At 72.4% G+C, this 113,784-nt stretch carries 100 protein-coding genes and 1 pseudogene; 40 read left to right on the top strand and 61 right to left on the bottom strand.

From position 1 onward, the window contains the following. Positions 1-96: 96 nt before the first annotated feature. Positions 97-1,935, top strand: a complete 1,839-nt coding sequence (locus tag ABTZ54_RS19920; protein WP_351664887.1) for a DUF8508 domain-containing protein — start codon at positions 97-99, stop codon at positions 1,933-1,935. Between the two features lie 35 nt (positions 1,936-1,970). Further along, positions 1,971-2,414, top strand: coding sequence for a GNAT family N-acetyltransferase (locus tag ABTZ54_RS19915; protein WP_351664885.1), 444 nt, complete (start codon positions 1,971-1,973; stop codon positions 2,412-2,414). Positions 2,415-2,430: 16 nt separating this feature from the next. Here ABTZ54_RS19915 and ABTZ54_RS19910 read toward each other — a convergent pair whose 3' ends face one another. The 4 genes from ABTZ54_RS19910 to ABTZ54_RS19895 all read right to left on the bottom strand — a co-directional run bounded on the left by ABTZ54_RS19910 (position 2,431) and on the right by ABTZ54_RS19895 (position 4,668). Further along, complete coding sequence (locus ABTZ54_RS19910) at positions 2,431-2,655, bottom strand: hypothetical protein (protein ID WP_351664883.1); 225 nt, start codon at positions 2,653-2,655, stop codon at positions 2,431-2,433. 62 nt (positions 2,656-2,717) lie between these two features. Then, positions 2,718-3,701: a 2,3,4,5-tetrahydropyridine-2,6-dicarboxylate N-succinyltransferase gene (dapD, locus tag ABTZ54_RS19905; protein WP_351664881.1), complete on the bottom strand. Its 984-nt coding sequence runs from the start codon at positions 3,699-3,701 to the stop codon at positions 2,718-2,720. 44 nt (positions 3,702-3,745) lie between these two features. Next, positions 3,746-4,348, bottom strand: coding sequence for a TetR/AcrR family transcriptional regulator (locus ABTZ54_RS19900; protein WP_351664880.1), 603 nt, complete (start codon positions 4,346-4,348; stop codon positions 3,746-3,748). After that, on the bottom strand, positions 4,348-4,668 hold the full coding sequence (locus tag ABTZ54_RS19895; RefSeq protein ID WP_351664878.1) for a DMT family transporter: 321 nt from the start codon (positions 4,666-4,668) through the stop codon (positions 4,348-4,350). Before ABTZ54_RS19895 ends, ABTZ54_RS19900 begins: the two co-directional genes overlap by 1 nt. Before the next feature lie 40 nt (positions 4,669-4,708). Between ABTZ54_RS19895 and ABTZ54_RS19890 the strand changes: the two genes are divergently transcribed. The 3 genes from ABTZ54_RS19890 to ABTZ54_RS19880 all read left to right on the top strand — a co-directional run bounded on the left by ABTZ54_RS19890 (position 4,709) and on the right by ABTZ54_RS19880 (position 9,050). Beyond that, entirely contained in the window at positions 4,709-5,782 is a 1,074-nt protein-coding gene (locus ABTZ54_RS19890) for a DUF7847 domain-containing protein (RefSeq protein ID WP_351664876.1), read from the top strand. Between the two features lie 89 nt (positions 5,783-5,871). Further along, positions 5,872-8,799 carry a tetratricopeptide repeat protein gene (locus tag ABTZ54_RS19885; RefSeq protein WP_351664874.1) on the top strand — a complete coding sequence of 976 codons (2,928 nt, stop codon included), beginning with the start codon at positions 5,872-5,874 and terminating at the stop codon, positions 8,797-8,799. Between the two features lie 101 nt (positions 8,800-8,900). Then, positions 8,901-9,050 (top strand): hypothetical protein, encoded by a 150-nt coding sequence (locus ABTZ54_RS19880; protein WP_351664872.1) that lies wholly within the window; start codon positions 8,901-8,903, stop codon positions 9,048-9,050. A 60-nt stretch (positions 9,051-9,110) separates the two neighbouring features. Here the strand turns inward: ABTZ54_RS19880 and ABTZ54_RS19875 are convergent, their stop codons facing one another. The 9 genes from ABTZ54_RS19875 to ABTZ54_RS19835 form a co-directional block, all read right to left on the bottom strand. After that, positions 9,111-9,449 (bottom strand): metal-sulfur cluster assembly factor, encoded by a 339-nt coding sequence (locus ABTZ54_RS19875; RefSeq protein ID WP_017238620.1) that lies wholly within the window; start codon positions 9,447-9,449, stop codon positions 9,111-9,113. Next, positions 9,446-9,913, bottom strand: coding sequence for a Fe-S cluster assembly sulfur transfer protein SufU (gene sufU, locus ABTZ54_RS19870; RefSeq protein WP_132918519.1), 468 nt, complete (start codon positions 9,911-9,913; stop codon positions 9,446-9,448). The genes ABTZ54_RS19875 and sufU overlap by 4 nt, the downstream gene beginning before the upstream one ends. 10 nt (positions 9,914-9,923) lie before the next feature. Then, positions 9,924-11,192, bottom strand: a complete 1,269-nt coding sequence (locus tag ABTZ54_RS19865) for a cysteine desulfurase (protein ID WP_351664870.1) — start codon at positions 11,190-11,192, stop codon at positions 9,924-9,926. Then, positions 11,189-11,953 carry a Fe-S cluster assembly ATPase SufC gene (sufC, locus tag ABTZ54_RS19860; RefSeq protein ID WP_351664868.1) on the bottom strand — a complete coding sequence of 255 codons (765 nt, stop codon included), beginning with the start codon at positions 11,951-11,953 and terminating at the stop codon, positions 11,189-11,191. Before sufC ends, ABTZ54_RS19865 begins: the two co-directional genes overlap by 4 nt. Positions 11,954-11,960: 7 nt before the next feature. After that, a complete protein-coding gene (locus tag ABTZ54_RS19855) occupies positions 11,961-12,278 on the bottom strand; it encodes a bifunctional 3-phenylpropionate/cinnamic acid dioxygenase ferredoxin subunit (RefSeq protein ID WP_351664866.1) in 318 nt (105 codons plus the stop codon). Further along, positions 12,278-13,459: a Fe-S cluster assembly protein SufD gene (sufD, locus tag ABTZ54_RS19850; protein WP_351664864.1), complete on the bottom strand. Its 1,182-nt coding sequence runs from the start codon at positions 13,457-13,459 to the stop codon at positions 12,278-12,280. The genes ABTZ54_RS19855 and sufD overlap by 1 nt, the downstream gene beginning before the upstream one ends. Positions 13,460-13,531: 72 nt before the next feature. Next, positions 13,532-14,947, bottom strand: a complete 1,416-nt coding sequence (sufB, locus tag ABTZ54_RS19845) for a Fe-S cluster assembly protein SufB (protein WP_329419615.1) — start codon at positions 14,945-14,947, stop codon at positions 13,532-13,534. Next, the gene (locus tag ABTZ54_RS19840) at positions 14,944-15,681 is read right to left on the bottom strand and encodes a helix-turn-helix transcriptional regulator (protein ID WP_351664862.1); all 738 of its coding nucleotides are present in this window, start codon (positions 15,679-15,681) and stop codon (positions 14,944-14,946) included. The genes sufB and ABTZ54_RS19840 overlap by 4 nt, the downstream gene beginning before the upstream one ends. Before the next feature lie 103 nt (positions 15,682-15,784). Further along, positions 15,785-16,561 (bottom strand): formate/nitrite transporter family protein, encoded by a 777-nt coding sequence (locus ABTZ54_RS19835; RefSeq protein WP_351664860.1) that lies wholly within the window; start codon positions 16,559-16,561, stop codon positions 15,785-15,787. A gap of 111 nt (positions 16,562-16,672) precedes the next feature. Between ABTZ54_RS19835 and ABTZ54_RS19830 the strand changes: the two genes are divergently transcribed. The 3 genes from ABTZ54_RS19830 (at position 16,673) to ABTZ54_RS19820 (ending at position 19,436) form a co-directional block, all read left to right on the top strand. Beyond that, positions 16,673-17,608: an ABC transporter ATP-binding protein gene (locus tag ABTZ54_RS19830; protein ID WP_351664858.1), complete on the top strand. Its 936-nt coding sequence runs from the start codon at positions 16,673-16,675 to the stop codon at positions 17,606-17,608. Then, positions 17,605-18,369, top strand: a complete 765-nt coding sequence (locus ABTZ54_RS19825) for an ABC transporter permease (RefSeq protein ID WP_351664856.1) — start codon at positions 17,605-17,607, stop codon at positions 18,367-18,369. The genes ABTZ54_RS19830 and ABTZ54_RS19825 overlap by 4 nt, the downstream gene beginning before the upstream one ends. A 107-nt stretch (positions 18,370-18,476) precedes the next feature. After that, positions 18,477-19,436 (top strand): COX15/CtaA family protein, encoded by a 960-nt coding sequence (locus ABTZ54_RS19820; protein WP_351664854.1) that lies wholly within the window; start codon positions 18,477-18,479, stop codon positions 19,434-19,436. A gap of 35 nt (positions 19,437-19,471) precedes the next feature. Here ABTZ54_RS19820 and ABTZ54_RS19815 read toward each other — a convergent pair whose 3' ends face one another. From ABTZ54_RS19815 to ABTZ54_RS19805, 3 genes are all read right to left on the bottom strand, one after another. Further along, on the bottom strand, positions 19,472-20,551 hold the full coding sequence (locus ABTZ54_RS19815; RefSeq protein WP_351664852.1) for an amidohydrolase family protein: 1,080 nt from the start codon (positions 20,549-20,551) through the stop codon (positions 19,472-19,474). Between the two features lie 78 nt (positions 20,552-20,629). Next, positions 20,630-20,950 (bottom strand): hypothetical protein, encoded by a 321-nt coding sequence (locus tag ABTZ54_RS19810; RefSeq protein ID WP_351664850.1) that lies wholly within the window; start codon positions 20,948-20,950, stop codon positions 20,630-20,632. 104 nt (positions 20,951-21,054) lie between these two features. Next, positions 21,055-22,002 carry a heme o synthase gene (locus ABTZ54_RS19805; RefSeq protein WP_351664848.1) on the bottom strand — a complete coding sequence of 316 codons (948 nt, stop codon included), beginning with the start codon at positions 22,000-22,002 and terminating at the stop codon, positions 21,055-21,057. A gap of 360 nt (positions 22,003-22,362) precedes the next feature. Here ABTZ54_RS19805 and tkt point away from each other — a divergent pair, with 360 nt between their 5' ends. From tkt to pgl, 5 genes are read left to right on the top strand one after another with little or no spacing between them, the layout of a single operon-like run. Further along, positions 22,363-24,450 carry a transketolase gene (gene tkt / locus ABTZ54_RS19800; RefSeq protein ID WP_351664846.1) on the top strand — a complete coding sequence of 696 codons (2,088 nt, stop codon included), beginning with the start codon at positions 22,363-22,365 and terminating at the stop codon, positions 24,448-24,450. Between the two features lie 36 nt (positions 24,451-24,486). Then, the gene (tal, locus tag ABTZ54_RS19795) at positions 24,487-25,605 is read left to right on the top strand and encodes a transaldolase (protein ID WP_351664844.1); all 1,119 of its coding nucleotides are present in this window, start codon (positions 24,487-24,489) and stop codon (positions 25,603-25,605) included. 5 nt (positions 25,606-25,610) lie between these two features. After that, a complete protein-coding gene (gene zwf / locus ABTZ54_RS19790) occupies positions 25,611-27,143 on the top strand; it encodes a glucose-6-phosphate dehydrogenase (RefSeq protein WP_351664837.1) in 1,533 nt (510 codons plus the stop codon). After that, positions 27,140-28,192: a glucose-6-phosphate dehydrogenase assembly protein OpcA gene (gene opcA / locus ABTZ54_RS19785; RefSeq protein ID WP_351664835.1), complete on the top strand. Its 1,053-nt coding sequence runs from the start codon at positions 27,140-27,142 to the stop codon at positions 28,190-28,192. Before zwf ends, opcA begins: the two co-directional genes overlap by 4 nt. Further along, positions 28,189-28,971 (top strand): 6-phosphogluconolactonase, encoded by a 783-nt coding sequence (gene pgl / locus ABTZ54_RS19780; RefSeq protein ID WP_351664833.1) that lies wholly within the window; start codon positions 28,189-28,191, stop codon positions 28,969-28,971. Before opcA ends, pgl begins: the two co-directional genes overlap by 4 nt. A gap of 22 nt (positions 28,972-28,993) precedes the next feature. On the opposite strand, the gene ABTZ54_RS19775 is transcribed toward pgl, so the two are convergent. The 5 genes from ABTZ54_RS19775 to ABTZ54_RS19755 all read right to left on the bottom strand — a co-directional run bounded on the left by ABTZ54_RS19775 (position 28,994) and on the right by ABTZ54_RS19755 (position 34,694). Further along, positions 28,994-30,544 carry a PH domain-containing protein gene (locus ABTZ54_RS19775; RefSeq protein ID WP_351664831.1) on the bottom strand — a complete coding sequence of 517 codons (1,551 nt, stop codon included), beginning with the start codon at positions 30,542-30,544 and terminating at the stop codon, positions 28,994-28,996. Further along, positions 30,541-31,044 (bottom strand): PH domain-containing protein, encoded by a 504-nt coding sequence (locus ABTZ54_RS19770; protein ID WP_351664829.1) that lies wholly within the window; start codon positions 31,042-31,044, stop codon positions 30,541-30,543. The genes ABTZ54_RS19775 and ABTZ54_RS19770 overlap by 4 nt, the downstream gene beginning before the upstream one ends. 2 nt (positions 31,045-31,046) lie before the next feature. Continuing rightward, positions 31,047-32,711: a glucose-6-phosphate isomerase gene (gene pgi / locus ABTZ54_RS19765; RefSeq protein WP_502997280.1), complete on the bottom strand. Its 1,665-nt coding sequence runs from the start codon at positions 32,709-32,711 to the stop codon at positions 31,047-31,049. Between the two features lie 64 nt (positions 32,712-32,775). Continuing rightward, positions 32,776-33,543: a sugar isomerase domain-containing protein gene (locus tag ABTZ54_RS19760; RefSeq protein ID WP_351664827.1), complete on the bottom strand. Its 768-nt coding sequence runs from the start codon at positions 33,541-33,543 to the stop codon at positions 32,776-32,778. A gap of 212 nt (positions 33,544-33,755) precedes the next feature. Next, on the bottom strand, positions 33,756-34,694 hold the full coding sequence (locus ABTZ54_RS19755; RefSeq protein ID WP_351664825.1) for an N-acetylglucosamine kinase: 939 nt from the start codon (positions 34,692-34,694) through the stop codon (positions 33,756-33,758). A 56-nt stretch (positions 34,695-34,750) separates the two neighbouring features. Here ABTZ54_RS19755 and ABTZ54_RS19750 point away from each other — a divergent pair, with 56 nt between their 5' ends. Then, positions 34,751-35,602: a MurR/RpiR family transcriptional regulator gene (locus ABTZ54_RS19750; protein ID WP_351664823.1), complete on the top strand. Its 852-nt coding sequence runs from the start codon at positions 34,751-34,753 to the stop codon at positions 35,600-35,602. Positions 35,603-35,666: 64 nt separating this feature from the next. On the opposite strand, the gene ABTZ54_RS19745 is transcribed toward ABTZ54_RS19750, so the two are convergent. From ABTZ54_RS19745 to uvrC, 10 genes are all read right to left on the bottom strand, one after another. Beyond that, a complete protein-coding gene (locus ABTZ54_RS19745; RefSeq protein WP_003957010.1) occupies positions 35,667-36,002 on the bottom strand; it encodes an RNA polymerase-binding protein RbpA in 336 nt (111 codons plus the stop codon). Between the two features lie 77 nt (positions 36,003-36,079). After that, a complete protein-coding gene (gene secG, locus ABTZ54_RS19740) occupies positions 36,080-36,310 on the bottom strand; it encodes a preprotein translocase subunit SecG (protein ID WP_056561581.1) in 231 nt (76 codons plus the stop codon). Positions 36,311-36,407: 97 nt separating this feature from the next. After that, positions 36,408-37,187 (bottom strand): triose-phosphate isomerase, encoded by a 780-nt coding sequence (tpiA, locus tag ABTZ54_RS19735; protein ID WP_351664821.1) that lies wholly within the window; start codon positions 37,185-37,187, stop codon positions 36,408-36,410. A gap of 7 nt (positions 37,188-37,194) precedes the next feature. After that, positions 37,195-38,406, bottom strand: a complete 1,212-nt coding sequence (locus ABTZ54_RS19730) for a phosphoglycerate kinase (protein WP_351664819.1) — start codon at positions 38,404-38,406, stop codon at positions 37,195-37,197. Between the two features lie 106 nt (positions 38,407-38,512). Continuing rightward, positions 38,513-39,523 (bottom strand): type I glyceraldehyde-3-phosphate dehydrogenase, encoded by a 1,011-nt coding sequence (gap, locus tag ABTZ54_RS19725; protein ID WP_351664817.1) that lies wholly within the window; start codon positions 39,521-39,523, stop codon positions 38,513-38,515. A 248-nt stretch (positions 39,524-39,771) separates the two neighbouring features. Beyond that, positions 39,772-42,732, bottom strand: coding sequence for a M14 family metallopeptidase (locus ABTZ54_RS19720; protein ID WP_351664815.1), 2,961 nt, complete (start codon positions 42,730-42,732; stop codon positions 39,772-39,774). Positions 42,733-42,909: 177 nt separating this feature from the next. Continuing rightward, positions 42,910-43,899 (bottom strand): DNA-binding protein WhiA, encoded by a 990-nt coding sequence (gene whiA, locus ABTZ54_RS19715; protein WP_046911893.1) that lies wholly within the window; start codon positions 43,897-43,899, stop codon positions 42,910-42,912. Beyond that, positions 43,890-44,915: a gluconeogenesis factor YvcK family protein gene (locus tag ABTZ54_RS19710; protein WP_351664813.1), complete on the bottom strand. Its 1,026-nt coding sequence runs from the start codon at positions 44,913-44,915 to the stop codon at positions 43,890-43,892. The genes whiA and ABTZ54_RS19710 overlap by 10 nt, the downstream gene beginning before the upstream one ends. Continuing rightward, positions 44,912-45,886, bottom strand: a complete 975-nt coding sequence (gene rapZ / locus ABTZ54_RS19705) for an RNase adapter RapZ (protein ID WP_351664811.1) — start codon at positions 45,884-45,886, stop codon at positions 44,912-44,914. Before rapZ ends, ABTZ54_RS19710 begins: the two co-directional genes overlap by 4 nt. Continuing rightward, positions 45,883-47,874, bottom strand: coding sequence for an excinuclease ABC subunit UvrC (gene uvrC / locus ABTZ54_RS19700; protein ID WP_351664809.1), 1,992 nt, complete (start codon positions 47,872-47,874; stop codon positions 45,883-45,885). The genes rapZ and uvrC overlap by 4 nt, the downstream gene beginning before the upstream one ends. Positions 47,875-47,910: 36 nt before the next feature. Here uvrC and ABTZ54_RS19695 point away from each other — a divergent pair, with 36 nt between their 5' ends. Next, complete coding sequence (locus tag ABTZ54_RS19695; protein ID WP_351664807.1) at positions 47,911-48,687, top strand: SDR family NAD(P)-dependent oxidoreductase; 777 nt, start codon at positions 47,911-47,913, stop codon at positions 48,685-48,687. Positions 48,688-48,805: 118 nt separating this feature from the next. On the opposite strand, the gene ABTZ54_RS19690 is transcribed toward ABTZ54_RS19695, so the two are convergent. Next, positions 48,806-49,609 (bottom strand): hypothetical protein, encoded by an 804-nt coding sequence (locus tag ABTZ54_RS19690; RefSeq protein ID WP_351664805.1) that lies wholly within the window; start codon positions 49,607-49,609, stop codon positions 48,806-48,808. Between the two features lie 5 nt (positions 49,610-49,614). Continuing rightward, positions 49,615-50,223 (bottom strand): papain-like cysteine protease family protein, encoded by a 609-nt coding sequence (locus ABTZ54_RS19685; protein WP_351664803.1) that lies wholly within the window; start codon positions 50,221-50,223, stop codon positions 49,615-49,617. Positions 50,224-50,458: 235 nt separating this feature from the next. Between ABTZ54_RS19685 and ABTZ54_RS19680 the strand changes: the two genes are divergently transcribed. Further along, positions 50,459-51,388, top strand: a complete 930-nt coding sequence (locus ABTZ54_RS19680) for a hypothetical protein (RefSeq protein WP_351664801.1) — start codon at positions 50,459-50,461, stop codon at positions 51,386-51,388. A 13-nt stretch (positions 51,389-51,401) separates the two neighbouring features. Here the strand turns inward: ABTZ54_RS19680 and ABTZ54_RS19675 are convergent, their stop codons facing one another. Continuing rightward, positions 51,402-51,827, bottom strand: coding sequence for a Rieske (2Fe-2S) protein (locus tag ABTZ54_RS19675; RefSeq protein ID WP_351664799.1), 426 nt, complete (start codon positions 51,825-51,827; stop codon positions 51,402-51,404). A gap of 137 nt (positions 51,828-51,964) precedes the next feature. Here ABTZ54_RS19675 and ABTZ54_RS19670 point away from each other — a divergent pair, with 137 nt between their 5' ends. After that, positions 51,965-52,858, top strand: coding sequence for a carbohydrate kinase family protein (locus ABTZ54_RS19670; protein ID WP_351664797.1), 894 nt, complete (start codon positions 51,965-51,967; stop codon positions 52,856-52,858). Positions 52,859-52,911: 53 nt separating this feature from the next. On the opposite strand, the gene uvrA is transcribed toward ABTZ54_RS19670, so the two are convergent. After that, entirely contained in the window at positions 52,912-55,950 is a 3,039-nt protein-coding gene (gene uvrA / locus ABTZ54_RS19665) for an excinuclease ABC subunit UvrA (RefSeq protein ID WP_351664795.1), read from the bottom strand. 166 nt (positions 55,951-56,116) lie between these two features. On the opposite strand from uvrA, the gene ABTZ54_RS19660 reads away from it, so the two are divergent. The 3 genes from ABTZ54_RS19660 (at position 56,117) to ABTZ54_RS19650 (ending at position 58,894) form a co-directional block, all read left to right on the top strand. Continuing rightward, positions 56,117-56,809, top strand: a complete 693-nt coding sequence (locus ABTZ54_RS19660; protein WP_351664793.1) for a maleylpyruvate isomerase family mycothiol-dependent enzyme — start codon at positions 56,117-56,119, stop codon at positions 56,807-56,809. Positions 56,810-56,856: 47 nt separating this feature from the next. After that, complete coding sequence (locus tag ABTZ54_RS19655; protein WP_351664791.1) at positions 56,857-57,513, top strand: MBL fold metallo-hydrolase; 657 nt, start codon at positions 56,857-56,859, stop codon at positions 57,511-57,513. Between the two features lie 94 nt (positions 57,514-57,607). Continuing rightward, on the top strand, positions 57,608-58,894 hold the full coding sequence (locus tag ABTZ54_RS19650) for an MFS transporter (RefSeq protein WP_351664789.1): 1,287 nt from the start codon (positions 57,608-57,610) through the stop codon (positions 58,892-58,894). 75 nt (positions 58,895-58,969) lie between these two features. Here ABTZ54_RS19650 and ABTZ54_RS19645 read toward each other — a convergent pair whose 3' ends face one another. The 5 genes from ABTZ54_RS19645 to ABTZ54_RS19625 form a co-directional block, all read right to left on the bottom strand. Beyond that, positions 58,970-59,989: a TerC family protein gene (locus ABTZ54_RS19645; protein WP_502997279.1), complete on the bottom strand. Its 1,020-nt coding sequence runs from the start codon at positions 59,987-59,989 to the stop codon at positions 58,970-58,972. 219 nt (positions 59,990-60,208) lie between these two features. After that, a complete protein-coding gene (locus ABTZ54_RS19640) occupies positions 60,209-62,095 on the bottom strand; it encodes a TerD family protein (RefSeq protein WP_351664787.1) in 1,887 nt (628 codons plus the stop codon). A 46-nt stretch (positions 62,096-62,141) separates the two neighbouring features. Further along, entirely contained in the window at positions 62,142-62,720 is a 579-nt protein-coding gene (locus ABTZ54_RS19635) for a TerD family protein (protein WP_351664785.1), read from the bottom strand. Positions 62,721-62,837: 117 nt separating this feature from the next. Continuing rightward, positions 62,838-64,961, bottom strand: a complete 2,124-nt coding sequence (uvrB, locus tag ABTZ54_RS19630) for an excinuclease ABC subunit UvrB (protein ID WP_351664783.1) — start codon at positions 64,959-64,961, stop codon at positions 62,838-62,840. A gap of 80 nt (positions 64,962-65,041) precedes the next feature. Continuing rightward, positions 65,042-65,941, bottom strand: coding sequence for an MHYT domain-containing protein (locus ABTZ54_RS19625; protein WP_351664781.1), 900 nt, complete (start codon positions 65,939-65,941; stop codon positions 65,042-65,044). 165 nt (positions 65,942-66,106) lie between these two features. Here ABTZ54_RS19625 and ABTZ54_RS19620 point away from each other — a divergent pair, with 165 nt between their 5' ends. Beyond that, positions 66,107-66,670, top strand: a complete 564-nt coding sequence (locus tag ABTZ54_RS19620) for a methylated-DNA--[protein]-cysteine S-methyltransferase (protein WP_351665082.1) — start codon at positions 66,107-66,109, stop codon at positions 66,668-66,670. A gap of 112 nt (positions 66,671-66,782) precedes the next feature. Next, positions 66,783-68,030 (top strand): MFS transporter, encoded by a 1,248-nt coding sequence (locus tag ABTZ54_RS19615; protein ID WP_502997282.1) that lies wholly within the window; start codon positions 66,783-66,785, stop codon positions 68,028-68,030. 91 nt (positions 68,031-68,121) lie between these two features. On the opposite strand, the gene ABTZ54_RS19610 is transcribed toward ABTZ54_RS19615, so the two are convergent. The 4 genes from ABTZ54_RS19610 to ABTZ54_RS19595 form a co-directional block, all read right to left on the bottom strand. Next, entirely contained in the window at positions 68,122-69,108 is a 987-nt protein-coding gene (locus tag ABTZ54_RS19610; RefSeq protein WP_351664777.1) for a TolB-like translocation protein, read from the bottom strand. Further along, on the bottom strand, positions 69,105-70,352 hold the full coding sequence (locus ABTZ54_RS19605; RefSeq protein WP_351664775.1) for an MFS transporter: 1,248 nt from the start codon (positions 70,350-70,352) through the stop codon (positions 69,105-69,107). The genes ABTZ54_RS19610 and ABTZ54_RS19605 overlap by 4 nt, the downstream gene beginning before the upstream one ends. Beyond that, positions 70,352-71,686 carry a discoidin domain-containing protein gene (locus ABTZ54_RS19600; protein ID WP_351664773.1) on the bottom strand — a complete coding sequence of 445 codons (1,335 nt, stop codon included), beginning with the start codon at positions 71,684-71,686 and terminating at the stop codon, positions 70,352-70,354. The genes ABTZ54_RS19605 and ABTZ54_RS19600 overlap by 1 nt, the downstream gene beginning before the upstream one ends. 249 nt (positions 71,687-71,935) lie before the next feature. Next, a complete protein-coding gene (locus tag ABTZ54_RS19595; RefSeq protein WP_351664771.1) occupies positions 71,936-72,292 on the bottom strand; it encodes a cupin domain-containing protein in 357 nt (118 codons plus the stop codon). A 517-nt stretch (positions 72,293-72,809) separates the two neighbouring features. Between ABTZ54_RS19595 and ABTZ54_RS19590 the strand changes: the two genes are divergently transcribed. From ABTZ54_RS19590 to ABTZ54_RS19575, 4 genes are all read left to right on the top strand, one after another. Then, positions 72,810-73,664, top strand: a complete 855-nt coding sequence (locus ABTZ54_RS19590) for a hypothetical protein (RefSeq protein WP_351664769.1) — start codon at positions 72,810-72,812, stop codon at positions 73,662-73,664. A 16-nt stretch (positions 73,665-73,680) separates the two neighbouring features. Further along, complete coding sequence (locus ABTZ54_RS19585; protein WP_351664767.1) at positions 73,681-74,787, top strand: hypothetical protein; 1,107 nt, start codon at positions 73,681-73,683, stop codon at positions 74,785-74,787. 82 nt (positions 74,788-74,869) lie between these two features. Next, the gene (locus ABTZ54_RS19580) at positions 74,870-75,781 is read left to right on the top strand and encodes a pseudouridine-5'-phosphate glycosidase (RefSeq protein ID WP_351664765.1); all 912 of its coding nucleotides are present in this window, start codon (positions 74,870-74,872) and stop codon (positions 75,779-75,781) included. Continuing rightward, a complete protein-coding gene (locus ABTZ54_RS19575; RefSeq protein WP_351664763.1) occupies positions 75,778-76,668 on the top strand; it encodes a carbohydrate kinase family protein in 891 nt (296 codons plus the stop codon). The genes ABTZ54_RS19580 and ABTZ54_RS19575 overlap by 4 nt, the downstream gene beginning before the upstream one ends. A 7-nt stretch (positions 76,669-76,675) precedes the next feature. On the opposite strand, the gene ABTZ54_RS19570 is transcribed toward ABTZ54_RS19575, so the two are convergent. Continuing rightward, positions 76,676-77,323, bottom strand: a complete 648-nt coding sequence (locus ABTZ54_RS19570) for a nucleoside/nucleotide kinase family protein (protein ID WP_351664761.1) — start codon at positions 77,321-77,323, stop codon at positions 76,676-76,678. 58 nt (positions 77,324-77,381) lie between these two features. On the opposite strand from ABTZ54_RS19570, the gene ABTZ54_RS19565 reads away from it, so the two are divergent. Further along, on the top strand, positions 77,382-78,173 hold the full coding sequence (locus tag ABTZ54_RS19565; RefSeq protein WP_351664759.1) for an SDR family NAD(P)-dependent oxidoreductase: 792 nt from the start codon (positions 77,382-77,384) through the stop codon (positions 78,171-78,173). A gap of 26 nt (positions 78,174-78,199) precedes the next feature. Further along, positions 78,200-78,559, top strand: coding sequence for a MerR family transcriptional regulator (locus tag ABTZ54_RS19560; protein WP_351664757.1), 360 nt, complete (start codon positions 78,200-78,202; stop codon positions 78,557-78,559). 56 nt (positions 78,560-78,615) lie between these two features. Here ABTZ54_RS19560 and ABTZ54_RS19555 read toward each other — a convergent pair whose 3' ends face one another. Beyond that, the gene (locus ABTZ54_RS19555; protein ID WP_351664755.1) at positions 78,616-79,257 is read right to left on the bottom strand and encodes a winged helix-turn-helix transcriptional regulator; all 642 of its coding nucleotides are present in this window, start codon (positions 79,255-79,257) and stop codon (positions 78,616-78,618) included. 66 nt (positions 79,258-79,323) lie between these two features. Between ABTZ54_RS19555 and ABTZ54_RS19550 the strand changes: the two genes are divergently transcribed. After that, complete coding sequence (locus tag ABTZ54_RS19550; RefSeq protein ID WP_351664753.1) at positions 79,324-80,535, top strand: pyridoxal phosphate-dependent aminotransferase; 1,212 nt, start codon at positions 79,324-79,326, stop codon at positions 80,533-80,535. 433 nt (positions 80,536-80,968) lie between these two features. Here ABTZ54_RS19550 and ABTZ54_RS19545 read toward each other — a convergent pair whose 3' ends face one another. Next, entirely contained in the window at positions 80,969-81,703 is a 735-nt protein-coding gene (locus tag ABTZ54_RS19545) for a DUF7873 family protein (RefSeq protein ID WP_351664751.1), read from the bottom strand. A gap of 114 nt (positions 81,704-81,817) precedes the next feature. Here ABTZ54_RS19545 and kilB point away from each other — a divergent pair, with 114 nt between their 5' ends. After that, positions 81,818-82,276, top strand: a complete 459-nt coding sequence (kilB, locus tag ABTZ54_RS19540) for a plasmid transfer protein KilB (RefSeq protein ID WP_351664749.1) — start codon at positions 81,818-81,820, stop codon at positions 82,274-82,276. A 59-nt stretch (positions 82,277-82,335) separates the two neighbouring features. After that, complete coding sequence (locus tag ABTZ54_RS19535) at positions 82,336-82,995, top strand: DUF2293 domain-containing protein (RefSeq protein ID WP_351664747.1); 660 nt, start codon at positions 82,336-82,338, stop codon at positions 82,993-82,995. A 23-nt stretch (positions 82,996-83,018) separates the two neighbouring features. On the opposite strand, the gene ABTZ54_RS19530 is transcribed toward ABTZ54_RS19535, so the two are convergent. Then, complete coding sequence (locus ABTZ54_RS19530; protein WP_351664745.1) at positions 83,019-83,783, bottom strand: chaplin; 765 nt, start codon at positions 83,781-83,783, stop codon at positions 83,019-83,021. Between the two features lie 622 nt (positions 83,784-84,405). Between ABTZ54_RS19530 and ABTZ54_RS19525 the strand changes: the two genes are divergently transcribed. Continuing rightward, a complete protein-coding gene (locus ABTZ54_RS19525) occupies positions 84,406-85,773 on the top strand; it encodes a CDP-glycerol glycerophosphotransferase family protein (protein WP_351664743.1) in 1,368 nt (455 codons plus the stop codon). On the opposite strand, the gene ABTZ54_RS19520 is transcribed toward ABTZ54_RS19525, so the two are convergent. Genes ABTZ54_RS19520 through ABTZ54_RS19505 form a run of 4 tightly spaced genes read right to left on the bottom strand, consistent with a single transcriptional unit; the run spans position 85,770 to position 92,794 of the window. Next, positions 85,770-87,992: a tetratricopeptide repeat protein gene (locus ABTZ54_RS19520; protein ID WP_351664741.1), complete on the bottom strand. Its 2,223-nt coding sequence runs from the start codon at positions 87,990-87,992 to the stop codon at positions 85,770-85,772. The genes ABTZ54_RS19525 and ABTZ54_RS19520 overlap by 4 nt on opposite strands. Before the next feature lie 14 nt (positions 87,993-88,006). Beyond that, entirely contained in the window at positions 88,007-88,459 is a 453-nt protein-coding gene (locus ABTZ54_RS19515) for a hypothetical protein (RefSeq protein WP_351664739.1), read from the bottom strand. 49 nt (positions 88,460-88,508) lie between these two features. Further along, positions 88,509-89,780 (bottom strand): SWIM zinc finger family protein, encoded by a 1,272-nt coding sequence (locus tag ABTZ54_RS19510; RefSeq protein WP_351665080.1) that lies wholly within the window; start codon positions 89,778-89,780, stop codon positions 88,509-88,511. A gap of 56 nt (positions 89,781-89,836) precedes the next feature. Beyond that, complete coding sequence (locus tag ABTZ54_RS19505) at positions 89,837-92,794, bottom strand: SCO1167/SCO6262 family helicase (RefSeq protein ID WP_351664737.1); 2,958 nt, start codon at positions 92,792-92,794, stop codon at positions 89,837-89,839. A 190-nt stretch (positions 92,795-92,984) separates the two neighbouring features. Here ABTZ54_RS19505 and ABTZ54_RS19500 point away from each other — a divergent pair, with 190 nt between their 5' ends. Both ABTZ54_RS19500 and ABTZ54_RS19495 read left to right on the top strand, forming a co-directional pair. Beyond that, positions 92,985-93,320, top strand: coding sequence for a hypothetical protein (locus tag ABTZ54_RS19500; RefSeq protein ID WP_351664735.1), 336 nt, complete (start codon positions 92,985-92,987; stop codon positions 93,318-93,320). Positions 93,321-93,436: 116 nt separating this feature from the next. Beyond that, positions 93,437-93,706, top strand: a complete 270-nt coding sequence (locus ABTZ54_RS19495; RefSeq protein WP_351664733.1) for a DUF6343 family protein — start codon at positions 93,437-93,439, stop codon at positions 93,704-93,706. A gap of 30 nt (positions 93,707-93,736) precedes the next feature. On the opposite strand, the gene ABTZ54_RS19490 is transcribed toward ABTZ54_RS19495, so the two are convergent. The 4 genes from ABTZ54_RS19490 to rpsA all read right to left on the bottom strand — a co-directional run bounded on the left by ABTZ54_RS19490 (position 93,737) and on the right by rpsA (position 97,505). Beyond that, on the bottom strand, positions 93,737-94,108 hold the full coding sequence (locus tag ABTZ54_RS19490) for a tetratricopeptide repeat protein (RefSeq protein WP_351664731.1): 372 nt from the start codon (positions 94,106-94,108) through the stop codon (positions 93,737-93,739). Between the two features lie 168 nt (positions 94,109-94,276). Beyond that, a complete protein-coding gene (coaE, locus tag ABTZ54_RS19485) occupies positions 94,277-94,882 on the bottom strand; it encodes a dephospho-CoA kinase (RefSeq protein WP_351664729.1) in 606 nt (201 codons plus the stop codon). A 31-nt stretch (positions 94,883-94,913) separates the two neighbouring features. Next, a complete protein-coding gene (locus tag ABTZ54_RS19480) occupies positions 94,914-95,852 on the bottom strand; it encodes a PAC2 family protein (protein ID WP_351664727.1) in 939 nt (312 codons plus the stop codon). A 144-nt stretch (positions 95,853-95,996) separates the two neighbouring features. Beyond that, complete coding sequence (gene rpsA / locus ABTZ54_RS19475) at positions 95,997-97,505, bottom strand: 30S ribosomal protein S1 (protein WP_315890802.1); 1,509 nt, start codon at positions 97,503-97,505, stop codon at positions 95,997-95,999. Between the two features lie 347 nt (positions 97,506-97,852). On the opposite strand from rpsA, the gene ABTZ54_RS19470 reads away from it, so the two are divergent. Together ABTZ54_RS19470 and hrpB are read left to right on the top strand one after the other, a co-directional pair. After that, positions 97,853-98,686: a class I SAM-dependent methyltransferase gene (locus tag ABTZ54_RS19470; protein ID WP_351664724.1), complete on the top strand. Its 834-nt coding sequence runs from the start codon at positions 97,853-97,855 to the stop codon at positions 98,684-98,686. A 119-nt stretch (positions 98,687-98,805) separates the two neighbouring features. Further along, positions 98,806-101,367, top strand: coding sequence for an ATP-dependent helicase HrpB (gene hrpB, locus ABTZ54_RS19465; protein WP_351664722.1), 2,562 nt, complete (start codon positions 98,806-98,808; stop codon positions 101,365-101,367). Here the strand turns inward: hrpB and pgfA are convergent. The 3 genes from pgfA to ABTZ54_RS19450 all read right to left on the bottom strand — a co-directional run bounded on the left by pgfA (position 101,351) and on the right by ABTZ54_RS19450 (position 104,446). After that, positions 101,351-102,400: a cell envelope lipid trafficking protein PgfA gene (pgfA, locus tag ABTZ54_RS19460; protein WP_351664720.1), complete on the bottom strand. Its 1,050-nt coding sequence runs from the start codon at positions 102,398-102,400 to the stop codon at positions 101,351-101,353. The genes hrpB and pgfA overlap by 17 nt on opposite strands. A 10-nt stretch (positions 102,401-102,410) precedes the next feature. Continuing rightward, positions 102,411-102,551, bottom strand: a complete 141-nt coding sequence (locus ABTZ54_RS19455) for an SPW_0924 family protein (RefSeq protein WP_351664719.1) — start codon at positions 102,549-102,551, stop codon at positions 102,411-102,413. Positions 102,552-102,706: 155 nt separating this feature from the next. After that, a complete protein-coding gene (locus ABTZ54_RS19450) occupies positions 102,707-104,446 on the bottom strand; it encodes a lytic transglycosylase domain-containing protein (RefSeq protein WP_351664717.1) in 1,740 nt (579 codons plus the stop codon). Positions 104,447-104,639: 193 nt separating this feature from the next. Between ABTZ54_RS19450 and ABTZ54_RS19445 the strand changes: the two genes are divergently transcribed. Continuing rightward, entirely contained in the window at positions 104,640-105,626 is a 987-nt protein-coding gene (locus ABTZ54_RS19445; protein ID WP_351664715.1) for a DUF4184 family protein, read from the top strand. Between the two features lie 64 nt (positions 105,627-105,690). Here ABTZ54_RS19445 and ABTZ54_RS19440 read toward each other — a convergent pair. After that, positions 105,691-106,119, bottom strand: a pseudogene (locus ABTZ54_RS19440) (serine hydrolase); the annotation flags it as partial. Between the two features lie 523 nt (positions 106,120-106,642). After that, the gene (gene polA, locus ABTZ54_RS19435; protein ID WP_351664713.1) at positions 106,643-109,363 is read right to left on the bottom strand and encodes a DNA polymerase I; all 2,721 of its coding nucleotides are present in this window, start codon (positions 109,361-109,363) and stop codon (positions 106,643-106,645) included. A gap of 152 nt (positions 109,364-109,515) precedes the next feature. Between polA and ABTZ54_RS19430 the strand changes: the two genes are divergently transcribed. The 3 genes from ABTZ54_RS19430 (at position 109,516) to ABTZ54_RS19420 (ending at position 113,675) form a co-directional block, all read left to right on the top strand. Continuing rightward, positions 109,516-111,798, top strand: a complete 2,283-nt coding sequence (locus ABTZ54_RS19430) for an FdhF/YdeP family oxidoreductase (RefSeq protein ID WP_351664711.1) — start codon at positions 109,516-109,518, stop codon at positions 111,796-111,798. A gap of 348 nt (positions 111,799-112,146) precedes the next feature. Beyond that, complete coding sequence (locus tag ABTZ54_RS19425) at positions 112,147-113,088, top strand: hypothetical protein (RefSeq protein WP_351664709.1); 942 nt, start codon at positions 112,147-112,149, stop codon at positions 113,086-113,088. 83 nt (positions 113,089-113,171) lie between these two features. Further along, positions 113,172-113,675: a PaaI family thioesterase gene (locus ABTZ54_RS19420; protein ID WP_351664707.1), complete on the top strand. Its 504-nt coding sequence runs from the start codon at positions 113,172-113,174 to the stop codon at positions 113,673-113,675. The last annotated feature ends 109 nt before the right edge of the window (positions 113,676-113,784 follow it).

The following is a 113,784-nucleotide window of genomic DNA, read 5'->3' as shown; positions in this document are numbered from 1 at the left end:
TACACCCGTCGACCCTTGACAAGTCGAAGGGTCTGCAACGAAATTGACGCGCGTAGACCCTTTGCTCGTTTCTCCAAGCCCTCACGGAGCTTCCTGATGTCTTCCTCCATACCGAGATCGGCCGCCGTCGCCGCCGTCGTCTCCGCCGCCCTCGCCGCCGGCCTGCTGGGCGGAGCCTCCGCCTCCGCCGACGACGTGGCCGCGGGCACCGTCCGTATCCATGACATCCAGGGCACGACCCGGGTCTCGCCGCTGGTCGGCAAGCCGGTCGCGGGTGTCACCGGCATCGTCACCGGCGTGCGCGCGTACGGCTCGCGCGGCTTCTGGATGCAGGACCCGCAGGCGGACGAGAACCCGGCCACGAGCGAAGGCATCTTCGTCTTCACCAGCTCCGTGCCGACCGTCGCCGTCGGCGACTCGGTGAGCGTCAACGGCACGGTGACCGAGTACGTGCCGGGCGGTCTGAACTCCGGCAACCAGTCGCTGACCCAGATCTCCAAGCCGGCGATCACCGTCCTGTCGAAGGGCAACGCGGTCCCGGCGCCCGTCACCATCTGGGCGGGCTCCGTGCCCGAGGAGTACGCCCCCGAGGGCGACCCGGCGGCCGGCGGCTCGATCAACGGGCTCACCCTGGACCCGGAGAGCTACGCCCTGGACTACTACGAGTCCCTGGAGGGCACCAACGTCCGGATCGGCTCCTCGCGCGTGGTCGGCGCCACCGACCCGTACTCCGAGCTCTGGGTGTCGGTGAAGCCGTTCGAGAACGACAACCGCCGCGGCGGCACGGTCTACGGCTCGTACGACTCCCAGAACACCGGTCGGCTCCAGATCCAGCAGCTCGCGCCGATCGCCCAGCAGCCCTTCCCCAAGGCGAACGTCGGCGACTGGCTGGCCGGCCCGACCGAGGGCCCGCTGGACTTCAACCAATTCGGCGGCTACACCCTGGTCGCGAACACCCTGGGCAAGCACGTGGACCTCGGCCTGGAGCGCGAGGTGACCGAGCGCCAGCACAAGAACGAGCTGGCGGTCGCCACGTACAACGTGGAGAACCTGGACCCGTCGGACCCGCAGGAGAAGTTCGACGCGCTCGCGAAGGCGGTCGTCGAGAACCTGGCCTCGCCCGACGTCGTCGCCCTGGAGGAGATCCAGGACGACAACGGCGCCAAGAACGACGGCACGGTCACGGCCGGTGCGACGATCAAGAAGTTCACCGACGCGATCGTCGCGGCCGGCGGCCCGGCGTACGAGTGGCGCTCGATCGACCCGCAGAACGGCAAGGACGGCGGCGAGCCCGGCGGCAACATCCGTCAGGTCTTCCTCTTCAACCCGGCGCGGGTCTCCTTCGTGGACCGCCCGGGCGGCGACGCGACGACCGCGACCGCGGTGACGGGCACGAAGGGCGACGCCCATCTGACCCTCTCCCCCGGCCGGATCGACCCGTCGAACACCGCCTGGGAGAACAGCCGCAAGCCGCTCGCGGGCGAGTTCCTGTTCCGCGGCCGTACGGTGATCGTGGTCGCCAACCACTTCGGCTCCAAGGGCGGCGACGAGTCGATCGTCTCGCACCACCAGCCGCCGAACCGTTCCTCCGAGGCCAAGCGCCTCCTCCAGGCGCAGGCCGTCAACTCCTTCGTCAAGGACGCCCTGGCGCTGGACAAGCAGGCCGACGTGCTGGTCCTCGGCGACATCAACGACTTCGAGTTCTCCGGCACCACGCAGGCGCTGACCGACGGCGGCGCGCTGTACCCGGCGGTCAAGTCGCTGCCGCGCAGCGAGCGCTACTCGTACGTCTACCAGGGCAACAGCCAGGTCCTCGACCAGATCCTGACCAGCCCCGGCGTGCACCACTTCGAGTACGACAGCGTGCACATCAACGCCGAGTTCGCGGACCAGAACAGCGACCACGACCCGCAGGTGCTGCGCTTCCGCCCGTAGTTCCCCCCAGGCACGGGTGTGCGAGACTGCGGGCCGTGATCCTGCGCCCCGCCACCCGTGCCGACCTGCCCGCCGTCCTCGCGCTGCTCGCCGACGAGGAGCGGGTGGTGGACCCGGCCTCGGTGTCCGTGACCGCCGCGTACGAGCGGGCCTTCGCGGACATCGAGGCCGATCCGCGCAACGAGGTGCTGGTGCTCGTCGAGGGGGCCCTGGTGGTGGGCTGTCTCCAGGCCACCTACATCCCCGGCCTCGGCAAGGGCGGCGCCGAGCGGGCCCTGATCGAGGCGGTCCGGATCAGGGCCGACCGGCGCGGCGGCGGCCTCGGCCGGGAGCTGATGGAGCGCGCGACGGCCCGGGCCAGGGCCCGCGGCTGCGCGCTCGTCCAGCTCACCAGCAACAAGGACCGCGCGGCCGCCCACCGCTTCTACGCCTCGCTGGGCTTCGCCCGCAGCCACGACGGCTTCAAGCTGAGCCTGTAGCCCCGTCGGACGGTGTTCAGGCGGAGTCGGTCGACACGGTCCTGCCGAGGATCGCGGTGTGCTCCAGGACGTCCTCCAGCGGGTCGTCGATCTGACCGGTGGAGATCAGCGAGACGTGCGGCCCGTTGTGCGAGTGGCTGTGCGTCTCGTCGGCCTCGGCCGCTCCCGCCGGGAGCACGACCGCCGCGGCGGCGAACGCGCCGGTGAGCACCGACTGCGTCCTGATGGTCCTGGTCCTCATGCCGGCTCCTCGCCTCGACTGCCCCTCGGCCCCCGCGCTTTCCTAACGCGGGGGCCAGTGGGTCAGTTGTGGCTGTGGAGGATCTCGTTGAGGCCGCCCCAGACCGCGTTGTTCGGGCGGGCCTCGACGGCGCCGGAGACCGAGTTGCGGCGGAAGAGGATGTTCGAGGCGCCGGAGAGCTCGCGGGCCTTGACGATCTGGCCGTCGGGCATGGTGATCCGGGTGCCCGCGGTGACGTACAGACCGGCCTCGACGACGCACTCGTCGCCGAGCGCGATGCCGACGCCGGCCTCGGCGCCGATCAGGCAGCGCTCGCCGATGGAGATGACGACGTTGCCGCCGCCGGAGAGGGTGCCCATGGTGGAGGCGCCGCCGCCGATGTCGGAGCCGTCGCCGACGACGACACCGGCGGAGATGCGGCCCTCGACCATGGAGGTGCCGAGGGTGCCGGCGTTGAAGTTGACGAAGCCCTCGTGCATGACGGTGGTGCCGGCGGCGAGGTGGGCGCCGAGGCGGACGCGGTCGGCGTCGGCGATGCGGACACCGGCGGGCGCGACGTAGTCGGTCATGCGGGGGAACTTGTCGATCGAGGTGACCTGGAGGTGCAGGCCCTCGGCGCGGGCGTTGAGCCGCACCTTCTCGACGTCGTCGACGGCGACCGGGCCGAGCGAGGTCCAGGCGACGTTGGCGAGCAGGCCGAACATGCCGTCCAGGCTCTGGCCGTGCGGCTTGACCAGCCGGTGGCTGAGCAGGTGGAGGCGCAGGTAGGCGTCGTGGGCGTCGAGCGGCTTGTCGTCGAGCGAGGCGATGACGGTGCGGACGGCGACCACCTCGACACCGCGGCGGGCGTCCACGCCGAGGGCCTTGACGGCGCCCTCGCCGAGGGCGTTGAGGGCCGCGTCGGGGCCGAGCCGCTCGGTGCCGGCGGGGCCGGGGTCCGCGGTCAGCTCGGGGGCGGGGAACCAGGTGTCGAGAACGGTGCCGTCGCCGGCGATGGTGGCGAGGCCGGCGGCGACGGCGCCGGTGGTGCGAGGAGCAGTGGTCATGACGGAAAACCTAACCGGCGGGCCCCCGCCCGGGCCAACCGGTCTCAGGTGTCGGTCCGCTTTCCTGGCGGTTCCGACGAGTCCGCGCCGCTCGGTCTCGTCCCGACGTCCAGCACCCGGCCGAGCATCTCGCGGGCGTACTCCTCGTCGTACGTGCCGTCGGTGAGGAGGACCTGGAGGCAGATGCCGTCCATCAGGGCGATGAGGGCGCGGGCGGTGGCCGGGTCGGTGCGCGGGACCAGGCAGGCGGTCACGTCGTCGGCCCATTCGGCGGCGACGGGCCGCAGGGCGGGGCGGCGCAGGGCGGCGAGGTAGAGCTCGTACTCCAGCTCCACGCCGGTCCGTTCGCCGCCCATCCAGGTGCCGAAGAGGCGGGCGAGGACGGCGGCGAGGTCGGCGTCCGGGTCGGTGAGCCCGGGGCTCTCGCGCAGCGCGCGGCCGAAGTGGGCGTTGGCGCGGCGCAGGGCGGCGACGAGGAGTTCGTCGAGGGAGGCGAAGTGGTACGTGGTGGAGCCGAGCGGCACGTCCGCCTCGGCGGCGACGGTGCGGTGGCTGAGCCCGGCGATGCCGGCGCGCCCGACCACGCGCAGGGCGGCGTCGACGATCCGGTCGCGCCGCTCGGGGTCGTAGCGCCGGGCGCGGGCCATCAGTGGGCGCCGCCCAGCTGAAGGACGGCGACCCCGGCGATGATCAGGACGATGCCGGCGATCTTGGCGAGGTTCATGGACTCGCCGAGGAAGAGCGCGCCGATCGCGGCGACGGCGGCGGTGCCGACGCCGGACCAGATGGCGTAGGCGGTGCCGACCTGGAGGGTCTTGAGCGCCTGGGCGAGCAGGGCGAAGGCGAGGAGGTAGCCGGCGCCGGTGATCAGCGAGGGCACCAGCTTCGAGAAGCCCTCGCTGTACTTCATGGAGGTGGTGGCGACGATCTCCGCCGCTATGGCGCCCGCGAGCAGTCCGTATCCCATGCGTACGAGCGTACACAACGGCAGGCGCTACGGTGTGGCCATGACATATCCCCCGGGGCCGTACGGATACGGATACGCTCCCCCGCCACCGCCGCCGAAGCCGGGCGTCATACCCCTGGCGCCGATGACCTTCGGGCAGATCCTGACCGGCGCGTTCAGCGCGTTCGGGCGCTACTGGAAGCCGCTCCTGGGGGTGGCCGCGACCGCGTTCGGGGTGGCGACGGCGCTCGTCGTCGGCGCCGTCCTGGTCGCCTGGAACGCCGTGTCGGACAACGTCGACCGACTCTCGAACATCCCGAACGGCCAGGACCCCGACATCGCGGACATCCGGGGGCTGTTCCTCGCCTTCGGCTGTGTCTGGCTGACCGGGATGCTCTCGCTGATGCTGGCCAACACCCTGGTCTACGCGGCTGTCCCGGTCGTCGCGCAGGAGGCGGTGCTCGGCCGCCCCGTCGGCTTCGCGGCCGTCTGGGGGCGCGCCTGGTCCCGGGCGGGCGCGGTGCTGAGCGCGGTCGTCCTGTCGATGCTGGCGATGCTCGTACCGGTGCTGCTCTTCATCGTCGGCTTCGGCCTCATGATGTTCGGCATGCTCGCGGGCATCGGCGCCTCCGGGAGCGACGAGGGCGTGGGCACCACGATCGCCGGCCTGGTGTTCTTCTTCGGCGCCCTGGCGACCATCCCCTTCGGCCTGTGGCTCTGGGTGAAGTTCAGCCTGGCCCCCGCGGTCGCGGTCATCGAGGGCGCGGGCGGCATGAACGCGCTGCGCCGCTCCGCGGGCCTGGTCCGCGACTCCTGGTGGCGGATCTTCGGCTGCACGATCGCCACCGTCGCGATCGTGGCCGTGGTCAGCTGGGCGATCCAGCAGGTGTTCTCGATCCTCGCCTGGATCCCGCTGTCGACCCTGAACTTCGACGCCGACACCGCCCCCACCGAGGTCCTCCGCTCGATGTCCGCCGTGATGGGCATCGCCCTGATCGGCTCCACCGCCTGCCAGGCCGTCCTGGCCCCCCTCCAGCCCCTGGTCTCCGCCCTCCTCTACGTGGACCAGCGCCTCCGCAAGGAGAACCTGGGCCCGACCCTGGCGCAGGCCGCGGGAACCTCGTTCAGCCAATAAGGGAACCCCCCTTCCATCCCCTCCCCGGGCATCATGGGACTGCCATCCATGCGAAGTGATGAGCAGATCCGAAGGACCGGGGAGAGGACATGGCGGGCCGACAAGGCAAGCACGAGAAGTTCGGGCAGGAACTGAGGCGCCTGCTGACGAGGACGGGCGTCAAGCCCAAGCAGATCTACGCTGCCAGTATGAAGCCAGGGCGCCGGACACTGGCGACGTCCACACTCAGCAACTGGCTCAACGGTCAATCCCTTCCGTCCTCGGCAAGGTCGCTCGACACGTTTCTCACCGCGGTGGCGGAAGTCTCCGGCAAGCCGTTCCCTCCGGGTGAACGGGAGAACTGGCATAACGCGCTGGCGGCGGCGAAGGCCCATAAGGATGTCGGAGCGTCCTCAGGTAACGGCACCGATGCGCCCGAGTTCCTCGTCTCCTCCATGGAGCCCGTTCTCCTCGGAGTACACCGTGCCCGGCGGCACGAAGGTTGCGCACCCGTCCCGCCGTACGTACCGCGCGATGCCGACGCCCGGCTCGATGCCGCGCTCAGGATCGCATGCGAGCGCAGTGGCCTGGTTCTCATCCGTGGCGATTCGACGGCGGGGAAGACCCGATCGGCATACGAAGCAGCGAAGCGGCTCATGCCGGAATTCCGCCTGCTCCACCCATCCGGCACAGGGCCGTTGGACGGTCATGTCGATACTGTCGCCGCAGAATGGGCGCGTGGTCGCCAATGCGTGATCTGGCTGGACAACCTGGAACAGTACCTGGGCCCGGACGGCATCACCCTGCCCTTGCTGGGCCGGCTCGCTCCCTACCGGACCGTCGTGCTCGCCACCATGCGGCTTTCCGAGTACAAGAACCGGACCTCGCAGGTCACCCGCCCCGGCCGCTCCGACTCCGGCTATGCCCAGGTGGACCTGCGCGACCCGGTTCTCCAAGCCGCCGAGATAGTGGACCTCCCCCGTGCGTGGAGCGCAGAGGAGATCGGGCGCGCGTCGCGCGATTCCGACCCCCGTCTCGCCGAAGCTCTGCGGCACAGTGAGCGATACGGAGTGGCCGAATACCTCTCGGCCGGCCCCAAGCTCTGGGACACATGGCACAACGCCCGTTTCGTGGGCGGCAACCCGAGAGGAAACGCCCTGGTCGCCGCCGCCATCGACCTCCATCGCGCCGGCCTGACCAGCCCGATCGGCATGAACCTCATCAAGGCCCTTCACGAGCACTACCTCGAAGGGGAGGAGAGCGCCGCGCTCGAGCCGGAGAGCTACCCCGCCGCAGTCACGTGGGCCACCGCTCCTCGTCTCGGCATCACCCGCCTGCTCATCCCCGCCGGGACCGACACCTGGCGCCCTTTCGACTATCTGGTCGACACGCTGGCCAAGAATCCGGCGTCCCCCGCTGTGCCCTCCCTCGTGCATGAGGCGGCCGTAGAGCATGCGAAATCCCCGCAGGAACAGCACAGTGTCGGCGTGGCCGCATGGCGGGCCGGCCTCTCCAGTCTGGCCGCACGTGCCTTTCGCCCGGCGGCCGAAGCAGGTCATACCGACTCCATGCTGCATCTCGGTTCGATCCTCCTCGATCAGAAGGAGGAGGGCAAAGCCGAGCGGTGGTGGCTGGCGGCAGCGGAGAACGGCAGCCCCCGGGGAATGCTGAACATGGGCGTGCGGTGTTCGAAAACGGGCCGCAACAAGAAGGCGGAAAAGTGGTGGCGCGCTGCCCTGAACGCGGGGTTCCTGCCCGCGGCGGCGAAGCTGGCGGCAGTCCACGAGGATCGTGGCGACACGGAGGAAGGGGAACGGCTGTGGAATCTGGCGCTTGAGGCGGACGTGCCCGACGCTCATTTCCGCTTCGGCCTCCTCGCCTATCGACGGCAGGACTGGAATACCGCCGAGCGGCACTACCTACAGGCCGCCCGGCAGAGACACATCGAGGCCACGACCAACCTGGCGCAGGTCTACTTCGCCCAGGACCGCATCGAAGAGGCCACGAAGCTCTACGCCATCGCCGCCGAGGCCGGAGATGCGGTCGCGATGCGCAGTATGGGGATCCTCAGCGAGTGGCAGGGAAGGTTTCTGCCCGAAGAGATGAGCCAGGAGGAAGCCATGCGCCGAATGGCCGAGACCATGGAGAAGTACTTCGCGGGCCAAGCTGTCGAGGAGGAATGGCCCGCTTCGGCGAAGGCCGCTCGAGACTGGTACAAACGCGCTGGGGACAACGGCGACGTCATGTCCGTACGGCTGCTCGGAAATCTCTACCACCGGCGGGGCAGAGCCAAGAAGGCGCACAAGTGCTACCGCCAGGCGGCAAAGCTGGGCGACCCCGAGTCCGCCGCGTACTTCCAAATGCCCACGCTCGCCTACGCCTCCACGGTGAGCGACGCCTACTGGGAGCCTGAGGAAGAGGACTTCGACGAGGACGCGGCCCCCTTGAGTCCCCGGACCGTGCGCATGCTCAAGGTGGCCCTGGAGATCCAGGCCGACGAAGCCCGGATGGCACTGAAGGATCTGGGAGACCGGCACATCACCCACGATGACTGGTTCCAGCCGCTATTCGGTTCATTGCCTGCCCAGACCTGGGAGCTGGACCGGGAATGGCGTCGCCACATGGTCGAGGCATGTGACGCCCTGGTCGCGCAGATCGGCGGCACCGGGGTGCCGAAGCCCCGCTGCACGGGCGAGGAGATGGCTCTCCATCTCGCCCTCGAGAAGGCGGCGGCTCTCACCGACGACGACCACGAGCTCGTCGAGGAGTTCACCCAGGGCCTGGAGACCCGGGCCGATGACTACGACTGGCACATGTGCAAGGACATCCTCTTCGAGGATCACGATGTCCTCATGCTCTACGAGCCCTGGAACGAGGGAATCGAGCGTCAGGGGCATCCGCTGATCTCGGCCATGGGCCTGACCAATCTCGACCCGCGGGACTGGTTCATCCCCTTCAGGGGCTCGGTTGAGGACGAGGCCGGCGATGTGCCCGAAGAGGATCCGGATCCGGAGGGATTTCCGGGAGACCCCTACTGACCTGCGCAGACTGGGGCGCCTTCGAACGACTCCGAGCCGGATGCCCATCGTTCGCGTTCGATCGGGAGCGTTCCGACACCTTCTAGGGAAGGCGACACCTGATGTCCTTCACTGAGCTGCTCCTCCTGGCCCTGCTCCTGATCCTGCTCGCGGTCCTGCTCCTCATCGGCTTTCTGGCGACTCTGCGCGGCCTGAAGGGCGAGCAGCGCCTCGCCGCGTTCCAGGCGTTCGTCCGGGCGCTGCGCCGCTGAAACGAGGTGAGGCCCCCCAGCGGAAACTGGGGGGCCTCACCTCGTACGTCCAGCGGCCGGTCAGACGTTGAACCCGAGCGCGCGCAGCTGCTCGCGGCCGTCGTCCGTGATCTTGTCCGGGCCCCACGGCGGCATCCAGACCCAGTTGATCTTCAGCTCGTTGACGATGCCGTCGGTGGCGGACTTCGCCTGGTCCTCGATCACGTCGGTCAGCGGGCAGGCCGCCGACGTCAGGGTCATGTCCAGCGTCGCGACGTTCGAGTCGTCGATGTGGATGCCGTAGATGAGGCCCAGGTTGACCACGTCGATCCCCAGCTCGGGGTCGACGACGTCGTACAGCGCCTCGCGGACTTCTTCTTCGGAGGCCGGCTTCATCGTGGCCTCGGCGTTCTCGGTCATGCCGACTTCCTCTCAGCGACACCGTCACCCAGAGCCTGGGCGGTCGCGTCCTTCCACGCCATCCAGCTGAGCAGCGCGCACTTCACACGGGCCGGGTACTTGGAGACCCCGGCGAACGCGACGGCGTCCTCCAGGATCTCCTCCATCGCGTCGTCCGGCTCGATCTGGCCCTTGGACTGCATCAGCTCCAGGAAGGTGCCCTGGATCTTCTGCGCCTCGGCCAGCTCCTTGCCGACGAGCAGCTCGTTGAGGACGGACGCCGAGGCCTGGCTGATGGAGCAGCCCTGGCCCTCGTACGACACGTCCTCGATCCGCGAGCCGTCGTACTTCACCCGGAGCGTGATCTCGTCGCCACAGGTCGGGTTGACGTGGTGCACCTCGGCGTCGCCGTCCCGCAGACCGCGCCCGTGCGGGTGCTTGTAGTGGTCCAGGATGACGTCCTGGTACATCGAATCCAGCTTCACGAGGCGTCCCCTAGCCGAAGAAGTTCCGTACGTGCTCCAGACCCGCGACGAGGGCGTCGACCTCGCCGGGCGTGGAGTACAGATAGAACGACGCTCGCGTGGTCGCCGGAATTCCGTAGCGGAGGCAGACCGGCCGCGCGCAGTGGTGGCCGACGCGCACGGCGATGCCCTGCTCGTCGAGGACCTGGCCCACGTCGTGCGGGTGGATGTCGCCGAGCGTGAAGGAGATCGCCGCGCCGCGGTCCTCGGCCGTGGTGGGGCCGATGATCCGCAGGTCCGGAACCTCCTGGAGGCGACGGACGGCGTACTCGGTGATCGCGTGCTCGTGGCGCGCGATGTTCTCCATGCCGATCGCCGACAGGTAGTCCACGGCCGCGCCGAGGCCGACGGCCTGGGCGATCGGGGGCGTACCCGCCTCGAACTTGTGCGGGGCCGGCGCGTAGGTGGAGGAGTGCATCGAGACGGTCTCGATCATCTCGCCGCCACCGAGGAACGGCGGCAGGTCCTCCAGGAGCTCCTGGCGACCCCACAGCACGCCGATGCCGGTCGGGCCGCACATCTTGTGACCGGTGAAGGCCACGAAGTCGGCCTGCAGCGCCTGCACGTCGAGCACCATGTGCGGGGCGGCCTGCGAGGCGTCGATGCAGACCAGCGCGCCGACCTGCTGGGCCCGCCGGATGATCGTCTCGACCGGGTTGATCGTGCCGAGGAGGTTGGAGACCAGGGTGAAGGACACCACCTTGGTCTTCTCGGTGATGAGCTCCTCGATGTTCGACAGGTCGAGCCGGCCGTCGTCGGTGAGCCCGAACCACTTCAGCTTCGCGCCGGTGCGCTGCGCGAGCAGCTGCCACGGCACGATGTTGGAGTGGTGCTCCATCTCCGTGATGACGATCTCGGTCTCGTGGTCCACGCGGTAGGGCTCGTCGGCCCAGCCCAGCATGTTGGCCACGAGGTTGAGCGACTCGGAGGCGTTCTTGGTGAAGATCACCTCGTCGCGGCTCGGCGCGTTGATGAAGGCGGCGACCTTGTCGCGGGCGCCCTCGTACAGCGCGGTGGCCTCCTCGGCGACCGTGTAGACACCGCGGTGGACGTTGGCGTTGTGCCGCTCGTAGTACGCGTTGAGAGCGTCGAGGACCTGGCGCGGCTTCTGCGAGGTGGCCGCGGAGTCCAGGTAGACGATCTTCTTGTCGTCGTGGACCAGACGATCCAGGAGCGGGAAGTCCTTGCGGATCGCCTCGGTGTCGAGGAGGCCGGTCAGCCCCTGATGGGCGGAAGTCACGCGGATGCGCCACCCTTCACGTACTTGTCGTAGCCCTCGTTCTCCAGCTGGTCGGCGAGCTCGGCGCCACCGGACTCGACGATGCGGCCGTTCGCGAAGACGTGCACGAAGTCGGGCTTGATGTAGCGGAGGATCCGCGTGTAGTGCGTGATCAGCAGGGTGCCGACCTCACCGGTCTCGCGCACGCGGTTGACGCCCTCGGAGACGATGCGCAGCGCGTCGACGTCCAGGCCGGAGTCGGTCTCGTCGAGGATCGCGATCTTCGGCTTGAGCAGTTCGAGCTGGAGGATCTCGTGGCGCTTCTTCTCGCCGCCGGAGAAGCCCTCGTTGACGTTGCGCTCGGCGAAGGCCGGGTCCATGGAGAGCTGCTCCATCGCGGACTTGACCTCCTTCACCCAGGTACGCAGCTTGGGCGCCTCGCCGCGGACGGCGGTGGCGGAGGTGCGCAGGAAGTTGGAGACCGAGACACCGGGGACCTCGACCGGGTACTGCATGGCCAGGAAGACACCGGCGCGGGCGCGCTCGTCGACCGACATCTCCAGGACGTCCTCACCGTCGAGGGTGACGGTGCCGCCGGTGATCGTGTACTTCGGGTGGCCGGCCAGCGAGTACGCCAGGGTCGACTTGCCGGAGCCGTTCGGGCCCATGACGGCGTGGGTCTCGCCCTGCTTGATGGTCAGGTCGACACCCTTGAGGATCTCGCGCGGACCGTTCTCGGCCTCGACGGAGACGTGCAGGTCGTGGATTTCAAGCGTAGCCATGGGTGACTCAGGACTCCTGGGTGACGGAGACGAGCACATCGTCCCCTTCGATCTTTACGGGGTATACGGGGACGGGGCGCGTCGCGGGGAGGCCGGACGGCTTGCCGGTGCGGAGGTCGAACGCGGAGCCGTGCAGCCAGCACTCGATCTGGCAGTCCTCCACCTCGCCCTCGGAGAGGGAGACGTTCGCGTGCGAGCAGATGTCGTGGATCGCGTACACCTCGCCCTCGGTGCGGACGACGGAGACCGGCGTGCCGTCGAGTTCCACCCGCTTCGGGGTGTCCTCCGCCAGCTCGCTCAGCGCACAGGCGCGGACGAAGGCCATCAGACGGACGCCTCCAGCTCGGCCTCGATCTTGGCCAGCAGGCGCTCCTGGACGTCCGGCAGACCGATCTGCTGGACCAGCTCGGCGAAGAAGCCGCGGACGACGAGGCGGCGGGCCTCGGTCTCCGGGATGCCGCGCGACATCAGGTAGAAGAGCTGCTCGTCGTCGAAGCGGCCGGTGGCGGAGGCGTGGCCGGCGCCGGCGATCTCGCCGGTCTCGATCTCCAGGTTCGGCACCGAGTCGACCCGGGCACCGTCGGTGAGGACGAGGTTCCGGTTGAGCTCGTAGGTGTCGGTGCCCTCGGCCGCGGCCTCGATGAGGACGTCGCCGATCCAGACCGCGTGGGCGTCCTGGCCCTGCAGCGCGCCCTTGTAGGCCACGTTGGACTTGCAGTGCGGGACGTTGTGGGTGACCAGGAGGCGGTGCTCCTGGTGCTGGCCCGCGTCGGTGAAGTACAGGCCGAAGAGCTCGGCCTCGCCGCCGGGGGCCGTGTAGGTCACGCGGGGGTGGATGCGGACCACGTCGCCGCCGAAGGTCACGACGACCGACTTGAAGGAGGCGTCGCGGCCGATCAGCGCGTTGTGCTGGGCGACGTGGACGGCCTTCTCGTCCCAGTCCTGGACGGAGACGACGGTCAGCTTGGCGCCGTCGCCGAGCACGTAGTCGACGTTGGCGGCGAGCACCGCGTCACCGGTGTGGTCGATGACCACGACGGCCTCGGCGAAGGCGCCGAGCTCGATCACCTGGTGGCCGAAGGCGACTCCGCCCTGGCCGTGCACCGCGATGCGGATCGGCTCGGTGAGGACGGCCTCCTTGGCGACGGTGACGACCGAGGCCTTCTCGAAGGAGGTGTACGCCTGGGCGGCGACGCGGTCGACCGGCGTGCCGGCCTTGCCGAGCCGCGCGTCGTCGCGGCCCACGGTCTCCACGGTGACGCCCTCGGGGGCCTCGACGTCGACGCGGACGCCCTCGCCGGACACGACGGCGGTGCCGTCGTGCAGGCCGCGCAGGCGCTCCAGGGGAGTGAAGCGCCACTCCTCCTCGCGGCCGTGCGGGATGGGGAAGTCCGCCACGTCGAAGGACGGCGGGGCGCTCATGCGCGTGGCGACGGTGGACTCGGCGGCCACCGCGATCGAGCCCGCGGTGGTGGAGCCCGCGGGGATGTTCTGAGCCTCAGCCATGGCTGTCGTGTTGCTCTCTTCCTGCGTCAAAAAAGAAATCAGTGCTGCGTACGGCGGGTGCGGTGCGGGGCTTTAGCCGACCGCGCCTTCCATCTGCAGCTCGATCAGCCGGTTGAGCTCAAGGGCGTACTCCATCGGCAGCTCCTTCGCGATGGGCTCGACGAAGCCGCGGACGATCATGGCCATCGCCTCGAACTCGGTGAGGCCGCGGCTCATCAGGTAGAAGAGCTGGTCCTCGGAGACCTTGGAGACGGTGGCCTCGTGGCCCATGGAGACGTCGTCCTCGCGCACGTCCACGTAGGGGTACGTGTCCGAGCGGGAGATCGTGTCGACGAGCAGCGCGTCGCACAGGACGTTCGACTTGGAGCCCGGGGCGCCCTCGCCGATCTCGATGAGACCGCGGTAGGAGGTACGGCCGCCGCCTCGCGCCACCGACTTGGAGACGATGTTGGAGGAGGTGTTCGGGGCCATGTGGACCATCTTGGCGCCGGCGTCCTGGTGCTGGCCCTCGCCCGCGAAGGCGATGGACAGGGTCTCGCCCTTGGCGTGCTCGCCCATCAGGTAGACGGCCGGGTACTTCATGGTGACCTTGGAGCCGATGTTGCCGTCGACCCACTCCATGGTGGCGCCCTCGTAGGCGACGGCGCGCTTGGTCACCAGGTTGTAGACGTTGTTCGACCAGTTCTGGATGGTCGTGTAGCGGCAGCGGCCGCCCTTCTTCACGATGATCTCGACGACGGCGCTGTGCAGCGAGTCGGAGGAGTAGATCGGGGCGGTGCAGCCCTCGACGTAGTGGACGTAGGCGTCCTCGTCGACGATGATCAGCGTCCGCTCGAACTGGCCCATGTTCTCCGTGTTGATACGGAAGTAGGCCTGGAGCGGGATCTCGACGTGCACGCCCTTCGGCACGTAGATGAACGAGCCGCCGGACCACACGGCCGTGTTCAGCGAGGCGAACTTGTTGTCGCCGACCGGGATGACGGTGCCGAAGTACTCCTTGAAGAGCTCCTCGTGCTCCTTCAGCGCGGTGTCGGTGTCGACGAAGATGACGCCCTGCTCCTCCAGGTCCTCGCGGATCTGGTGGTAGACGACCTCGGACTCGTACTGCGCGGCGACACCGGCGACGAGGCGCTGCTTCTCCGCCTCCGGGATGCCCAGCTTGTCGTACGTGTTCTTGATGTCCTCGGGCAGGTCCTCCCAGGACTCGGCCTGCTTCTCGGTGGACCGCACGAAGTACTTGATGTTGTCGAAGTCGATGCCCGAGAGGTCGGAGCCCCAGGTCGGCATGGGCTTCTTGCCGAAGAGCCGCAGACCCTTGAGGCGCAGCTTCAGCATCCACTCGGGCTCGTTCTTCTTGGAGGAGATGTCGCGGACGACGTCCTCGTTGAGACCGCGCTTGGCGGTGGCGCCTGCCGCGTCCGAGTCGGCCCAGCCGTACTCGTACCGACCCAGGCCCTCGAGCTCGGGGTGGCTGATCTCGGTGGTCATGCGGGGTTCCTCCCGGCCGTGCTTGCGGATGCTGATGATGAAGTGGTCTGTGGGCCCTGGGGGCCGCCGTGCGGGATGAAGGTCGTGCAGACGCCGTCACCGTGGGCGATGGTGGCCAGGCGCTGGACGTGGGTCCCGAGGAGGCGGGAGAAGAACTCCGTCTCCGCCTCGCACAGCTGGGGGTACTGCTCGGCGACGTGGGCGACCGGGCAGTGGTGCTGGCAGAGCTGCTCGCCGACCGGCGCGTGACGCGCAGTGGCAGCGTACCCGTCGGCGGTCAGCGCCTTGGCGAGGGCCTCGGTGCGCTGTTTCGGGTCGGCGGACTCGACGGCCTCGCGGTACGACTCGGCCTGGGCCTCGATGCGGTCCCGGGCGAAGGCGGCGACGGCCGCCTCCCCTCCGGCGTTGCGCTCGATCCAGCGGAGCGCCTCGACGGCCAGGGAGTCGTACGACTGGTCGAAGGCGTCGCGGCCGCAGTCGGTGAGCGCGAAGACCTTCGCGGGGCGGCCTCGGGTGCGGGCCCCGTAGACGCGCTTCTCGCGGGCCTCGACGACGGCGTCGCCGACCAGCGAGTCGAGGTGACGGCGGACGGCGGCCTGGGTCAGGCCGAGCCGCTCCGCGAGGTCCGCGACGGTCGAGGGCCCGTGATCCAGGATCGACCGCGCGACCCGGTTGCGCGTGGAACGCTCTCGGGTCGCGAGTTCCTCCACCGGAGCCGCGCCAACGTTTTTCACAACGCCATTGTTGCGTAATTAATCGGGGAGTGACAAGCCGCGTCCGGACCGGTGACGATGTCGTGCATCACTCAGGTAAGGCTTACCTGACCTGCGGGAATGATCATTCGTAGGACGTTTCCGGCCTTCCGGTGAACCAGTACGAGCCACCCACCAGCACCGCTCCGCCGACGATGTTGCCCGGCACGGTGAAGGCCAGGTTGCGCAGCAGATCGCCGAAACCGGCCGTGCCGTCGAGGATCGCGAGCGAGAACAGCGACATGTTCGCCACGCAGTGCTCGAAGCCCACCGCCACGAAGGCCAGCACCGGCAGCCAGAGCACGGCCAGCTTCGCCGCGTCCCCCCGGGCCCGGGTGAACATCCAGATCGCCAGGCACACGAGCATGTTGCAGAGCACCGCCCGCCAGAACAGCTGCCCGCCCGCCAGCGCCTCCTTGCCGGCCACCAGCTCCGCCAGCATCGCCTTCACGGACGGCGAGGACAGCACCCCGGAGGCGTGCGCCATCGCCCCGAAGGCGAAGGCCCCGACGAAGTTCCCGCCCAGCGACAGCACCCAGCTGCCCACCAGGTCCTTCCAGCCGGTACGGCCGGACAGCGCGCCCAGCAGCATCACCATCACGTTGCTGGTGAACAGCTGCGCCCCCGCGAACATCACGATCGTCAGCGCGATGGGGAAGACCGCCCCCTCCAGCAGCCGGACGGCCGGCGAGTGCCCGGCCACGAAGGGCGACACCGAGACGAGCATCAGCACCTCGCCCACGCCGATGTACGCCCCGGCCAGCATCGCCGAGACCGCGTACCGGCCCGGACGCGCCAGCTCGTGCGCCTTGTGCTCGGCCTGTACGACCGTCTCCCGCAGGTTCTCCGCCACACTGATCACCCTGTCGACGCTAAATCCGGCCGGGGCCGTGAAGCGCGCGTAAAGGTCCCTTCTCAAGGGACCCGGGCCCCGCGCCGGAAGGACCTTCGCCCCCTCTCTAGACTTCCCGGCATGCGAAACGAGTCCGTCGAGTCCGCCGTCCGGGTCCGGGGCCTGGTCAAGCGGTACGGGACGAAGACCGCCGTCGACGGCCTCGACCTCGACGTGCGGACCGGCACCGTCACCGCCGTCCTCGGGCCCAACGGCGCCGGCAAGACCACCACCGTCGAGACCTGCGAGGGCTACCGGAGGCCGGACGCCGGCACCGTGCGCGTCCTCGGCCTCGACCCGGTCGCCGACGCCGCCGCGCTGCGCCCCCGGATCGGCGTGATGCTCCAGTCCGGCGGCGTCTACTCCGGCGCCCGCGCCGACGAGATGCTGCGCCACATGGCGAAGCTGCACGCGCACCCGCTCGACGTGGACGCCCTGATCGAGCGCCTCGGCCTCGGCTCCTGCGGCCGCACCACCTACCGGCGCCTCTCCGGCGGCCAGCAGCAGCGCCTTTCGCTCGCCATGGCCGTGGTCGGCCGCCCCGAGCTGGTCTTCCTCGACGAGCCGACCGCCGGACTCGACCCGCAGGCCCGCCGCGCCACCTGGGAGCTGGTCCGCGAGCTGCGCGCCGACGGCGTGACCGTCGTGCTCACCACCCACTTCATGAACGAGGCGGAGGAGCTGGCCGACGACGTCGCCATCATCGACGCCGGCCGGGTCGTCGCCCAGGGCAGCCCCGAGGAGCTGTGCCGCGGCGGCGCCGAGAACACCCTGCGCTTCAGCGGCCGGCGCGGCCTGGACCTCGGCTCGCTCCTGAAGGCGCTGCCGGACGGCACCGCCGCGACGGAGCCGACCCCGGGCACGTACCGGCTCACCGGCACGGTCGACCCCCAACTGCTCGCCACCGTCACCAGCTGGTGCGCGCAGCACGGCGTGATGCCGGACCGGATCTCGGTCGAGCGGCACACCCTCGAAGACGTCTTCCTGGAACTGACCGGCAAGGAGCTGCGCGGATGAGCACGGGTACGTACGCGCCGAGGCCGGGGGCCGCGCCTGTCGGCCGGATGATCGCCGCGCAGACCGCGCTGGAGACCCGGATGCTGCTGCGCAACGGCGAGCAGCTGCTCCTGACGGTGATCATCCCCTCCCTCCTGCTCGTGCTCTTCTCGACGGTCGACATCGTCGACACGGGCGCGGACAAGGCCGTCGACTTCCTCGCCCCGGGCGTCCTCGCGCTCGCCGTGATGTCCACCGCCTTCACCGGGCAGGCCATCGCGACCGGCTTCGAGCGGCGTTACGGGGTCCTCAAGCGGCTCGCCGCCTCGCCGCTGCCGCGCTGGGCCCTGATGACCGCCAAGACGCTGTCGGTGCTGGTCACCGAGGTGCTCCAGGTGGCGCTCCTGACCGGCATCGCGCTGGCGCTCGGCTGGTCGCCGCAGGGCGACCCGTTCTCCGTCGCGCTGCTGCTCGTCCTCGGCACCGCGGCCTTCTCCGGGCTCGGCCTGCTGATGGCCGGCACCCTGAAGGCGGAGGCGACGCTGGCCGCGGCCAACCTGGTCTTCCTGCTGCTCCTGGTGGGCGGCGGGGTGATGGTGCCGCTGGAGAAGTTCGGCGCCGCGGGCGACGTGCTCGCGTTCCTGCCGATCTCGGCACTCTCCGACGGGCTGCGGGACGTCCTCCAGAACGGCGCCGCGCTGCCCTGGGGCGACGCGCTGATCCTCGCGGTCTGGGCGGTGCTCGGGCTCGGCGCGGCGGCCCGGTTCTTCCGCTGGGAGTGAGCCGGGGCCGGTCCGCAGCGTGAGCGTCCGGTGACGTTTCGCGGCGCAAAAGCCCGTAACGCACCCCTCGTGAAAACGCGCACAAGCCCGTGCCTACGATAGGGCCCGTGCAGACCCCCCTCGCCTTCATCGCCCAGCGCTGGACCCCGTCCCCCCGGACGCTCCGGCGCGCCGCGCTCTCCGCCGTCGTGATGAGCGTGGTCATCATCGTCACCGGCGGCGCGGTCCGGCTGACCGGCTCCGGTCTCGGCTGCGACACCTGGCCCAAGTGCACGGACGACAGCCTGATCGTCACCTCCGAGCAGGGCATCCACGGCGCCATCGAGTTCGGCAACCGCATGCTGACCTACGTCCTGTCGGCGGCCGTCGGCTGGGCGATCGTCGCCGCCCGCTCGGCCAAGCCTCGACGGCGCGCCCTCAGCCGCCTCGGCTGGGCCCAGTTCTGGATCGTGATGAGCAACGCCGTCCTCGGCGGCATCACGGTGTGGATGGGCCTCAACCCGTGGACGGTGGCCGGCCACTTCCTGGCCGCGAACGCGCTCCTCACCGTGGCGGTCGTCACCTGGCACCGCACCGGCGAGGGCGACGGCACGCCCAAGCCGCGCGTGCCGCGCCCGGTCCGCAAGCTGTCCTGGGCGATCGTCCTGGTCTCCGTGCTGCTCATCGCGCTCGGCACGACGGTGACGGGCGCCGGCAAGCACGCGGGCGACTCCAGCGACGTGCCGCGGATGCCGTGGGACTGGACGAACGCGGCCCACATCCACGCCATCGCCGCCTGGGTGGTCTGCGCCCTCGCGGTCGCCATGTGGCTGGTCCTGCGCGTGGTGGACGCCCCCGACGACACCCGCGCCCGCGCCCGCGACCTGCTGATCGTGCTGCTGGCGCAGGGAGCGGTGGGCTACCTTCAGTACTTCACGGGCGTCCCGGAGGTCCTGGTCGGGGCCCACATGCTGGGCTCGTCGCTGATGTGGATCGCTGTCCTGCGGCTCGCGCTCAGCCTGCGCGAGCGCCCGGTGACCACCGCCCCGATCCCGGCCCAGCCGGACCCGGCGCTCGCGACCGCCTGAGCGGGGGGGGCCGGGCCCGCCGCCCGCCCCCCGCTTCACGCCAGCCCGTACACCCGTCGCGCGTTGCCCTCCGCGAGCATGTCCGCGACCCGCTGCGCGTCCGTACGGGACCAGGCGCCGTCGCCGACCCACTCGCCCAGGACCCGGGCCAGCGCGCCCCGGAAGACGCTCGCGGCCACCACGTGCAGCTCGGGCAGGCCGCGGGCGCCGCTGGAGAAGAGCAGCTTGCCGAAGGGGGCGAGCTCCAGGAACTCGGCGAGCACGCCCGCCGCGCGGGCGCCGGTGCGCGCGACGACCGGGCCGAGGTCCGCGTAGACGTGCGGGAAGTGCCCGGCGAGCCGGGCCGCCTGGCGGTGGTACGGGTAGCCGTGCAGCAGCACCAGGTCCGCGCCGAGGCCGCCGGTGGCCGTCGCGAATCCGGCCAGACCGCTCGGGTCGCGCTCCCCCACGTACAGCTGGAGGGGCCGCCCGGAGCCGATCGCGATCCAGAGCAGATGGCGCAGCAGCACGGGGTCGTCGAGGGCCCCGCCCGCCCCGCGCCCGGCCAGCCAGCGCCCGGCCGCCCCGCGTACCTCCCCCGGCCAGGGCGGCTCCGGCGCGGCGGCGAGTCCGCCGCGCAGGGCGGCGGCCGAGAGGAAGGCGACGGCGCCCGCGGCGGCCCCGTGCACGGCCTCGGCGAGGTCGGCCAGAAAGGCTTCGACGGTGCCGGAGACGTCGGCGACCCGCTGGGCGAGGAGCTCCAGGCGGACGATCTCGTGCGCGGCGGCGGCACCGGTGACGGCGAGCTCGGCGGGCCCCGTGAGGTCGCCGGGGAGCCCCGTGTCGACCAGGTAGGCGGCGATACCGGAGGCCCGCAGCAGGCGTCTGGCCGACTCGGCGGCGCCGAGTTCGCGGCGCCGGGCGAGGTAGCGGGCCGGCGGGCAGTGCGGTTCCAGGCCGAGGAGCGGCGGGCACCAGCGGCGTACCGCGAAGCCGGTCTGGGTGTCGAAGAAGGTGGTCCCCGCCGCCGGGAGCGCGGCGGCGGGGGCGAGGTGCGTCTCGAAGGTGCCGAGGCCGAGCTCCGTGCGGAGCACCCCGTGGCAGTACTGGTCCACCAGGCGCGGAGTGTCGATCATTCGGGGGGCTCCCACGTGTGGACGGGCTTGCACCCCTCCTAACGGGTGAGCCCCGCGCGAGGTTGTCGCCTTGCGGCGTCAGCTGTTGGCCGGTCCGCCGATCTGGATACCCGCCATCCGGGTCCACTCGTACGGGCCCGTGACGACCTTGGCGGCGAACTCGCCGTCGAACTCGTCGTGGAGGGTGAGGCCGGCCTTCTCGGCCGCCAGCTGGGCGGTCTCGTAGGTGGGGGCCACCAGGTCGCCCCAGCCGCCGTCCTCGCCGACGAGGACGATCCGGGTCCCCGCCTGGCCGATGTGGGCGAGCTGCCCCTCGGCGCCGCCGTGCTCACCGGCGAACGCCTGGATCTGCTTGGCCAGCTTGGCCGCCCTGCGCTCCGCCTGCTTCGTGTCTGCCATGGCAAGGATGCTACTCGCGGGTAGATCAACTGGCGACGGCCGGGGCACGTGGCGTGGGCCACGCACCCCGGCCGTCGACCGGGTCCGTTAAGGCTATCGAAGGACTAGCGCAGGAAGGGGTCCACCGCGACCGCCACGAAGAGCAGCGACACATAGGTGATGGACCAGTGGAAGAGGCGCATCTCCTTGAGCTTGGCGCCGGTGGCGCCCGCCTTGGCGCGGTTGAGCAGCGCGTGCGCCTCCCACAGCCACCAGCCGCCGGTGGCCAGCGCCACCGCGGTGTAGAACCAGCCGGTGTAGCCCAGCGGGGTCAGCAGCAGCGAGACGGCGACCATGACCCAGCTGTAGACCACGATCTGCTTGGCGACGACCTTGTTGGAGGCGAGCACCGGCAGCATGGGCACGCCCGCGCGGGCGTAGTCGTCCTTCACCTTCATCGACAGCGGCCAGTAGTGCGGCGGCGTCCAGAAGAAGATGACGAGGAAGAGGATGATCGCGGCCCACGACATCGAGTTCGTCACGGCCGACCAGCCGATGAGCACCGGCAGACAGCCGGCGATGCCGCCCCAGACGATGTTCTGGGCCGTGCGCCTCTTGAGGATCATCGTGTAGACGACGACGTAGAAGAGGAGCGCGCCGAGCGAGAGCGCGGCGGACAGCCAGTTGACGAGCAGTCCGAACCAGAGCGTGGAGACCACGGCGAGGGTCAGACCGAAGACCAGGCCCTCACGCGGCGTGAGCACACCGGTGACCAGCGGACGCTGGGACGTGCGGTCCATCAGGGCGTCGATGTCGCGGTCGATGTACATGTTCAGCGCGTTCGCGCCACCCGCCGACAGATATCCGCCGAAACACGTGGCGAGCACCAGCCACAGATCCGGCACGCCCTGCTCGGCGAGGAACATCACCGGAACGGTGGTGATGAGCAGCAGCTCGATGATCCGCGGCTTGGTCAGCGCCACGTATGCCTTGACGCGGGCCCCGAACGGCCGATGGCCCCCCGGGCTGGGAGTCAAGACGACCCCTGCGGGTCGGGACTCGACGGCCGTCACGCACACCCCTGACAGAGAAATTCCCAGCAAGCTCCCCGGATGAAGACGGGGTGAAGACTTGCGCGTACCACGCCACTGTAGACGTTGCCCATACCGCGATCTTCGCGGGGGTGGGGTCGTGTTGGCGGGACCCACGCGGGGGTGCGGCCGGGGTACGTCCCAAGGGGTGGGACACGTCCGTGTCACGTCCGTGTCCGGCTCGGGAGGCGAAGTCCCGCAAGCCCCGGCAGTCTTTGCTGTGAGCGCACATATGAGCGGCATGAACACGAAAAGAGGGACGAATTCCGGGGGTAGGCTCGACACCGCCGGGACACCCTCAGTCACCGGCTACAGACATGCGGAGAGGAGCCCTGACTCAGGGTGAGCACTAAGCCGACGACCACAGACCTCGAGTGGACCGAACTGGACCAGCGGGCCGTGGACACCGCCCGCATCCTTGCCGCCGACGCCGTGCAGAAGGTCGGCAACGGCCATCCCGGTACGGCGATGAGCCTCGCGCCCGCCGCGTACACCCTCTTCCAGAAGGTGATGCGGCACGACCCGGCCGACCCGGAGTGGGTGGGCCGTGACCGCTTCGTGCTCTCCGCCGGGCACTCGTCCCTGACCCTCTACACCCAGCTGTACCTGGGCGGCTTCGGTCTCGAACTCGACGACCTGAAGACGTTCCGCACCTGGGGCTCCAAGACTCCGGGCCACCCGGAGTACGGCCACACCGCGGGCGTGGAGACGACCACCGGCCCGCTGGGCCAGGGCGTCGCCAACGCCGTGGGCATGGCCATGGCGGCGCGCTACGAGCGCGGCCTGTTCGACCCGGAGGCCGCCCAGGGCGCCTCCCCCTTCGATCACCAGATCTACGTGATCGCCGGTGACGGCTGCCTCCAGGAGGGCATCTCCGCCGAGGCCTCCTCGCTCGCCGGGCACCAGAAGCTGGGCAACCTGACCCTGCTGTGGGACGACAACCACATCTCGATCGAGGGCGACACCGAGACCGCCGTGTCCGAGGACACGATGAAGCGGTACGAGGCGTACGGCTGGCACGTCCAGCGCGTGCAGCCGCAGGCCAACGGCGACTTGGACCCGGCCGCCCTGTACGCCGCGATCAAGGCCGCCGAGGCCGAGACCGAGCGCCCCTCCTTCATCGCGATGCGCTCGATCATCGCCTGGCCGGCGCCGAACGCCCAGAACACCGAGGCCTCGCACGGCTCGGCGCTGGGCGACGAGGAGATCGCGGCCACCAAGCGCGTCCTCGGCTTCGACCCGGAGCAGACCTTCGAGGTCTCCGACGAGGTCATCGGGCACACCCGCGCCCTCGGCGACCGCGGCCGCGAGGCCCGCGCCGCCTGGGAGAAGTCGCTGGCCGAGTGGCGCACCGCCAACCCGGAGCGCGCGGCCGAGTTCGACCGCATCGAGGCCAACGAGCTGCCGGCCGGCTGGGAGGAGAAGCTCCCGGTCTTCGAGGCGGGCCAGGGTGTCGCGACGCGTGCGGCGTCCGGCAAGGTCCTCCAGGCGCTCGGCGCGGTGATCCCGGAGCTGTGGGGCGGCTCGGCCGACCTCGCCGGCTCCAACAACACCACGATCGACAAGACGTCCTCCTTCCTCCCCGAGGGCAACCCGCTCCCCGAGGCGGACAAGTACGGCCGGACGATCCACTTCGGCATCCGCGAGCACTCCATGGCCGCGGAGATGAACGGCATCGCCCTGCACGGCAGCACGCGCATCTACGGCGGCACCTTCCTGGTGTTCTCCGACTACATGCGCAACGCCGTGCGTCTGTCCGCGCTGATGCACCTGCCGGTGACGTACGTGTGGACGCACGACTCGATCGGCCTCGGCGAGGACGGCCCGACCCACCAGCCGGTGGAGCACCTGGCCTCGCTGCGCGCGATCCCGGGCCTGAACGTGGTCCGCCCGGCCGACGCCAACGAGACGGCCATCGCCTGGCGCGAGATCATGAAGCGTCACACCAGGGTGTTCGGCAAGGGCGCCCCGCACGGCCTGGCCCTCACCCGCCAGGGCGTGCCCACCTACGCGCCGAACGAGGACGCGGCCAAGGGCGGCTACGTGCTGTTCGAGGCCGACGGTGGCGAGGCGCAGCTGGTGCTGATCGCGACCGGCTCCGAGGTGCACCTGGCCGTCGAGGCCCGGGAGCAGCTCCAGGCCGCCGGTGTCCCGACCCGCGTGGTCTCGATGCCGTCGGTGGAGTGGTTCGAGGAGCAGGAGCAGGCGTACAAGGACTCGGTCCTGCCGCCGGCCGTGAAGGCGCGCGTCGCCGTCGAGGCCGGGATCGGTCTGACCTGGCACAAGTACGTCGGCGACGCCGGCCGGATCGTCTCGCTGGAGCACTTCGGTGCCTCGGCCGACGCGAAGGTGCTGTTCCGCGAGTTCGGCTTCACGCCGGAGGCGATCGTCGCCGCCGCGCGGGAATCCCTCGCCGCCGCCGCGCGCTGACGCCCATACGTACGACTTAATGGAGATGCAATTCCCATGACAGACGCTCTCAAGCGCCTCTCCGACGAAGGCGTCGCGATCTGGCTGGACGATCTCTCGCGCAAGCGGATCACGTCCGGCAACCTGGCCGAGCTCATCGACCAGAGCCACGTGGTGGGTGTGACCACCAACCCGTCCATCTTCCAGAAGGCGATCACCTCGGGCGACGGTTACGAGCAGCAGCTCGTCGACCTGGCCGTCCGCAAGGTGACCGTGGACGAGGCCATCCGGATGATCACGACGGCTGACGTGAGGGACGCCGCCGACATCCTGCGCCCGGTCTTCGACGCGACCGAGGGCCAGGACGGCCGGGTCTCCATCGAGGTCGACCCGCGGCTGGCCCACCAGACGGCCCCCACCATCGCCGAGGCCAAGCAGCTGGCCTGGCTGGTGGACCGCCCCAACACCCTCATCAAGATCCCGGCCACCAAGGCGGGTCTGCCGGCGATCACCGAGGTCATCGGCCTCGGCATCAGCGTCAACGTGACGCTGATCTTCTCGCTGGAGCGCTACCGCGCGGTCATGGACGCCTACCTGGCGGGCCTGGAGAAGGCCCGCGAGCGCGGCCTGGACCTCTCCGAGATCCACTCCGTGGCGTCCTTCTTCGTGTCCCGCGTGGACACCGAGATCGACAAGCGCCTCGACGGCATCGGCACGGACGAGGCCAAGGCCCTCAAGGGCAAGTCGGCCCTGGCCAACGCGCGTCTCGCCTACGAGGCGTACGAGGAGGTCTTCTCCTCCGAGCGCTGGGCGGCCCTCGACAAGGCGCACGCCAACAAGCAGCGTCCGCTGTGGGCCTCGACCGGCGTCAAGGACCCGGCCTACAAGGACACCCTGTACGTGGACGACCTGGTCGCCCCGGGCACGGTGAACACCATGCCGGAGGCCACCCTGGAGGCCACCGCCGACCACGGGCAGATCGTGGGCGACACGATCCGCGGCACCTACGACGAGTCCCGTCAGGTGCTCGACGCGGTGGCGAAGCTGGGCATCTCGTACGACGAGGTCGTCCAGCTCCTGGAGGACGAGGGCGTCGACAAGTTCGAGGCGTCCTGGAACGACCTGCTCAAGTCGACCGAGGCGGAGCTCGCCCGCCGCGCACCTTCGGAGGCGTAATCACCTTGAGCGCAGTCACCGGAGCGAACCCGCTCCGTGACGCCGCAGACCGACGGCTCCCGCGTATCGCGGGGCCGTCGGGTCTGGTGATCTTCGGTGTCACGGGCGATCTGTCCCGCAAGAAGCTCATGCCCGCGGTCTACGACCTCGCCAACCGCGGTCTGCTCCCGCCGGGCTTCTCGCTGATCGGCTTCGCCCGTCGCGAGTGGCAGGACGAGGACTTCGCACAGGAGGTCCACGACGCCGTCAAGCAGCACGCCCGCACCCCGTTCCGCGAGGAGGTGTGGCAGCAGCTGATCCAGGGGATGCGCTTCGTCCAGGGCGACTTCGACGACGACGACGCCTTCGACCAGCTGAAGACCACCATCGAGGAGCTGGACAAGGCGCAGGGCACCGGCGGCAACTTCGCCTTCTACCTGTCCGTGCCGCCGAAGTTCTTCCCCCTGGTCGTCCAGCAGCTGAAGAAGCACGGCCTGGCCGACCAGAAGAACGGCTCCTGGCGCCGAGCGGTCATCGAGAAGCCCTTCGGTCACGACCTGGCCTCCGCCAAGGAGCTCAACGAGGTCGTCCACGAGGTCTTCCCGCCCGACGCGGTCTTCCGCATCGACCACTACCTCGGCAAGGAGACCGTCCAGAACATCCTGGCGCTCCGCTTCGCCAACACCCTCTTCGAGCCGATCTGGAACCGGTCGTACGTCGACCATGTGCAGATCACCATGGCCGAGGACATCGGCATCGGCGGCCGGGCCGGGTACTACGACGGCATCGGCGCCGCCCGTGACGTCATCCAGAACCACCTGCTCCAGCTGCTCGCGCTGACCGCGATGGAGGAGCCCGCCTCCTTCGACGCCGACGCGCTCGCCGCGGAGAAGACCAAGGTGCTCGGCGCGGTGAAGCTGCCGAAGGACCTGGGCGAGTCCACCGTGCGCGGCCAGTACGCGGCCGGGTGGCAGGGCGGCGAGAAGGCCGTCGGCTACCTCCAGGAAGACGGCATCGACCCGCAGTCGAAGACCGACACCTACGCGGCCATCAAGGTGGAGATCGACAACCGCCGCTGGGCGGGCGTCCCCTTCTACCTGCGCACCGGCAAGCGGCTCGGCCGCCGGGTCACCGAGATCGCGGTGGTCTTCCAGCGCGCCCCGCACTCCCCCTTCGACCAGACGGCGACGGAGGAGCTCGGCCAGAACGCGCTCGTCATCCGCGTGCAGCCGGACGAGGGCGTCACCATGCGCTTCGGCTCCAAGGTGCCGGGGACGCAGATGGAGGTCCGGGACGTGTCGATGGACTTCGCCTACGGCGAGTCCTTCACCGAGTCCAGCCCCGAGGCCTACGAGCGGCTCATCCTCGACGTCCTGCTCGGCGACTCCAACCTCTTCCCGCGCGTCGAGGAGGTCGAGCTGTCCTGGAAGATCCTCGACCCGATCGAGCAGTTCTGGGACCGGCACGGCAAGCCCGCGCAGTACCAGTCCGGGACCTGGGGTCCGGTCGAGGCGGACGAGATGCTCGCACGAGACGGCAGGAGCTGGCGCCGGCCATGAAGACCGACCTGACGGACACCACGTCCTCCAAGATCAACAAGGCGCTGGTGCTCGGGCGGCGGGCCATCGGCACCCCGGCCGTCGGCATGGTGCTCACCCTCGTCATCGTCACCGACGAGGAGAACGCCTACGACGCGCTCAAGGCGGCCAACGAGGCGTCCCGCGAGCACCCCTCGCGGACCCTCGTCGTCATCAAGCGGGTCTCGCGCTCCCCGCGGGACCGCGCCCAGGCGCGGCTCGACGCCGAGGTCCGCCTCGGCGCCGACGCCAGCACCGGCGAGACGGTCGTGCTCCGGCTGTACGGCGAGGTCGTCGACCACGCCCAGTCGGTGGTGCTGCCGCTGCTCCTCCCGGACGCGCCCGTCGTCGTCTGGTGGCCGGTGAACTCGCCGGTCGACCCGGCGAACGACCCGCTGGGCGCCCTCGCCCAGCGCCGTGTGACCGACACGTACGCCGCCGAGCAGCCCATCCAGGAGCTGGCCGCGCGCGCGGACGCGTACACCCCGGGCGACACGGACCTCTCGTGGACCCGGATCACCCCGTGGCGCTCGATGCTGGCCGCCGCGCTCGACCAGGTCGCGTGCGAGGTCACCTCGGCCGTGGTGGAGGGCGAGGAGTTCAACCCGAGCGTCGAGCTGCTCGCCATGTGGCTCGCGGACCGGCTGACGATCCCGGTGCGGCGCGCCAAGTCGGCCGGGCCCGGCCTCACCTCGGTGCGGCTGGAGTCCGACTGCGGCCCCATCGTGCTCGACCGGCCGGACGCCTCGCTGGCCACGCTCTCCATCCACGGGCAGCCGGACCGTGCCGTGGCGCTCAAGCGCCGCGAGACGTCCGAGCTGATCGCGGAGGAGCTGCGCCGCCTCGACCCGGACGACACGTACGCCTCGGCGCTGCGGTTCGGTCTGGAGCGGCTCGACGAGGAGGCGGCGACCACCGCGCCCGTCGCCGTCCCCGTCGAGGAGGCCCCCGAAGCCGAGGCTCCGGCGGCTCCGGCCCCGGCGGCGAAGGCCGCGAAGAAGGCCCCGGCCAAGAAGGCGGCGGCCAAGTGAGCACCCCTCAGCTCGTCGTCCACCGCGACAAGGAGCTGATGGCCCAGGCCGCGGCGGCCCGGCTGATCACGAAGATCGTGGACGCCCAGGCCGCCCGGGGCGCCGCCTCGGTGGTGCTCACCGGCGGGCGCAACGGCAACGGGCTGCTCGCGGCGCTGCGCGAGGCACCCGCGCGGGACGCGGTCGACTGGTCGCGGCTCGACCTGTGGTGGGGCGACGAGCGCTTCCTGCCCGAGGGCGACCCGGAGCGCAATGTCACCCAGGCCCGCGAGGCGCTGCTCGACAGCGTCCCGCTGGACCCGGCCCGGGTGCACGCGATGCCGGCCTCGGACGGCCCGTACGGCCACGACGTCGAGGCCGCCGCCGACGCCTACGCGGCGGAGCTCGCGGCGGCGGCCCTCCCCGGCGACCACGGCGGGGTGCCCACCTTCGACGTGCTGATGCTGGGCGTCGGCCCGGACACGCACGTGGCCTCGCTCTTCCCGGAGCTCCCGGCGGTCCGCGAGACCGAGCGGACGGTGGTGGGGGTGCGCGGCGCCCCCAAGCCGCCGCCGACCCGGGTCTCGCTGACCCTTCCGGCGATCCGGGCGGCGAAGGAGGTCTGGCTGCTCGCGGCCGGCGAGGACAAGGCGAAGGCCGCGGCCATCGCGCTGTCCGGCGCGGGCGAGGTGCAGGCCCCGGCGGCCGGCGCCTACGGCCGCTCGCGCACGCTGTGGCTGCTGGACGCGGCGGCGGCCTCGGAGCTGCCGCGCGCCCTGTATCCGCCGGCCACGGCCTGAGGACACGTCACGGAGGCCCGGTTCACCGCTCGGTGGGCCGGGCCTTCGGCGTCTCCGGGGGCGGTACGGGCTCCAGGAAGGGTGCGAGGAGGTCCGGCACCGCGTGCGCCGCGAAGAGCAGGCCCTCGCTCTCGTCGGCGTCGTACACGGCGTACGCGCCCTCTCCCGCGGCGGTCGTGGCGCTCAGCGTGAGCACGCCCGCGCGCCGCTGGAACCAGGACCGCTTGACGGTCCAGCCGATCACCCCGGCGCGCTGGAGGGCGACGGTGGAGCGGCGCACCGTGCCCGAACGGGTCACCAGATAGGCGCCGCTGACGCCGTGTCCGAGATTGCGGTACGCGTCGAGGGCGAGGGCGACCCAGAGCGGGGTCAGCAGGGCCGTCGCGCCCGCCACGTAGAGCAGCACCGGGGTCAGCCAGAGGCCGAGCCCGGCCAGCAGGGCCGCCGGGCCGAGCCCGCCCCACAGCGCCCAGCCGATCCTGCGGCGGCGCGCGGCCCGGGGGTGCCCGGTGAGCGGGGCGCCGGTGGGCGGCTCGGCCTCCCGCAGCACCTGCGCGACGATCCGGTCGGCGTGCGCGCGGGGCACCGGCGGGGCCAGGTTCTTGAGGTCGGCGTGCTTGTCGTCGTCGTTCTGGGCGAGCCCGGTGGCGACGGCGTCGACGCGGGCCCCCCGGAACAGGCGTACGCCGAGGGGTTCGACGAGCTCGGCCCCGCGCAGCCTGCGCTCCTCCAGCGAGATCGAGCGGGCGGTGAACAGGCCGCGGCGGACCCGCAGGGTGCCGCCCGGCTCGCGCTCCAGGCGGTAGCGGAACCACATCTCGACCCACAGGCCGAGGGCGCCGAACAGTCCGGCGACGACGGCGATCAGGGCGAGATCGACGATCATCCAGGTCAGCGAGACGTCCTCGAAGCGGTCCCCTATCCAGTGGATGACCTCGTCCTGCGCGCCGAACCAGTCGCTGACCTGCATCACGGTCCCGGCCGCCGCCGTGGCGAGCAGCGGAGTGACGAAGGAGACCGGGGCGTAGCGGATCCAGCGCGGGTCCACCGTGGCGAGGACGCCGTCGTGGACAGGGTCCTCGGGGCCCTTGAGCCGGGCGAGCAAGGTGTGGCGGAGCTGCTCGCCCTCGGCGCGGGCGACCAGGTCGAGTTCCAGGGTGGACTCGCTCCCCGCGTGCTCCCCGGTGCCGATGCCGACCTTGACCAGGCCGAGGACGCGTTGCAGGGGGTTCGCGGTGAGGTCGACGCTGCGGATGCGTTCGCGGGCCAGGGAGCGGCGTTTCACCACGACGAGACCGGTGTGCAGTTCGACCAGCTCGGGGCCGATCCGGTAGCGGGTGCGTCGGAGCCGGACCCAGTCGGCGGCCGTGCCGCCGCCGATGAGCAGGAACGCGCCGGCGAGGACCCAGGCGGCGGCCTGCCAGGCGGGGCGGGAGCCGGAGGAGAGGCTGAGGAACGCGGGGAGGGCCGCGCCGCCGGCGATGCCGCACAGGACGGCGGCGCCGGCGAGGAGGCTGCGGGGGTGGAGGCGGCGCCAGTCGGGTCCTTCGACGCCTGCGCCGCTCTCCGTCATGTGGCGTCCCCGGGGGTCGCCCGGGTGATCGCGGTGAGTCGGTCGGCCAGCTCCGCCGCGAGTTCGTGGTCGAGGCCCTCGATGCGGAGCTCGCCCTTGGAGGAGGCGGTCGTGACGGTGACCGTGGCGAGCCGGAAGCTCTGCTCCAGCGGGCCCCGGACGGTGTCGACGGTCTGGATGCGGGACATCGGGGCGATCCGCCACTCCTGCCAGAGGGCGCCGGTCCGCACGTACACCGCGTCCTCCGTGACCTCCCAGCGGTGTACGCGGAACCACCAGGCGGGCAGGAAGGCGGCGCAGGCGAGCCCGACGGCCGCGAGGACCGCGGCCGGGAGCAGCAGCCAGAACCGTGCCGGGGTGATGAGCCACCCCAGCACGGCCAGGAGGGCCACCGGAACGGCCGTCGTCACCAGGAGCTGCGCTCGCCACCAGGGGACGGCCCTGCCGTCCACGGCGTTCCTCGGCGGGCGCAGCCGTACCGCCTCCTCCCCCGTCGTCATCGTCAGTCCCGGCCGCGCAGCGAGCGGTACGCGGAGACGAGGCCGGCGGTGGAGCTGTCGAGCTGCTCGGCTCCCGCGCCGTCGGTGAGGACCGGCTCGATCTTCTTGGCGAGGACCTTGCCGAGCTCTACGCCCCACTGGTCGAAGGAGTCGATGTTCCAGACGGCGCCCTGGACGAAGACCTTGTGCTCGTAGAGCGCGACCAGCTGGCCGAGCACCGACGGGGTGAGCGCGTCGGCCAGGATCGTGGTGGTCGGGTGGTTGCCCTGGAAGGTCTTGTGCGGGACGAGCTCCTCCGGGACGCCCTCGGCGCGTACCTCGTCGGGCGTCTTGCCGAAGGCGAGCGCCTGGGTCTGGGCGAAGAAGTTCGCCATCAGCAGGTCGTGCTGGGCGACCAGGCCGGGCTGGAGGTCGGCGACGGGGCGGGCGAAGCCGATGAAGTCGGCCGGGATGACCTTGGTGCCCTGGTGGATCAACTGGTAGTAGGCGTGCTGGCCGTTGGTGCCGGGGGTGCCCCAGACGACCGGGCCGGTCTGCCAGTCCACCGGCTGCCCGTCACGGGTCACGGACTTGCCGTTGGACTCCATGTCGAGCTGCTGGAGGTACGCGGTGAACTTGGAGAGGTAGTGCGAGTACGGCAGGACGGCGTGCGCCTGGGCGTCGTGGAAGGCGCCGTACCAGACGCCGAGGAGGCCGAGCAGGAGCGGGACGTTCTCCTCGGGGGCGGCGGTCCTGAAGTGCTCGTCGACGAGGTGGAAGCCGTCGAGCATCTCGCGGAAGGCGTCCGGTCCGATCGCGATCATCAGGGAGAGGCCGATGGCGGAGTCGTAGGAGTAGCGGCCGCCGACCCAGTCCCAGAACTCGAACATGTTCGCCGTGTCGATGCCGAACTCCTCGACCTTCTCGGCGTTGGTCGACAGGGCGACGAAGTGCTGGGCCACGGCCTCCTGGCCGGCCCCGAGACCGGCGAGGAGCCAGGTGCGGGCGGAGGTGGCGTTGGTGATCGTCTCGATGGTGGTGAAGGTCTTCGAGGCGACGATGAAGAGGGTTTCCGCCGGGTCCAGGTCGCGGACGGCCTCGTGGAGGTCGGCGCCGTCGACGTTGGAGACGAAACGGAACGTCAGGTCGCGCCGGCTGAAGGAGCGCAGCACCTCGTAGGCCATCGCCGGGCCGAGGTCGGAGCCGCCGATGCCGATGTTCACGACGTTCTTGATCGGCTGGCCGGTGTGGCCGGTCCACTCGCCGGCGCGGACGCGGTCGGCGAAGGCGCTCATCTTGTCGAGGACGGCGTGCACCTCGGGGACGACGTTCACGCCGTCCACCTCGATCACGGCGCCTCGCGGGGCGCGCAGCGCGGTGTGCAGGACCGCGCGGTGCTCCGTGTTGTTGATCTTCTCGCCCCGGAACATGGCGTCGCGCAGCTCGGTGACGCCGGTGGCGGCGGCGAGGTCGCGCAGGAGCGCCAGGGTCTCGTCGGTGACGAGGTTCTTGGAGTAGTCCAGATACAGGTCGCCGACGCGCTGCGTGTAGGTGGTGCCGCGCTCGGGGTCGGCGGCGAACAGCTCGCGCAGGTGTGTGGCGCCGAGCTGCTCGCGGTGCTTTCCGAGGGCCGCCCACTCGGGCAGCTGGTTGAGCCTGGTACGGCCTTCGTTACTCATCTCGGACATCGCCCATTTCTTCGTCTTGCCGCGTCTTACCGCCAACCTAATTGATCCGGTGTGCGAAACGTGTTCAGTGGCCGCCGCGGTGCAGGCGTCCCGCGTAGCGGGCTTCGAGGAGGGCGTTGCGCTCGTGGCCGCCGGGGAGGTTGGCGGAGACGTAGACGGGCGGCTCGTGGCCCTCCGCGAGCAGGAGCGCGACGGCTTCGGCGACGACCATCTGGACGAGGAGGGAGGAGGTGAGCGTGGAGATCCCGCACAGCGCGGTGCCGGGCGTGGGCAGCGGGAGGACGGCGTCGCCGGCGGGGGCGCAGTTGTCGAGCACGGCGTCGGCGAGGTCGGCGAGCCGCTTGCCGCCGGGGTGCAGTGCGGGGACGGCGTGGGTGTGGTCGAGGGAGGTGAGCGCGACGAGGGGGTGACCGGCGTCGGTGACCTTGAGGGCCATGTCCACGATCGAGTTGTTGACGCCGGAGTTGGAGATGATGACGAAGAGGTCCTGTGGGCGGGGTGTGGCGAGCGCGTACAGCCGGTCGGCGAGTCCCGGCCGCCGTTCGAGCAGCGGGTCCTGGAGGACGGCCGGGTCCTCGCCGCCCCGGAGCACGAGGTCCGCGAGCGCGATCCTGCTCGTCGGCACGAGCCCTCCAGCCCTGCCCGCCACTTCGAGCGCCGCGGCCTGGGAGTGCCCGGTCCCGAAGGCGTGGATCACCCCGTCGGCGGCCACGCAGTCGGCGAAGAGCCGGGCGGCGGCGGGGACGGAGTCCTGGTTGACGGCTACGGCACGGTCGAGGGCGGCGCGGGCGAGGTCGGCGAAGTGGGCGGCGGTGGGGGTGGGTTGGGGCACTGGGATGCTCCTCCTCTGGCTTGCCGAACCGGTGGTATCGGATCTGGTCGGCTCAATGAACCAGGACGTTGGGGCACGGTCAAGAGCGCGGGTCGCACCCGTGGGGTGACGGGGGTCGGGGCCAATCGCTCCGCCCCCCGCCCCCCCGTTGTGGGCAATCGTTCCGCAGGGCGGAACGGGTGGGCACAACGGAACGGCGCCCCCTGCCGGGCCTAGGCTTCCGCGCCTGTACGTCCACCCCCCGCGCGCCGCGCCAACGCCACCGCCCCCGCGAGCCCGTCGCGCACAGGGTCCGGGACCAGCCCCAGGTCCGCGACCCGGGCGGTCAGCCGGGGCAGGAGCGGGCCCCCGGGGGCCAGGAGGGCGCCCGTCGTGACGAGGGGCTCTCCGGGGCGCGGGGTCAGCGCGCGTACCGTGGCGGCCAGTTCGTCGGCCGCGGCGTCGAGGAGGCGGGCGGACACCACGTCGCCGGAGCGCGCCGCCGCCACCACCAGCGGGCTCAGCGCAGCCAACCGCACCGGCTCCACCCCGTACGCGTACCGGACCACGTGCTCCTTGGTCAGGCCCCCGCACAGCTCCCCGACCGGCCCCGCGAGGGCGGTCGACGGGCCCCGCCCGTCCAGCGCCCGCAGCACCGCCCGCAACGCCTCCCGCCCCAGCCAGAAACCGCTCCCAGCGTCACCGAGCAGCCACCCGTCACCGTCGGCCGCGCGGACCGCGCGCCGGTCGGCCACCCGGGCCGCCGCCGCGCCCGTGCCGGCGATGAGCACGAGCCCGTCGGCCGGGGCCCCCGCGCCGCCCGCGAAGGCGACGTCCGCGTCCCCCAGCACCTCGACCCGGCCGCCCCGCACGCCCGCCAGGGCCAGCGCCTCCGTCAGCGCCGCCCGCGCCCGCTCCCGGCCCCCGCCGGGCCCGCCGCCCGCGAAGCCGCCCACCACGGCGGCGACGGGGCACCCGCCCGGCGGCAGCGCCCCGCGCAGGGCCTCGCCCAGATGGCGGACGAGCGCGTCGGGGGGCACGGTCAGCGCGTTGCCCGGGCCCCCGGCGCCCTCGCCGAGGACCCGGCCGGTCGCCGCCTCGGCGAGCCGCGCCCTGGTCCGCGTACCGCCCGCGTCGACGCCGATCACGTAATGAATCCCGGATTCGTTCATCAGCCCGCATGGTGATTGATAGATTCATCGGAACACAAGACCCACGAAGGCACCTCATGATCACCGCGCTGATCCGTTCCGAACTCCCCCGGATGTCCGGCTCCTTGCGCAAGGTCGGCGACTGGGTCCTCGCCGACCCGACCCGGGTCCCCGGGCTCTCCGCCGCCGAGCTGGGCCGCCGTACGGGCACCTCGCAGGCCACCGTGACCCGGTTCTGCCACGCCGTCGGGCTCGACTCGTACCAGCGTCTGCTGCTCGAACTCGCCCGGGAGCAGGGCCAGGAGAGTCAGGCGGCCGAACGGACGCCGCTCGGGCCGGAGATCGGGCCCGACGAGCCGCTGGAGCGGGTCGTCGCCGCCGTCGCCCGCGCGGACCTCCAGGCCCTGCGCGCCACCGCCGAGCAGCTCGACCTCGGCGCCCTGGAGCGGGCCGCCCGCGTCCTCGCCCAGGCGCGCCGGATCGACGTCTACGGCGTGGGCGCGTCCGGGGTCCTCGCCCTGGAGACCCAGGCCCGGCTCTTCGGCATCGGCTGCGAGGCGCGCGCCTGGACCGAGGTGCACGCGGCGGAGACCTCGGCCGCTCTCTTGACCCCCGCGGACGCGGTCGTCGCCCTGTCCCACTCGGGCGCCACCCGCGAGGTGCTCGCGCCGCTGCGGCTCGCCGCCGAGCGGGGCGCCGCGACGGTCGCCGTCACCGGGGACCCGCGCTCCCCCGTGGCCCACGCGGCCGGCGTCCACCTCACCTCGACGGCGGCCGGCACCGGCTTCCGGCACGGCGGCTTCGGCACCCGCCACTCGGTGCTACTCATCCTGGACTGCCTCTACGCGCGCGTGGCCCAGCTGACCTACTCGCGCGCCACCGCCGCCCTGGCGCTCACCGCGCACATCGCGGACGTCCATCGGCGATGACGAACGGGCCCCGCTCGCGAACTCGGTTCGCGGGCGGGGCCCGTTCGGTCACATCACACCACGCTCAGATCTCGCCGCGCAGCTTGGCAAGCGCCTCGGCCAGGATCGCCTCGCCGTCCGCGTCGCTGCGCCGCTCCCGTACGTACGCGAGATGCGTCTTGTACGGCTCGGTGCGCGGCGGGTCCGGCGGGTTGTCCCGGTCCTGACCTGCCGGGAAGCCACAGCGCGGGCAGTCCCAGGTATCGGGGACCTGTGCGTCACTGGCGAAGCTGGGCTGGGTCTCGTGCCCGTTCGAGCACCAGAAGGAGATGCGGAGCCGCGGTGCGGACTCGCCCCGCTCGGCCTCTCCCATCGGCCCCGCTCCGACCCGGCTTCCCCGGATCGCGTTGCCACTTGCCACGGTCGTAACTCCCTGCGTGATGGTGCTCGAAGATGCCCCAGTCTACGTAAGGCCCAACGCGCGTCCAGTGATTGGAGTTACCCGTCCAACTTCATCAGCAGGCCGAGCACGACAATGCAGGCGAACCAGAGCAGACCGATCACGACGGTGATGCGGTCCAGGTTGCGCTCGGCGACCGAGGAGCCGCCGACGGACGACTGCATGCCGCCACCGAACATGTCGGAGAGGCCGCCGCCCTTCCCCTTGTGCATCAGCACGAGCAGCATCAGCAGCGCGCTGAAGACGATCAGGGCGATCGAGAACCCCATAACCACGGCTGGACCAACTTCCTCGGACTTATACGGACGGGGGCCGGGCGCCTGCCCGACCCCCGCAAGGGTACGACGTATCTCCGCTACCGCATACTCACTGGTCGCGGAAGCGCACGATCTTGACGAACTCGTCGGCGTCCAGCGAGGCACCGCCGACCAGGGCACCGTCGATGTCGGGCTTGGCCATGATCTCGGCGACGTTGCCGCCCTTGACGGACCCGCCGTACTGGATGCGGATCTTGTCGGCGACGTCCTGCGAGTACAGCTCGGCCAGCTTGCCGCGGATCGCCCCGCAGACCTCCTGGGCGTCGTCGGCGCCGCAGACCTTGCCGGTGCCGATGGCCCACACGGGCTCGTACGCGATGACGACGGTCTCGGCCAGGTCGGCCGGGAGGCCCTTCAGGCCGCCCTCGACCTGGGCCAGGGTGTGCGAGACGGCGTCGCCGGCCTCGCGGACCTCCAGCTCCTCGCCGACACAGAGGATCGGGGTGATCCCGTGCGCGAAGGCGGCCTTCACCTTGGCGTTGCACAGCTCGTCGGACTCGCCGTGGTACTGGCGGCGCTCCGAGTGGCCGACGGCCACGAAGGCGCACTTCAGCTTGGACAGCATGAGGCCGGAGATCTCGCCGGTGTAGGCACCGGACTCGTGCGCCGAGATGTCCTGGGCGCCGTACTTGATCTTCAGCTTGTCGCCGTCGACCAGGGTCTGCACGGAGCGCAGGTCGGTGAAGGGAGCCAGGACCGCGACCTCACAGGCGTCGTAGTCCTTGTCCGTGAGCGCGAAGGCCAGCTTCTGGACGTGGGCGATGGCCTCGAGGTGGTTGAGGTTCATCTTCCAGTTGCCCGCCATCAGCGGGGTGCGAGTGGTGCTCATGAAAAGGTCAGTCCTCCAGTGCGGCGAGGCCGGGGAGCGTCTTGCCCTCGAGGTATTCGAGGGAGGCGCCGCCGCCGGTCGAGATGTGGCCGAAGGCATTCTCGTCGAAGCCCAGGATCCGGACGGCCGCGGCGGAGTCGCCGCCGCCGACCACGGTGAAGGCCGGGGAGTCGACGAGCGCCTGGGCGACGGCCTTGGTGCCCTCGGCGTAGTCGGGGTGCTCGAAGACGCCCATCGGACCGTTCCAGAAGACGGTGCCCGCGTCGGCCAGCTTCGAGGCGTACAGCTTGCGGGTCTCCGGACCGATGTCCAGGCCCTCCTCGTCCGCCGGGATGGCGGTCGCGGCGACCGTGGTCGGGTTGGCCGGGGCCTTGGTCTTCAGGTCCGGGAAGTCGGGCGAGACCAGCACGTCGACGGGGAGCACGAACTCCACGCCGCGCTCGTCGGCGCGCTTGAGGTAGTCCAGGACCGCCGGGATCTGGTCCTCCTGGAGCAGCGAGATGCCGACCTCGTGGCCCTGGGCCTTGAGGAAGGTGTACGCCATGCCGCCGCCGATGAGGATGCGGTCGGCCTTCTCCAGGAGGTGGTCGATCACGCCCAGCTTGTCGGAGACCTTGGCGCCGCCGAGGACGACCACGTACGGACGCTTGACGTCCTCGGTGAGCTTCTTCAGGACGCCGACCTCGTTGGCGATGAGGTAGCCGGCGGCGTGCGGCAGGCGGGCCGGGAGGTCGAAGACCGAGGCGTGCTTGCGGTGCACCGCGCCGAAGCCGTCGCCGACGTAGAGGTCGGCGAGGGAGGCCAGCTGGTCCGCGAAGGCGCCGCGCTCGGCGTCGTCCTTGGCGGTCTCGCCCGCGTTGAAGCGCAGGTTCTCGATGACGGCGACCTGGCCGTCGGTCAGGCCCGCGACGGTCGCCTTGGCCGAGTCGCCGACGGTGTCGGTCGCGAAGGCCACGTCGGCGCCGAGCAGCTCGCCGAGCCGCTTGGCGGCCGGGGCGAGCGAGAACGCCGGGTCCGGGGCGCCCTTGGGGCGGCCCAGGTGCGAGGCGACGACCACGCGGGCGCCCGCGTCGGCCAGGGCCTTGACGGTGGGGACGACGGCGCGGATGCGCCCGTCGTCGGTGATGGTGGTGCCGTCGAGCGGCACGTTGAGGTCGGCGCGGACGAACACCCGCTTGCCGGAGACGCCTTCGGCGAGAAGCCCGTCGATCGTCTTCATCTGTTCACTGACTCCCTTGGTACACGGTGGAGCACACGAGACAGGGCTCGTTCAGCGCGTCTTCGCGCTGCCCGAGCCCTGCTACATCGAAACCCGCCTCTAGAGTTTAGAGCTGGCCGCCGACGAAGACGGTGAGGTCGACGAGACGGTTGGAGTAGCCCCACTCGTTGTCGTACCAGCCGAGGATCTTCACCGAGTTGCCGTCCTGGACCATGGTCAGGGAGGAGTCGAAGGTGCACGACGCCGGGTCGCTGACGATGTCCGAGGACACGATCGGGTCCTCGGTGTAGAACAGGATGCCCTTCAGCGGGCCGTCCTCGGAGGCCTTCTTGAAGGCCGCGTTGACCTCGTCCTTCGTGACCTCGCGGTCGAGGGTCACGACGAGGTCGGTGGCCGAGCCGGTCGGGACCGGAACGCGCATCGCGATGCCGTCCAGCTTGCCCTTGAGCTGCGGGAGGACCAGGGCGGTGGCCTTGGCGGCACCCGTCGTGGTCGGGATGATGTTCTCCGCGGCGGCGCGGGCGCGGCGCAGGTCCTTGTGCGGGAAGTCCAGGATGCGCTGGTCGTTGGTGTACGCGTGGACCGTGGTCATCAGGCCCCGGACGATGCCGAAGTTCTCGTCGAGAACCTTGGCCATCGGCGCCACACAGTTGGTGGTGCAGGAGGCGTTGGAGATGACGTGGTGGTTCGCCGGGTCGTACTTGTCCTGGTTGACGCCCATGACGATGGTGATGTCCTCGTCGCTGGCCGGAGCCGAGATGAGGACCTTCTTGGCGCCACCGGCGATGTGCTTCTCGGCGTCGGCCTTCTTGGTGAAGATGCCGGTCGACTCGATGACGATGTCGACGCCCAGCTGACCCCAGGGGATGTCGGCCGGGTTGCGCTCGGAGAGCACCTTGATGGTGTGGCCGTCGACGGTGATGGTGTCGGCGGTGTGGCTCACCTCGGCCTTGAGGCGGCCCAGGATGGTGTCGTACTTCAACAGGTGGGCCGTGGTCGCGGTGTCACCCAGGTCGTTGACAGCCACGATCTCGATGTCGGCACCCTGCTCAAGGAGCGCGCGGAAGTAATTGCGACCGATACGGCCAAAGCCGTTGATGCCTACGCGGATCGTCACGAACCGATCTCCTCGTTAGGTGACGCCGGGTTTCGACGCCCGGCGAGCTTCTCTTTTGGGATGTCCCCGACCGCTTACGACCCTACCTCTCCTTGCGCCCGAGAGTGACATCCAGCGCAGCCGTCCGAGCCCGGAAAGTGCCGTAAAAAGGCCGACAGCCCTTACCTCCCAAGAGGTAAGGGCTGTCGCGGGACCTTCGCCCCCACTACGGAGAGTGACGAAAACGTGCGCTCGACTGAGCGCCCGGATCAGCGTCGGAGCGAATTAAGGGCCTTTCCGAGCAGAGCCGCCCGATCCGCCGCATTCGGGACGTGCTCCAGACCGAAGCCGAAGAGCACGGTGTCACGGGTGGTGACCGATGCCTGCGAGTGGAAGAGCGCCTCGGAACGGGTCCAGTCGGATCCGTTCCCGGGGCTGCCGGCCGGCGCGCCCGGTACGGACCAGTCGCCGGTCCCGGTCTCGAAGCCCTCGGTGTCGGTGGTGGCCCCGGCGGTGAGCCGGAGGTCGTCGACGAAGGCGCCCATCTCGCCGGTGCCGGGGTCGGAGACGTACGAGATCGCCAGCTCGACCCGCTTGCCCGCGTAGGCGCTCAGGTCGACCTTCGCCTGCCGCCAGCCGTTGGACGGGCCGGTGAAGGCGTTCCAGGCGCCGGTGGTGCCGGTCGCGGCGCAGCCGTCCTGGCCGACGGTCAGGTAGTGGGCGAGGAAGGGGTGCCCGCGCACGTAGTAGCCCTCGCCGCAGTCGGCGGGCGGCTCGGCGGAGGTGCCGCCGTTGGCGTCGGGCAGGGTGGTCCAGTCGTCCTGGCCGACGGTGTGGGCCTCGACGATCAGGTTGTCGTACCCCGGCTCGGTGTCGTAGCTGACCTGGAAGGTCAGGTTCGGCTGCGAGGCGGCGGCGACGCCGGTGAGGTCCACGGTCCTGGCGAGCCGCGCCCAGGTGTTGTCCGAGTGGCGCAGGGCCGCGAAGCGGCTGCCCTCGTAGGGCTCGAACGGGGTGCGGATGCCCGGGTAGTCGCCCGCCGAGGCGCTGCTCGCGAACTGCGGGAACAGGTCGGGCTTCAGGGTGTCGGAGGTGACGGTGTAGGCGCCCGCGTTGTCGAGCGGGTTGCCCTCCGCCGCGCCCAGGGGCGCGCCCGCGCCGCCGAGGCGGCCGGATCCGGCGAAGGAGACGGGGCCGTTGAGGCCGGCCCTGCGGTAGGCGCCGAGGTAGTACTGGGCGAAGTCGTTGGACTCGGCGCGGCCGATCGTGACCAGGCCGCCGGACTTCTCGCCCGCGTTGACCAGCTTGCCGCCCTCGTTGAGGTAGGCGCGGACGGCGAGCAGCGTGCTCCCGGAGGGCTGTTCGGCGCCGGTGTACCAGACGACGGCACGGAAGTGGCTCAGTACGCCGAGGGGGTGCGGGGCGCCCTGGGTGGCGACGTCCCAGACGGCGGCCTTGCGGCCGCCCGCGCCGAGCGCCTTCACATAGGCGTCGGTGTTCTTCGCGGCGGTGGTGCCGCCCTCCTCTGCGAGGACGAGAACGTCGCCGCGGGGCCGTTCGGCCACGGTGTACGTGAACGGGGTGGACGCGGTGGCCTTGCCCTCGCGGGTGCGGGCCGTGTACCAGACCTCGACCTTGTCGCCCGGCTTCGCGCCCTCGACCTCGGCGCGGTACTGGTCGAAGTAGAGGTTGTCCTCGCCCCCGAAGGTCTTGCCGCCCTTCCAGGGCTCCAGGCCCTCGCGCTCGGTGCGGCCGCCGTTGATCCGGTAGTTCAGGGTCTTGGCGCGCAGCGACTTGCGGGCGGTGACGGCGACCTCCTGCTCCTGGCCGCGGGCGGCGTAGGAGGTGGCGAAGGTGTCCGGGGTGAAGTCGGGGGCCTCGATGCCCACCGGGGAGACGGGCCGGTCCGGGTGGGCGGCGGTCTCGGCGACGGCGAGCGCGAAGGGGATGTTCTTGGCGAACTCGGCCTGGATCAGCTTCTCGTCGTCGGGGAAGGTGAAGACCGAGGCGCAGTCCGCCGCGTTCCAGGCGTCGTTCGGGTCGACGCGGGAGGCGGTGGCGCAGGTCGACATCTCCGGGGTGAACATCTGCATCCCGTTGACGTTGGCGGCGTGTCCGTCGGCCTCGCCGTTGGTGATGTAGAGCTCCGAGGAGACCTGCGGGCGGTAGCCGGGGACCGCGGACTTCTGCGGGGTGCCGGCGAGCGCCTTGAGGGCCACGTCGTCGGGGGTGTCGGTGGCGACCTGCCAGCCCACGCCGTAGAGCAGCAGCTGGGCGGCGGAGTGGTAGTTGATGCCGTACTGGAAGCCGATGCGCTTCTCGAAGCGGTCGAGGGCGCGGGTCTCGGGCTCGGAGTTCGGTCCGGGGCCGCGGAAGGTCTCGTCGGCCTGGTCGGGCGAGGAGCCCTCGTTGTCGTAGCCCCACTTGTAGGCGAAGTTGCGGTTGAGGTCGACGCCGTCGCCGGACTCGATGCGACCGTCGCCGTTGTTGTCGCGCAGGTTCTTGCGCCACTGGCGGTTGGCCGGGTCGGCGTGGGTGTAGTCGTAGCCGTCCGGGTTGGCGGAGAGCACGAACCACAGCTCGGTGGTGTCGACCAGCCGCGTCAGCCGGCTGTCCTTGCCGTAGCCGTCCAGGTAGTAGTGCATCAGCCGCCGGGTCATCTCGGGGGTGATCCACTCGCGGGCGTGCTGGTTGGACATGTAGAGCGTGGCGGGCCGCGAGCCGTCCTTGGTCTTCGCGGCGCCCTTGCTGATCTTGAGGGCGAGGATGTCCTGGCCCTTGACCGTCTTGCCGATGGAGACGACCTTGGTGATCCCGGGGTTCGCCCGCGCGGTGTCCAGGATCTCCTGCTTGAGGCCGCCGGGGCCGCCGTACGGGCGGAAGACGCCGTCGCCGGCGTTCGCGACCCGCTTCTCCGCCTGGGCGGTGAGGGTGTGCTCGGTGATCTCGACGCCCTCGCTCCGCAGCTTCCCGGCCTGCTCCCCGGTGAGGTAGAGCTCGACGGTGGCGGAGCCCTTGGCGGGCACCTGCTCGGTCAGTTCACGGGCGTCGGTGCCGGCGTCGAGGAGGAGCGGCACCTGCTCCTTGCTGACCTTGGCACGCCAGACGGAGAGCCCGTCGCCCTGGGCCGAGCCGTCGGTGTTCGGCTGTGCTCCGGCGACGGGTGCCGCCACCAGTCCCGCGATCAGCAGTGACCCGGCGGCGAGCACCGCTCTTGCTCTGCGTCTCATAAGCCCCCCTTGCTCTTGTCTGCCACGAAAGTGAACAGACGTCAGGCTCGTGGTGACTCACGGGCTTCGTCAAGGGTGCGTACGGCGCGGCGAACGGAAGCTGCCGGTGCCTCAGAAAGGCACCGGCAGCGGTGAGTTGAGCGGAATCGGCCGTTCTGCGGCCGTTCCGGTGACGGGTCAGCCGACGAGGCTGTCGTCCAGCTCCTCCGTCAGGTTGGACTCGGTCCCGGGAATGCCCAGGTCCTGCGCCCGCTTGTCGGCCATGGCGAGCAGCCGGCGGATCCGGCCGGCCACCGCGTCCTTGGTCAGCGGCGGGTCGGCGAGCGCGCCCAGCTCCTCCAGGGAGGCCTGCTTGTGCTCCATGCGCAGCCGGCCCGCGGCGGCGAGGTGCTCGGGCACCTCGTCGGCGAGGATCTCCAGGGCCCGCTGCACCCGGGCGCCCGCGGCGACCGCCGCGCGGGCCGAGCGGCGCAGGTTGGCGTCGTCGAAGTTGGCCAGCCGGTTGGCGGTGGCGCGCACCTCGCGGCGCATCCGCCGCTCCTCCCAGGCCAGCACCGACTCGTGCGCGCCGAGCCGGGTGAGCAGGGCCCCGATGGCGTCGCCGTCGCGGACCACCACCCGGTCCACGCCCCGTACCTCGCGGGCCTTGGCCGCGATGGAGAGCCTGCGGGCCGCGCCGACCAGGGCGAGGGCGGCCTCGGGGCCGGGGCAGGTCACCTCCAGGGAGGAGGAGCGGCCCGGCTCGGTCAGCGAGCCGTGCGCCAGGAAGGCGCCGCGCCAGGCCGCCTCCGCGTCACAGGTGGCACCCGACACGACCTGCGGGGGCAGGCCCCGGATCGGACGGCCGCGGCCGTCCACCAGGCCGGTCTGGCGGGCCAGCTGGTCGCCGCCCGCCACCACGCGCACCACGAAGCGCGAGCCCCGGCGCAGTCCGCCGGGGGCCATCACGATCAGCTCCGAGCTGTGCCCGAAGATCTCCAGGATGTCCCGCTTGAGGCGGCGCGCCGCCATCGCGGTGTCGAGCTCCGCCTCGATCACGATCCGGCCGCTCACCAGGTGCAGCCCGCCCGCGAACCGCAGGATCGACGAGACCTCTGCCTTCCTGCAGCAGGTCCGGGTGACGGGAAGCCGGGAGATCTCGTCCTTCACCGCTGCCGTCATCGCCATGGGCCGATCCTTCCATGCATCCGAAAAATACGGTCGTACGCGGCGGCCAACAGCTCCGGGTCATGCTTCGGAGCACCGTCGGGCCTGGCCACCGGCGCCAGCTCGACCGCGGCGCCGAGCCGCTTGGCGGCATCGGCGAGGGACTCGCGATCGGGCACGGCGGCCTCGTCGGCCAGCACCACGTCCAGGGCGAGTTTAGGGGCGTGTCGTGCCAAAACCTCCAAATGACGCTGCGGAGAGAAGCCCTCTGTTTCTCCGGGCTGCGGCGCGAGGTTCAGCGAGAGCACCCGACGGGCCTTGGTCTCCACCAGGGCGTCGAGCAGCTCGGGGACCAGAAGGTGCGGGATCACCGAGGAGAACCAGGACCCCGGGCCGAGCACCACCCAGTCCGCGTCCAGGACCGCCTCGACGGCCTCGGGCACGGCCGGCGGGTCGTGCGGCACCAGGTGCACGGACTGCACCTCGCCGGGGGTGAGGGCCACGGTGGCCTGGCCGGCCACGGTGTCGACGTCGAGCGGGCGCTCCGGGTCATGGCCCTTGACCAGGGCCTGGAGCTCCAGCGGCACGGCGGACATGGGCAGCACCCGGCCGTGCGCGCCGAGCAGCCTGCCGACCAGGTCGAGGGCCTGGACGGGGTCGCCGAGCTGCTCCCAGAGGGCGACGATCAGCAGGTTGCCGACCGCGTGGCCGTGCATCTCGCCCTTGGACTGGAAGCGGTGCTGGATCACCCGGGCCCAGGTCTGGCCCCAGTCGTCGTCGCCGCAGAGCGCCGCGAGCGCCTTGCGCAGGTCGCCGGGGGGCAGCACGCCCAGCTCCTCGCGGAGCCGGCCGCTGGAGCCCCCGTCGTCGGCGACGGTGACCACGGCGGTCAGGTCGCCGGTGATGCGGCGCAGGGCGGCGAGGGAGGCGGAGAGCCCCATCCCGCCGCCGAGCGCGACCACCTTGGGCTGGGCACCGCGCCTGCGGAGCGCGCGCCGCACCGACAGGGTGGAAGCGCGCCGTTTGTACGGCTTCACTCGCGCCCCATGTCCCGGTGGACGACGACGGTCTCGACGCCCTCCGAGGCGAGCCGGGCGGCCAGCTTCTCGGCGGTGGCCACGGAGCGGTGTTTGCCGCCCGTGCAGCCGACGGCGATCGTCACGTACCGCTTGCCCTCGCGGCGGTATCCGGCGGCGATCAGCTGGAGCAGCTCGGTGTAGCGGTCCAGGAACTCCTTGGCGCCGGGCTGGTTGTAGACGTAGTTGGCGACCTCTTCGTTCAGACCGGTGAAGGGGCGCAGCTCGGGGACCCAGTGCGGGTTGGGCAGGAAGCGCATGTCGACGACGAGGTCGGCGTCGACGGGCAGTCCGTACTTGAACCCGAAGGACATCACGGTGGCCCGCAGCTCGGGCTCCTCCTCGCCGGCGAACTGGGCGTCCATCTTGGCGCGCAGCTCGTGGACGTTGAGGCTGGAGGTGTCGATCACCAGGTCGGCGTCGCCGCGCAGCTCGCGCAGCAGGTCGCGCTCGGCGGCGATGCCGTCGACGATGCGCCCGTCGCCCTGGAGGGGGTGCGGGCGGCGGACCGACTCGAAGCGCCGGACCAGGGCGTCGTCGGAGGACTCCAGGAAGACGATCCGGCGGGTGACCTGCTTGGAGTCGAGGTCGGCGAGGGAGTCGCGGAGGTTGTCGAAGAACTGCCGGCCGCGGACGTCGACGACGACCGCGATGCGGGCGACGTTGCCCTGGGAGCGGGCGCCGAGCTCCACCATGGTGGGGATCAGCGCGGGCGGCAGGTTGTCGACGACGAACCAGCCGAGGTCCTCCAGGCACTTCGCGGCGGTGGACCGGCCGGCTCCGGACATGCCGGAGATGATCACCAGTTCGGGGATGGCCGCGTCGGCGTTGGCGTCGCCCGCGGGCTCCGTGGTGCCCGTATCCATGTCTGGCGCTCCGTCTTCGTGCTCGTTGTGCGTGTGCTGCGGGTCCTGCTGGTCGTGCGTGGTCATGCCGTGGTGCCCCCGTCGTCTTCCATGATCTCTCCTGTTGCCGTGTTCACGGCGGGCGCGGCCGGGGCCGCCTGCGCGAGGGCCACCGCCACGGCCTCCGCCGTCTTGCGGCCCATGCCGGGGACCTCGCAGATCTGCTCGATTGTCGCCTGTCGGAGGCGTTTGACCGAGCCGAAATGCTTGATGAGTGCCTGTTTGCGCGTCTCGCCCAGGCCCGGGACGGCGTCCAGGGGGCTGCTGCGGATGCGTTTGTTCCGCTTGGAGCGCTGGTAGCGGATGGCGAAATCGTGAGCCGTGTCACGTACCCGCTGGAGGAGGTACAGGCCCTCGCTGGAGCGGGGCAGCACCACCGGGTCGTCGTCGCCGGGCAGCCAGACCTCCTCCAGGCGCTTGGCGAGCCCGCAGACGGCGATGTCGTCGATGCCGAGCTCGTCCAGGGCCCGCCGGGCCGCCGCCACCTGCGGCTGCCCGCCGTCGACCACGACGAGCTGCGGCGGGTACGCGAAGCGCTTGGGCCGCCCGTCGTCCTCCCGGCCCTCGGGCCCCTCGTCCGCCGGGACCTCGCCGTCGACCCACTCGCCGGTCTTCTCCTTCTCGGCGAGGTAGCGCTTGAACCGGCGGCTGATCACCTCGTGCATGGAGCGGACGTCGTCCTGCCCCTCGAAGCCCTTGATCTGGAAGCGGCGGTACTCCCCCTTGCGGGGCAGTCCGTCCTCGAAGACGACCATGGAGGCCACGACGTCCTCGCCCTGGAGGTGGGAGATGTCGAAGCACTCGATGCGCAGCGGCGCCGAGTCCAGGTCGAGGGCGTCGGCGATCTCCTCCAGGGCCCGGGAGCGGGTGGTGAGGTCGCTGGCCCGCTTGGTCTTGTGCAGCACGAGGGCCTGCTGCGCGTTGCGCGCGACGGTCTCCATCAGGTCCTTCTTGTCGCCGCGCTGCGGGACCCGCAGCGAGACGTTGGACCCCCGGCGCCCGGCGAGCCAGGCGCTGACCGCCTCGGCGTCCTCGGGCAGGGCGGGGACCAGGACCTCCTTGGGGACGCCTTCGCCGCTCTCCTCGCCGTACAGCTGCTGGAGGGCGTGCTCGACGAGCCCGGCGGTGTCGACGGCCTCGACCTTGTCCGTGACCCAGCCGCGCTGGCCGCGCACCCGGCCGCCGCGCACGTGGAAGATCTGGACGGCGGCCTCCAGCTCGTCCTCGGCGAGCGCGATCAGGTCGGCGTCGGTGGCGTCGGCGAGGACGACCGCGCTCTTCTCCATGGCCTTGCGCAGGGCCCCTATGTCGTCGCGCAGCCGGGCGGCCCTCTCGTACTCCATGTCCTCGGCCGCGAGCGTCATCTCCTTCTCCAGACGCCGCAGATACGTGCCGGTGCGGCCGGTCATGAAGTCGCAGAAGTCCTCCGCCAGTTCGCGGTGCTCCTCGGGGGTGACCCGGCCGACGCAGGGCGCCGAGCACTTGCCGATGTAGCCGAGCAGGCACGGCCGTCCCGCCGAGGCGGCATTCCGGAAGACCCCCGCCGAGCAGGTACGCACCGGGAACACGCGCAGCATCAGGTCGACGGTCTCGCGGATCGCCCAGGCGTGCCCGTACGGCCCGAAGTAGCGCACGCCCTTCTTCTTGTGGCCCCGCATGACCTGGACGCGCGGATACTCCTCGTCGAGCGTGACGGCGAGATACGGATAGGACTTGTCGTCCCGGTACTTCACATTGAACCGGGGGTCGAACTCCTTGATCCAGGTGTACTCCAGCTGTAGCGCCTCGACCTCGGTCGATACGACGGTCCACTCCACGGAGGCGGCCGTGGTCACCATCGTCGCCGTGCGCGGGTGCAGGCTGGCGAGCGGCTGGAAGTAGTTCGCCAGGCGCTGGCGCAGGGACTTCGCCTTCCCGACGTAGATCACCCGGCGGTGCTCGTCGCGGAATTTGTAGACCCCCGGCGAGTCGGGGATCTGTCCCGGCTTCGGGCGGTAGCTGGAGGGGTCGGCCATGGTTCCACCCTACTGGCGGGGACCGACACTCAGGCCGTGCGCGCTCGTTGGCCGGACATGGCGAACGAGGTTTCAGGACGGCTCGCGGGCCGGGTGTGCGTGGTCACCGGCGCGGCGAGCGGGATCGGCCGGGCGACGGCCCTGCGCTTCGCGCGCGAGGGCGCCCGGGTGGTGGCGACGGACGTGGACGCGGAGCGGCTCGGCACGCTCGGCGACGACATGGTCACGGTGGTCGGGGACGTCTCGCGGGACGCGGACGCCCGCCGCATGATCGCCACGGCGGTCGAGCGCTTCGGCCGCCTTGACGTGCTGGTGGCGAACGCCGGGGTGATCCCGCTGCTCGACATCACCGAGGCGAGCGCCTCGGACTTCGACCACGTGATGGCCGTGGACGGCCGGGGCATGTTCCTGACCTGCAAGTACGCGATCGAGGCGATGCTCCTCACCGGCGGCGGCGCGATCGTCTGCACCTCGTCCGTCTCGGGCGTCGCGGGCCAGGCCCGGCAGGCGGTCTACGGCCCGGCGAAGTTCGTGGCGACGGGCCTGACCAAGCACCTGGCGGTGGAGTGGGCCGCCCACGGCATCCGCGTCAACGCGGTCGCCCCCGGCACGATCGAAACCGAACGCGTAGCCGCCGTCCGCGAGGAACCGGGCGGCCCCGCCTACCTGGAATCCGTAGCCAAAGCCCACCCGATGACCCGCTTCGGCCACCCCGACGAGGTCGCGTCAGCCATCCTCTTCCTGTCCTCGGAGGAGGCCAGCTTCGTGACGGGGGCGGTGCTGCCGGTGGACGGGGGGTATCTGGCGCAGTAGGGGACGGAGGCCAGGACCTCCGCCCCCCCTCGTTGTGGGCAATCGTTCCGCAGGGCGGAACGGGTGGGCACAACGGAACGGCGCCCCTTGCCGGGCCTAGGCTCCCAGTCGCCCGAACCTAGCCCTCCACAGACCCGCGCCGCCTCCGTACGGCCGCAGCACCTATCAGCCCAAGGGCCAGCACCGCACCGGCCCCCGCCGCGGTGGAGGCAGCGGTGACGACAGACCCGTCAGCAGCCTCCGGCACAGCGGCAGCGCTGTCATACCCACCCGCCACCCCCTTCTTCGCATACCCGGACCCCGGCAACTTGTCCCCGTAAGCCCTCACCACCCGCTCCCGATACACAGCGAGCGTGACCCCGTTCTTACCCACCGCCCGCACCGCATCCTCATCCAGCGGCAGCACCTTCGCCCCCTTCTGGACATACCACGCGTCGATCTGCGGCTCACGGAAGACGATCCCCCCGGGCAGCGCCCGCAGCCCCTCCCGGGTGTAGCGCAGCTCGTCGTCGCCGGTGGCGATGTTCACCACCCGCCAGCCGCCGTCGGCCCCGCGCACGGTCCACAGCGAGGCCGTCTGCCCGTCAGCGGCGACCGCCTTGCTCGCGTGGAACTCCACGCGGGCCACGGCCGCGCCCGGCTTCCCGGCGACGAAGTCCGGCGACAGGATCCGTACCGGCACCGAAGCGCCCTCGATCCGGGGTTTGGCCGCGGACCGCGCAAGAGCGGCGCCGTCCTTGGCGTCCCGGCTGAAGAAGCGGGCCAGCGTGTCGAGGGTCCCCGGCGCGGCGGCCGCCTGCTCGGGGGTGGGCGCGGCCGGCGGGACCGGGGCCGGAGCCGCCTCGGCCGGCGCGGCGCCGAGGGCGACCAGGGCGGTGGCGGCCAGCAGGCCCGCGCCCAGGGCACGTGTGCGTACGGTCATCGTCGTCACGCCCCGATCCGGTAGAGCGAGTGGGTCCAGGAGAAGGAGCTGTTGTTGACGTACCAGTCGTGCGACGCCCAGTTGTAGCGGTCGCTGGAGGGCCACGGGTCGCCCCAGTAGACCCAGCTGTTGGCGTCGTCGTAGCCGTAGATCACATGCATGTGGCCGCCGCCGCTGGACCACTGGATCCGCGTCTCGATCGGCCGGTTGGCGTTGATCTCGGTCTGCACGGTGGAGTAGCGCAGCCAGCCGTCCACGTACGAGCCGGGGTTGATGCCGGCCCAGCTGAGCCCGGTCTGGACGTTGCCGAGGGTGGCCTGCGAGTTGGGGCACTCGTAGCCCTGCTGGCGGTTGAAGGCGGCGTTGCAGAACTGGTTCTGGGTGTAGGAGCGGCCGAACCAGGTGGCGATGGTGTTGCCGGCCCCGGCCCAGCACCAGTTGGTCTTCTGCTGGGCCTGCATGGTGATGTTGAGGCGCTTGTACGCGTACGCCGACGCGGTGTCGCTCTGTGTCGTCCCGGATCCGGCCGGCGCGGCGGTCGCCGGCACGGCGGGCAGGACGAAGAGGGCGGCGGCCGCGGCGACCGCCGCGAAGGTGAGCTTTCTCTTGCGCATCGCGTTCCTCCCGAGGTGGGGATGTGGGGAGTTGGAGGAGAGGAGCGCGTCCGGACGCTGGTCAGGAGCATCGGCCGTTGTCCGGAACGGGTCAACACGCTTCAATGCGGGGTGACGGCGAGCTGTGAACGGTGTGACCCGGCTGTGAACGACGGCCCCCGGTCCACCAGCCCGCCCGCCCTGGGCGGTGCCGCACTCCGTCCGCCCTGACGTGAACGTTCACTGAGGAGTCCTCGTGGGTCATACCGAGGCCGATCTGGCGCAGCTGCTGCACACCGGCCCGTTCCACCTGGCGCTGCGCACGGCGCTCGCGGTGCGCGGGCTGCCGCTCCAGCGGGTGCAGCACCATCTGGCGCACCGGGGCATCAAGGTCGGGGTGACCTCGCTGAGCTACTGGCAGCAGGGCGCCCGCCGCCCGCAGCGGCCCGAGTCGATGAAGGCGGTCCGGGCCCTGGAGGAGGTGCTGCAACTGCCGGGGAACTCGCTGACCCGGCTGCTCGCCGAGGACGCCGCCGCCCGCGCCGACGTGGAGCGCCCGGCGACCCGCTCGTACCGCTCCCTGGTGGAGGCCTCCGGGGTCGTGGAGGAGCTGCTCGCGGAGCTGGAGAGCCCGGCGGACGGGGGGCTGCACACGGTGGGCCACCACGAGCGGGTGCGGATCGGGGCGGGCCGGGAGCTGCTCGGCCGGGATTCGCAGCAGGTGGTGCGGGCGCACCGGGACGGGATCGACCGCTATCTGGCGATCCACTGGGGCGATCCGGGCTGCGATCCGTCCCGGGTGGAGGTGCGGGCGGCGGAGAACTGCCGTACGGGCCGGGTGCGGCGGCACGCGGAGACGGGGGTGCTGGTCGCGGAGCTGCTCTTCGACACGCGGCTGCGGGCCGGGGACACGTACTTCTTCTCGTACGGCTTCGAGGACGGTACGGGCGGTCCGAGCCGGGAGTACGTGCGGGGCTTCAGCTTCGCGGGCGGGCAGTACGTGCTCCAGGCGCGCTTCGACGAGGCGGCGCTGCCGGTGCGGTGCCGGCGGTTCGCGCAGGCCTCGACGGGTGCGCCGCGCGGCGGCCGGGCCGAGCTGACGCTGAGCGGCCGGCACCGCGCGGTGCACCTGGTGGAGCAGGGGGTGCGCCCGGGGATCCTGGGGATCGAGTGGGACTGGGCGTAGCCGCCCCGGGGCCTCAGGCCTCCGGGCCGGCGATCAGCTTGCCGTTCTCCACGCGGACCGGGACCTCGGGGAGCGGCACGGTCGCCGGGCCCTGGAGGGCCTTGCCGGTGGCCACGTCGAAGCGGCTGCCGTGGCAGGGGCAGTTGCCCTCGTTGTCCTCGATCTTGTCGAGCACGCAGCCGGCGTGGGTGCACTGGGCGCTGAACGCCTTGTACTGGCCCTTGGCCGGGCAGTGCACGAGCAGCCGCTGCTCGCGGTAGAGCTTCGCGCCGCCCACGGGGACCTCGTCGGGCGCGCCGAGGGCGACCGGTGCGGTCGGGGTCGGGGTCTGGGCGTGGCCCAGCTTGGAGTCCGTGGAGCAGGCGGAGACACCCAGCCCGGCGGCCCCGGCGAGGGCGGCGCCTTTCAGCACGGTGCGGCGGGTGGACTGGCCGGACATGAGCACTCCACGGGTTCACGGGGGAAATCGGGGACAAGCCACCCGAAGCGGGTGACCCGAACGACGATACCGGCGCGCTCCCGGGGGCCTGCGGCGGGGCTGTCGTGACGGGTGGGGCATGGGTTACCTTCCGGTACGTGATCGTCGTCGCCGGTGAGTCCCTGATCGACCTGGTTCCGGACGGGGCCGATGGCCCGCTGTCCCCGCTGCTGCCCCGGCCGGGCGGCGGCCCGTACAACACGGCGGTGGCCCTCGGGCGGATCGGCGCGGAGGCGGCCTTCTGCTCCCGGGTCTCGACGGACGCCTTCGGCGAGGCGCTGGTCGGCGGGCTGCGGGCGGCGGGGGTGGCGACCGGTCTTGTCCAGCGCGGGCCCGAGCCGACGAGCCTGGCGGTGGCCTCGGTGGGTCCGGACGGCTCGGCGCGCTACGGCTTCTACGTGGAGGGCACGGCGGACCGGCTCTTCACGCTGCCGGAGCGGCTGCCGGAGGGGGTGCGGGCGGTGGCCTTCGGCACCTGCTCGCTGGCTCTGGAGCCGGGCGCGAGCGCGTACGAGGCCCTGCTGCGGCGCTCGTCGCGGGACGGTGTCTTCACGCTGCTCGACCCGAACGTGCGTCCGGGCCTGATCCCGGACCCGGCGGCGTACCGGGAGCGCTTCGCGGGCTGGCTGCCGTACGTCTCGCTCCTGAAGCTGTCGGAGGAGGACGCGGCCTGGCTGGGCGGCTCCCCGGCCGGGTGGCTGGAGCGGGGCCCGGCCGCGGTGGTCCTGACCCGGGGCGCCCGGGGCCTGAGCGTCCTCACGCGCGCGTACGAGGTGTCGGTCCCGGCGGTGCGGGTGCGGGTGGTGGACACGATCGGGGCGGGCGACACGGTGAACGCGGCCCTGCTGCACGGGCTGGCCGGCCGTGATCCGGCGGCCCTGTCCCGGGAGGAGTGGCGGGAGCTGCTGTCCTTCGCGGCCAGGGCGGCGGCGGTGACCTGTACGAGGGCGGGCGCGGAGCCGCCGTACGGGCACGAGCTGGGCGACGCCTGAGGGGGTGGCCCCGCCGCTGTCGGCTGGGCCACCCCCTCGGGTGTCGGCGTCCGTCAGGCCTTGCGGGCCCTGGCGGTCGTCTTCTTCGCGGCGGTCTTCTTCGCGGGCGCCGCCTTCTTGGCGGCGGCCTTGGTCGCGGTCGCCTTGGTGGCCGCGGCCTTCTTCGCGGGGGCCTTCTTGGCGGGTGCCTTCTTGGCGGGTGCCTTCTTGGCGCTCCGCGCGGCCGGGACCGAGGCGTCGCTGATCCGGTCGGCGCCGAGGATCTCGCGGAGGAACTTGCCGGTGTGGCTGGCCGGGACCGAGGCGACCTCCTCGGGCGTGCCCTCGGCGACGACCAGGCCGCCGCCGTTGCCGCCCTCGGGGCCCATGTCGATGACCCAGTCGGCGGTCTTGATGACGTCCAGGTTGTGCTCGATGACGATCACCGAGTTCCCCTTGTCGACCAGGCCGGACAGGACCGTGATCAGCTTCGAGATGTCCTCGAAGTGGAGGCCGGTGGTCGGCTCGTCCAGGACGTAGACCGTGCGGCCCGTGGAGCGCTTCTGGAGCTCGGAGGCCAGCTTGACGCGCTGGGCCTCGCCGCCGGAGAGGGTGGGCGCGGACTGGCCGAGGCGGACGTACCCGAGGCCGACCTCGTGGAGCGTGCGCAGATGGCGGGCGATGGTCGGGACGGCCTCGAAGAAGCCCAGGGCCTCCTCGATCGGCATGTCCAGGACCTCGGCGATGGACTTGCCCTTGTAGTGGACCTCCAGGGTCTCCCGGTTGTACCGGGCGCCGTGGCAGACCTCGCACGGGACGTAGACGTCCGGGAGGAAGTTCATCTCGATCTTGATGGTGCCGTCGCCGGAGCAGTTCTCGCAGCGGCCGCCCTTGACGTTGAAGGAGAAGCGGCCGGGCAGATAGCCGCGGACCTTCGCCTCCATGGTCTCCGCGAACAGCTTGCGGACGTGGTCGAAGACGCCGGTGTACGTCGCCGGGTTGGACCGCGGGGTGCGGCCGATGGGCGACTGGTCGACGTGCACGACCTTGTCGACGAGGTCGTCGCCGTCCACCCGGGTGTGCCGTCCGGGCACCGACTTGGCGCCGTTGAGCTCGCGCGCCAGGTGGGTGTAGAGGATGTCGTTGACCAGGGTCGACTTGCCGGAGCCGGAGACTCCGGTGACGGCGGTGAGGACGCCGAGCGGGAAGGAGACGTCGATGTCCCGCAGGTTGTTCTCGCGGGCGCCGTGCACGGTGAGGCGGCGGCCGGGGTCGATGGGGCGGCGGACGTCCGGGGTGCCGATGGCCCTGCGGCCCGACAGATACTGCCCGGTCATCGACTCCTCGTTGGCGAGGAGCTCCTTCAAGGGTCCTGAGTGGACCACCTTGCCGCCGTGCTCACCGGCGCCGGGGCCGATGTCGACGACCCAGTCGGCGACCTTGATGGTGTCCTCGTCGTGCTCGACCACGATGAGCGTGTTGCCCATGTCGCGGAGCCGGACCAGGGTCTCGATGAGCCGGTGGTTGTCGCGCTGGTGCAGGCCGATGGACGGCTCGTCGAGCACGTAGAGCACGCCGACCAGGCCGGAGCCGATCTGGGTGGCGAGCCGGATGCGCTGGGCCTCGCCGCCGGAGAGGGTGCCGGCGGCCCGGTTGAGCGAGAGGTAGTCGAGGCCGACGTCGACGAGGAAGCGCAGCCGCTCGTTGACCTCCTTCAGGACCCGCTCGGCGATCTTCTTGTCGCGGGCGTTGAGGGTGAGGCGGCCGAGGAAGTCGGCGCAGTCGCTGATCGACATGGCGGAGACCTCGGCGATGGACTTCTCCATCACGGTGACCGCGAGCACGATCGGCTTGAGGCGGCTGCCGTGGCAGGTGGGGCAGGGCACCTCGCGCATGTAGCCCTCGAAGCGCTCGCGGCTGGAGTCGCTCTCGGCCTCGCTGTGCCGCCGCTTCACGAAGGAGACGGCGCCCTCGAAGGCGGGGGTGGTGTAGGCCCGCTCGCGGCCGTACCGGTTGCGGTAGCGGACCTCGACCTGGGTCTTGTGGCCGTACATGAGGGCCTTCTTGGCCCGCTGCGGCAGCCCGGCGTACGGGATGTCGGTGCGGAAGCCCAGCGCCTGGGAGAGGCCGCCGATGAGCCGGCCGAAGTACTCCTTGGTGTGGCCGTGCGACCAGGGGTGGATGGCGCCCTCGTCGAGGGACTTCTCCTCGTCGGGGACGACCAGCTCGGGGTCGACCTCCATGCGGGTGCCGATGCCGGTGCAGTCCGGGCAGGCGCCGAAGGGCGAGTTGAAGGAGAAGGAGCGCGGCTCCAGCTCCTCGAAGGAGAGGTCGTCGTACGGGCAGTAGAGGTGCTCCGAGTACATCCGCTCGCGCTCGGGGTCGTCCTCGGCGAGGTCGACGAAGTCGAGCACGACCATGCCGCCGGAGAGCCCCAGCGCGGTCTCCACCGAGTCGGTGAGCCGCCGCTTGGCGCCGTCCTTCACGGTGAGGCGGTCGACGACCACCTCGATCGTGTGCTTCTCCTGCTTCTTCAGCGTCGGCGGCTCGCTGAGCTGGATCGTCTCCCCGTCGACCCGGGCGCGGCTGTAGCCCTTGGTCTGGAGGTCGGCGAAGAGGTCGACGAACTCGCCCTTGCGCTCACGCACCAGCGGCGACAGGACCTGGAAGCGGCTGCCCTCGGGCAGCTCCAGGACCTTGTCGACGATGGCCTGCGGCGACTGGCGGGAGATCGGCCGGCGGCACTCCGGGCAGTGCGGCTTGCCGATGCGGGCGAAGAGGAGGCGGAGGTAGTCGTAGACCTCGGTGATCGTGCCGACCGTCGAGCGCGGGTTGCGCGAGGTCGACTTCTGGTCGATGGAGACGGCGGGCGACAGACCTTCGATGAAGTCGACGTCCGGCTTGTCCATCTGGCCGAGGAACTGGCGGGCGTAGGAGGAGAGCGACTCGACGTACCGGCGCTGCCCCTCGGCGAAGATCGTGTCGAACGCGAGGGAGGACTTGCCCGACCCGGAGAGCCCGGTGAAGACGATCAGGGAGTCGCGGGGGAGGTCGAGCGAGACGTTCTTGAGGTTGTGCTCACGAGCGCCACGGACGATGAGACGGTCGGCCACGCCGGTCCGCACCTTTCTTGAGAGAGCGGATGTGCCTGAACACCCAACAACCAAGGATGCCGGATGCTTCCGTCGAGCCTATAGCACGCACATTCGATTTCCGGAGTTCTGCCACCCTCTTCACCCGAACGAGTGGCGACACCGCCCCGGCGCTAGGGTCGGCGCCATGATCGACCATGTGCGTGACCTGACCTCCGTGCGCGAGGCGACCGACCGGCTCCTCAAGGCGGCCTCCTCCTGGGACAACGCGGCGCTCGCCGAGCCGTCACGGCTTCCGGGCTGGACCCGTGGCCACGTCCTCGCCCACCTCGCCCGCAACGCCGACGCCCTCGTGAACGTGCTCCAGGGCCTGCCGATGTACGAGGACGGCGCCACCCGCGACGCCGACATCGAGCGGGACGCGGGCCGCCCCCTCGACGTCCAGCTCGCCGACCTGCGCGCCACGGCCGAGCGCTTCGACGCCGTGTGCGCCGGGCCCGCCGACTGGGACCGGACCGTGGAGCTGCGCAACGGCGTCACCGACAGCGCCTCCCGGGTGCCCTTCCGCCGCTGGGTCGAGGTGGCGCTGCACCACGTCGACCTGGACGCCGGTTACGAGCTCGCCGACCTCCCGGAGGAGTTCCTGCTGCGCGAGACCGACTTCCTCGCCGACCGCTGGTCCGGCCGCCCCGAGGTGCCGCCGGTGACCCTCCGTACCCCCGACGGCGCCGACCGCGGGCGGACCGGGGGCACCGAGGGCGCCCCGGTGACCGTCACCGGCTCCCTGGACGAGCTCCTCGGCTGGCTGGCCGGGCGCGGTGACAAGGGCGCGGCCCTCGTCACCGAGGGTGGCCCGCTCCCCCAGCTCCCGCCCCTGTAGCCGCCGTTGCCGCCCCGGGCGCCCCGGCCCGGGGATAGGCTGAGGCCATGACGTACAGCGGAGCGGTGAAGGTCGGCGGACCTGCGGACGTGCACGAGCTGACCGACCTGATGATCTCGAAGGTCGCGGTCGGCGAGATGAACAACAACGCCTACCTGCTGCGCTGCCGGGCGACCGGCGAGCAGCTGCTGATCGACGCGGCCAACGAGGCCGGGACCCTGCTCACGCTGATCGGTGACGACGGCATCGCGTCCGTCGTCACCACCCACCAGCACGGCGACCACTGGCAGGCCCTTCAGGAGGTCGTCGACGCCACCGGCGCGCGCACGTACGCCGGCGCGTACGACGCGGAGGGCATCGCCGTCCCGACCGACGTCCGCGTCCAGGACGGCGACACGATCACGGTCGGCCGGGTCGAGCTCACCGCGCGGCGCCTGGTCGGCCACACACCGGGCTCCATCGCGCTGGTCTACGACGACCCGCACGGCCACCCGCACCTCTTCACCGGCGACTGCCTCTTCCCGGGCGGCGTCGGCGGCACCTGGGGCGACGCGGAGGCCTTCGCGAGCCTGATCCACGACGTCGAGACCAAGCTCTTCGGCGCGCTCCCGGACGAGACCTGGGTCTACCCCGGACACGGCAGCGACACGACGCTGGGTGACGAGCGCCCGCACCTGGAGGAGTGGCGCGAGCGCGGCTGGTGATCCCCTGGTGATCCCGACGCGCCCCCGCACGCCCCCGTAACCCGGACGGCGGGCGGGTAGTTGGCGCGACATGCGCCACAGTCACTCTCCGTCGATGGGGCGGCTCGCCGCCGCCTCGCTCGTCGGCACCGCCATCGAGTTCTTCGACTTCTTCGTCTACGGGACCGCCGCCGCGCTCGTCCTCGGCCCGCTCTTCTTCCCGAACTTCTCGCCCCTCGCCGGCACCCTGGCGGCCTTCGGCACCTTCGCGATCGGCTTCGTCTCCCGCCCGCTCGGCTCGGTCCTCTTCGGGCACGTCGGCGACCGGTACGGGCGGCGGCCGGTGCTCTTCGCCTCGCTGCTGCTCACCGGCTGCGCCACGGTCGCGGTCGGCTGCGTCCCCACGTACGAGAGCATCGGCATCGCCGCGCCCCTGCTGCTGCTCGCCCTGCGCTTCCTCCAGGGGCTCGGCCTCGGCGGGGAGTGGGGCGGGGCGGTGCTGCTCACCGCCGAGCACGCCCCGGCGGAGCGGCGGGCGCTGTGGTCCAGCTTCCCGCAGATCGGGCCCGCCGTCGGCTTCCTGCTCGCGAACGGGGTGATGCTGGCGCTCACGGCGGGACTGAGCGACGCGGACTTCCGTTCCTGGGGCTGGCGGGTGCCGTTCTGGGCCGCCGGACTGCTCGCCGCGGCCGGTCTCGCCCTGCGCTCCTCGCTCGCCGAGACGCCCCAGTTCGAGGAGCTGGCCGCCTCGGGGCAGCGTGCGGAGGCCCCGCTGACCGAGGTGTTCCGCGGGCACTGGCGGCTCGTGCTGTTGACGGCGGGCGCGCTGGCCGTCGGCTACGCGGTGTTCTACACGGTCTCCACCTGGGCCCTTGTCTACGGCACCGAGCGGCTCGGCGTGTCCAGCACGGTGATGCTGGTCTGCGTGATGTCGGCGGTGGCGGTCAAGGGGGCGGTGACCCCGTTCGCGGCGATGCTCGGCGACCGCTACGGGCGCCGGACGCTGTGCCTCGCGGGCTGCGCGGCCTCGGCGGTGTGGATGTTCCCGATGGTGGCGCTGCTGCACACCGCGCGGCCGCCGCTGATGTTCCTGGGCTTCCTCGGCTCGCTGCTGGCGTTCATCACGATGTTCTCGGTGGTCGCCGCGTACCTCCCCGAGCTGTACGAGCCGCGGGTGCGCTGCACGGGCGCGGCCGTCGGCTACAACCTGGCCGGCGTGCTCGGCGGGGCGCTCACCCCGATCGTCGCGACGGCGCTCTCCGAGGGCGGTGAGGGGCCGCCGTGGGGCGTGGCGGCCTATCTGACGGTGGTGGCGCTGGTGAGCCTGGGCTGCTTCGCCCTGCTCCCCGAGACCCTGCCGGCGCGGACGGCGGTGCCCGAGCCGGCGCCCGAGCCCGCGTAGCGGCGCGGGAAACGGCACAGGGGCCGGTGCGGGTGGCGTGACACCACCCGCACCGGCCCCTTCTCGCGCCGGGTGTCAGGCTCCGACGCTGTCCTTCTCGGCCTCGCCGGCGTCGACCGCCGGGGCCTTCGCGGCCTCGGCCGCCTCACGCTGCTCCTGCTTCTTGGAGGCGATGAGGCTCGTGATCGTCGTGATGATCAGGACACCGCAGATCACGGTGAGCGAGAACGGGATGGAGATCTCCGGGACGTGCACCCCGGACTCGTGCAGGGCGTGCAGCACCAGCTTCACACCGATGAAGCCCAGGATCACCGACAGGCCGTAGCTGAGGTGGACCAGCTTCTTGAGCAGGCCGCCGATCAGGAAGTACAGCTGACGCAGACCCATGAGGGCGAAGGCGTTGGCGGTGAAGACGATGTACGGGTCCTGCGTGAGGCCGAAGATCGCCGGGATGGAGTCGAGGGCGAACAGGATGTCGGTGGTGCCGATCGCCAGCATGACGATCATCAGCGGGGTCAGGACCCGCTTGCCGTTCTGGACGATGAAGAGCTTGGTGCCGTGGTAGCGGTCGGCGACGCCGAACTTCTTCTCGATCGACTTGAGGAGACGGTTCTCCTCGAAGTCGTCCTCCTCCTCGTCGGAGCGCGCCTCCTGGATGAGCTTCCAGGCGGTGTAGATCAGGAACGCGCCGAAGATGTAGAAGACCCACGAGAAGCTGGTGATGATCGCGGCGCCGGCGGCGATGAAGATCGCGCGGAGCACCAGGGCGATCAGCACGCCCACGAGCAGCACACGCTGCTGGAGGTGGGACGGCACCGAGAACTTCGCCATGATCAGGACGAAGACGAACAGGTTGTCGACACTGAGCGACTTCTCGGTGATGAAGCCCGCGAAGAACTCGCCCGACGCCTGGCTGTTGCCGAACACCAGCAGGCCGAGGCCGAACAGCACGGCGAGGGCGATCCAGACGATCGTCCAGATTCCGGCTTCCTTCACCGACACGTCATGGGGCTTGCGCCCGATGAAGAAGTCGACTGCGATCAGGGCGCTCAGACCGAGAATGGTCAGCACCCAAAGGGTCAATGAAACGTCCACTGCGCCTCCGGCGTCGTACGGCTTGTGATCAGCGTCGTCGCTGCCGGAGGTCTCTTCCACCCGGGCAGAGCCCGGGCCGACGCCCCGGGATCGGATCATGGGATCCGTCCGTACTGACGGGTACGTCGCGCATGGGGAGTACTCCCCTCCGCTCGAAAAGACTACCCGAAGAACCAAGGAAAGGTAAAGAGAAGGGTAAAGCCGACCCAAACACGCAGGTCAGGAACCCCATTGCCGTCGGGCGTCGGACACCTGGGAGAGGACCTGGCGCAGCACCCCGCTGCCCGGAGGGACCGTCGGCGGCTCGTACGTCCAGGCATGGCCGACCCAGGGATCGGCGAGGTGGTCGTCGGCCACCGGCGTGAGCCGGGTCAGCGAGCGCCACAGCGGATCGAGCACCGGTCCGTACGCGGCGGCGTCCACCCGGTCCGCGACCATCAGCAGATGCAGGCCGACCTCCGGGCCCTCGTCGGCGAGATAGCGCAGCTGGTTGACCGCCCGGTCGTCGAAGCCGTGCGGGAAGTCGTGCACGACGAGGAGGTGCTCGGCCGTGTCGACGCCCGGCGGCAGGTCGTCGGCGGCACCCGCGCGGACCGCCATCTGCAACAGGTCGACCCGCTCGGTGAGCTGGGCGAGCACGGCCGAGACCCCCGCCGCACCGGCCGCGGGCGGACCGGCGAGCACCCCGGCCTCGACCAGCGGCGCGAACGCGCGCGCGCCGGCGCCCGCCGGGTCGATCACTCGCACCCGGAAGCCGTCCGCCGGATACACCGCCACCAGCCGGGCCACGAGGGCCACGGCCGTGTCCAGGGCGAGCGCGCGCAGCTCGGCCTCGTCGAGGAGGGCGGCCGCCTCGCAGTGGCCGCGCCCCGAGTCCACCCAGAGTCCCCTGGCCAGCGGGAGCCGGGCGAGGAACGGGATGCGCAGGCCGGTGCGCTCGGGGAGGTGGAGATCGCCCAGGCGGACGGCCATCGGCGCCTCCATCGGGACCCGGTAGGCCTGCCAGACGGGGCTGTCCCAGCGGGCGTACGCGGCGGGCAGCGCCGGCTCGACGACCTCGGACTCGGCGGTGAGCTGCGCGAGGTCGCGGTCGAGGGCCTCCTGGGCGCGGGCGGTGAGCTCGTCGTGTCTCGCCTTGGCCGCGGCCCGGGCGGCGTCCCCCGCGCCGCCGATCCGGTTGCGCGGGTCGGACAGCGCCCGGTCGAGCTCCTGGTCCAGGCGGGACTCGGCGAACTGGCAGGCGCTGCGGTAGGCGGCGGCGGTGCGGGCCAGGTCCTCGAACATGCCCCACACCTGGTTGTAGAGCCGCTCGTCCATGGACCAGCCGGTGGCGTCGCCCGCGACGGGGGCCGGGTGGGCGGGCGGGGCCGGGGGCTGCCCGGGCGACGGGGCGGCGCCGGGGGCGGGGCGGCGGTCCCGGTGGGTGTAGTCGATGGGCCCGCCGGAGGCCGCCGGGGCTGCCGGGGCAGGCGGGGCTGCCGGGGCGGGTGGGGACGGCTGCCGGACCCGGTCGGTCTCGGGGACGCGCGGGGGCGGGGCGGCGACGGAGCGGGCCAGGCCCTGGGCGACGGCCTCCAGGATCGAGCCGGCGAGCTCGGCGGGACGCTCCAGGCCCTGGTCGGCGAGGAGCGCGGCGAGCCCGCCGTCGTACCCCTGGCCGACGGCGCGGACCTTCCAGGCGTCCTGGCGGCGGTAGAGCTCCAGGGCGACGAGCGCGGACTCCTGGTCGAGGCCGGTGATGGTGTAGTCGGCGATGCCGGTGCCGTCGGGCGCCGTGACGGTGACGACGGGCGCGTCGAAGGCCCCGAAGCGGGACGGCCCCGCCACCCCGACGGGCAGGGCGAGCAGGACGCAGAGGCGGTGGACGAGGGGCTCTACGGCCTCCAGGTCGACCGCGAGCCGGTGGTCCTTCGCGGCCTGCCGGGGCACCTCGATCCCGGGCAGCGCGGCCGCCCCGGGGTGGGCGACGGCCCCGGCGCCCGGGACCCGTCCCCCTTCGTCGACCAGGGTGGCCGCGGCGAGGACCGGATGACCGGCCGAGACCCGGATCTCCAGACGGGTGTGGGGCAGGGGGTGGTTCTGCCCCCGGACCAGCTCGGCGGTCATCTGTCGCGTCTCTCCGTACGTGCGAACGGCGTGCTGAACGGCGTGCTTACAGGACCGGGAAGATCGACGGCATGAGGTCCTGGAAGGTGCGGCCGGAGGCCGGGTTGCCCAGGGCCGTCATCTGCCAGCCCGCACCGGCCCGGTGCACCTTGGCCATGATCTGGGCGGTGTACTGGCCGCCGCCGTCGAGCGTGTAGCGGGCGAGCTCCTGGCCGTTGGTCTCGTCGACCAGGCGGCAGAACGCGTTCTGCACCTCCTGGAAGGTCTGGCCGGTGAAGGAGTTCACCGTGAAGACGATCTGGTCGATGTGGACCGGGACGCGCTGGAGGTCGACCAGGATCGCCTCGTCGTCGCCGCCCTGGCCGACACCGCCCACCAGGTTGTCACCGGTGTGGCGGACCGAGCCGTCGTCGCTGACGAGGTGACGGAAGAAGACCACGTCCACCGGCTGCTTGTCGGCGAAGAGGACGGCGGAGGCGTCCAGGTCGATCTCGCGGGTGCGCGAGCCGAACAGGCCGCGGCGGGGCGCCGCCTGCCAGCCGAGGCCCATCCGCACGGAGGTGAGGCTGCCCCCGTCCTTCTTCTCCAGGCTGATGGCCTGTCCCTTGGTCATGTTGACCGTCACGCGCTGCCCCTCTCATCGGTGTGAGCAGCACCCTACGCAGGGGCACTGACAACGCGCGGGGAGCGGCCCGGTTTTGTGTCGGTCTTGCAACACACCGGGCCGCCCCGGCCGGCCCGGTCAGGCCAGGCCCGCCTCCTTCATCTGGCGCAGCTCCTTCTTGAGCTCCGACACCTCGTCGCGCAGCCGTGCGGCGACCTCGAACTGCAGCTCGGCGGCGGCGGCCCTCATCCGGTCGGTCATCTCCTCGATGATCGAGGCCAGTTCGGTCGCGGGGCGGTCGCCGAGCTCGACGGTGGAGCCGGCCTTGCCCTTCGGGGCGTGCGCGGCGAGCGACGGGACGGGGGCCTTGGCGCCCTTGCCGTCCTTCGACTTGCGGTAGCCGCTGCCGAGCAGCTCCTCGGTGTCGACCTCCTCGCGCGCGATGGTGGCGACGATGTCGTTGATCTTCTTGCGGAGCGGCTGCGGGTCGATGCCGTGGGCCTTGTTGTAGGCGACCTGCTTCTCCCGGCGCCGGTTGGTCTCGTCGATGGCCTGCGCCATCGCCGGGGTGATCTTGTCCGCGTACATATGGACCTGCCCGGAGACGTTTCGGGCGGCGCGGCCGATGGTCTGGATGAGCGAGGTGCCGGAGCGCAGGAAGCCCTGCTTGTCGGCGTCGAGGATGGCGACCAGGGACACCTCGGGCAGGTCGAGGCCCTCGCGGAGCAGGTTGATGCCGACCAGGACGTCGTACTCGCCGGCCCGCAGCTCGCGCAGCAGCTCGATCCGGCGCAGGGTGTCGACGTCGCTGTGCAGATAGCGCACCTGGATGCCGAGCTCCAGGAAGTACTCGGTGAGGTCCTCGGCCATCTTCTTGGTGAGCGTGGTGACCAGCACGCGCTCGTCGCGCTCGGCGCGCAGCCGGATCTCGTGGACCAGGTCGTCGATCTGGCCCTCGGTGGGCTTGACCACGACCTCGGGGTCGACGAGTCCGGTGGGGCGGATGATCTGCTCGACGAAGCCGTCGCCCCGGGAGAGCTCGTACGTGCCGGGGGTGGCGGAGAGGTAGACGGTCTGGCCGATCCGCTTCTGGAACTCCTCCCACTTCAGCGGCCTGTTGTCGAGGGCGGAGGGGAGCCGGAAGCCGTGGTCGACGAGGGTCCGCTTGCGGGAGGCGTCGCCCTCGTACATGGCGCCGATCTGCGGGACGGTGACATGCGACTCGTCGATGACGAGCAGGAAGTCCTCCGGGAAGTAGTCCAGGAGGGTGTTGGGCGGGGAGCCGGGCTCGCGGCCGTCGAAGTGCATCGAGTAGTTCTCGATGCCGGAGCAGGAGCCGATCTGACGCATCATCTCGATGTCGTACGTGGTCCGCATGCGCAGCCGCTGGGCCTCCAGCAGCTTCCCCTGCTTCTCCAGCTCCGCCAGGCGCTGCTCCAGCTCGCGCTCGATGTCGTTGACGGCCCGCTCCATGCGCTCGGGGCCCGCGACGTAGTGGCTGGCGGGGAAGACGTACAGCTGCCGGTCGTCGCTGATGACCTCGCCGGTGAGCGGGTGCAGCGTGGAGAGCGCCTCGATCTCGTCGCCGAACATCTCGATGCGGACGGCGAGCTCCTCGTAGACCGGGAAGATCTCGATGGTGTCGCCGCGGACCCGGAAGGTGCCCCGGGTGAACGCCAGGTCGTTGCGGGTGTACTGGATGTCGACGAAGCGGCGCAGCAGCTGGTCGCGGTCGATCTCGTCGCCGACCTTGAGGTCGACCATCCGGTCGACGTACTCCTGCGGGGTGCCGAGGCCGTAGATGCAGGAGACGGAGGCGACCACGATGACGTCCCTGCGGGTCAGCAGGGAGTTGGTCGCGGAGTGGCGCAGCCGCTCGACCTCCTCGTTGATCGAGGAGTCCTTCTCGATGTAGGTGTCGGACTGCGGGACGTACGCCTCGGGCTGGTAGTAGTCGTAGTACGACACGAAGTACTCGACCGCGTTGTTGGGCAGGAGCTCGCGGAACTCGTTGGCCAGCTGGGCGGCGAGGGTCTTGTTCGGCGCCATCACCAGGGTGGGGCGCTGCAGCTGCTCGATCATCCAGGCGGTCGTCGCCGACTTTCCGGTGCCGGTGGCGCCGAGCAGGACGACGTCCTTCTCCCCGGCGCGGATGCGCCGGTCGAGCTCGGCGATGGCGGCGGGCTGGTCGCCGCTGGGCTGGAAGGGGCTGACGACCTCGAAAGGCGCCACCGTACGTTCGATCTTGGAAACGGGCCGCATGCAACCACCGTACGACCCGGCACTGACAGCCGGGTGGTGATCGGCTCAGTGCCGGGGCCGGAGTGGGCGAAGTGGGCGGCTCACCAGTCCTGGGAGCGGTACGTGCCGCGGTGGGCGCCCCGGCGGGCGGGGGGCCGCGTCGACGACCAGTTCGCGGGCTCGCCGTACGCGGGGGTGCGGCGCGGGGCGGGCACGCCGGGGGCTCCGTGGCGGTAGCCGCCGCGGGCCGTGGGCTTCTGCCAGTCGGGCTCGCCCATGACGAGCAGCGGGTCGAACATGACCACGACGGCGGCCAGGAGGAGGAAGACGGCCGGCCCGATCAGCATGGGCAGAAGGAGCGAGGTGGCGGTGTCGCCGGTGCCGGGGGCGGGCGTGCCGTGCAGCTCGACGTCGACCGCCGCCATGGCGGTGTAGTGCATGCCGCTGACGGCCAGGCCCATCACCAGGCTGGCGCCGAGGCTGGCGAAGAAGCCGTGGATGGAGACGGCGGCCCAGAGGGAGACGGTGGCGGCCACGACGGCGATGACCACGGAGAGGGCGACGGTGGGGGTGTCGTAGGTGATCTGGCCGTGCATGCGCATGCCGGCCATGCCCAGGTAGTGCATGGTGGCGACGCCGAGGCCGGTGATGGTGCCCCCGGTGACCAGGGTCAGGGCGGTGGCGCCGCGGTAGCCCACGATGAAGATGCCGATGCCGACCATGACGATGGCGACGCCCAGGCTGGCGAAGGTGATGGGCCGGTCGTAGCTGATGGGGGCCTGCTGGACGGAGAAGCCCATCATGGCGATGAAGTGCATGGTCCATATGCCGGTGCCTATGGAGGTGGCGCCGAGCGCGAGCCAGCCGGCCTTGAAGGTGTCGTCGTGGCGCAGCGACCGTGTGGTGCAGCGCAGCCCGAGCGCCCCGCCGAGGCAGGCCATGAGGAAGGCCGCCACCGGTGTGACGAGGCCGTAGCTGAATCCGTCGACCATGCCCTGCATGAGCGTCTGTCCTCCACCCCTGGTGCAACGTCGTCCGAAAACAGTCGGTACCGCTGAGTAGTGCTACCGGATTATGGCGGCAGGCGGGCCCCCTCGGCCACGCCGTCCGGGAATTGACCTGCCCGGTTGACAGTGCCGGGTCGTACGGTGACAGGCATGACGGGCATGGAGAGCGAGCAGCCGGTGACGGGGCGGACGGCCGGGCGGGTGGAGTGGGCGGTGGTGCCCAGCGCCATCGGTCCGCTGCTGCTCGCCGCGACGGAGCGGGGTCTGGTGACGGTGGTCTTCCACGCCGACGACCGGGTGCGCGACCGGGCCCTTGAGCGGCTCGCGGGCGCCCTGGGCGGGGAGCTCGTGGAGAGCTCGTCGGGCCTGCTCGCCGAGCCCGTGCGGCAGCTCGCGGCCTACTTCGACGAGGGGCTCCGCGCCTTCGCCGTCAAGCTGGACTGGTCGCTGGTGACCGGATTCAACCGCCAGGTCCTGCGGGAGCTCGCCGAGGGTGTCCCGTACGGGACGGTGGTGGGGTACGGGGAGCTGGCCCGCCGCGTCGGGCAGCCGGGGGCGGCCCAGGCGGTCGGCGCGGCGATGGGCGCCAATCCGCTGCCGGTGGTGGTGCCGTGCCACCGGGTGGTGGAGAGCGACGGCGGGCTCGGGGGCTTCGGCGGCGGTCTGGAGACCAAGCGCAGGCTCCTCGCCCTGGAGGGGGTGCTGCCGGAACCGCTGTTCTGAGCCAGGGCCGCTCCCACCGGCCCGCCCGGCCGTTCCCACACTGTGGGAAGGCTGGCACTATGCGTAAGTGACCACCACGCCAGGCGCCCCTGACGCGCTCCAGTCGACCGAGATATCCGGCCCCCTCTCCCCCGCGCGGCTCCCGGCGCTGCGGCGGCGCATCCAGGCCGTGCTGATCGCCACCCAGATCCTGGGCGGGCTCGGCATCGCCACCGGAGTGGCGCTCGCCGCGGTCCTCGCCAAGGACGTCAGCGGTACGGAGGCGCTGTCGGGGCTCGCCTCGACGGCCTCGGTGGCGGGCCCGGCCCTGCTCGCGATGCCGCTCGCCTCGCTGATGGCCGCCCGTGGGCGGCGCGCCGGGCTCGTCCTCGCGTATCTCGTCGGCGCCCTCGGCGCGGCCGTCGCGGTCCTCGGCGCGGTCCTCGACAGCTTCCCGGTGCTGCTCCTCGGTCTGGTCGGCTTCGGGGCAGGCTCCTCGGCCAATCTCGCGGCCCGCTTCGCCGCCGCCGACCTGGCCGAGCCCGACCGGCGGGCCCGGTCCATCTCCACGGTCGTGTGGGCCACCACCATCGGCGCCGTCCTCGGGCCCAACATCGCCGCCCCGGCCGGGGAGAGCGTGGCGGGCCTCGGCATCCCTGTGGCGGCCGGGCCCTTCGTGTGGGCGTCCGGCGTCTTCGTGATCTCGGCCGTCGTGGTGGCCGTGCTGCTGCGCCCCGACCCGCTCCTCACGGCACGGGCGCTGGCCGGTCCCGAGGAGGACGCGGCGGTGGAGGGCCGCTCCCTGAAGGCCGGGTTCCGGGCGGTGAAGGAGTCCTCGCGGGCCCGGCTCGCCCTGGTCACCGTGGCCGTCTCGCACACGGCGATGGTGTCGATCATGTCGATGACCCCGGTCGCGCTCAGCCACCACGGGGCGGACATCCGGATGATCGGCCTGGTGATCAGCGGGCACATCGCGGGCATGTACGCGTTCTCGCCGGTGATGGGCTGGCTGTCGGACCGCCTCGGCCGGCTGTCGGTGATCGCCCTCGCCGTCGCCCTCATCGCCGTCGCGGCGCTCCTCGCGGGCACGGCGGGGGCGAGCCACGGGCAGACCGCGCTCGGCCTCTTCGTCCTCGGTCTCGGCTGGTCGGCCGGGCTCGTCTCCGGCTCGGCGCTCCTGACGGACTCCGTCCCGCAGGCCGCCAGGGCGGCGGTCCAGGGGCTCTCCGACTTCGTCATGAACACCGCGGCCGGCGTCGGCGGCCTGACGGCGGGACTCATCGTCTCCACCGTGGGATACGGCTGGCTGAACGCGGTGGGCGCGTGCCTGCTGATCCCGATGGCGCTGCTGGCGCTGCGGGGCGCGACGCGACGGGCCTGACGGGCCTGACGGGCCTGACGGGTCTGACGGGTCTGACGGGTCTGACGGGTCTGACGGGTCTGACGGGTCTGACGGGCCAGGGGCCGCCACCTCAGCGCGGCACCACCGGCGAGCTCGCCCCCTCCGCCACCCGGCGCGGCGCCCCCGTGCCGTCCGCGGGCACGCTCCACACCGCGCCCCCATAGGCGTACGAGAGGGTGCCGGGGCCGGTCCAGGACGCCTGGTCGTCGACGGACCGGGGGTCGGCGAGGGGGTGTTCGCGCAGGGTGGCGAGGTCGAGGACGTACAGCCGCCAGGGAGCGGCGGGATCCGTGTTGACCTTCTTCTTGAAGGCGACGCGGGTGCCGTCCGGTGAGAGCGAGGGGCACTCGACGTTCTCCTTGATCGCGCGGGCCGACCAGTTCCGCAGGTCGCCCTCGACCAGGTGGGTGTGCCCCTGGGTGGAGACGGTGGCGTAGAAGCGGTTGTCGTCACGGGCGAAGCTGACGCCCCAGTAGTTGACGTCGGGGGCGTGGTGGCGGCGCCCGTCGAGGGTGAGCGGGATCTGTTCGATGTTCTTGATCAGGTAGCCGGTGCGCAGGTCGAGGATCGAGGTCCGGGTGGCGAACGCGGAGGTGTTGTAGGAGTCGCCGGTCGCGAAGGTGGTCCAGGCGAGCACCTTGCCGGAGGCGGAGACCCGGGCGCGGTTGGGGATGCCGGGCAGGCTCATCCGGCGCAGTTCGCGCAGGTTCCGGTCGAGGACGAGGACGTATGTGCGGGCGGGGAGTCCCGGCCGGCGCTGGAGGCAGAGCGCGGTCGTCGCGGAGGCGTGGAAGCGGTCGCAGCGCGGTCCTCCGGCGAGCCGGGAGCCGGGCGCCGCCGGGTCCTGGCGGGCGACGCGTCCGGTGGCGGTGTCGCGGAACCAGAGGGCGCCCGGGGGCCCGTCGAGCCCGAAGCCGGTGTCGGCGCCCGCGGCGCCCGCCCGCGGGTGTTCGGCGGCGGCGCGCAGGGTATAGGCGGTGGCTCCGCCGAGGAGGAGCAGGGCGCCCAGGGCGAGTGCCCACAGGCGACGGGCGGTCAGGGAGGTCGCGGCGGTCACGGCGTGGTCCTTCCGTGCGGTGGGTCGGCGGGCAGCAGGCGGGCGGCGCAGACGATCGCCGCCGTGAGACCGGCCGAGGCGAGGACGAGCGCGGTGGACGGCCCCCACAGGGTCCAGGCGGCCCCGAAGCCGGTGGCGGCGGCGACCTTGGCGAGGGCCTGCGCGGTCTGTACGAGGGCGAGCCCGCTCGCCCGGCGGGCGGCCGGGAGCAGCGGTCCGGCGAGGGCCATCAGGACCCCGTCGGTGGCGGCGTAGAAGACGCCGAGCAGGGCGAGGACCCCGCCGACGAGGAGCGCGTCCGGTACGGGGGCGAGGAGCAGGGCCATCGCGAGGAGCAGGGCGCCGTGCCCGTACAGGAAGGGGCGTCGGCGGCCGACGCGGTCGGCGAGCCGTCCGGCGGGCACGGCGAGCAGCAGATACGCGCCCGCGGCGCCGAGCGGCAGGAACGGGAACCAGGTGGCGTCGAGGCCGGTCCTGCGCTGGAGCAGCAGGTACAGGAAGGCGTCGCCGACGGTGGCCGCGCCGAGCAGGGCGGCGGCGAGCGCGACCCTGCGCAGGGCGGGCTGCCGGAGCAGGGCGGCCAGGCCGAGCGGGGCGCGCGGGGCCGCAACGGTCTCCCGGCGCCCGCCGGGGACGAGCACGAGGAGGAGCAGCACCCCCAGGAGCCCGGTGCAGAAGCTGACGACGAAGACGGCGTCGTACGCGTCGGAGGTCGCCCAGAGGAGCGCGAAGGCGGCCAGGGGGCCGAGGAGGGCGCCGGTGGTGTCCATGGCGCGGTGCACGCCGAAGGCGCGGCCCAGGGCGCCCGGCGGGGTTTCGAGGGTGATGAGGGCGTCGCGCGGGGCGGTGCGGATCCCCTTGCCGAGCCGGTCGGCGGCGAGGGAGGCGGCGATGAGGCCGGTCGCGCCGCCCGCCAGGAGCAGGCCGAGCCGGGAGCAGGCGGACAGGGCGTAGCCGATCCCGGCGATCCGCTTGTGCCGGCCGCCCCGGTCGGCGGCGTGGCCGCCGAGGAGCCGTACGAGCGCGGTGGCGCCGGTGAACAGCCCGTCGAGGAAGCCGAACTGGAGCGGGGTCAGGCCGAGTCCGAGCACCAGGTAGAGGGGCAGGACGGCGGTGACCATCTCGGAGGAGACGTCGGTGACGAGGCTGACCGTGCCGAGGGCGAGGACGGTGGCGGGGACGCGCCGCCGCGCCCCGGAGGGGGCGGGCGGCGCGCCGCGGCGACCGGTGGTCGCGAGGTACATCAGTGGCAGGTGTAGGTCGGGCCGGTGTCCTTGACCGAGCCGTCGGTGCCCACGTACTGCCAGCCGTACGTGGTGTCGGTGAAGTCCAGCTTCAGCACCCCGTACGGGCCGCTGATCCGCTTCTGGCTGTTGGGCTGGACGGTCTCGATGGGGTACGGCTCGGCGCCGCCCATGCCGCCGACGATCTCGACGATGCCGTCGGCGGTGGCCTTGCCGTTCGGGTCCTGCGGGGCGAAGCGCTCGTAGTGGTGGTCGTGCCCGTTGAGGACGAGGTCGGCCTTGGCCGCGTAGAGGATCTGCCAGACGGGCTTGGAGACGGGGTCGTTGCCGTGGCCGCCGGAGGAGTACAGCGGGTGGTGGAAGTAGGCGGCGACACAGCCCTTGGCGTTGCGGGCGAGGTCGTCCTTCAGCCACTGGATCTGGGCGGGGTCGTCGAAGGAGTTGGAGTCGAGGGCGACGAAGTGCCAGTTGCCCTCGTCGTAGCTGTAGTAGGGCTTGCCCTGGGGGTAGGCGAGGGCGCCGAAGTACGCCTTGTAGCCGGCGAGCGAGCCTGCCGGGTCGTAGGTCTCGTGGTTGCCGGGAACGGGGCGGGTCTTGGCCTTGAAGGCGCCCCAGGTTTTGTCGTAGTAGGCGCGGTAGTCGCTCAGTCGGGCGTCGTCGTACTGGTTGTCGCCCATCGTCAGATAGAACTTCGGGTTGATCCGCTGGGCCTGGGCCGCGGTCTTGGGGTGGGCGCAGGAGCTGCTGGAGGCGGTGCACTGCGCGGCGATGTCACCGGCCGCGACGACGGTGAAGGCGCCGGTGGGCGGCGGGGTGGTGCCGTCCGTCGTCCCGTACACCTCCACTTCGTAGAGGGAGTAGCCGTACGAGGTGCCCCGCGCGGTGCCGTAGACGCGGAGGTAGCGGCCCTTTCCGGCCAGTCCGGTCCAGTCGTCGGAGCCGCCGTTGCCGGCGGTCTCGGTGGCGAGGGCGGTCCAGGTGGCGCCGTCGGCGGACACCTCGACGCGGTACGCCTTGGCGTAGGCCGCCTCCCAGGAGAGGCGGACGCGGGTGACGGTGGCAGGCGTGCCGAGGTCGACGCGGAGCCACTGGGGGTCGGAGCCCTCGGCGCTGGCCCAGCGGGTGGCGGGGTCGCCGTCGAAGGCCTTGGCGGCGGTGAGGGTGGCGTCCTCGTCGGAGGAGGAGGTGGCGGGCCTGCCACGGGAGAGCAGCGGGTCGGCGGCGTCGGCGCGGCCGGGGGCGCCGAGCAGGAGGCCGCCGGTCAGGAGGAGGACGGCGGCGAGGAGGAGGGACAGTGCGGTGCGGCGAGGTGGGGCGGAGGCGTTCAGGCGCATACCTGGGGACTCCCTGGCCTGGGGACGGCGAGAGCTGGACACCGGTGCGGGCAGCGCCGCCCGGCCCTGCGGCGGGGCGCCGCAGGCGGGTCGCGCTGCATCCGCGGCCGGGTCAGAGCTCTCGCTGAGCGCGTCACGCCCATGCCCAGGGAAGCCCCGGGCGCGGGCGCCGCGCCAAGCCGCTGCGGGGATCGTAGTGGACAGGAAAGTTTCCTACCAGACTCCACGCCTCGCTCCCTCCAAGGGAGTTCAGAGGCTGATGTGGTACGCCTTGCGCAGGGTCTCGTGGACGGTCCAGGTGGTGCGGTCGCCCTCGCGCAGCACACAGGCGTCGCCCGGGCCGATCTCCAGGGTGTCGCCGCCCTCGACCGCGACCGTGGCACGGCCGCTGACCACGACGAAGAGCTCGTTCGCCTCGGTGTCGGTGACCACGCCGGGGGTGATCTGCCAGATGCCGCGGAGCTGCTTGCCGTCGGCGGACTCCCACAGGACCTTGCCGGTCACCTCGGGGGTGCCGGAGACGATCTGAGCGGGGTCCAGCGGCTCGGCTTCGAGCTCGGCGTCGGGGATGTGAACGGCGAACGAGGGCTGTGCGTGAGTGGTCATGGGCGGTGACTGTAGCGGGGTCCCGGCGCCGCCACGGGGCCGGGACCACCTGGAGGAATGCCCTCCGTTTCCTGCCCCGACCAGGCACTTCTCGGGGGCGTCCGGCACGACGGAATCCGCAGGACGGGTTTGCGGCCGGGGCGTGCGCCAAGGGGCGGTCCGGCCGCGCCGGGCGGGACGCCGGAGCACCGATTCCGCAGCCGCGCGGTGAGCGCCCGCCCGCGCGCGAGGAGCACCAGCGGGGGTGTTCCGACGCTCTTCGACGCCCGACCGCCCACCCGCGCGCGCGAGGGGCACGATGCGAGCCCCGGGGGCCCGTTGCTGGCCGATCCCCGCCAGAACCGCTTCCCGCGCGGAGGTTGCCGGCCGTGTTTCCGCTGGTCGGGGGCGGCGCCTTTGGTGGGCCCAATGTTGGTCGAACGGATTGCGCCGGGACCGCTGACAGCGGCAGCTTGACGGCGTCACACTCCCACCGAACCGCTCCCGCTCCTCCCCCCACCATGGACAGGAGAGTGCGATGCCCCCCACCCGAACCCTCGCCCGCGCGGCCGTCCTCGGCGCGGCGGCCCTGCTGACCGCCGCCACGGCCCTCCCCACCGCCTCCGCCTCGGAGACCTCCACCGTTTCAGGCCTCACCGCCTCGGCGGCCGGTCCCGCGCCCGGCGCCGCGTACAAGGCCGCCCACGACACCCTCGGGCCGCAGCGGCTCACGCCCGCCCAGCGCAGACTCGTCGCCGCCAAGCAGGCCGCGGCCGAGCGGACGTCCACGGGAGCGCGGGTCCTCGCCGGGTACAAGCTGTCCGGCGCCCTGCACCAGTCGCAGCAGACCTCCTACTGGTGCGGCCCGGCCACCCTGGTGATCACCCAGTCCGCCCACGACGGGGTCGCCGGACGCTCCCAGCAGGACGCGGCCACCCTGCTCAGGACGACCACCAGCGGCACCGCCTGGTACGGCATCGACATCAACGTGCCGAACCCGACCGGCTACCCGATGGTGGACGCCCTCAACTACCGGCTCCCTGGTGCCGGTTACGTGCCGAACGCGCTGCCCTACACCCCGACCGCCGCCGACAAGACCGCCTTCAAGCAGCACATCACGCACAACACCGACAACGACTACGCCATCGCGGGCAACGCCTGGGAGGTGCCGGGCGGGCCGCATCTCGTCGGGCATCCCAACATCGAGATCTTCCACTGGGTCTCGATCGACGGCTACAACACCGACACGGCCGCCGGGGAGGTCGACTACCTCGACCCGGTGGGCGGCGTCAGCACCAGCGTCATCTCCTGGGCGGGTCCCGTGCCGAAGTCCGCGCACATCTCGTCCGACACCCTCACCACCATCATGGGCGGCCGTGGGTACGTCTGGTAGGCGACGCCTTCTGCCGGTGCCGCTCCTGACGGGCGCCCTGCTGCTCGCGGGGTGCTCGGCGGGAGGCACCGGTCCCGGCACCCCGCCCGCGCGGGCGTCCGATTCCGCCCCGGCGGCGGGGCGGGCGGCTGCCTGTCAGGTGCCGCTGCCTGCCGCCTGGCGCTCGGCGTTCGCGGCCGGCGCGTACCGGGCGCCGCGCGGGGAGCAGGCGGTCCTCACGGAGACGGGACCGGGCTGGACGGCGCTCCAGCTCACCGGCGCCGAGGGGCGCCGCGCCGTCCTCGTACGCCGTGGCGAGACCGCGCCCCGCACCCTGCTCCGCCTCGCCGACCCCGTCGAACACCAGCTGCTCGCGGCGGACTTCGACGGGCGCCGCTGGGCGGTCTTCGCCGTCCTGGAGGGCCGGACCCTGGACAGCCCGTGGAGCCTGTACGTGTGGGACGCGACCACGGGCGCGTCCCGGCGGCTCGCCCGCGCCGACCGGCCAGGCCCGCTCCCCCGCCCGTTCGTCCACGACGGCACCGTCCTGTGGGCGCAGGGCACCGGCTCCGGCCGGGCCACCGTCTTCGCGGCCCCGGCCGGCGGCGGCGCCACGCGCGCGTGGCACACGGGCGCGCTGGACAGCCCCTTCACCGCGGGCGGCCTGCTGGTGTGGCGGGAGGCGGCCGACGGCGGGACCCGGCTGGCCGCCGTCTCCCTGCGCGACGGGCGCCCGGCGGCGCTGCCCCGGCCCCTCGCCGCCCTGCGCGACCTGCGGTCCGCGGTCTCCGACGGCACCAGCTGGGCGTGGGTGGCGGGCGAGACCGCGCCCCGGCTGATGGTGTGGCGCGCGGGCGAGGCCCGGCCCACGGCCGCCGTGACCGCCTCCCCCGCCGTCGACGGCATGGACCAACTCCGGGTGTCCGGCCGCCTGGTCACCTGGCGCACCCCGGAGACCTCCTACGGCCTGGACCTCGACTCGCGCGCGTACGCGGAGATCACCCCCGCCTACGGGTACGCGCAGGCGGCGGGCGGCGCCCTGGCCCTCGCGTACAGCGTGGGAGACGCGAAGACGGCCGGCGCGCGGCCGGTGATCCAGGTGGTCGACACGGACCGGCTGCCCGCGCTGCCGCGCTGCGGCTGAGAAGCGTCGCCCGCGCGTGACGCTGGTGGCCGATGGACGCCACCGAGGTTTGCGGGGCTCGCGGTTGCGTCAGAGATCCCCCATGTCCACACAGGTGTCCGAGGAGGTACGGGAGGCGCTCCACGAGCGGCGTCCCGTCGTCGCGCTGGAGTCGACGATCATCGCGCACGGTCTGCCACGCCCGCGCAACCTGGCCGTGGCCAGGGAGCTGGAGGCGCTGGTCCGGGCGGGCGGGGCCGTCCCCGCCACCATCGCGGTGCTCGACGGCACCGCCCGGGTGGGCCTGGACGAGGCCGGGCTGACCAGGATCGCCGAGGACCCGTCGGTGCGGAAGCTGGGGCACCGCGACCTGGCGCCCGCGCTGGCGACCGGGGCGACGGGCGCGACGACCGTCTCGGGGACCGCCTGGCTCGCGGACTCCGTGGGCATCCGGGTCTTCGCCACCGGCGGGCTCGGCGGGGTCCACCGGGAGTGGGCCGAGACCCAGGACGAGTCCGCCGACCTGCGGCTGCTCGCCCGGGTCGGGGTCACGGTGGTGTGCGCGGGGGTCAAGTCGATCCTGGACGTGCCGGCCACGCTCCAGCGCCTGGAGACGCTCGGGGTGACCGTCGTCGGCTACGGGACGGACCGCTTCCCCGGCTTCTACCTCTCCTCGTCGGGCGAACCGGTCGACTGGACCCTGCGCACCCCGCACGAGGTGGCGGAGGTGATACGCGCCCAGGACGGACTCGGCGGCCCCCGGGCGGCGCTGATCGTCGCCAATCCGGTGCCGCGCGAGGACCAGCTCGACCCGGCGCTGCACGACCGGGTGCTGGCGCGGGGGCTGGCGGCGGCGAAGGAGAAGGGCGTCACGGGGCAGGCGGTGACCCCGTTCCTCCTCGACCATCTGACCACGCACACCGAAGGTGCGTCCCTGGAGGCCAACCTCGCGGCGGTACGGGGCAATGTGCGTCTCGCGGCACGGATCGCGGCGGCCTACCGGGGGCGCCCGTGACCGGCCCCGCCGGGCTCCTGGTCGTCGGCGACGTCGTCACGGACGTGATCGCCCGGCACCACAAGCCCCTGGCGGCCGCGACCGACACCCCGGCGCGGATCCGGACGCTCCCCGGCGGCGCGGGGGCGAACGTGGCCTGCTGGGCGGCGCGTTCGGGCTGCGCGGACGTGCGCCTCCTGGGGCGGGTGGGCACCGACTCCGCCTCCTGGCACGAGCGGGAGCTGCGCCGCGCGGGCGTACGGCCGCTGCTCGCGCCGGACCCGGACGCGCCGACCGCGTCGGTGATCGCCCTGGTGGGGCCCGACGCGGAGCGCACGTTCCTCACGGACAGCGGGGCCTCGCTGCGGCTGGCGCCCGAGGACTGGTCGCCCGCCCTGCTCGACGGGGTCGCCCGGGTGCACCTGTCCGGGTACCTGTTCTTCGCCGGGCCGAGCCGCGCGACGGCCGTACGGGTCCTGCGCGACGCGCGCGCGGCGGGTGTCCCGGTGAGCGTCGACCCGGCGTCGGCGGGCTTCCTGACGGAGCTGGGCACGGAACGCTTCCTCGACGCCGTGGACGGCGCGCAGTGCCTGCTGCCCAACGCCGACGAGGCCCGGCTGCTCACCGGCCGCCCGAGCGCGGACGAGGCCGCCGCCGCCCTCAGTCACCGCTTCCCGCTGGTCGCGGTCACCCTGGGCGGCGAGGGCGCCGTCCTCGCCGTGGAGGGCCGGGTGGCGGCCCGGGTGACGGCGCCGCCGGTCCGCGCGGTCGACTCCACCGGCGCCGGCGACGCCTTCACGGGCGCCTTCCTGGCCGCCCTCCTGACCGGCGCGACCCCGACGACGGCAGCCGGAGCGGGCTGCCGCGCGGGGGCGGAGGCCGTCACCAAGGTGGGCGGGCGCCCCTAGGGCGTGCCTAGGGCGTGTCTGGGGCGTCCCCGAAGCCGGTCCAGGCCGGGCGGCGCGGGTCGTCGGCGCGCACGACGGCGTCGGCGACGTCGGCCGGGCCGACCTCGTGCTCGTACCGCTCGAAGGCGGGGAGGGCCCAGGGCTCCTCCGTGCGGCGGGCGAGGGCGGCGGGCGAGAGGCGCAGGTGCACCGTCAGGTCGAAGGGGAACCAGTGCCCGAGCAGGAAGGGCCCGTGCAGGACCAGGACGCCGCCGGGGGCCAGCGGTACGGCGGGGCTGCGGGTCGCGCGGTCGGTGGCCGGGTCCCACAGGTCGGGCAGCACCCGGCCGCTGCCGCCCGGTTCCAGCGGCCCGAAGACCTCCCGCCACAGCGCCCCGGTGTCGAACCAGCCTCCGTAGTAGGCGTCCGGGTCCTGCTTGCCGTACTCGAAGCGCAGGGAGGCCGGTCGCAGGAAGCCGCCCGTTCCGACCACGAGCACGGACCGTCCGCGCAGCCGCAGCGCGTCGGCGACCCGCCCGGCCAGCTCCGCGCCCGGCGCGGCGGGGGCGCCGTCGATCCCCACCTTGAGCCAACCGCCGTCGGCGGGCCCGGCCCCGTCGACCCGGTCGGCCACCGCGTCGGCGAGCCGCTCCCAGCTGATCGCTTCGTATCGCATCCGTCCCATCCTGCCGTGCTTGACCTTGTCATTGGCGGCAGGGTTCGAGGATCGCCCCATGGACGACAGCGAGCAGCGATACAGCCCAGACAGCCCAACCAGCACCGACGGCACCTCCCGGGTCGTCGTGGTCACCGGGGCCGGGACGGGGATCGGAAGGGCCACGGCGCGCGCCTTCGCGCGCGAGGGGGCGACGGTGCTCGCCGTGGGGCGCAGGCGGGAGCCGCTCGCGGAGGCCGCCGAGGGCTTCCCCGGGATCCGCCCCCTGGTCGCGGACATCACGGCGGAGGGCGCGCCCGAGGAGATCGTCGCGGCGGCGGTCGACGGGTACGGGCGGCTCGACGTCCTGGTCAACAACGCCGGGATCGCCGAAGGCGGACCGCTCGGCACGCTCCGCCGCGAGGTGGCCGACCGCCTCCTGGAGACCAATCTCGTCGCCCCGGCCCTGCTCACACAGGCGGCCCTGCCGGCGCTGACGGCCTCCCGGGGAGTCGTCGTCAACGTCACGACCACGATCGGGCAACGCGGCTGGCCCCACAACTCCCTCTATCCGGCGACCAAGAGCGCGCTGGAGACGCTGACCCGGTGCTGGGCCGTGGAGCTGGCCCCACGCGGGGTGCGGGTGGTCGCGGTCGCGCCCGGCGCGATCGAGACGCCGATCGCCGACCACATGGGGCTCTCCCCGGAGCGGCGGAAGGCCCTGCGGGAGTGGCAGTCGGCGCACATCCCCCTGGGCCGGATCGGCCGCCCGGAGGAGGTGGCCTGGGCGATCACGTCGCTGGCCTCGCCGGACGCCGCCTATCTGACGGGCACGGTGCTGCCCGTCGACGGGGGCGCCCTGGTGGCGTGATACGACTGCGCGGGGAGGGGGTGTCCTTGCGCATCGGTGAACTGGCCCGGAGGACCGGGACGACCGCCCGCGCCCTGCGCCACTACGAGCAGGCGGGGCTGATCTCCTCGGCGCGCGCGGCCAACGGCTACCGGGTCTACGAGGAGGGCGCGGCAGTGCGCGTATCCAATATCCGGTACCTGCTGGACGCGGGGTTGACGCTCGACGACGTGGCCGCCTTCGCGTCCTGTCTCGACGGGGACATGCCCGCCGCCCCGCCCTCCCCGCGCGGCCTGGAGATCGCCCGCGAGCGGCTCGCGGTGCTCGACGCGCGCATCGCGGCGCAGACGGAGGCCAGGGATCGCCTCGCCGCCGCTCTGGTACGGAGGGGAGGCGGCGGCGCTTAAGGAAGGTGACGAGGGCCGCATCGGGCTGCTCGGCGCGTAAGAGAGGCGGCGGCGCGTCAGGTGACCGCCCCGCCCGCCCGGGCCGTCTCGACCAGCTCGGCCCGGCCCGCCTCCACGGCGTCGGCGAGCGTCGACTCCCCGTTCGCCAGGGCCCGGCAGGTCTCCGCGTCGGTCACCAGGCGCACCTCGGCGTCGGCGGCCGGCCCGTCGCCGTACTCCGCGCGGCCGTCGGCCCCCGTCCGTACGTGGAACTCCCCCTCGTCGAGGGTGACCTGGACGACCCGCGCCCCCAGCGGCTCCAGGGCGGTCAGGAGCGGGATGGCGAACCAGTGGGCGCGTACGGCGTCCGTCGGCCGGGGCGTTTCGAGGGCGGGCGCACCCCAGGCGGCGAGGGCGCGCAGGACGGGGAGCAGTTCGCGGCCGCGGTCGGTGAGCTCGTACACGTACGCGGAGGCGGGCGGCGGCAGCCGGCGGCGGGTGACGAGCTCGGCGCCCTCCATGTCCTTGAGCCGCCCGGCGAGCATGTCGGTGCTGACGCCCGGGAGATCGGCGTGCAGATCGGTGTAGCGGCGCGGCCCGGCGAGGAGTTCACGGACGATCAGGAGCGTCCAGCGGTCGCCGACGGCGTCGAGGGCGCGGGCTGCGGCGCAGTACTGGTCATAGCTTCGGCGGCGTGGCATGCGACGCAGTCTAGACATGTTGTTGGACTTTCCAAGCTCGAACTTGGTAAAACCAAGCATCAACACTTCTGGGGAGGTCGGCGCATGCAGTTCCGGCAGTCGAGCAAGCTGAGCGAGGTCTGCTACGAGATCCGCGGCCCGGTCATCGAGCACGCCAACGCCCTGGAGGAGGCGGGCCACAGCGTCCTGCGCCTCAACACCGGAAACCCCGCGCTCTTCGGCTTCGAGGCGCCGGAGGAGATCGTCCAGGACATGATCCGGATGCTCCCCAAGGCGCACGGCTACACCGACTCGCGCGGCATCCTCTCCGCCCGCCGCGCGGTCGCCCAGCGCTACCAGTCGATGGGCCTGCGGGACGTCGACGTCGACGACGTGTTCCTCGGCAACGGGGTCTCCGAGCTGGTGTCGATGGCCGTCCAGGCGCTCCTGGAGGACGGTGACGAGGTCCTGATCCCGGCCCCCGACTTCCCCCTGTGGACGGCGGTCACGACCCTCGCGGGCGGCAAGGCCGTGCACTACCTATGCGACGAGTCCGCGGAGTGGTACCCGGACCTCGACGACATGGCCTCGAAGATCACCGACCGGACCCGCGCCGTCGTGATCATCAATCCGAACAACCCCACGGGCGCGGTGTATCCGAAGGAGATCGTCGAGGGCATCCTCGATCTCGCCCGCCGGCACGGCCTGATGGTCTTCGCCGACGAGATCTACGACCAGATCGTCTACGACGACGCCGTGCACTACCCGGCCGCCTCCCTCGCCTCCGACTTGGTCGTCCTCACCTTCGGCGGCCTGTCGAAGACGTACCGGGTGGCGGGATTCCGCTCCGGCTGGCTGGTCGTCACCGGCCCCAGGGAGCACGCCAGGAACTACCTGGAGGGCCTGACGATGCTGGCCTCCATGCGGCTCTGCCCCAACGCGCCCGCGCAGTACGCCATCCAGGCGGCGCTGGGCGGCCGGCAGTCGATCCATGAGCTGACCGCCCCCGGCGGACGCCTGTACGAACAGCGCGACCGCGCCTGGGAGAAGCTGAACGAGATCCCCGGCGTCTCCTGCGTCAAGCCGAAGGGCGCGCTCTACGCCTTCCCGCGACTGGATCCGGCCATCCACAAGATCCACGACGACGAGAGGTTCGTGCTCGACCTCCTCCTCAGGGAGAAGATCCAGGTCGTGCAGGGCACCGGCTTCAACTGGCCGCGCCCGGACCACTTCCGCATCCTGACGCTGCCGTACGCGGACGACCTCGACGCCGCCATCAGCCGCATCGGACGCTTCCTCGGCGGCTATCGGCAGTAGCGGCCGGGGCGGGGGCGACCGGGGCGGGGCCGCCCGGGGCCGGAAACGGCGGCGGGTCCGAGGGCGTAGCCTGCCCCCGGACCCTGTCGATGCCGCTCCTCTTCACACGCCGGCGCAGTTGAGGACCCGGGTCAATCGTCATTGCGTCGCGTCCTGCCATTGGACCACCGCCGATCGAAGCTCGGCGGACCAGATTCGAACTGGCATTTCGACGCACCTGGGCCCGGGCCCGGTCGATCCGGCGATGAGCGGCGCATGCTGAGTCTGGAGCAATAGTCTGAGTTTGAACGCGATCCGGATCAGAAGTGCTCTGGTGATCCGGGCCGCGCATTCACGACAAGGCTCAGCTTCAGCTTTGCGCTCCTCGCGCACCCCGACCGCGGCTCGCGGCCGGGGAGTTCATGGTGAGGGCGGCGGTGCCGCCCTCGGACGGCTACCCGAAGAGGTAGCCGAAGACCGCGTCGCCGACGCGCTGGTCGGTGATCTCGGCGCCGTTCGCCTCCTCGCGGGCGAACTTCACCGCCTGCTGGACCTTCTCGACCCGCTCGACCAGCTCGTTCACCCGCCGGGCGGGCAGCGCGCCGGAGAACTTCACGGTCGTCCAGTACCCCACCGGGACGTCCTCGTAGTACACCTCGACCTGCGCCGGGTGCTTCTCCGTCGCCTCCGCCTTGACGTGGTTGCGCGGCACCTTCCTCGTACGCACCGTGCGGACCGGCTCGGTCTTCCACGCGTCCGTCGAGGGGTCCTGCGTCCATGACTCGGCGGCGTCGAGGACCGGCAGCTTGCGGACGAAGGTCAGGATGTCCGCCAACTGCTTCTCCAGGAAGAGCAGATACGCGACCGGAACCCCGGCCACCAGCACCCGTCCGTCGACCGTGACGTCGGCGCGGGCCTCGCAGTTCGCCCAGTCCTTGGTGGCGGTGACGTCGAAGAGGCGGGTCAGCGTCCGCGCGGTGTCGCGGAGCACGTCCTCGGCCTTGACCTGCACCAGCGTCGACTCGGGCGGCAACTGCTCGCCCTCCTCGTCCTTCGGCTGGTACGTACGGGCGATGCCCGCGAGCAGCGCCGGCTTCTGCAGTCCGTGGTGGGCGGTGGTCAGGTCCTGATGCGCCCGGGACTTGACGCCTTTCTCTACTGCGATGATCTGATTGAGTTTCGTTGCCACGTGACCGACCCTAGGGGGCGGCGCCCGGCGAATCGAACTGTTTTTCCTGCCGGTTGATCGCGCGTGCTGACGGTGCGTCGGGGGCGCGTCGAGGACACGAGGAGCGAATCCGTCATGGATGCGGCGCTGATAGCCGTCGTCGGAACCCTGCTGGGTGTGATCGCCACCCACTGGTTCCAGGGCCGGGCCACCGAGCGGACGGCGGCCCTGGCCAGGACCGAACAGCTGCGGCAGGAACGGATCGCGACCTACAGCGCGTTCGCGGGCGCGGTCGTCGACTACCGGCACAGCCAGAACGACCGCTGGTTCCGGGCCAGGCTGGAACCGGGTTCCGAGGAGGCGGAGGAGTCCCGGCACGCCTCCTACCGGCAGCGCACCGTCGCCCGCCAGGCCCTCTTCCGGGTCCAGCTGGTCTGCGACGACCCGCGGACCCGCGAACTCGCCGAGTCCGCCTTCGAGGTGACCCACTGCATGCACGAGGCGACGGACGACGGCGACCGGACCCGGCGCTCGGAGCTGGCCAAGGAGGCCCTGGCCCGGTTCGTCTCGGCGGCGGCGCCCGGGGTGCGCTGAGCCCGCGCCGGCGCGTGACGCCGGGCGTCGGGGGCGGCCCGTACGGGTAGGACGACCGTGTGGATCTCGTCGCCCCCGTCGTGGTCGAACCGCTCAAGCGACGCCGCTGCTCGGAGTGCCGTCAGGGGCCGCTGGAGCGCGTGGTCGTCGAGTTCAACGCCATCGTCTGCCTGGACTGCGCCGACCTCGGCCACCTCGTCTTCCTGCGCCGCGGCGACACCGCGCTCACCCGCCGGGCCCGCGAGGGCAGTGCGCTGTGGGCGGTGGTGGTACGGCACAACAGGCGCCGTACCCGGTACGAACGCCAGGGCCTGCTCGTCGAGGAGCCGGCGCTGCGGCGCGCGGAGGCCGCCTGCCTCGCGGACGGCGAGGCGCGGGCGCGGCGCCGGGCGCGGGAGGCGGAGCGCCGGGCGGGGCGGGACGCGGCGATCACGGCGGCCCTGGAGGCGGAGATCCTGCGCCTCTTCCCGAGCTGCCCGGCCGACCGCGCGTCGGAGATAGCCGGGCACGCCGCGGCGAAGGGCAGCGGCCGGGTGGGACGCACGGCCGCCGGCCGGTCACTGGACCGGGGCGCGGTCACGGCCGCGGTGCGGGCCGCGGTGCGGCACATCGACACCGACTACGACTCGCTGCTGATGACCGGGGTCCCCCGCCACCAGGCCCGGACGAGGGTCGCACCCGCCATCGAGGCGGTGCTCCGGGCCTGGCGTACCGGCTGACGGGGACGCGGGTGGCGTCCTGATCAGCCCCGGTCGCTCGCGCGGCGGGCCCTGCGGTACATCAGCGTGCCGCCGAGGAGCAGGGCGGCGCCGGCCGGGACGGCGAGGCCCACCGCGTCCGAGCCGGTGCTGGCGAGCTGGACCGAGCTCGACTGCGGGGCCGGCGCGGGCACGGGCGGCTGCTCGTCGGCGCCCGGGGCGGGCGGCACCTCGCGGACCGGGGTGTGCGGGCGCGGCGGGGGGTGCTCGTCGCAGGGCTGCTCGGCGGGGCCGTTGACCGAGGTGTTGCCGATGGCCGGGTTGCCGATGCCGACGACGTTCAGCGAGTTGCCGCTGAGGTTGACCGGGAGGTCGACCGGGAGCTGCAGCCCGTTGCCGGACAGCACGCCGGGCGAGCCTTCGGCGCGGCCCTCGGCCGTGGCGCCACCGCCGTTGGACGAGCCGCCCGAGCGGCCTCCGTTGTCGGAGGATCCGGCGCGCGGGGTACCCGGCAGGTCCTTGTGGGTGGGGCCGCGGTCCTCGGAGCCGTACCCCTCGGGCTCCGAGGAGCGGTTCGCACAGGCGTTGCCGGCCGCCGGGTTGAGCAGCCCGACGACGTTGACGGTGTTCCCGCAGAGGTTGACGGGAACGTGCACCGGCAGCTGAACGGCGTTGCCGGAGCCGACCCCCGGCGAACCGACGGCGGCACCCTGGGCCGCGGAGTCGGCGTGGGCGGCGCCCGCCGAGAGCGCGAGCGCGCCACCGGTGACCAACAGTGTGGCCAGACCACTTCGGCGAATCTGCCTCATGGCTTCCTGCCTTCCGGATGTCTTCACGGGCAGTCGCCCGTACCCGAAATAACGCCATCCGTGACGTGCCCGGATCCGAGCGATGACGTGTTTCACCCCATCGAGCGAGTGTGGCGCGGTGGATCATGTTCCGACGTCGGAGGTTCGCTGAGCGTTATCGTGATGCGGGAGGGGGGTGAGGTGACGGTGGGGCTGGAGAGGCTGCGCGTACCGGTGGGACGGGACGCGGTCCGCTGGCGGACCCGGGCGGGCGTCCGCACCGTGCTGTTCGTCGTCCACAACGTCACCTCGGCGACCCGACTGCTCGACGTGCTGCCGCTCTTCGACGACGCCCCGGACGTGCAGGCCCTGGCCACGTGCACGGGTTCCTCGCCGTTCCAGGCGGGCGTTCCGGAGCTGCTCGCGGAGGCGGGACTTCCGGTCGTGCCGTGGGAACAGGCCAAGGAGCTGGCGGCGGACGGCCTTGTCGACCTGGCCGTGACGGCGAGCTACGGCTGTGAACTCCAGGCGTTCCAAGGGAAGTTGACCATCCTCTCACACGGCGCTGGCTACAATAAAAGACTGGCGACACCGGACACCGGACACCGGACACCGGACACCGGACACCGGACACCGGGGGTCGGTGGTCGCGCCTGTCTTCGGTACGGCGCCGGAATGGGTGCTCCACGAGGGCCGGCCGCTCGCCACGGCGACGGTGCTGTCCCATCCCGAGCAGCTCGACCGGCTCCGGCGGGACTGCCCCGAAGCCGCCGGGACCGCCGTCCTCGCCGGTGATCCCTGCTTCGACCGGATGCTCGCGCTCCGCCACCGACGCCCCGCGCTGCGCCGCGCGTTCGGCGTGGACGACGGGCGGCGGCTCGTCGTCCTGAACTCCACCTGGGGCCCGTCCTCACTCGTCGGCGCGGACGCGTTCCCGGCCCTGCTGCGGGAGTTGACCGAGACGCTGCCCACGGACGAGTACCGGCTGTGCGCGGTGCTCCACCCCAACATCTGGTACGGGCACGGGCCCGGCCAGGTCCGCAGATGGCTGCGCCGGGCGGAGGACTCCGGGCTCACGCTCGTCGACCCCCTCGGGCCCTGGCGGCAGGCGGTCGCCGCGGCCGACTGCGTGCTCGGCGACCACGGCTCCGTCACCTTCTACGCCGCCGCGCTCGGACTCCCCGTTCTGCTCGGCGCGTTCGCGCACGAGGACCTGGACCCCGCGTCACCGGTCGCCGCGCTCGGACGGACCGCCCCGCGCCTGCGCCCCGGCGTGCCGCTGCGCGCGCAGTTGGAGGCGGTGATCGACGGCCATGTGCCGGGGCGGTACGACGGGTTCGCGGCGGCCGCGAGCTCCGACCCGGGCGGGTCCGCGCGGCTGCTGCGGACGCTGTTCCACTCGCTGCTGCGGCTGCCCGAGCCCGCGCGCCCAGCACGGCTCGACCCGCTGCCGACACCGGAGGGCCTCGGGCCGCCGCCCGTCACCGTCCCCGTCCGGGTCCTCACCTCGGTCCTCGCGGCCGGGTCCGACGGGTCGCCGGAGATCACCGTCACCCGTTACGCCGACCCCGCCACGGAACCGGACACCCCCGACGCCGAGGACGCGCACACGGCCGTGGACGAGACGACCGCCGACGCCGGGCGGCTCGCCCTCGCCGACGTGGTCGTCGACCGCACCCGGAACGGCGACCCGGCGGGCCCCCGCGCGACCGAGCTGCTGCGGCAGCACCCGTACGCCGGCCTGGTGGCCGTACGGACGGGGCCGGGGAGCTACCTGGTGCGGGCGCCAGACGGGACCGCGCTCGAACTGACCGCGCTCCCCCGCCCGGACGGCTTCACCGACCCGTGCGACCCGGCCGTGTACGCCTCCGCCACCCACGCCTGGCGGACCGCCGGCCACCCACTCACCGCACTGGCGACCGCCGGGACGCTGGTCGTGGTGACCGGGGCGGTGCGACACCGGGTCGCGGTGCGGGCGGTGGCGGAGGGGGCGGCTGGCCGCACCGGCTAGGTCGCGTCTTGCTGCTCGGGCGGGTCCTGGTCTTCGGGCGGGTCCTGTTGCTCGGGCAGGTCCTGGCCTTCGACGGCGTCCTGCCCCTCGGCCGCACCCTGCCCCTCCGCCGCGTCCTGGCCAATGGCGTCCCGCTCTGCGCGCAGGGCCGCCGCCTCGGGAGAGCCCAGGCGTTCGTACCGCTCAATCGCCTCCGTCAGGAAGCCGCGTCGCTCCGCCGGTGTGGCCGCCGCCTTCGCGCGCAGCGCGGCGATGTCCGCCTCCTGGACCGGGACCTCCTGACTGGCCATCCGTTCGGCCGCCTCGGTGAGCAGGGCGGCGGCACGCTCGCGGTCCCCGGCGGCGAGCGCGGCCTCGCCGAGGCTGGTCAGGACGCGGGCCTCGTTGTACGGGTCGGGGAGCCCAACCATGAGCGAGCGCGCCCGCTCCAGGGTGTCGGCGGCGTCGGCGTGCCGCCCCTGGCCGGAGAGGGCGCGGCCCAGGTGGTGCACGAGCAGGGCCTGGGCGCGGGGGTCCTCGGCGAGGTCCTGGGCTGCGCGGAAGGAGTCGGCGGCGTCCGTGAACCGGCCCTGGGCGAGCCGTACCAGGCCGAGCGACTCGACGGCCGTCGCCTCGCCCCGGCGATGCCCGCACCGCCGGTCCGCCTCGGCGGCGGACCGGAACGCCGCCTCCGCCTCCTCGTGACGTCCGAGGCGCAGCAGGGCGAAGCCGAGCTGGGCGTGCATCCGGCCCTCGGCCTCGGGGATGTCCGGGCAGGCCGCGGCGGCGCGCACCCCGAGCCGATGGGTGGAGAGCCAGTCCTGGTGGAACCCCTGGCGCAGGAAGAGGCTCCAGAGCGCCTCGCACAACTGCCAGGTGAGGTCGTCGAGTCCGTACTCGTCGGCCGCCCGCACCGCCTCGACCAGGTTCTCGCGCTCGGCGAGCAGCCACTCCGTCGCCTTCTCCGCCTCGTCCTTGGACGGGCGTTCCTGAGGCAGCCGGGCATAGGCGGGGCCCAGGCGCCAGCGGTCGGGAATGACGCACCTGTCGGCGGCGGCGGCCGCGGCCAGGTGGTGGCGCAGCAGCCGCCCGACAGCGGCCGCCGAACGGCCGGGGCCGTCCTCCTGGCCGGCCCGGCGCGCCGCGTCCTCGCGCAGCAGGTCGTGGTAGCGGTAGCGGTCGGGCGCGTACTCCTCCACGAGATGGAGCGAGGCGAGCTCTTCGAGCAGCTCGGCCGCCCGCGCCTCGGGGAGCCCGACGAGCGCGGCGGCGGCCGGGGCGGTCAGGGCGGGCCAGCGGCGCAGTCCGCCGAGCCGGTAGAGACGGGCCGCGTCCGGGCCGAGATCCCGGTACGAGGTGTCGACGGCGGCGGTGACGGGGTCGTGCGCCTCGCCGTCGGGGCCGCCGGTCCGGTCGTGGGCCGCTGCCGATGCCACATCGCGCTCCAACTGCTCCCAGGTGAGATGCGTCCGTACGGCGAGCCGTTCGCCGGCCACGCAGAGGGCGAGCGGCAGGCCGCCGCAGTGCCGGGCGACGGACTCCGCACCGGCGCCGGAGCCGGCCGGTCCGGGTTCGCGGCCGGCGAGCCGGGTGAGCAGGAGGGCCGCGTCGGCCGGGCCGAGCGGCGGCAGGGCCATGTGGTGGGCGCCCACCGCGCCGCTCAGGCCGGAGAGCCTGCGGCGGCTGGTGACGAGGGTGAGCGAGCCGGGGCCGGTGGGCAGCAGCGGGAGGACCTGGGCCACCGAGTGCGCGTTGTCCAGGACGGTGAGGAGACGGCGGTCCGCGGTCAGGGTGCGGAACCAGTCGATCTGCTCCTGCTCCTCGGCCGGCACATACTGCGGGGCGACACCGAGGGCCCGCAGGAAGCGGACCAGGACCGTCGACGGGGCGGCAGCCGTGGCCGTGGCGTCGCCGCGCAGGTCCGCGTGGAGCTGGCCGCCGTCGAAGCGGCCCCGCAGCCGGGCCGCGAAGTGGAGCGCCGTGGCCGACTTGCCGATGCCGCCGGTGCCGGTCAGCACGACCACCCGGGGCGCCGGATTCTCCGCCTCGCCCTCCAGGAGGGCGGTGAGCCGGTCGAGTTCGGCGCGCCGGTCGGTGAAGTGGCGGGTCGGCGCCGGGATTAACCCGGGCTTCTTGGTGCCGGGGAGGATGACCGGGACGACGGCCTCCATCGTCAGCGTGCCGATCCGGCCGGCCTGGACGACCGGCCCATGGACCGTCCCGCCGACTTCGTTGCGCACGACGGGGTCCGGGGTCACGGGCGGGGTCCGCCCTGGTTGCCGATCTGCAGATTCTGGATGGTGGCAGCCTGGATCACGGGACCGTGCTGGACTCCGCCACTGATCGTGTTGGACACCGACGTCACCGCCCCGGCCACCTTCTCGCCTTCCAACTCATCCAGGATCGCCCTCAGCTCACCCGCCGACTCCGGATCCGCGAGCAGACTCCGCCGCATCCGCGCCCGCCACTCGACGTGGGCCTCGGACCTGGCCTCGTCCGCCGTCCCCTCGTCGCCGGACTCCTCGGCGCGCAGCAGGTCCTCGCGGGCCGCTTCGAGCTCCTCGCCGACCGCCTGCTCGTCGGCCCCGGAGCGCGCCGCGAAGAACGCGGCGATCCTGGTCCGCGCGCGCTCCCAGCCGTCGCCCACCATCTGCTGCACCAGGGCGGTCGCGCCCGCCGTCGCCAGTGCCACCAACTCGGCTTCCATCAGGCCCCCTTCACGTCACCACTTCCCGTCGTGCCAGCCTATCGGTCGGTCATCTCCCGAGCAGGGCCGTGACGACACCGACCGGGTCGGCGTCGGGGGTGCCGCGGGGCCACCAGTCCTCGCGGTCGGTGTCCGACTCGTATCCGTACCAGAGTCCGTCGCGGCCGAAGCGGAGCTGGAGGGAGCGGGTGGCGAGCCGGTTGCGCCAGGGCCGGAAGGCGGCGAGGTCGGCGGCGAGGAGGGCGGGTCTGGCCCGGTCGAAGGGCCCGGCGGGCGGGTCCCAGGGCTCTTCGAGTACGGCGAGTCCGGCGGGGCCGCCCTGGCGCCAGGCGGCCACGGCGCGGGCCAGGTCGGTCGGGGTGCGGTCGAGGGCGTAGGACAGGTCCCGGTAGAGGGCCCGGGTGGAGGCGGTGAGTCCGGAGCCGGGGTGCGCGGCGGCCAGCCGTACCGCGTCCTGCCAGGGGGTGAGCGCGGCGACGGGGTCGTGGCCGGTGGTGAGGAAGGCGTGGGCGCGGGCGGCGGCCTCGCCGGCGAGCAGGTCGAGGGCGAGGGGGTCGGGTGCGTCCGGGTCGGCGGGGAAGACCGCGGGACGGCCGGGACGCTCGGGTACGGGGAGCGGCGGGGGCAGCGGCGGGAGGCCGTGCCCTGTGAGCGGGGCGAGCGCGGTGCGCGCGGGGACGGTGGGGAGGGCGGGGGCGGTGGTGCCGCGTTCGGCGGCGGAACGGGCGGCGTTGCGCCGGGTGAGGTCGGCGAGGAGTTCCTGTTCGCCGCGGCCGCGCATGAGGAAGAGGACGAAGGGGTCCTCGTCGAGGAGGCGCGCGGACTGGTAGCAGAGGGCGGCCGCGTGCTTGCAGGGGTAGCCGTCGTCGGGGCAGGAGCAGTCGGGGATGAGGTCACCGGGGGCGGGCAGGAGTCCGGTGACGGCTTCCAGGGCGTGCGGGACGTCCTTGTCGAGGAGGGCGGCGATGTGCTCGGGCCGGGCGGCGGCCTCGTCGAGGAAGCGTTCCCAGTCGTCGTCGCCGAGGGTCCGCAGGCGGATCTCGGTGCGGTACGGGCGCGGCCTGCTGCCGTGCACGTAGGCGACGACCCGGCCGGGGGTGACGGTGATCGCGTCCACGTGGCCGCGCTGGGCGTACGCCTTGCCCCGGGCGAGCCGGGCCCCGTCGAGGGCGGTGTCCTCCAGGGACTGGACCCAGGCGTTGCCCCACCAGGTCGCGGCGAACCGCCCGTCGGGCGCCTGGCGCGGGGCGAGCTGGGGGAAGGTCCTGCGCCGGTCGTCGTGGCGGGGCAGGGCGGGGCGGGCCGGTGCCGTACGGGGCAGCCGCGGGCGGGCGGCGCCCGCGCGGGGGCGGCCCGGGAAGCGGGGGTCGTCGGGGGTCAGGACGGCCTCCTCAGGGACACCAGGTCGGCGAGCTCGCGGTCGGTCAGTTCGGTGAGGGCGGCCTCGCCGGTGCCGAGGACGGCGTCGGCGAGGGCCCGCTTGGCGCGCAGCATCTCGGCGATGCTGTCCTCGACGGTGCCTTCGGCGATCAGGCGGTGGACCTGGACCGGCTGGGTCTGCCCGATGCGGTAGGCGCGGTCGGTGGCCTGTTCCTCGACGGCCGGGTTCCACCAGCGGTCGTAGTGCACGACGTGGCCGGCCCGGGTGAGGTTGAGCCCCGTACCGGCGGCCTTGAGGGAGAGCAGGAAGACGGGGACCTCGCCTGCCTGGAAGCGGTCCACCATCCGCTCGCGCTCGGGGACGGGTGTGCCGCCGTGCAGCAGTTGGGCGCCGATGCCCCGGGAGGCGAGGTGGTCGGAGAGGAGCCGGGCCATCGACACGTACTGGGTGAAGACGAGCACCGAACCGTCTTCAGCGAGGATCGTGTCGAGGAGCTCGTCGAGGAGGGCCAGCTTCCCGGAGCGTCCGGCGAGGCGCACCGCCCCGGCTCCGGCCGAGGCGCGGGATCCGCCTGCTCCGGGGCCCTGCGGGGAGCGTTCCTTGAGGTACTGGGCGGGGTGGTTGCAGATCTGCTTGAGCGAGGTCAGCAGCTTCATGATCAGCCCGCGCCTGGCCATGCCCTCGGCCGCCTCGATCTGCGCCATGGTCTCGCGGACCACCGCCTCGTAGAGCGAGGCCTGCTCCCGGGTGAGGGCGACGGGGTGGTCGGACTCGGTCTTGGGCGGCAGCTCGGGGGCGATGCCTGGGTCGGACTTGCGCCGGCGCAGCAGGAAGGGCCGGACGAGCCGGGCGAGGCGCTCGACCGCCTCCTCGTTGTCGATCTCCTCGTTGTTCTCCACCGCGCGGGCGTGGCGGGAGCGGAAGGCCTTGAGGGGGCCGAGGAGACCGGGCGTGGTCCAGTCGAGGAGCGCCCACAGCTCGGAGAGGTTGTTCTCCACGGGGGTGCCGGTGAGGGCGACCCGGGCGGGTGAGGGGATCGTGCGGAGCGCCTTGGCCGTCGCCGAGAAGGGGTTCTTGACGTGCTGGGCCTCGTCGGCGACGACCATGCCCCACTCCTGCTCGGCGAGCTGGGCGGCGCTGGTGCGCAGGGTGCCGTACGTGGTGAGGACGAAGCCGCCGTCGTGTCCGCCGAGGGCGCGGTCGGCGCCGTGGAAGCGGCGTACGGGCACGCCGGGGGCGAAGCGCCGGATCTCCCGCTGCCAGTTGCCCAGGAGGGAGGCCGGGCAGACGACGAGGGTGGGGGCGGGGCGGGCGCGGCGCAGGTGGAGGGCGATGAGGGTGACGGTCTTGCCGAGGCCCATGTCGTCGGCGAGGCAGCCGCCGAGGCCGAGGGAGGTCATCAGGTCGAGCCAGGCCAGGCCGCGCAGCTGGTAGTCGCGGAGGGTGGCGTCGAGGCCGGGCGGCGGGGGGATGTCCTCGGGTCCCGCGAGGAGCCGGTCGCGCAGGACGGCGAGGGCGCCGACGGGGACGGCGGGGACGGTCTCGCCGTCCACCTCGGCGGTGCCGCCGAGGGCGACGGCGAGCGCGTCGACCGGCTCCAGGAGTCCGAGCTCGCGCTTGCGGGCCTTGCGGACGAGGTCGGGGTCGACGACCACCCACTGGTCGCGCAGCCTGACGACCGGGCGGTGGGCCTCGGCGAGGGCGTCCATCTCGCGGTCGGTGAGGGGGTCGCCGTCGAGGGCGAGCTGCCAGTTGAAGCGGAGCAGCTCCTCGCTGTCGAAGAAGGTGGTGCCGTCGGTGGCGGAGCCCGGTGCGGTGCGGGCCGGGCGGACGACGGCGGAGGCGCTGAGCGAGCGGGCGAGGTCGCGGGGCCAGTGGACGACGACCCCGGCGTCGGCGAGGCGTGGGGCGGCGGGGCCGAGGAGCTCGTACAGCTCGTCCTCGGTGATCGCGAGGACGTCGGGCACGTCCCGTTCGAGGAGGCGGCCGAGCGGCGGCCAGACGCGGGCGGCGCGGCGCAGGGCGAGCACGGCGTCGACCCGGGCGCGGGGGCCGAAGTGCTCGTCGCCGTCGCCCGCCCACAGGGCTGCGGCGTCGATGACGAGGGTGGGGTCGGCGAGGCTGTGCACCTGGAGCAGCACGGCGGCGGCCTGCCGCTCCGCTCCCTCGCCGGGCTCCCCGGAGATGTCGAACAGCTCGTACTTCGACAGGTCGAGCCGGAGGGAGACGCGGACGCCGGCGTCCATGCCGGAGGCGGCCTCGGCGGCCCAGGTCCGCGCGCGGGGCAGGTGGACGGGCTCCCGCGCGGCGAACGGCGCGCCGACGGCGTGCGGCGCGGCGGGGGTACGGGGCAGGGTGTCGGCGACCGCGTCGAGGAAGGCCCGCAGCAGGGCCTCCGGCTCGGGCAGACTCAGCGGGGCGCCGCGGCGCCCGGACAGGGGCGTGGCGTGGCCCTCGTACGGCATGGCGGCGGCGATGGCCCTCAGGTGCGCGATGTCCTCGGCGTCGAGCGGTCCGGCCCGCCAGGCGTCGTGGTCGTCGGCGGTGAGTCCGGGCAGCAGCCGTCCCCGGGCGACCAGGTGCAGGGCGTGCAGGGCGGCGGCGCCCCAGCAGGCGGTGGCGGGGTGCGCGGCCGGATGGTGCCGTGCGGCGGCCAGCAGGGGCAGGGCGTCGGCGACGGGCAGGAACAGGGCGGGCACCGTCCGGCTCCGCGCCCCCGCCCCGTGGCGGCGTACGACGGTCAGCTCGCCCCTGGTGGCGGAGGCGGGCGCGCCGACAGCCTGGGCGGGCCCCCGGGCCGGGGTCGGGGTGGGAGCCGGGGCCGGGGTCGGGTCGAGCGGCGCCGGGTCCGGCAGGGGGGCGCCCTCCGGGGACCAGAAGGCGACCCTGCCCTCGCGGGGCAGCGCGGCGGGCAGGAAGACGGCCGCGTGGCAGCCGAGCGGGGTCTGTGTCACGGCGCTCCTCACCTCCCGTTCCGCGACGGAATTCCGACTGGACCTCCGACCATACGGGTGGGGTCTGACAACGGGCCGTTCCGGCGCATCGCCCGTGCGGCCCAACAGAACATGCCGTACCCGCCCGGAGGGGGCAGGGTGGCCAGGAACACGCTTCCGCCGCCCGTCCCCGACAGACGAGGATTCCGCCATGTCCCTTCGCCGGCGTCTCACCACCGCCACCGGGGCCGCCCTGCTCGCCCTCGCCGTCACGGGCTGCTCGGGCCTCGGCCGCACCATGGTCGGCACGCTCACGTACGAGACCGGGCACCGGTTCGTGGTGACGGTGACCAGCCCCTTGGTGACGGGCTGCCACCGGCTGGGGCCGTCGGGCGCCACGAAGGTCGAGAACAACACGCTGGTGGACATCCAGCTGTACCGGACCCTGGACTGCAAGGGCAAGAACTCCATCTACGTGGCGACCAGCAGCGGCGACGAGATCGCGCGCGGCAGCCTGCCGTGGCGCAGCTACAGCGTCATCCACTGATTCCGGGAGGCCGGGCCCGGCCGGGTGCCTTCTCCTCGGGGGTGCTTTCGGATCGCCTGTCGTGGGTGGATCCTGGAAGTGCCCTCGGGGGATTCCCGTCGGGAGATGTCGGCATCATGCGTACGGGCAGCGAACCGGTGACCGCGCGCAGCGCGCTGCGGCTGCGGCTCTGGCTGAGTCTGTGGGGGCTGCTGTGGGCGGCCTTCGGCACCACGGTCTTCTCTCTGCTCGACCGGCCCGGGTGGGCTGCGGCCTGCGGAGTGCTGTTCGTGGTGACCGTCGTCGACCTGACCATGGTCGTGCGCCATCTGCGGCAGGGCCCGCACTGGCAGCCGGGCCGGGACGTCCCCCCGTACGAGCCCGACCGCGGCGGGCGCGGACGCTGACGCCCTCCGGGCCGGGCTGCGGCGGGGGCCTCAGTCGGCTGCCGTGCCGAACCGGGCCGCCTCCAGATACTCCGGCTTCGGGTCGAGCGCGGCGGCGAGCCGGAAGTGGCGGGTGGCCTGGTCGGGGCGGCCGGAGCGCTGGAAGGTGCGGGCGAGCGCGAAGTGCGCGAACGCGTTGTCCGGCTCGCGCTCCAGGACCAGCTCGAACTCCAGCTCCGCCGGTCGCAGTTGGGCGGCGGCGAAGAAGGCGCGGGCCCGCAGCAGCCGGGCCGCGGTGTTCTCGGGGTGGGCGGCGATCACCGAGTCGAGCAGCTTGACGGCGCCACGCGGATCCCGCGCGGCCAGCAACTGCTCGGCGGCACGGAAGTCGATGACATGGGTCTCCGGGTTCCTCTCGGCCACAGTGGCGTCCTTTCCTCGCTCCGGCGGTTCAACAAGCGGGCACGGCGGCCGTATTCCACGAAACCCGGCGTGCGGAAACCCCCGCGCGGGTCATCTCTACCCAGCGCGGGGCCTGTTGCGAACCGCCCGCGCCCCCGACGTTCCCCGGGGTGCGGCGTGCCGGCTCCCCTACGGGTGCCCGGCGGCGCGCTCCCTGAGCGTCTCCCAGACCTTGCGCACCTGGGGCTCCAGCGCCTCCAGCGGACCGTCGTTGTCGATGAGGAGGTCCGCCACGGCCCGCCGCTGCGCGCGGGTGGCCTGCGCCGCCATCCGGGCCTCGGCCTCGGCCTCGGTCATGCCGCGCAGCCGTACGAGCCGGTCGAGCTGGGTCTCCGGGGCGGCGTCCACGACGACGACCAGGTCGTACAGGGGCGCGAGGCCGTTCTCGGTGAGCAGCGGTACGTCGTGGACGACGACGTCGCCCGTGGTGGCCCGGCCCTCCAGCTCGGCCGAGCGGGCGCCGACCAGCGGATGGACGATCGCGTTGAGGGCGGCCAGGCGCTCGGGGTCGCCGAAGACGATCGAGCCAAGGCGGGGCCGGTCGAGGGTCCCCTCCGGGGTGAGGATCCCGGGGCCGAACTCCGCCACGACGGCGGCGAGCCCGGGCGTGCCGGGCTCCACAACCTCCCGGGCGATCCGGTCGGCGTCGATCAGCACCGCTCCGTACGACACGAGAAGCCGTGACACTTCGCTCTTGCCGGCGCCGATGCCGCCAGTCAGGCCCACTTTCAGCATGAGCGGCAGCTTAGATCCCACCGCCCCGCCGTCAGGAGTCGCCCTCCCGTTCGGCGAGGAAGCGCTCGAACTCGCGGCCCAGTTCGTCCGCGGAGGGCAGGTCGACGGGCTCGGCGACCAGGCTGCCGCGGGTCTCGGCGCCGGCCATCGCGTCGTACTGGTGCTCAAGGCCCTGGACGAGCGCGACCAGTTCGTCGTCGCCCTCGCCGATCTGGCGCTCGATCTCGGTCTGGGTGCGGCGCGCCTCGGTGCGCAGGGAGTGCGCGACGCCGGGCAGGACGAGCCCGGTGGCCGCGGTGACGGCTTCGAGGGCGGTCAGGGCCGCGTCGGGGTACGGGGAGCGGGCGACGTAGTGCGGGACGTGGGCCGCGACGCCGAGGGTGTCGTGGCCGGACTCCGTAAGGCGGTACTCGACGAGGGACTCCGCGCTGCCGGGGACCTGGGCCTCGTCGAAGGGGCTGCGGTGGCCCGGCATGAGGTCGGTGCGGCTGCCGTGCGGGGTGAGGCCGACGGGGCGGGTGTGCGGGACGCCCATGGGGATGCCGTGGAAGTTGACGGCAAGGCGCACGCCGAGGCGCTCGACGATCTGACGCACGGCGGCGGCGAACCGCTCCCACTCGACGTCCGGTTCGGGTCCGGAGAGCACGAGGAAGGGGGCGCCGGTGGCGTCCTGGACGAGCCGGACCTCGATCGCGGGCGTCTCGTAGGCCGTCCAGCGGTCGCGCCGGAAGGTCAGCAGGGGCCGGCGGGCGCGGTAGTCCACGAGCCGGTCGTGGTCGAAGCGGGCGACCAGCTGGTGCGGGAGGGTGTCGAGCAGGCCCTCGATGATCTGCTCACCGGTCTCGCCCGCGTCGATGTAGCCGTCGAAGTGGTAGAGCATGACCAGTCCGGCCGACTCCTGGGCCAGGGCCACGTCGACCACGGCCAGCCCCTTCTGGTCCCATTCGTACAAATCCTGGGGATCAAGCACGATTTCCGCTCCTCCTCGCGTCCTTCCTGGACAACGCCGCCCGTCGCGGCGCCATTCCCCACGTCCGGGAAAAAGACCGAGGCCCGCTCCCCCGAAGGGGAGCGGGCCTCGACGCTAGCTACTGGAGCTCAGCGGTGAGCTGGTTCAGCTCTGGCCGCCGGCCAGCTTCTCGCGCAGGGCAGCCAGGGCCTCGTCCGACGCCAGGGCGCCGGAGTTGTCGTCCGACTCCGAGGAGTACGAACCACCGGAGACGCCCGCCGGGGCACCGGCCGGAGCGGCGGCGCCACCCTCGGCAGCGGCGGCCTCGTCGGCCTCGCGGGACTTGATGACCTGAGCCTGGTGCTGCTCGAAGCGCTGCTGCGCCTCGGCGTACTGGGTCTCCCAGGCCTCGCGCTGGGTCTCGTAGCCCTCGAGCCAGTCGTTGGTCTCGGGGTCGAAGCCCTCGGGGTAGATGTAGTTGCCCTGGTCGTCGTAGGACGCGGCCATGCCGTACAGGGTCGGGTCGAACTCGACCGAGGCCGGGTCGGCACCGAAGGACTCGTTGGCCTGCTTCAGCGAGAGGCTGATGCGACGACGCTCGAGGTCGATGTCGATGACCTTGACGAAGATCTCGTCGTTGACCTGGACGACCTGCTCCGGGATCTCCACGTGGCGCTCGGCCAGCTCGGAGATGTGGACCAGACCCTCGATGCCCTCGTCCACGCGGACGAACGCACCGAACGGAACCAGCTTGGTGACCTTGCCGGGAACGACCTGGCCGATCTGGTGCGTCCGGGCGAACTGCTGCCACGGGTCCTCCTGCGTCGCCTTCAGCGACAGGGAGACACGCTCGCGGTCCATGTCCACGTCGAGAACCTCGACGGTGACCTCCTGGCCGACCTCGACAACCTCGGACGGGTGGTCGATGTGCTTCCAGGACAGCTCGGAGACGTGCACGAGACCGTCGACGCCACCCAGGTCCACGAAGGCACCGAAGTTGACGATCGAGGACACGACGCCGGAGCGGACCTGACCCTTCTGGAGGGTCGTGAGGAAGGTCTGGCGGACCTCGGACTGGGTCTGCTCGAGCCAGGCGCGGCGGGACAGGACCACGTTGTTGCGGTTCTTGTCCAGCTCGATGATCTTCGCCTCGAGCTCCTTGCCCACGTAGGGCTGGAGGTCGCGGACGCGACGCATCTCGACCAGGGAGGCCGGGAGGAAGCCGCGGAGGCCGATGTCGAGGATGAGACCACCCTTGACGACCTCGATGACGGTACCGGTGACGATCCCGTCCTCTTCCTTGATCTTCTCGATGGTGCCCCAGGCGCGCTCGTACTGGGCACGCTTCTTCGAGAGGATCAGGCGGCCTTCCTTGTCCTCCTTCTGGAGAACCAGGGCCTCGATCTCGTCGCCGACCTTGACGACCTCGTTCGGGTCGACGTCGTGCTTGATCGAGAGCTCGCGGCTCGGGATGACACCTTCGGTCTTGTAACCGATGTCGAGCAGGACCTCGTCCCGGTCGACCTTCACGATGACGCCGTCGACGATGTCGCCGTCGTTGAAGTACTTGATCGTCTCGTCGATCGCGGCGAGGAAGGCTTCCTCGTTACCGATGTCGTTGACCGCAACCTGCGGGGTGGTGCTGGTGGCGGTGGTCTCGGTGCTGCTCGTCATGTGGGAAAGGGCTCCGGTTACGGACAGAAAGTCGTAGGTACTGCTACGCCGAAAGCCCGTATCGCAGCTGATGAAGCCGGCCAGCCAAGGAGGCGCGTGACCCGCGGACGGGTCGCACCTCGAAAAGCGAGGGGACATACAACAGATGCGAGCGCGACCTGCTCCGTCTGAGGCGCGCAGGCTCGCAACGCAACCTTTAGCATACGGGGGCGGCCGGACAGGGTCAATGCGCGAAGCGCTCACCCGGGGCGAATCGCCGCAAACCCGGCACAACTCATGTCGGCCCAGGCCATCCTGGCCGGGGTGCCGCGCCGCGACACTGAGCGCAAACTACATCGACGGGCGAGATGAACCAAGAGTACGGACAGGAAGACGGCACCGAGGAAGAGCCGGAGGCCACCCGGCGCGAGACGGGGGACGCGGAGAGCAGTCGGGCGAGCCGGGGCTGGTGGGACCGGAACGCCGACGAGTACCAGAGCGAGCACGGGGCGTTCCTCGGGGACGACCGGTTCGTCTGGGGTCCCGAGGGCCTCGACGAGGAGGACGCGGGGCTGCTTGGCCCGGCGGGCTCGCTGAAGGGTCTCGACGTCCTGGAGATCGGCGCGGGCGCGGCGCAGTGCTCGCGCTGGCTGGCGGCGCGGGGGGCCCGGCCGGTGGCCCTGGACCTCTCGCACCGGCAGTTGCAGCACGCGCTGCGGATCGGCGAGGAGGTGCCGCTGGTGGAGGCGGACGCGGGGGCGCTGCCGTTCCGCGACGGCTCCTTCGACCTGGCGTGCTCGGCGTACGGGGCGGTGCCGTTCGTGGCCGATCCGGTACGGGTCTTCCGCGAGGTCCGGCGGGTGCTGCGGCCGGGCGGCCGGTGGGTCTTCTCGGTGACCCACCCGATCCGCTGGGCGTTCCCGGACGAGCCGGGGCCCGAGGGCCTGTCGGTCGCGGCCTCCTACTTCGACCGGACGCCGTACGTGGAGCAGGACGAGCGGGGGCGCGCGGTCTACGTCGAGCACCACCGGACGATCGGCGACCGGGTGCGGGACGTGGTGGCCGGCGGTTTCCGCCTGGTGGACCTGGTGGAGCCGGAGTGGCCGTCCTGGAACGACCAGGAGTGGGGTGGCTGGTCCCCGCTGCGGGGGAACCTGATCCCGGGGACGGCGATCTTCGTCTGCGAGCGCGCGGAGGACTGACCGACGAGGGGCCCCGGCCCTGACCGGCCGGGCGGGCCCCACCCGCAATAGTCCTATTAATGGGTGGGGCCTGTGGACAACCGAGCACGCGGGTCGGCACGGCGTACGAGACTGACTGCGTGATCCGAAACGACGCACTCGACCTGCTCCCCGTCCGCCACGCCGTCCCCGAGCTGCTGACCGCGCTCGAGGACCGGGGTGTCGCGGTCCTGTACGCCCCGCCCGGGACCGGCAAGACCACGCTGGTCCCGCTGGCCCTCGCGGGGCTCATAGGGGACGGGCCCCGGCGGCGGGTGCTGGTGGCCGAGCCGCGCCGGATGGCGGTGCGGGCGGCCGCCCGGCGGATGGCCTGGCTGCTGGGCGCGGAGGTCGGCGGGTCGGTCGGCTTCTCCGTGCGCGGCGAGCGCCGGACCGGGCCCGCGACCCGGGTCGAGGTGGTGACCACGGGCGTCCTGCTCCAGCGGCTCCAGCGTGATCCGGAGCTGGGCGGGGTGGACGTGGTGCTGCTCGACGAGTGCCACGAGCGGCATCTGGACGCGGACACGGCGATGGCGTTCCTGGTGGACGTGCGGGCGACGCTGCGGCCGGAGCTGAAGCTGATCGCCGCGTCGGCGACGAGCGACGCGAAGGCGTGGGCGGATCTGCTGACCGTGCTGGACGGCGGCGGACCGGCGCCGATCGTGTGGGGCAAGGGCGAGGGACACGGCCATGTGGTCCGCTTCGCCGCCCCGCCCGCCGGTATCCGGCCGGCGCACGGCACCTGGGTGGACCCGGCGCTGCTGCGGCACGTGGCGGCGACCGTGCGGGGCGCGCTGGAGCGGCACGAGGGGGACGTGCTCTGCTTCCTGCCGGGCACGGGGGAGATCGCGCGGACGGCGGGGCTGCTCGCCGACCTGGACGCGGAGGTGCTCCAGCTGCACGGCCGCGCGCCCGCAGCGGTGCAGGACTCGGTGCTGCGGGGGGCCGAGCCGGGCGGGCGGCGCCGGGTGGTGCTGGCGACCTCGGTGGCGGAGTCGAGCCTCACGGTGCCGGGCGTGCGGATCGTGGTGGACGCGGGGCTCGCGCGGGAGCCGCGGATGGACCACGCGCGGGGGCTGGGTTCCCTGGCGACGGTGCCGGTGTCGGTCGCGGCGGCGACCCAGCGGGCCGGCCGGTCCGGGCGGGAGGCCTTCGGGGTGGTCTACCGCTGCTGGGCGGAGGCGGAGGACGGGGCGCGGGCGCGGTTCCCCTCCCCCGAGATCAGGATCTCGGACCTGGCGGACTTCGCGCTACGCACGGCCTGCTGGGGTGACCCGACGGCCGCCGGGCTCGCGCTGCTGGACGCCCCGCCGGCGGGGGCGATGGGGGCGGCCCGGGCGGTCCTGACGGCGATCGGTGCCGTGGACGGGGAGGGCCGGGCCACGGAGCGGGGTGTGCGGATGTCGCGGCTCGGTCTGCATCCGCGGCTGGGGCGGGCCCTGCTGGACGGTGCCCAGGAGGTGGGCGCGCGGCGGGCGGCGGAGGTGGTGGCCCTGCTGAGCGAGGAGCCGCCCCGGGAGTACGGGGACGATCTGGCGGCGGCCTGGCGTGCGGCGCGCAAGGGCGGCGACGGGTACGCGGCCCGTTGGAAGGCCGAGGTGCGGCGTCTGGAGCGCTCGGCCGGCGAGGAGGCGGACGGACGGGCGGGGGCCGTGTCGGGGGCGGCGGGCGAGGACGCGGCGGCGGGCCTCGTGACCGCCCTGGCGTTCCCCGAGCGGGTGGCCAGGGCCCGGGAGCAGGGCGGGTATCTGATGGTGTCGGGCACGGGGGCCCGGCTCGCGGAGGGCTCGGGGCTGCGGTCCAGTGCCTGGCTGGCGGTGGCGGTGGCGGACCGGACGGCGCAGAGCGCGACGGCCCGGGTGCGGCTGGCCGCCGTGGTGGACGAGGAGGTGGCCCGGGGCGCCGCCGGGCATCTGCTCACGGCGGGCGAGGAGGTCCACTGGGAGGACGGGGACGTGGTGGCCCGTTCGGTCGAGCGGCTCGGGGCGGTGGAGCTGACGGTCCGCCCGCTGCGGGACGGCGCCGATCCCTCGCTGGTGCGGGCGGCGCTGCTCGACGGGCTGGCCCGGGAGGGTCTGTCGCTGCTGCGGTGGAGCCAGGGGGCGACGGAGCTGCGGAGCAGACTGGCCTTTCTGCGGCGGGAGTTGGGCGAGCCGTGGCCGGACGTGTCGGAGGAGGCTCTCCTGGCGCGGGCGGACGAGTGGCTGGAGCCCGAGCTGTCGCGGGCGCGGCGGCGGGTGGATCTGGGGCGGATCGAGGCCGGCCAGGGGCTCCAGCGGCTGCTGCCGTGGGCGTCGGGCGAGGCGGGGCGGCTGGACGAGCTGGCGCCGGAGCGGATCGAGGTGCCGAGCGGTTCGCGGATCCGGGTGGAGTACGGCGGGGAGCGGCCGGTGCTGGCGGTGAAGCTCCAGGAGATGTTCGGGCTGGCCGAGACGCCGCGGGTGGCGGGGGTCCCGGTCCAGGTGCATCTGCTGTCCCCGGCGGGGCGGCCCGCGGCGGTGACCGCGGACCTGGCCTCCTTCTGGCGGGAGGGCTACCGCTCGGTGCGGGCGGAGCTGCGGGGCCGCTATCCGAAGCACCCGTGGCCGGAGGACCCCTCGACGGCGGAGCCCACCCGGCACACGAGCGCGCGGCAGCGACGGGAGGTCAGACCGGAGCGGTGAAGGGGCCGGGGCCAGGGTCGGGGCCGGGGCCGGGCGCCGGGTCGGGGCTGGGGCCGGGCGCCGGGTCGGGACTGGGCCGGTCCTGTGGGCCGGGGCGCCGGGAGCGGGCTTCGAGCCAGAGGGAGAGGGCGAGCAGGAGGAGGGCGAGGACGGTGAAGGACCAGGGGAGGTAGGAGACGACCATCAGCACGGCCAGGCGGTTGGACTTGACCAGTTCGCCGACGCTCTCGATGTAGTCCTCGCGCATCTTCACATGGCCCGCGAAGACGGTGATGGTGTCCTGGCCCATCAGGGCCTTGGCGTTGCGGAGCTCCTCCTTGTGGATCTCCTCGCCGTTGACGGGGGCGCCGGTGACGGGGTCGACCCAGAACATGCGCCGGGTGGTGTACCAGCGGGTGAGGCCGGTCTTGGCGAGGACGTCGGGGGTGATGCCCTTGATGGGCATCGACTTGGGCATGGGCACCCGTGTCCAGGGGATGGTCTGCTCGAAGTAGTAGACCTCCATGCCGCGGAAGGTGCGGGTGCCCTTGTAGTGGATGGGGGCGGAGGTGCGGGCCTGGGCGTCGAAGTACTGGTAGTCCCGCTTCTCGACGAGGAAGGGCCACTTGAACTCGATGCCCGCGCGCCGGACCGGGTCGCCGTCGACCATCTCGCCGGTGGCGTTGACGGGGTCCTGGGTGTGGGCGTCGAAGATGTAGCGCTCGGGGATCTTGGAGACCATCTTGCCGTCGGGTCCCGCGACGTAGGAGAGGGAGTCCCAGACGACGACGTCGCGTCCGGCGTCGCGCTCGATCCGCCGCGACTCCTCCACGTTGCCCTTGAGGGTCTGGATGATCGTGATCTTGTCGACCTTCTCGGCCTTGAAGGTCGTGTAGTTGAGCAGGGTCGCGGGCTTCGCCTCCAGGACGGTCACCTGGTACTGGTTCGACGGGATCTTCACCACGCGGGGGAAGACGTACCAGCGCAGGGTGGGTGCCATGGCGGCGAAGAAGACGGCGAAGGCGAGCAGGACGAGGCTGGCTCGGCGGCGCATGGTCGCTCCCCTACTTCTCGGGGCCGGGATCGGCGGTCAGCAGGGGTCTGGGTGAGGTGGGCCCGTCCGGCGGCACGTCGACCAGGGCGAAGAGGAGGACGATCAGGAGGACCGGGACCAGTCCGATGGCGGCGGCTACTAGGGCGCGCATGGTCGGCCTCCCGGCGCTCGATCTGATGGGTCGTCAGGGCTGGGGCACCGTAGCAACGCGACCGCGAGATGAGAACACGTCGCACGCAGAACGACGGACGCCGCCCCCGTGTCCGGCGGGGACACGGGGGCGGCGCGGCGGAGCCGGGGCGGGCGTCAGGAGGTCGGCGTGGCCTCCGGCGCGCCCGAGGACTGCGACGCGGAGGGCGTCGGGGTCGGGGTCGGCGTGGGGGTCGGCTCGGGGGCCGGGTCGGTGACCTTCAGCTCGATGGTCAGCGTGCCGCCGCCGGGCGCGGTCAGGCGCAGCAGGAAGGTGCCGGCCTTCCCGTCCGCGTAGATCTTCGGCAGGGTGAGCACCCCGTCGGCGTTCGTCTTCAGGCCCGTGAGGGTGTGGAGGGCGGTGCCGTCCGCGTCCTTGAAGTAGGGCCCCTCGGTGGCGGTCTGCGGGTTGTCCGCCGAGGTGATGAAGGTGGCGGTGAGGGCCACGCCGGAGGCGAGGGCCCCGCCGTCGGTGGCCTTGACCTGCACCTGGTCGGCGAACTCGGCGCCGGTGGTGGCCGAGAGCTCCTTGGCGTCGAGCCGGGTGAGGGTGTCGGCGCCCCGCTCGGTGACGGTCGCGGAGAACGAGACGGTGCCCAGGGTCCGGCCGACGACCGCGGCGCCGACGGTGAAGCCGCCGGTCCGCTCGCCCGCCCTGAGGTTCGGGGCGAAGGCCTTGCCGTTGCTCGCGGTGGTCACGGTGATCTCGCGGGCGCCGAGGCCGAAGCGGGCGTCGGTGTCACCGGTGATCCGGAAGCGCACCGGGACGCCGGCGACCGGCTTGCCCGAGGCGTCCAGCGCCACGACCCCGGGGTGGGCGGCGAAGGCGCCGCCCACGGTGGCGGTCAGGGTGCCGGTGGAGGCGTCCTGGATCCGCGCCACCTTGGCCGCCGGAACGGTGGGCGGCGTGGTCGGCTTCGTCGGGGCGGGCTTCGTCGGAGTCGGCTTCGGCGTGACCGGCTTCGGGGTGACCGGCGTCTTCGGCGGCGGGGTGTTCCGGCCGGGCGTGGTGACGCGGTCGTCGCTGCGGCCGCCGGGCAGGACACCGGTGCCGTCGGGCACCTGGTGGGTGCCGCGCTTGTAGTACTCGAACCAGGAGAGGACCGTGTTCAGGTACTCCCGCGAGCGGTTGTAGCTGAGGACGGCCTTGTCCAGGTCGGCCTTGACCGAGAGGTTGCGGTCGTTGGCGCAGAGGTACATGCCCGCGGCCTGGGCGGCGTCGTAGATGTTGTTGGGGTCCTTCTTCCCGTCGCCGTTGGCGTCCTGGCCCCAGGTGGCCCAGGTGGACGGGATGAACTGCATCGGGCCTATCGCGCGGTCGTGCTTGGCGTCGCCGTCGTAGAGGCCGTTGTCGGTGTCCGAGATGTTGGCGAAGCCGACACCGTTGAGGACCGGGCCGAGGATCGGCGAGGTGGTGGTGCCGTTGGCGTCGACCTTGCCGCCGCGCGCCTGCCCGGACTCGACCTTGCCGATGCCCGCGAGCAGCTGCCAGGGCAGGTTGCAGCCGGGGTCCGTCGACCGGATCGACTCCTCGGCGCGCTTGTAGGCGGCGAGGACGGACGCGGGTATGCCGGCCTCGGCGGGGCCGGTGATGACCGGCAGATTGGTGGGAGCGCCGGGCTTGTTCGGGGTGTTCAGCGGCGGCAGGTCCGTGTAGTACGGCGAGTTGCCGGAGGCGGAGCCGTCCGGGGGCGTCGCCGTGTCCTCGGCGCCGGCCGGCAGATCACCGCTCGCGTTGTCCGCGGGCGGGGGTGCCAGGTCCGGTGCCTGCGAGGCGGCCAGCGCCGCTACCGCCGCGGCCACCACCGCACCGCTGGTGGCTCCCCTGCGCAGCCGACGCCCCAAGTGCGATGCCATACGTGTGGTCCCTCCCCGTTCACCGCGTTCGCGCTCCCCGCGCGAGATCTGACCACGTGACCCTATGCCAACTACCGTCGCGGCGGCACCGGGGCCTGACCGTGTTTCACGGTTTCGTCACCACTTGGCCGTCCACGCTTCCGCCACCGGCCGCTCTTGCATACTGGGCCGGACACCATACGAGGGGATCCCGGTGCCGTTCACACTCAGCCATGCCGCAGCCGTCCTGCCGGGCATCCGGAGCGACGGCAGGGCGCGCGGACCCCTGGTGGCCTCGGCGCTCGTCGCGGGCTCCTTCTCCCCCGACCTGACGTACTTCGCGGCCACCGCCGTACCCGGCGCGATGGAGTTCGGAAGCGTCACCCACTCCCCCCTCGGGGTCGTCACCGTCGACGTCCTGATCACGGCGGCGCTGGTGGCGCTGTGGCTGATGATGCGTGAGCCGCTGGTGGGGCTGCTGCCGCGCCGGTGGAGCGGCCGGGTGTACGGCTTCGTCCGGGGCCGCCCGTGGCGGGAGCGGCGGCCGGCCGGGCTCGCCCTCTGGTTCGTCCTGTCGGCGGTGCTCGGGGCGACGACCCATGTGGTCTGGGACGCGTTCACCCACCTCGACCGGTGGGGCACCCGGCTGATCCCGTTCCTGGGCGAGATCGTCGGCGGGTTCCCGGTCTATCTGTACGCGCAGTACGGGGGTTCGGCGCTGGCCCTGGGGCTGCTCGGCTGGTTCACCGTACGGGCGCTGCGCGCGACCCCGGCCGGGGCGGAGCCGCCCGCCGGGGTCCCGGTCCTCGACCGGCGCGGGCGGCTCCTCGCGGCCACGGTGATCGGGGCGTGCGTGCTGGTCGCCACGGCCCATCGCGTGGTGCGCTTCTACGCGTACTGGGGCCGGGTCGACAAGCCCCTCGACATCATCCCGACGCTCTGCTTCGGGGCGGGTTCGGGGCTGGCGCTCGGTCTGGTGCTGTACGGGGCGGGGATGCGGCTGCGCCGGCCCACCCGGCCGGAGCCGGTCCCGGAAGCTCCCCCTGAGACCCGCCCGGAAGCCAGGCCGCGGCCCCGCCCGGAAGCAGGCCCGGAGCTCGGCCCGGAAGCAGGCCCGGAGCCCCGCCCGGAAGCGGATCCGGACGGCCCTGCCCGCGCGCCGGGTCGTGCTCCGGAGCACTCCCGTCCGGGATCTCGCTGATCCCCTCGTCCGGGGTGAAGCCGCGGTCGGCCGCCGTCCCGCCGCCGAGCCGGCGGTGGACGGCGAGGGCGACACCCTCCAGGGTGCGCACTCCGTACTTCATGCTCTCGTTGTCGTGGCTCAGCAGGGCGAGCCGGTAGTCGATACCGGTGCCTCGGACGAGGCCGACGCTGTGCACCCGCCAGCCGTGGGTGGCACGGGGCAGCCAACCGTTCTTGAGATGGACCTTGGCCCCCTTCGGGACGCCCGCCCCGATGCCCCAGGCCTGGCTGTGGACCACCTGGCCCATCAGGGCGAGGGCCGCGGGGCGCCGGGCGACGGCGGCCAGCAGGGCGAGCTGGTCGCGGGCGGTGGTGCGGGTGAGCCCCCAGTACTGGTCGTGGCCCAGGACGGTGTCGGTGGCCCCGGCCTCACGCAGCACCCGGTTCATCCGCGCCCGGGAAAGACCCCACCACAGCTCGGTCGCGGCGTCGTTGTCGGAGCGGGTGATCATCGCCGTGAGCCGCCGGGACTCCAGGCTGGTGGGCGCGCGGCCGAGTTCCTCGGCCCGGCCGAGCACCGCCTCCATGATCAGCACCTTCGCGACGCTGGCGGAGTCGTACGCGCGGAGCTCCGAGAGCCGGCAGCGCAGTCCGCGCTTCGGGTCGTGGACGGCGACGGAGACGGTCGAGTCACGGCCCTTGAGCGCGGCGCGGATGTCCTGGGACAGCCGGGCGGCGAGGGCGGGGTCGCTGGGCGAGGTGCACAGGTCGGTGGCGACGGCGGCCGCCCCGGTCGGGGCGGCGGTGGCCGCGAGCCCGCCGAGGAGGGCCCCGACGAGGGCCCAGGCCGGCAGGCGGGGGCGGCGGCTCATGATCACGGGCATGCCCCCAGTCTCGGGACCCGCGCCCGCCCGGCACCCCGTCGCTGGTCCACCTGGCCCAAGACCGACCGATCCGTGCGCCCGGCTCCGTACGCCCGGCGTCCTCCCAGGGGACGGACCGGGCGGCGGCGCACCGCCGCCCGGTCCCAGGGCGTCAGTGCGCCGCCGAGTCCCAGTCCGGGCCGACGCCGACCGAGACGTCCAGCGGGGCGCGGAGGTCGACGGCCTGGGACATCCGCTCGCGGACCAGGGCCTCGACCCGGTCGCGCTCGCCCGGGGCGAGCTCCAGGACGATTTCGTCGTGGACCTGGAGGAGCATCCGGGACGCGAGGCCGGCCTCGGTGAGGGCGCGGTCCACGTCGAGCATGGCGACCTTCACGATGTCCGCCGCGGTGCCCTGGATCGGGGCGTTCAGCGCCATCCGCTCGGCGGCCTCGCGGCGCTGGCGGTTGTCGCTGTTGAGGTCCGGGAGGTACCGGCGACGGCCCAGCATCGTCTCCGTGTAGCCCGTGGCGCGGGCCTCGTCGACGACCCGGCGCAGATAGTCGCGGACCCCGCCGAACCGCTCGAAGTAGGTGTCCATCAGGCCGCGCGCCTCGGCCGGGTCGATGCCCAGCTGCTGGGAGAGGCCGAAGGCGGACAGGCCGTAGGCCAGACCGTACGACATGGCCTTGATCTTGCGGCGCATCTCCGCGTCGACGGCGGACCGCTCGACGCCGAAGACCTGCGAGGCGACCGTGGTGTGCAGGTCCTCGCCGGAGGCGAAGGCCTCCAGCAGGCCCTCGTCCTCGGAGAGGTGGGCCATCACGCGCAGCTCGATCTGGCTGTAGTCGGCGGTCATCAGGGCCTCGAAGCCCTCGCCGACCACGAAGCCGTGCCGGATGGCGCGGCCCTCGTCGGTGCGCACCGGCACGTTCTGCAGGTTGGGGTCGGTGGAGGAGAGGCGGCCGGTGGCGGCGACGGTCTGGCTGAAGGTGGTGTGGATCCGGCCGTCGGCCGCGACGGTCTTGATCAGGCCCTCGACGGTCGAGCGCAGCCGGGCCTGCTCGCGGTGCCTGAGCATGATCACCGGGAGCTCGTGCTCGGTCTGCCCGGCCAGCCAGGCGAGGGCGTCGGCGTCCGTGGTGTAGCCGGTCTTGGTCTTCTTCGTCTTGGGCAGGTTGAGCTCGCCGAAGAAGACCTCCTGGAGCTGCTTGGGCGAGCCGAGGTTGAACTCGTGGCCGACGGAGGCGTGCGCCTCCTTCACGGCCTGCTGCACGGCGCCCGCGAACTGCTGCTCCAGCGCCTCCAGGTGGTCCCGGTCGGCGGCGATGCCGTGCCGCTCCAGGCGGGCGAGGAGGATGGAGGTCGGCAGCTCGACCTCGTGCAGGAGCTCCCGGGCGCCGACCTCGGCGAGGCGCTCCTCGAAGGCGGTGCCGAGGTCGAGGACGGCACGGGCCTGGGTCATCAGGGCCTCGGCCTCGGCGGTGTCCTCGGCGCCGAAGGCGAGCTGCCCGTCGGCGGCGGCCGCGGGGGCGAGCTCGCGGCCCAGGTACTCGACGGAGAGCGCGTCCAGGGCGAAGGAGCGGCGGCCCGGCTTGACCAGGTAGGCGGCGAGCGCGGTGTCCATGGTGACGCCGGCGACGCTCCAGCCGTGCTCGGGGAAGACCCGCATGGCGCCCTTGGCGTTGTGCAGGACCTTGGGCCGCTCCGGGTCGGCGATCCAGTCGGCCCACGCGGTCTCGTCGGCCTCGTCGAGCTGGGACGGGTCGAACCAGGCGGCGGCGCCGTCACCCGCGGCGAGGGCGACCTCGGCGACGCTCCCGGTGCCGAGGGCCCAGCTGTCGACGGTGGCGACACCGAGCGGCCGGCCGCCGTGCTCGGCGAGCCAGCCGGCGAGCTCGCCGGAGCCGAGGACGGTGAAGTCGAGCTCGACGCCCGCGGCGGGGGCCGGGGCGGCCTCCTCGGCGGCACCGGGGTCGACGGCGAGGAGCCGCTCGCGCAGCGAGGGGTTGCGGATCTCCAGGGTGTCGAGGACCAGGGCGACGGCCGTGCGGTCGTACGGCTCGCGCGCGAGGTCCTGGACGCCCTTGGGCAGCTCGACGTCACGGACCATCTCGGTGAGGCGGCGGTTGAGCTTCACCGACTCCAGGTGGTCGCGGAAGTTCTGCCCGGCCTTGCCCTTGACCTCCTCGGCGCGCTCCACGAGCTCGGCGAAGGAACCGAACTGGTTGATCCACTTGGCGGCGGTCTTCTCGCCGACGCCGGGGATGCCGGGCAGGTTGTCCGAGGGGTCGCCGCGCAGGGCGGCGAAGTCCGGGTACTGGTTGGGGGTGAGTCCGTACTTCTCCTGGACCTTCTCCGGGGTGAAGCGGGTCAGCTCGGAGACGCCCTTGGTCGGGTAGAGCACGGTGGTGTGGTCGGTGACCAGCTGGAAGGAGTCCCGGTCGCCGGTGACGATCAGGACCTCGAAGCCGGCCGCCTCGGCCTGGGTGGCGAGGGTCGCGATGACGTCGTCCGCCTCGAAGCCCTCGACGGCGAAGCGCGGCGCGTGCATGGCGTCGAGGAGCTCGCCGATCAGCTCGACCTGCCCCTTGAACTCGTCGGGGGTCTTGGAGCGGTTCGCCTTGTACTCGGGGAACTCGTCCGAGCGCCAGGTCTTGCGGGACACGTCGAAGGCGACCGCGAAGTGCGTGGGCGCCTCGTCGCGGAGCGTGTTCGCGAGCATCGACGCGAATCCGTAGATCGCGTTGGTCGGCTGCCCCGTCGCGGTGGTGAAGTTCTCCGCGGGCAGCGCGAAGAACGCCCGGTACGCCAGGGAGTGCCCGTCCATGAGGAGCAGGCGCGGACGGTTCTCTTCGGTCATATCGGTCTTCTTCGCTGCTGTCTCGGCCACGGGACGATCCTGCCACGCGCCACCGACAATCCCGTCCACTCCACGGCCCCGCGACCGCCCTGGGCCGCTGTCGGTGCGGCGTGACAGGATCGGAGACGTACGCAGTTCTTCCCCGGTCCCCTCCGGGGCCCCACCGCTCAAGGGAGAGCGCGATGGTCAGCAAGCCGCCCGCCGGCGACCCGGTCCAGGACGCGCCGCAGGTCGCGGCGCCGCAGCACGCCGCGGCCGGGCTGCCGGCCATCGGTCACACGCTGCGGATCGCGCAGGCGCAGATGGGTGTGCGCCGCACCGCGCGGACCCTGCTCAAGGTCAACCAGAAGGACGGCTTCGACTGTCCGGGCTGCGCGTGGCCGGAGGGCGACAAGCGGCATGTCGCGGAGTTCTGCGAGAACGGGGCGAAGGCGGTCGCCGAGGAGGCGACGCTGCGCCGGGTGACCCCGGAGTTCTTCGCCGCGCACCCGGTGGCGGACCTGGCGACCCGCAGTGGCTACTGGCTGGGCCAGCAGGGCCGGATCACCGAGCCCATGTACCTGGCGGAGGGCGCCGAGCGGTACGAGGCGGTGTCCTGGGAGCGGGCCTTCGCGATCCTCGCGGAGGAGCTGACCGCGCTCTCCTCCCCCGACGAGGCGCTGTTCTACACCTCGGGGCGTACGAGCAACGAGGCCGCGTTCCTGCTCCAGCTCTTCGCCCGCGAGTTCGGCACCAACAATCTGCCGGACTGCTCCAACATGTGCCACGAGTCCTCGGGCTCGGCGCTCAACGAGACGATAGGGATCGGCAAGGGCAGCGTCTCCCTGGAGGACATGCACCAGGCGGACCTGATCATCGTCGCGGGGCAGAATCCGGGGACGAACCATCCGCGGATGCTGTCGGCCCTGGAGAAGGCGAAGGCCGGCGGCGCGCGGATCATCTCGGTGAACCCGCTGCCGGAGGCGGGCCTGGAGCGCTTCAAGAACCCGCAGACGCCGCAGGGCATGCTCAAGGGCGCCGCGCTCACGGACCTCTTCCTGCAGATCCGCATCGGCGGCGACCAGGCGCTGTTCCGGCTGCTCAACAAACTGGTCCTGGAGACCCCTGGCGCCGTCGACGAGGAGTTCGTCGCCGCGCACACCCATGGATACGAGGAGTTCGCCGCCGCCGCGCGGGACGCCGACTGGGACGAGACGCTGGCGGCGACCGGCCTGTCCCGGGCGGAGATCGAGCGGGCCCTGGAGATGGTGCTCGCGTCCGAGCGGACGATCGTCTGCTGGGCGATGGGCCTGACCCAGCACAAGCACGCGGTGCCGACCATCCGCGAGGTGGTCAACTTCCTGCTCCTGCGCGGCAACATCGGGCGCCCGGGCGCCGGGGTGTGCCCGGTGCGCGGCCACTCCAATGTGCAGGGCGACCGGACGATGGGCATCTTCGAGCGCCCCTCGGCCGCGTTCCTCGACGCGCTGGACAAGGAGTTCGGGATCGTCTCGCCGCGCCACCACGGCTTCGACGTGGTGCGCTCGATCGAGGCGCTGCGGGACGGCGAGGCGAAGGTGTTCTTCGCCATGGGCGGCAACTTCGTGGGCGCCACCCCGGACACCGACGTCACCGAGGCGGCGATGCGCAAGGCCCGTCTGACGGTGCACGTGTCGACGAAGCTGAACCGCTCGCACGCGGTGACCGGCACGCGCGCGCTGATCCTGCCGACGCTGGGGCGCACGGACAAGGACATACAGAAGAGCGGCAAGCAGGTCGTCACCGTCGAGGACTCGATGGGCCTGGTGCACGCCTCGCGCGGCAACCTGCCGCCGGCGGGCCCCCGGCTCCTCTCGGAGCCCGCGATCGTGGCCCGTCTGGCGCGGGCGGTGCTCGGCGAGGCGTCGGCGACGCAGTGGGAGGCGTTCGAGGCGGACTACGCGACGATCCGCGACCGCATCGCCCGCGTGATCCCCGGCTTCGAGGACTTCAACGCGCGCCTGGCGGCGAACCCGGGCGGTTTCACGCTGCCGCACGCGCCGCGCGACGAGCGGCGCTTCCCGACGGCGACCGGCAAGGCCAACTTCACGGCGGCGCCGGTGGAGTACCCGAAGGTGCCGGAGGGCCGGCTGCTCCTCCAGACGCTGCGCTCGCACGACCAGTACAACACCACGATCTACGGTCTCGACGACCGCTACCGCGGCATCAAGGGCGGCCGCCGGGTGGTCCTGGTGCACCCGGAGGACGCGGCGGCGCTGGGCTTCGCGGACGGGGCGTACACGGACCTGGTGAGCGAGTGGACGGACGGCAGCGAGCGCCGGGCACCCGGCTTCCGGGTCGTCCACTACCCGACCACGCGCGGCTGCGCGGCCGCGTACTACCCGGAGACCAACGTGCTGGTGCCGCTGGAGTCGACGGCGGACATCAGCAACACCCCGGCGAGCAAGTCCGTGATCGTACGGCTGGTCCCACCGGCGGGTGACTGACCGGTTCGATACGGCGCGGGGGGACCGGGGATCCCGTATCCTCCACTCCCGCGCCACGGCAGCCGGCCGCCGGCCGAGGACGCCACGGGGGCCCCGTTGTCCACGCCACCCACCGACGAACACCCGCCGGAGCGGCGCCCGCCCGCACCACTCCCGCCACCGCCGGCCGCCCCACCCCCGGCGCCCACTCCGGCACCGGCGGCGCCACCCGCTCCACCGGTCGTACCACCACCCCCGCCGCACCCGCCCACCGTCCCCGCCCCGCCCACTCCCCCGCCGACGGCTCCCGAGCCGCCCGGACCGTCCCTCGGCGCGCTCGCCCTGGAACGGATCGCGCCGGGAAGCCCGGTGCCGCCGACCCGGCGGGGCCGCGTCCGGGTGCTGCTCCGGGGTCTCGTGGTGATCGCGGCGGGCCTGCTGGCGACGACGCTGCTGACCCAGGCGGTCACCTACGTCTACGACACGGTGTTCGCCACCGACCGCGCCCGGGCCGAGGACGCCGCACAGGACCGACTGAACGACGAGAAGCCCCCGTTCACGGCAACGGCCGACACCGAGATCTCGGCGCTCGACGACGACGACTGGACGATCGTCCTCGACCGCACGCTCACCCCCGCCGAGCAGCGCTCCCTGATGGCACTGGACGTCGAGGCGAAGGACTACAGCCATGACGTCTGGCGCCTGCTCGGTCCGCTCGGGGCGCGGGTCATCGGCACCACCCCGCATCTGGACGAGGGACGGGACGGCGTCGTCTCGCCACGGGTCGGCCCCACGACCCGGTTCCGGCTGAACCTGTTCAGCGACCGCACCTCCCAGCTGTCGGTCACCGGCATGGAGGCGGTCGACGTGCGCTGCCGTCCCTCCACCGCCCGCTTCGTGCTGGAGCACCCCGCCCAGGGCGAGGCGAGCTATCCGGGCGTCCACTTCGATCTGCGCGGACCCGCCGCGACCCCGGTCATCACCGACGAGGGCGAGGACCAGGGACAGCGCTACTTCGACCGGCGGCGGATCGATCTCGGCGGGGGCAGCGAGCCGGGCGGTCTGCGGATCGCGGCCACGGTCGGCACCGAGACCTGCGACTGGGCGATCAAGGCCACGTACCGCGACGCGTCGGGGACGCGCGGCGAGGTCGTGATCCGCGACGGGAACAAGCCGTTCCGCGCGGAGGCGCCGCCGGCCGCACCCGATCAGCTGTTCCTGACGCAGTTCGCCCCGGTCCGGCTCACTCCGTGCCATGAGCCGGCGTACGCGGAGGACCATCTCTGCCGCCTCTTCCTTCGGGGTGCATGACACAATCACCCCTGCCTAAGCGTTTGCTCAGGCAGCTAGCGAAGACGCAGACCAGCCGTACGAAGACGAACGGAGCCGGACCCATGGGCGAGCAGCAGCACGTGAAGTTCCCGCAGGAGGTCATCGACGAGTACGCCTCGCTCGGCGTGGACCTGCCCGCGCTCTTCTCCGCCGGTCACCTCGGGAACCGGATGGGCGTGCAGATCCTGGAGGCCTCGGCCGACCGGGTCGTCGGGACCATGCCGGTGGAGGGCAACACCCAGCCGTACGGCCTGCTGCACGGCGGCGCCTCGGCGGTGCTGGCCGAGACGCTGGGCTCGATCGGCTCGATGCTGCACGGCGGGGTGTCCAGGATCGCCGTGGGCGTGGACCTGAACTGCACCCACCACCGCGGGGTGCGCAGCGGCCTGGTCACCGGCGTCGCGACGCCCGTGCACCGGGGCCGGTCCACCGCCACGTACGAGATCGTGATCACCGACGAGCAGGACAAGCGGGTCTGCTCGGCACGCCTGACCTGCATGCTCAAGGAGCTCGCCCCCAACGACGCGGGCAACCTGCCGGAGGCCGGCCGAGTCGCCGGCGCCTGACCACCACCCGGCCCCGGGGCGGAAGGCCGGGGCCGGAGTGGGGGTAGGGGGTGTCCGGACGTGGCGGCGCCCGTAACGAGCGCAGCGAAGTGAAGGTCGCAGTCCGGAC

Origin of the sequence: Streptomyces sp. NPDC094032, assembly GCF_040303965.1 — a bacterium.
Classification (GTDB): Bacteria; Actinomycetota; Actinomycetes; order Streptomycetales; family Streptomycetaceae; genus Streptomyces.
The sequence above is the reverse complement of the archived record's forward strand: the minus strand, read 5'-3'. Positions and strand labels throughout refer to the sequence as shown.

Coding starts and splice junctions, on each gene's coding strand:
- ABTZ54_RS19920 (WP_351664887.1), top strand. CDS start 97: ATGTCTTCCTCCATACCGAGATCGGCCGCCGTCGCCGCCGTCGTCTCC.
- ABTZ54_RS19910 (WP_351664883.1), bottom strand. CDS start 2,655: ATGAGGACCAGGACCATCAGGACGCAGTCGGTGCTCACCGGCGCGTTC.
- dapD (WP_351664881.1), bottom strand. CDS start 3,701: ATGACCACTGCTCCTCGCACCACCGGCGCCGTCGCCGCCGGCCTCGCC.
- ABTZ54_RS19900 (WP_351664880.1), bottom strand. CDS start 4,348: ATGGCCCGCGCCCGGCGCTACGACCCCGAGCGGCGCGACCGGATCGTC.
- ABTZ54_RS19895 (WP_351664878.1), bottom strand. CDS start 4,668: ATGGGATACGGACTGCTCGCGGGCGCCATAGCGGCGGAGATCGTCGCC.
- ABTZ54_RS19890 (WP_351664876.1), top strand. CDS start 4,709: ATGACATATCCCCCGGGGCCGTACGGATACGGATACGCTCCCCCGCCA.
- ABTZ54_RS19885 (WP_351664874.1), top strand. CDS start 5,872: ATGGCGGGCCGACAAGGCAAGCACGAGAAGTTCGGGCAGGAACTGAGG.
- ABTZ54_RS19880 (WP_351664872.1), top strand. CDS start 8,901: ATGTCCTTCACTGAGCTGCTCCTCCTGGCCCTGCTCCTGATCCTGCTC.
- ABTZ54_RS19875 (WP_017238620.1), bottom strand. CDS start 9,449: ATGACCGAGAACGCCGAGGCCACGATGAAGCCGGCCTCCGAAGAAGAA.
- sufC (WP_351664868.1), bottom strand. CDS start 11,953: ATGGCTACGCTTGAAATCCACGACCTGCACGTCTCCGTCGAGGCCGAG.
- ABTZ54_RS19855 (WP_351664866.1), bottom strand. CDS start 12,278: ATGGCCTTCGTCCGCGCCTGTGCGCTGAGCGAGCTGGCGGAGGACACC.
- sufD (WP_351664864.1), bottom strand. CDS start 13,459: ATGGCTGAGGCTCAGAACATCCCCGCGGGCTCCACCACCGCGGGCTCG.
- sufB (WP_329419615.1), bottom strand. CDS start 14,947: ATGACCACCGAGATCAGCCACCCCGAGCTCGAGGGCCTGGGTCGGTAC.
- ABTZ54_RS19830 (WP_351664858.1), top strand. CDS start 16,673: ATGCGAAACGAGTCCGTCGAGTCCGCCGTCCGGGTCCGGGGCCTGGTC.
- ABTZ54_RS19825 (WP_351664856.1), top strand. CDS start 17,605: ATGAGCACGGGTACGTACGCGCCGAGGCCGGGGGCCGCGCCTGTCGGC.
- ABTZ54_RS19815 (WP_351664852.1), bottom strand. CDS start 20,551: ATGATCGACACTCCGCGCCTGGTGGACCAGTACTGCCACGGGGTGCTC.
- ABTZ54_RS19810 (WP_351664850.1), bottom strand. CDS start 20,950: ATGGCAGACACGAAGCAGGCGGAGCGCAGGGCGGCCAAGCTGGCCAAG.
- tal (WP_351664844.1), top strand. CDS start 24,487: ATGACAGACGCTCTCAAGCGCCTCTCCGACGAAGGCGTCGCGATCTGG.
- opcA (WP_351664835.1), top strand. CDS start 27,140: ATGAAGACCGACCTGACGGACACCACGTCCTCCAAGATCAACAAGGCG.
- ABTZ54_RS19775 (WP_351664831.1), bottom strand. CDS start 30,544: ATGACGGAGAGCGGCGCAGGCGTCGAAGGACCCGACTGGCGCCGCCTC.
- ABTZ54_RS19770 (WP_351664829.1), bottom strand. CDS start 31,044: ATGACGACGGGGGAGGAGGCGGTACGGCTGCGCCCGCCGAGGAACGCC.
- pgi (WP_502997280.1), bottom strand. CDS start 32,711: ATGTCCGAGATGAGTAACGAAGGCCGTACCAGGCTCAACCAGCTGCCC.
- ABTZ54_RS19755 (WP_351664825.1), bottom strand. CDS start 34,694: ATGAACGAATCCGGGATTCATTACGTGATCGGCGTCGACGCGGGCGGT.
- ABTZ54_RS19750 (WP_351664823.1), top strand. CDS start 34,751: ATGATCACCGCGCTGATCCGTTCCGAACTCCCCCGGATGTCCGGCTCC.
- secG (WP_056561581.1), bottom strand. CDS start 36,310: ATGGGGTTCTCGATCGCCCTGATCGTCTTCAGCGCGCTGCTGATGCTG.
- tpiA (WP_351664821.1), bottom strand. CDS start 37,187: ATGAGCACCACTCGCACCCCGCTGATGGCGGGCAACTGGAAGATGAAC.
- ABTZ54_RS19730 (WP_351664819.1), bottom strand. CDS start 38,406: ATGAAGACGATCGACGGGCTTCTCGCCGAAGGCGTCTCCGGCAAGCGG.
- ABTZ54_RS19720 (WP_351664815.1), bottom strand. CDS start 42,732: ATGAGACGCAGAGCAAGAGCGGTGCTCGCCGCCGGGTCACTGCTGATC.
- whiA (WP_046911893.1), bottom strand. CDS start 43,899: ATGGCGATGACGGCAGCGGTGAAGGACGAGATCTCCCGGCTTCCCGTC.
- rapZ (WP_351664811.1), bottom strand. CDS start 45,886: ATGACCACGCACGACCAGCAGGACCCGCAGCACACGCACAACGAGCAC.
- uvrC (WP_351664809.1), bottom strand. CDS start 47,874: ATGGCCGACCCCTCCAGCTACCGCCCGAAGCCGGGACAGATCCCCGAC.
- ABTZ54_RS19690 (WP_351664805.1), bottom strand. CDS start 49,609: ATGACCGTACGCACACGTGCCCTGGGCGCGGGCCTGCTGGCCGCCACC.
- ABTZ54_RS19685 (WP_351664803.1), bottom strand. CDS start 50,223: ATGCGCAAGAGAAAGCTCACCTTCGCGGCGGTCGCCGCGGCCGCCGCC.
- ABTZ54_RS19675 (WP_351664799.1), bottom strand. CDS start 51,827: ATGTCCGGCCAGTCCACCCGCCGCACCGTGCTGAAAGGCGCCGCCCTC.
- ABTZ54_RS19660 (WP_351664793.1), top strand. CDS start 56,117: ATGATCGACCATGTGCGTGACCTGACCTCCGTGCGCGAGGCGACCGAC.
- ABTZ54_RS19655 (WP_351664791.1), top strand. CDS start 56,857: ATGACGTACAGCGGAGCGGTGAAGGTCGGCGGACCTGCGGACGTGCAC.
- ABTZ54_RS19650 (WP_351664789.1), top strand. CDS start 57,608: ATGGGGCGGCTCGCCGCCGCCTCGCTCGTCGGCACCGCCATCGAGTTC.
- ABTZ54_RS19640 (WP_351664787.1), bottom strand. CDS start 62,095: ATGACCGCCGAGCTGGTCCGGGGGCAGAACCACCCCCTGCCCCACACC.
- uvrB (WP_351664783.1), bottom strand. CDS start 64,961: ATGCGGCCCGTTTCCAAGATCGAACGTACGGTGGCGCCTTTCGAGGTC.
- ABTZ54_RS19625 (WP_351664781.1), bottom strand. CDS start 65,941: ATGCAGGGCATGGTCGACGGATTCAGCTACGGCCTCGTCACACCGGTG.
- ABTZ54_RS19620 (WP_351665082.1), top strand. CDS start 66,107: ATGGAGAGCGAGCAGCCGGTGACGGGGCGGACGGCCGGGCGGGTGGAG.
- ABTZ54_RS19605 (WP_351664775.1), bottom strand. CDS start 70,352: ATGTACCTCGCGACCACCGGTCGCCGCGGCGCGCCGCCCGCCCCCTCC.
- ABTZ54_RS19600 (WP_351664773.1), bottom strand. CDS start 71,686: ATGCGCCTGAACGCCTCCGCCCCACCTCGCCGCACCGCACTGTCCCTC.
- ABTZ54_RS19595 (WP_351664771.1), bottom strand. CDS start 72,292: ATGACCACTCACGCACAGCCCTCGTTCGCCGTTCACATCCCCGACGCC.
- ABTZ54_RS19590 (WP_351664769.1), top strand. CDS start 72,810: ATGCCCCCCACCCGAACCCTCGCCCGCGCGGCCGTCCTCGGCGCGGCG.
- ABTZ54_RS19580 (WP_351664765.1), top strand. CDS start 74,870: ATGTCCACACAGGTGTCCGAGGAGGTACGGGAGGCGCTCCACGAGCGG.
- ABTZ54_RS19570 (WP_351664761.1), bottom strand. CDS start 77,323: ATGCGATACGAAGCGATCAGCTGGGAGCGGCTCGCCGACGCGGTGGCC.
- ABTZ54_RS19565 (WP_351664759.1), top strand. CDS start 77,382: ATGGACGACAGCGAGCAGCGATACAGCCCAGACAGCCCAACCAGCACC.
- ABTZ54_RS19555 (WP_351664755.1), bottom strand. CDS start 79,257: ATGTCTAGACTGCGTCGCATGCCACGCCGCCGAAGCTATGACCAGTAC.
- ABTZ54_RS19550 (WP_351664753.1), top strand. CDS start 79,324: ATGCAGTTCCGGCAGTCGAGCAAGCTGAGCGAGGTCTGCTACGAGATC.
- kilB (WP_351664749.1), top strand. CDS start 81,818: ATGGATGCGGCGCTGATAGCCGTCGTCGGAACCCTGCTGGGTGTGATC.
- ABTZ54_RS19530 (WP_351664745.1), bottom strand. CDS start 83,783: ATGAGGCAGATTCGCCGAAGTGGTCTGGCCACACTGTTGGTCACCGGT.
- ABTZ54_RS19515 (WP_351664739.1), bottom strand. CDS start 88,459: ATGGAAGCCGAGTTGGTGGCACTGGCGACGGCGGGCGCGACCGCCCTG.
- ABTZ54_RS19500 (WP_351664735.1), top strand. CDS start 92,985: ATGTCCCTTCGCCGGCGTCTCACCACCGCCACCGGGGCCGCCCTGCTC.
- ABTZ54_RS19495 (WP_351664733.1), top strand. CDS start 93,437: ATGCGTACGGGCAGCGAACCGGTGACCGCGCGCAGCGCGCTGCGGCTG.
- coaE (WP_351664729.1), bottom strand. CDS start 94,882: ATGCTGAAAGTGGGCCTGACTGGCGGCATCGGCGCCGGCAAGAGCGAA.
- rpsA (WP_315890802.1), bottom strand. CDS start 97,505: ATGACGAGCAGCACCGAGACCACCGCCACCAGCACCACCCCGCAGGTT.
- ABTZ54_RS19470 (WP_351664724.1), top strand. CDS start 97,853: ATGAACCAAGAGTACGGACAGGAAGACGGCACCGAGGAAGAGCCGGAG.
- pgfA (WP_351664720.1), bottom strand. CDS start 102,400: ATGCGCCGCCGAGCCAGCCTCGTCCTGCTCGCCTTCGCCGTCTTCTTC.
- ABTZ54_RS19455 (WP_351664719.1), bottom strand. CDS start 102,551: ATGCGCGCCCTAGTAGCCGCCGCCATCGGACTGGTCCCGGTCCTCCTG.
- ABTZ54_RS19450 (WP_351664717.1), bottom strand. CDS start 104,446: ATGGCATCGCACTTGGGGCGTCGGCTGCGCAGGGGAGCCACCAGCGGT.
- ABTZ54_RS19430 (WP_351664711.1), top strand. CDS start 109,516: ATGGTCAGCAAGCCGCCCGCCGGCGACCCGGTCCAGGACGCGCCGCAG.
- ABTZ54_RS19420 (WP_351664707.1), top strand. CDS start 113,172: ATGGGCGAGCAGCAGCACGTGAAGTTCCCGCAGGAGGTCATCGACGAG.